The organism is Acinetobacter sp. TYF_19 (assembly GCF_043105125.1).
GTDB classification, from domain to species: Bacteria; Pseudomonadota; Gammaproteobacteria; order Pseudomonadales; family Moraxellaceae; genus Acinetobacter; species Acinetobacter johnsonii.
Window position 1 is genome coordinate 57,672 of sequence record NZ_JBICLH010000048.1, and the last position, 106,042, is coordinate 163,713.

General features: G+C 43.1%; 91 protein-coding genes, 4 pseudogenes and 1 riboswitch (1 of these 96 running past the window's edge). Of the genes and pseudogenes, 59 read left to right on the plus strand and 36 right to left on the minus strand.

All coding sequences use genetic code 11. The annotated features are described in order from the left end of the window. The 3 genes from pncB to asd form a co-directional block, all read left to right on the plus strand. Nucleotides 1-648, plus strand: partial view of a nicotinate phosphoribosyltransferase gene (gene pncB / locus ACF8FD_RS06195; RefSeq protein ID WP_104221785.1) — the 3' portion only. Its footprint begins 564 nt before the window's first position; the window shows 648 of its 1,212 coding nt (coding positions 565-1,212); its start codon lies off the left edge, out of view; its stop codon occupies nt 646-648. 162 nt (nt 649-810) lie between these two features. Further along, nucleotides 811-1,659 carry a sulfurtransferase gene (locus ACF8FD_RS06200; RefSeq protein ID WP_392453277.1) on the plus strand — a complete coding sequence of 283 codons (849 nt, stop codon included), beginning with the start codon at nt 811-813 and terminating at the stop codon, nt 1,657-1,659. Then, on the plus strand, nt 1,656-2,507 hold the full coding sequence (gene asd, locus ACF8FD_RS06205; protein ID WP_058870546.1) for an archaetidylserine decarboxylase: 852 nt from the start codon (nt 1,656-1,658) through the stop codon (nt 2,505-2,507). The genes ACF8FD_RS06200 and asd overlap by 4 nt, the downstream gene beginning before the upstream one ends. 98 nt (nt 2,508-2,605) lie before the next feature. Here asd and phoR read toward each other — a convergent pair whose 3' ends face one another. The 3 genes from phoR to ACF8FD_RS06220 all read right to left on the minus strand — a co-directional run bounded on the left by phoR (nt 2,606) and on the right by ACF8FD_RS06220 (nt 5,597). Beyond that, nucleotides 2,606-3,964 carry a phosphate regulon sensor histidine kinase PhoR gene (phoR, locus tag ACF8FD_RS06210; RefSeq protein WP_004691795.1) on the minus strand — a complete coding sequence of 453 codons (1,359 nt, stop codon included), beginning with the start codon at nt 3,962-3,964 and terminating at the stop codon, nt 2,606-2,608. Nucleotides 3,965-3,973: 9 nt separating this feature from the next. Further along, nucleotides 3,974-4,684: a phosphate regulon transcriptional regulator PhoB gene (gene phoB, locus ACF8FD_RS06215; protein WP_004691794.1), complete on the minus strand. Its 711-nt coding sequence runs from the start codon at nt 4,682-4,684 to the stop codon at nt 3,974-3,976. A 214-nt stretch (nt 4,685-4,898) separates the two neighbouring features. Beyond that, nucleotides 4,899-5,597, minus strand: a complete 699-nt coding sequence (locus ACF8FD_RS06220; protein WP_279678615.1) for a TetR/AcrR family transcriptional regulator — start codon at nt 5,595-5,597, stop codon at nt 4,899-4,901. Between the two features lie 203 nt (nt 5,598-5,800). On the opposite strand from ACF8FD_RS06220, the gene ACF8FD_RS06225 reads away from it, so the two are divergent. Beyond that, nucleotides 5,801-6,640 carry an SDR family oxidoreductase gene (locus ACF8FD_RS06225; protein WP_178904858.1) on the plus strand — a complete coding sequence of 280 codons (840 nt, stop codon included), beginning with the start codon at nt 5,801-5,803 and terminating at the stop codon, nt 6,638-6,640. 99 nt (nt 6,641-6,739) lie between these two features. Here the strand turns inward: ACF8FD_RS06225 and ACF8FD_RS06230 are convergent, their stop codons facing one another. The 5 genes from ACF8FD_RS06230 to ACF8FD_RS06250 all read right to left on the minus strand — a co-directional run bounded on the left by ACF8FD_RS06230 (nt 6,740) and on the right by ACF8FD_RS06250 (nt 11,973). Then, a complete protein-coding gene (locus tag ACF8FD_RS06230) occupies nt 6,740-8,107 on the minus strand; it encodes an MATE family efflux transporter (protein ID WP_262469727.1) in 1,368 nt (455 codons plus the stop codon). Nucleotides 8,108-8,231: 124 nt separating this feature from the next. Beyond that, nucleotides 8,232-9,389 (minus strand): methionine aminotransferase, encoded by a 1,158-nt coding sequence (locus tag ACF8FD_RS06235; RefSeq protein ID WP_262469728.1) that lies wholly within the window; start codon nt 9,387-9,389, stop codon nt 8,232-8,234. 112 nt (nt 9,390-9,501) lie between these two features. Continuing rightward, nucleotides 9,502-10,809 carry a DUF445 domain-containing protein gene (locus tag ACF8FD_RS06240; RefSeq protein ID WP_279663625.1) on the minus strand — a complete coding sequence of 436 codons (1,308 nt, stop codon included), beginning with the start codon at nt 10,807-10,809 and terminating at the stop codon, nt 9,502-9,504. A 16-nt stretch (nt 10,810-10,825) separates the two neighbouring features. Next, nucleotides 10,826-11,395, minus strand: a complete 570-nt coding sequence (locus ACF8FD_RS06245) for a CC0125/CC1285 family lipoprotein (protein WP_058951504.1) — start codon at nt 11,393-11,395, stop codon at nt 10,826-10,828. A 38-nt stretch (nt 11,396-11,433) separates the two neighbouring features. Then, entirely contained in the window at nt 11,434-11,973 is a 540-nt protein-coding gene (locus ACF8FD_RS06250; protein ID WP_279678616.1) for a DUF924 domain-containing protein, read from the minus strand. A 225-nt stretch (nt 11,974-12,198) separates the two neighbouring features. Here ACF8FD_RS06250 and gshA point away from each other — a divergent pair, with 225 nt between their 5' ends. Both gshA and ACF8FD_RS06260 read left to right on the plus strand, forming a co-directional pair. Beyond that, complete coding sequence (gene gshA / locus ACF8FD_RS06255; protein ID WP_062031877.1) at nt 12,199-13,776, plus strand: glutamate--cysteine ligase; 1,578 nt, start codon at nt 12,199-12,201, stop codon at nt 13,774-13,776. 19 nt (nt 13,777-13,795) lie between these two features. Then, nucleotides 13,796-14,311 (plus strand): disulfide bond formation protein B, encoded by a 516-nt coding sequence (locus tag ACF8FD_RS06260; protein WP_234304331.1) that lies wholly within the window; start codon nt 13,796-13,798, stop codon nt 14,309-14,311. A 55-nt stretch (nt 14,312-14,366) separates the two neighbouring features. Here ACF8FD_RS06260 and ACF8FD_RS06265 read toward each other — a convergent pair whose 3' ends face one another. Beyond that, entirely contained in the window at nt 14,367-15,698 is a 1,332-nt protein-coding gene (locus ACF8FD_RS06265) for a hypothetical protein (RefSeq protein WP_159151701.1), read from the minus strand. Nucleotides 15,699-15,938: 240 nt separating this feature from the next. On the opposite strand from ACF8FD_RS06265, the gene ACF8FD_RS06270 reads away from it, so the two are divergent. The 8 genes from ACF8FD_RS06270 to urtE all read left to right on the plus strand — a co-directional run bounded on the left by ACF8FD_RS06270 (nt 15,939) and on the right by urtE (nt 24,900). After that, on the plus strand, nt 15,939-16,514 hold the full coding sequence (locus ACF8FD_RS06270; protein ID WP_178895741.1) for a YqiA/YcfP family alpha/beta fold hydrolase: 576 nt from the start codon (nt 15,939-15,941) through the stop codon (nt 16,512-16,514). 14 nt (nt 16,515-16,528) lie between these two features. After that, nucleotides 16,529-18,409 (plus strand): DNA topoisomerase IV subunit B, encoded by a 1,881-nt coding sequence (gene parE / locus ACF8FD_RS06275; protein ID WP_058870535.1) that lies wholly within the window; start codon nt 16,529-16,531, stop codon nt 18,407-18,409. Nucleotides 18,410-18,485: 76 nt separating this feature from the next. Then, the gene (locus tag ACF8FD_RS06280; RefSeq protein WP_058870534.1) at nt 18,486-18,887 is read left to right on the plus strand and encodes a hypothetical protein; all 402 of its coding nucleotides are present in this window, start codon (nt 18,486-18,488) and stop codon (nt 18,885-18,887) included. A 398-nt stretch (nt 18,888-19,285) separates the two neighbouring features. Beyond that, entirely contained in the window at nt 19,286-20,569 is a 1,284-nt protein-coding gene (gene urtA / locus ACF8FD_RS06285) for an urea ABC transporter substrate-binding protein (protein ID WP_058870533.1), read from the plus strand. Nucleotides 20,570-20,666: 97 nt separating this feature from the next. Next, nucleotides 20,667-22,298 (plus strand): urea ABC transporter permease subunit UrtB, encoded by a 1,632-nt coding sequence (gene urtB / locus ACF8FD_RS06290; RefSeq protein WP_234304332.1) that lies wholly within the window; start codon nt 20,667-20,669, stop codon nt 22,296-22,298. Nucleotides 22,299-22,302: 4 nt separating this feature from the next. Continuing rightward, on the plus strand, nt 22,303-23,376 hold the full coding sequence (gene urtC / locus ACF8FD_RS06295; protein WP_005401483.1) for an urea ABC transporter permease subunit UrtC: 1,074 nt from the start codon (nt 22,303-22,305) through the stop codon (nt 23,374-23,376). After that, nucleotides 23,373-24,191 carry an urea ABC transporter ATP-binding protein UrtD gene (urtD, locus tag ACF8FD_RS06300; RefSeq protein WP_234304333.1) on the plus strand — a complete coding sequence of 273 codons (819 nt, stop codon included), beginning with the start codon at nt 23,373-23,375 and terminating at the stop codon, nt 24,189-24,191. Before urtC ends, urtD begins: the two co-directional genes overlap by 4 nt. Before the next feature lie 10 nt (nt 24,192-24,201). Further along, nucleotides 24,202-24,900 carry an urea ABC transporter ATP-binding subunit UrtE gene (urtE, locus tag ACF8FD_RS06305; RefSeq protein ID WP_004691766.1) on the plus strand — a complete coding sequence of 233 codons (699 nt, stop codon included), beginning with the start codon at nt 24,202-24,204 and terminating at the stop codon, nt 24,898-24,900. A gap of 74 nt (nt 24,901-24,974) precedes the next feature. On the opposite strand, the gene ACF8FD_RS06310 is transcribed toward urtE, so the two are convergent. After that, the gene (locus ACF8FD_RS06310; RefSeq protein WP_234304334.1) at nt 24,975-25,697 is read right to left on the minus strand and encodes a hypothetical protein; all 723 of its coding nucleotides are present in this window, start codon (nt 25,695-25,697) and stop codon (nt 24,975-24,977) included. A 196-nt stretch (nt 25,698-25,893) separates the two neighbouring features. Between ACF8FD_RS06310 and ACF8FD_RS06315 the strand changes: the two genes are divergently transcribed. Then, on the plus strand, nt 25,894-26,400 hold the full coding sequence (locus ACF8FD_RS06315; RefSeq protein ID WP_234304335.1) for a DUF1877 family protein: 507 nt from the start codon (nt 25,894-25,896) through the stop codon (nt 26,398-26,400). Here ACF8FD_RS06315 and ACF8FD_RS06320 read toward each other — a convergent pair. The 3 genes and pseudogenes from ACF8FD_RS06320 to ACF8FD_RS06330 all read right to left on the minus strand — a co-directional run. Continuing rightward, complete coding sequence (locus ACF8FD_RS06320; protein ID WP_234304336.1) at nt 26,389-26,895, minus strand: GNAT family N-acetyltransferase; 507 nt, start codon at nt 26,893-26,895, stop codon at nt 26,389-26,391. The two genes, ACF8FD_RS06315 and ACF8FD_RS06320, sit on opposite strands and share 12 nt — an antisense overlap. Before the next feature lie 96 nt (nt 26,896-26,991). Continuing rightward, nucleotides 26,992-27,723 carry an outer membrane protein OmpK gene (locus ACF8FD_RS06325; protein ID WP_178904722.1) on the minus strand — a complete coding sequence of 244 codons (732 nt, stop codon included), beginning with the start codon at nt 27,721-27,723 and terminating at the stop codon, nt 26,992-26,994. 153 nt (nt 27,724-27,876) lie between these two features. Next, nucleotides 27,877-28,083, minus strand: a pseudogene (locus tag ACF8FD_RS06330) (purine permease); the annotation flags it as partial. 330 nt (nt 28,084-28,413) lie between these two features. Here ACF8FD_RS06330 and ACF8FD_RS06335 point away from each other — a divergent pair. The 5 genes from ACF8FD_RS06335 to ACF8FD_RS06355 all read left to right on the plus strand — a co-directional run bounded on the left by ACF8FD_RS06335 (nt 28,414) and on the right by ACF8FD_RS06355 (nt 32,757). Beyond that, entirely contained in the window at nt 28,414-28,788 is a 375-nt protein-coding gene (locus tag ACF8FD_RS06335; protein ID WP_004691760.1) for an HPF/RaiA family ribosome-associated protein, read from the plus strand. Nucleotides 28,789-28,927: 139 nt separating this feature from the next. Beyond that, a complete protein-coding gene (locus ACF8FD_RS06340) occupies nt 28,928-29,470 on the plus strand; it encodes a hypothetical protein (protein ID WP_004978318.1) in 543 nt (180 codons plus the stop codon). A gap of 14 nt (nt 29,471-29,484) precedes the next feature. Beyond that, a complete protein-coding gene (locus ACF8FD_RS06345; RefSeq protein ID WP_234304337.1) occupies nt 29,485-30,255 on the plus strand; it encodes a transporter in 771 nt (256 codons plus the stop codon). A gap of 19 nt (nt 30,256-30,274) precedes the next feature. Next, nucleotides 30,275-32,101, plus strand: coding sequence for a protein-disulfide reductase DsbD (gene dsbD, locus ACF8FD_RS06350; protein ID WP_234304338.1), 1,827 nt, complete (start codon nt 30,275-30,277; stop codon nt 32,099-32,101). 17 nt (nt 32,102-32,118) lie between these two features. After that, nucleotides 32,119-32,757, plus strand: a complete 639-nt coding sequence (locus ACF8FD_RS06355) for a glutathione S-transferase family protein (protein WP_234304339.1) — start codon at nt 32,119-32,121, stop codon at nt 32,755-32,757. On the opposite strand, the gene ACF8FD_RS06360 is transcribed toward ACF8FD_RS06355, so the two are convergent. Continuing rightward, entirely contained in the window at nt 32,754-33,986 is a 1,233-nt protein-coding gene (locus ACF8FD_RS06360) for a GGDEF domain-containing protein (RefSeq protein WP_234304340.1), read from the minus strand. The genes ACF8FD_RS06355 and ACF8FD_RS06360 overlap by 4 nt on opposite strands. 246 nt (nt 33,987-34,232) lie before the next feature. Here ACF8FD_RS06360 and ACF8FD_RS06365 point away from each other — a divergent pair, with 246 nt between their 5' ends. After that, entirely contained in the window at nt 34,233-34,799 is a 567-nt protein-coding gene (locus ACF8FD_RS06365) for an FMN-dependent NADH-azoreductase (RefSeq protein WP_039890677.1), read from the plus strand. A gap of 72 nt (nt 34,800-34,871) precedes the next feature. Here ACF8FD_RS06365 and ACF8FD_RS06370 read toward each other — a convergent pair whose 3' ends face one another. Continuing rightward, entirely contained in the window at nt 34,872-35,783 is a 912-nt protein-coding gene (locus tag ACF8FD_RS06370) for an alpha/beta hydrolase (RefSeq protein WP_104221641.1), read from the minus strand. A gap of 155 nt (nt 35,784-35,938) precedes the next feature. On the opposite strand from ACF8FD_RS06370, the gene ACF8FD_RS06375 reads away from it, so the two are divergent. Continuing rightward, nucleotides 35,939-36,376 (plus strand): DUF2147 domain-containing protein, encoded by a 438-nt coding sequence (locus tag ACF8FD_RS06375; RefSeq protein WP_234304341.1) that lies wholly within the window; start codon nt 35,939-35,941, stop codon nt 36,374-36,376. A 48-nt stretch (nt 36,377-36,424) separates the two neighbouring features. Here ACF8FD_RS06375 and ACF8FD_RS06380 read toward each other — a convergent pair whose 3' ends face one another. Beyond that, nucleotides 36,425-36,775 (minus strand): Spx/MgsR family RNA polymerase-binding regulatory protein, encoded by a 351-nt coding sequence (locus ACF8FD_RS06380; protein WP_078388305.1) that lies wholly within the window; start codon nt 36,773-36,775, stop codon nt 36,425-36,427. 452 nt (nt 36,776-37,227) lie between these two features. After that, nucleotides 37,228-38,046 (minus strand): exodeoxyribonuclease III, encoded by an 819-nt coding sequence (locus ACF8FD_RS06385; RefSeq protein WP_062031929.1) that lies wholly within the window; start codon nt 38,044-38,046, stop codon nt 37,228-37,230. Between the two features lie 39 nt (nt 38,047-38,085). On the opposite strand from ACF8FD_RS06385, the gene pyrE reads away from it, so the two are divergent. Next, nucleotides 38,086-38,736 carry an orotate phosphoribosyltransferase gene (pyrE, locus tag ACF8FD_RS06390; RefSeq protein WP_234304342.1) on the plus strand — a complete coding sequence of 217 codons (651 nt, stop codon included), beginning with the start codon at nt 38,086-38,088 and terminating at the stop codon, nt 38,734-38,736. 49 nt (nt 38,737-38,785) lie between these two features. Here the strand turns inward: pyrE and ACF8FD_RS06395 are convergent. The 4 genes and pseudogenes from ACF8FD_RS06395 to ACF8FD_RS06410 all read right to left on the minus strand — a co-directional run bounded on the left by ACF8FD_RS06395 (nt 38,786) and on the right by ACF8FD_RS06410 (nt 42,976). Then, nucleotides 38,786-39,642, minus strand: a pseudogene (locus ACF8FD_RS06395) (methylated-DNA--[protein]-cysteine S-methyltransferase). A 188-nt stretch (nt 39,643-39,830) separates the two neighbouring features. After that, nucleotides 39,831-42,130, minus strand: a pseudogene (locus ACF8FD_RS06400) (TonB-dependent receptor). Between the two features lie 195 nt (nt 42,131-42,325). Next, a complete protein-coding gene (locus ACF8FD_RS06405) occupies nt 42,326-42,523 on the minus strand; it encodes a DUF3565 domain-containing protein (protein ID WP_004978292.1) in 198 nt (65 codons plus the stop codon). Then, nucleotides 42,524-42,976: a MarR family winged helix-turn-helix transcriptional regulator gene (locus ACF8FD_RS06410; RefSeq protein WP_234304343.1), complete on the minus strand. Its 453-nt coding sequence runs from the start codon at nt 42,974-42,976 to the stop codon at nt 42,524-42,526. Nucleotides 42,977-43,157: 181 nt separating this feature from the next. On the opposite strand from ACF8FD_RS06410, the gene ACF8FD_RS06415 reads away from it, so the two are divergent. From ACF8FD_RS06415 to lpxC, 9 genes are all read left to right on the plus strand, one after another. After that, on the plus strand, nt 43,158-43,640 hold the full coding sequence (locus tag ACF8FD_RS06415; RefSeq protein WP_004978287.1) for a glutathione peroxidase: 483 nt from the start codon (nt 43,158-43,160) through the stop codon (nt 43,638-43,640). A gap of 216 nt (nt 43,641-43,856) precedes the next feature. Then, nucleotides 43,857-44,801 (plus strand): glutathione synthase, encoded by a 945-nt coding sequence (gene gshB, locus ACF8FD_RS06420; protein ID WP_234304344.1) that lies wholly within the window; start codon nt 43,857-43,859, stop codon nt 44,799-44,801. 480 nt (nt 44,802-45,281) lie between these two features. Continuing rightward, nucleotides 45,282-46,379: an undecaprenyldiphospho-muramoylpentapeptide beta-N-acetylglucosaminyltransferase gene (gene murG, locus ACF8FD_RS06425; RefSeq protein WP_234304345.1), complete on the plus strand. Its 1,098-nt coding sequence runs from the start codon at nt 45,282-45,284 to the stop codon at nt 46,377-46,379. Between the two features lie 12 nt (nt 46,380-46,391). Then, complete coding sequence (gene murC, locus ACF8FD_RS06430) at nt 46,392-47,840, plus strand: UDP-N-acetylmuramate--L-alanine ligase (protein ID WP_004691731.1); 1,449 nt, start codon at nt 46,392-46,394, stop codon at nt 47,838-47,840. A 56-nt stretch (nt 47,841-47,896) separates the two neighbouring features. Continuing rightward, nucleotides 47,897-48,826 (plus strand): D-alanine--D-alanine ligase, encoded by a 930-nt coding sequence (locus tag ACF8FD_RS06435; RefSeq protein WP_234304346.1) that lies wholly within the window; start codon nt 47,897-47,899, stop codon nt 48,824-48,826. Further along, nucleotides 48,827-49,681 carry a cell division protein FtsQ/DivIB gene (locus tag ACF8FD_RS06440; RefSeq protein ID WP_234304347.1) on the plus strand — a complete coding sequence of 285 codons (855 nt, stop codon included), beginning with the start codon at nt 48,827-48,829 and terminating at the stop codon, nt 49,679-49,681. A 66-nt stretch (nt 49,682-49,747) separates the two neighbouring features. Beyond that, a complete protein-coding gene (gene ftsA, locus ACF8FD_RS06445; RefSeq protein WP_058870507.1) occupies nt 49,748-51,010 on the plus strand; it encodes a cell division protein FtsA in 1,263 nt (420 codons plus the stop codon). Nucleotides 51,011-51,173: 163 nt separating this feature from the next. Next, nucleotides 51,174-52,370 (plus strand): cell division protein FtsZ, encoded by a 1,197-nt coding sequence (ftsZ, locus tag ACF8FD_RS06450; RefSeq protein ID WP_004691726.1) that lies wholly within the window; start codon nt 51,174-51,176, stop codon nt 52,368-52,370. Between the two features lie 123 nt (nt 52,371-52,493). Then, nucleotides 52,494-53,396: a UDP-3-O-acyl-N-acetylglucosamine deacetylase gene (gene lpxC, locus ACF8FD_RS06455; RefSeq protein ID WP_062031958.1), complete on the plus strand. Its 903-nt coding sequence runs from the start codon at nt 52,494-52,496 to the stop codon at nt 53,394-53,396. Nucleotides 53,397-53,493: 97 nt separating this feature from the next. Here lpxC and ACF8FD_RS06460 read toward each other — a convergent pair whose 3' ends face one another. Further along, complete coding sequence (locus ACF8FD_RS06460; RefSeq protein WP_058870506.1) at nt 53,494-53,934, minus strand: hypothetical protein; 441 nt, start codon at nt 53,932-53,934, stop codon at nt 53,494-53,496. A gap of 108 nt (nt 53,935-54,042) precedes the next feature. On the opposite strand from ACF8FD_RS06460, the gene ACF8FD_RS06465 reads away from it, so the two are divergent. The 10 genes from ACF8FD_RS06465 to recJ all read left to right on the plus strand — a co-directional run bounded on the left by ACF8FD_RS06465 (nt 54,043) and on the right by recJ (nt 67,688). Continuing rightward, nucleotides 54,043-54,726, plus strand: a complete 684-nt coding sequence (locus tag ACF8FD_RS06465) for a M23 family metallopeptidase (protein WP_234304348.1) — start codon at nt 54,043-54,045, stop codon at nt 54,724-54,726. Between the two features lie 278 nt (nt 54,727-55,004). After that, nucleotides 55,005-57,707, plus strand: a complete 2,703-nt coding sequence (gene aceE, locus ACF8FD_RS06470; RefSeq protein ID WP_234304349.1) for a pyruvate dehydrogenase (acetyl-transferring), homodimeric type — start codon at nt 55,005-55,007, stop codon at nt 57,705-57,707. Between the two features lie 2 nt (nt 57,708-57,709). Beyond that, on the plus strand, nt 57,710-59,668 hold the full coding sequence (locus ACF8FD_RS06475) for a 2-oxo acid dehydrogenase subunit E2 (protein WP_392453278.1): 1,959 nt from the start codon (nt 57,710-57,712) through the stop codon (nt 59,666-59,668). Nucleotides 59,669-59,817: 149 nt separating this feature from the next. Then, a riboswitch (yybP-ykoY riboswitch) is annotated at nt 59,818-59,956 on the plus strand. 75 nt (nt 59,957-60,031) lie between these two features. Beyond that, nucleotides 60,032-60,607, plus strand: coding sequence for a TMEM165/GDT1 family protein (locus tag ACF8FD_RS06480; protein ID WP_279678619.1), 576 nt, complete (start codon nt 60,032-60,034; stop codon nt 60,605-60,607). Between the two features lie 182 nt (nt 60,608-60,789). Next, entirely contained in the window at nt 60,790-61,587 is a 798-nt protein-coding gene (locus tag ACF8FD_RS06485; protein ID WP_004691719.1) for an MBL fold metallo-hydrolase, read from the plus strand. A 94-nt stretch (nt 61,588-61,681) separates the two neighbouring features. Then, entirely contained in the window at nt 61,682-62,047 is a 366-nt protein-coding gene (locus tag ACF8FD_RS06490) for a YkgJ family cysteine cluster protein (protein WP_063454398.1), read from the plus strand. Nucleotides 62,048-62,390: 343 nt separating this feature from the next. Beyond that, nucleotides 62,391-63,857, plus strand: a complete 1,467-nt coding sequence (guaB, locus tag ACF8FD_RS06495) for an IMP dehydrogenase (protein WP_004691717.1) — start codon at nt 62,391-62,393, stop codon at nt 63,855-63,857. 121 nt (nt 63,858-63,978) lie between these two features. Beyond that, nucleotides 63,979-65,310, plus strand: coding sequence for a phosphoglucosamine mutase (gene glmM, locus ACF8FD_RS06500; protein WP_058951539.1), 1,332 nt, complete (start codon nt 63,979-63,981; stop codon nt 65,308-65,310). Between the two features lie 14 nt (nt 65,311-65,324). After that, complete coding sequence (gene pdxH / locus ACF8FD_RS06505) at nt 65,325-65,981, plus strand: pyridoxamine 5'-phosphate oxidase (protein WP_234304350.1); 657 nt, start codon at nt 65,325-65,327, stop codon at nt 65,979-65,981. Next, nucleotides 65,982-67,688, plus strand: a complete 1,707-nt coding sequence (gene recJ, locus ACF8FD_RS06510; protein WP_234304351.1) for a single-stranded-DNA-specific exonuclease RecJ — start codon at nt 65,982-65,984, stop codon at nt 67,686-67,688. A gap of 45 nt (nt 67,689-67,733) precedes the next feature. Here recJ and ACF8FD_RS06515 read toward each other — a convergent pair whose 3' ends face one another. Then, nucleotides 67,734-68,570, minus strand: coding sequence for a putative porin (locus ACF8FD_RS06515; protein ID WP_234304352.1), 837 nt, complete (start codon nt 68,568-68,570; stop codon nt 67,734-67,736). A gap of 167 nt (nt 68,571-68,737) precedes the next feature. Beyond that, on the minus strand, nt 68,738-69,514 hold the full coding sequence (locus ACF8FD_RS06520) for a putative porin (RefSeq protein WP_058951543.1): 777 nt from the start codon (nt 69,512-69,514) through the stop codon (nt 68,738-68,740). Nucleotides 69,515-69,997: 483 nt separating this feature from the next. Here ACF8FD_RS06520 and prfB point away from each other — a divergent pair. The 5 genes from prfB to ACF8FD_RS06545 all read left to right on the plus strand — a co-directional run bounded on the left by prfB (nt 69,998) and on the right by ACF8FD_RS06545 (nt 74,934). Then, nucleotides 69,998-71,093, plus strand: a protein-coding gene (gene prfB, locus ACF8FD_RS06525; RefSeq protein ID WP_100222790.1) for a peptide chain release factor 2 whose coding sequence is annotated in 2 segments (ribosomal slippage) — nt 69,998-70,069 and nt 70,071-71,093 — 1,095 coding nt in all. Because the reading frame shifts where the segments join, the coding sequence is not laid out codon by codon here. 140 nt (nt 71,094-71,233) lie between these two features. After that, nucleotides 71,234-71,557 (plus strand): helix-turn-helix transcriptional regulator, encoded by a 324-nt coding sequence (locus tag ACF8FD_RS06530; RefSeq protein ID WP_058951544.1) that lies wholly within the window; start codon nt 71,234-71,236, stop codon nt 71,555-71,557. Next, the gene (locus tag ACF8FD_RS06535; protein WP_058951545.1) at nt 71,550-72,629 is read left to right on the plus strand and encodes an alkene reductase; all 1,080 of its coding nucleotides are present in this window, start codon (nt 71,550-71,552) and stop codon (nt 72,627-72,629) included. Before ACF8FD_RS06530 ends, ACF8FD_RS06535 begins: the two co-directional genes overlap by 8 nt. A gap of 99 nt (nt 72,630-72,728) precedes the next feature. Further along, a complete protein-coding gene (locus ACF8FD_RS06540) occupies nt 72,729-74,009 on the plus strand; it encodes a 3-deoxy-D-manno-octulosonic acid transferase (protein WP_058951546.1) in 1,281 nt (426 codons plus the stop codon). Nucleotides 74,010-74,223: 214 nt separating this feature from the next. Next, nucleotides 74,224-74,934 (plus strand): 16S rRNA (uracil(1498)-N(3))-methyltransferase, encoded by a 711-nt coding sequence (locus tag ACF8FD_RS06545; RefSeq protein WP_234304353.1) that lies wholly within the window; start codon nt 74,224-74,226, stop codon nt 74,932-74,934. Here ACF8FD_RS06545 and ACF8FD_RS06550 read toward each other — a convergent pair. Further along, nucleotides 74,920-75,891 carry a mechanosensitive ion channel family protein gene (locus ACF8FD_RS06550; protein ID WP_234304354.1) on the minus strand — a complete coding sequence of 324 codons (972 nt, stop codon included), beginning with the start codon at nt 75,889-75,891 and terminating at the stop codon, nt 74,920-74,922. The two genes, ACF8FD_RS06545 and ACF8FD_RS06550, sit on opposite strands and share 15 nt — an antisense overlap. Nucleotides 75,892-76,344: 453 nt before the next feature. On the opposite strand from ACF8FD_RS06550, the gene acs reads away from it, so the two are divergent. Next, entirely contained in the window at nt 76,345-78,288 is a 1,944-nt protein-coding gene (acs, locus tag ACF8FD_RS06555; protein WP_126034867.1) for an acetate--CoA ligase, read from the plus strand. Between the two features lie 119 nt (nt 78,289-78,407). Here acs and ACF8FD_RS06560 read toward each other — a convergent pair whose 3' ends face one another. From ACF8FD_RS06560 to msuE, 5 genes are all read right to left on the minus strand, one after another. Further along, nucleotides 78,408-79,022 (minus strand): riboflavin synthase subunit alpha, encoded by a 615-nt coding sequence (locus ACF8FD_RS06560; protein ID WP_234304355.1) that lies wholly within the window; start codon nt 79,020-79,022, stop codon nt 78,408-78,410. Nucleotides 79,023-79,083: 61 nt separating this feature from the next. Further along, nucleotides 79,084-79,917 carry an SDR family oxidoreductase gene (locus tag ACF8FD_RS06565; protein WP_058870488.1) on the minus strand — a complete coding sequence of 278 codons (834 nt, stop codon included), beginning with the start codon at nt 79,915-79,917 and terminating at the stop codon, nt 79,084-79,086. Next, nucleotides 79,914-80,324 carry a DoxX-like family protein gene (locus ACF8FD_RS06570; RefSeq protein WP_058870487.1) on the minus strand — a complete coding sequence of 137 codons (411 nt, stop codon included), beginning with the start codon at nt 80,322-80,324 and terminating at the stop codon, nt 79,914-79,916. Before ACF8FD_RS06570 ends, ACF8FD_RS06565 begins: the two co-directional genes overlap by 4 nt. Before the next feature lie 127 nt (nt 80,325-80,451). Further along, entirely contained in the window at nt 80,452-81,558 is a 1,107-nt protein-coding gene (sfnG, locus tag ACF8FD_RS06575) for a dimethylsulfone monooxygenase SfnG (protein WP_130235154.1), read from the minus strand. A 26-nt stretch (nt 81,559-81,584) separates the two neighbouring features. Then, nucleotides 81,585-82,313, minus strand: a complete 729-nt coding sequence (msuE, locus tag ACF8FD_RS06580; RefSeq protein WP_183173485.1) for an FMN reductase — start codon at nt 82,311-82,313, stop codon at nt 81,585-81,587. 377 nt (nt 82,314-82,690) lie between these two features. Here msuE and ACF8FD_RS06585 point away from each other — a divergent pair, with 377 nt between their 5' ends. Next, the gene (locus tag ACF8FD_RS06585; protein ID WP_004691689.1) at nt 82,691-83,341 is read left to right on the plus strand and encodes a response regulator transcription factor; all 651 of its coding nucleotides are present in this window, start codon (nt 82,691-82,693) and stop codon (nt 83,339-83,341) included. A 59-nt stretch (nt 83,342-83,400) separates the two neighbouring features. On the opposite strand, the gene ACF8FD_RS06590 is transcribed toward ACF8FD_RS06585, so the two are convergent. Both ACF8FD_RS06590 and ACF8FD_RS06595 read right to left on the minus strand, forming a co-directional pair. Next, nucleotides 83,401-84,168: a hypothetical protein gene (locus tag ACF8FD_RS06590; protein WP_279678623.1), complete on the minus strand. Its 768-nt coding sequence runs from the start codon at nt 84,166-84,168 to the stop codon at nt 83,401-83,403. A 402-nt stretch (nt 84,169-84,570) separates the two neighbouring features. After that, complete coding sequence (locus tag ACF8FD_RS06595; protein ID WP_392453279.1) at nt 84,571-88,068, minus strand: PAS-domain containing protein; 3,498 nt, start codon at nt 88,066-88,068, stop codon at nt 84,571-84,573. A gap of 186 nt (nt 88,069-88,254) precedes the next feature. Here ACF8FD_RS06595 and ACF8FD_RS06600 point away from each other — a divergent pair, with 186 nt between their 5' ends. The 4 genes from ACF8FD_RS06600 (at nt 88,255) to ACF8FD_RS06615 (ending at nt 93,368) form a co-directional block, all read left to right on the plus strand. Then, nucleotides 88,255-88,587, plus strand: coding sequence for a DUF485 domain-containing protein (locus ACF8FD_RS06600; protein ID WP_004691685.1), 333 nt, complete (start codon nt 88,255-88,257; stop codon nt 88,585-88,587). Further along, nucleotides 88,587-90,302 (plus strand): cation acetate symporter, encoded by a 1,716-nt coding sequence (locus tag ACF8FD_RS06605; protein ID WP_062032020.1) that lies wholly within the window; start codon nt 88,587-88,589, stop codon nt 90,300-90,302. Before ACF8FD_RS06600 ends, ACF8FD_RS06605 begins: the two co-directional genes overlap by 1 nt. Before the next feature lie 251 nt (nt 90,303-90,553). Beyond that, on the plus strand, nt 90,554-91,243 hold the full coding sequence (locus ACF8FD_RS06610) for an ion channel (RefSeq protein WP_004691682.1): 690 nt from the start codon (nt 90,554-90,556) through the stop codon (nt 91,241-91,243). 157 nt (nt 91,244-91,400) lie between these two features. Continuing rightward, on the plus strand, nt 91,401-93,368 hold the full coding sequence (locus tag ACF8FD_RS06615; RefSeq protein ID WP_234304356.1) for a choline BCCT transporter BetT: 1,968 nt from the start codon (nt 91,401-91,403) through the stop codon (nt 93,366-93,368). Nucleotides 93,369-93,418: 50 nt separating this feature from the next. Here ACF8FD_RS06615 and omp33-36 read toward each other — a convergent pair whose 3' ends face one another. After that, nucleotides 93,419-94,303 (minus strand): porin Omp33-36, encoded by an 885-nt coding sequence (gene omp33-36 / locus ACF8FD_RS06620; RefSeq protein WP_058870480.1) that lies wholly within the window; start codon nt 94,301-94,303, stop codon nt 93,419-93,421. A 1,084-nt stretch (nt 94,304-95,387) separates the two neighbouring features. Between omp33-36 and ACF8FD_RS06625 the strand changes: the two genes are divergently transcribed. Continuing rightward, nucleotides 95,388-97,097: a GGDEF domain-containing protein gene (locus ACF8FD_RS06625; RefSeq protein ID WP_262469756.1), complete on the plus strand. Its 1,710-nt coding sequence runs from the start codon at nt 95,388-95,390 to the stop codon at nt 97,095-97,097. Between the two features lie 110 nt (nt 97,098-97,207). Continuing rightward, a complete protein-coding gene (locus ACF8FD_RS06630) occupies nt 97,208-97,675 on the plus strand; it encodes an HIT family protein (RefSeq protein WP_279678622.1) in 468 nt (155 codons plus the stop codon). A 118-nt stretch (nt 97,676-97,793) separates the two neighbouring features. Here ACF8FD_RS06630 and uvrA read toward each other — a convergent pair whose 3' ends face one another. The 3 genes from uvrA to tenA all read right to left on the minus strand — a co-directional run bounded on the left by uvrA (nt 97,794) and on the right by tenA (nt 102,156). Next, nucleotides 97,794-100,625, minus strand: a complete 2,832-nt coding sequence (gene uvrA / locus ACF8FD_RS06635) for an excinuclease ABC subunit UvrA (protein ID WP_262469757.1) — start codon at nt 100,623-100,625, stop codon at nt 97,794-97,796. Between the two features lie 320 nt (nt 100,626-100,945). Beyond that, nucleotides 100,946-101,320 (minus strand): hypothetical protein, encoded by a 375-nt coding sequence (locus ACF8FD_RS06640; protein WP_125274284.1) that lies wholly within the window; start codon nt 101,318-101,320, stop codon nt 100,946-100,948. A gap of 161 nt (nt 101,321-101,481) precedes the next feature. After that, nucleotides 101,482-102,156 carry a thiaminase II gene (gene tenA / locus ACF8FD_RS06645; RefSeq protein ID WP_004691671.1) on the minus strand — a complete coding sequence of 225 codons (675 nt, stop codon included), beginning with the start codon at nt 102,154-102,156 and terminating at the stop codon, nt 101,482-101,484. 210 nt (nt 102,157-102,366) lie between these two features. Here tenA and ACF8FD_RS06650 point away from each other — a divergent pair, with 210 nt between their 5' ends. The 4 genes and pseudogenes from ACF8FD_RS06650 to ACF8FD_RS06665 all read left to right on the plus strand — a co-directional run. Beyond that, nucleotides 102,367-103,446: a DUF475 domain-containing protein gene (locus ACF8FD_RS06650; RefSeq protein ID WP_262469758.1), complete on the plus strand. Its 1,080-nt coding sequence runs from the start codon at nt 102,367-102,369 to the stop codon at nt 103,444-103,446. Between the two features lie 159 nt (nt 103,447-103,605). After that, nucleotides 103,606-104,970, plus strand: a complete 1,365-nt coding sequence (locus ACF8FD_RS06655) for an MFS transporter (RefSeq protein WP_262469759.1) — start codon at nt 103,606-103,608, stop codon at nt 104,968-104,970. 51 nt (nt 104,971-105,021) lie between these two features. Next, nucleotides 105,022-105,606, plus strand: coding sequence for a single-stranded DNA-binding protein (ssb, locus tag ACF8FD_RS06660; RefSeq protein WP_004691666.1), 585 nt, complete (start codon nt 105,022-105,024; stop codon nt 105,604-105,606). Nucleotides 105,607-105,757: 151 nt separating this feature from the next. Then, nucleotides 105,758-105,946: pseudogene (locus ACF8FD_RS06665) on the plus strand (site-specific integrase); the annotation flags it as partial. Between the last annotated feature and the right edge of the window lie 96 nt (nt 105,947-106,042).

Here is a 106,042-nt window from a genome sequence, read left to right on the forward strand (position 1 = left end):
AAACATGTGATTGAAGTGTTTAATCAAGCTGCACCGCATATTTTCCGTGGTACCAGTAATGTCTTAATTGCAAAGCAATTGGGTCTTACCCCGATTGGGACCATGGCGCATGAATTCCTACAAGCATTCCAAGCGCTGGATGTACGTTTACGTAATTTCCAAAAATCAGCACTGGAAACCTGGGTACAAGAGTACCGCGGTGATTTAGGTATTGCTTTGACGGATGTGGTGGGGATGGACGCATTCCTGCGAGATTTTGACTTGTACTTTGCCAAGCTATTCGATGGTTTGCGTCATGACAGTGGCGACCCGTATGAATGGGGCGATAAAGCCTATGCTCACTATAAAAAGTTGAAAATTGACAGTAAAACCAAAATGCTGACCTTTAGTGATGGACTGAATTTAGAGAAAGCGTGGGACCTGCACAACTATTTCAAAGACCGTTTCCAAGTCAGCTTCGGGATTGGTACCAATTTGACCAATGATATGGGACAAACCCCTTTAAATATTGTGCTCAAGCTAGTCGAGTGTAATGGTCAGTCGGTTGCGAAAATCTCAGACAGTCCGGGTAAAACTATGACGGATAACGACACCTTTTTGGCGTATTTACGTCAGGTTTTTGAGATTGCTGAAGCAGAAGTCAATTAATCCAGAATATATACCATGCCATAATCCGTTCTGGCATTGCGCATTAAAAAACTGGTGAATAGTGATATCTCTAATTCTGCTAAAAGAATGCAAAAAATCAGAATAATTGTAAAAATGAGTTGTGCTAAGATCAAAGCATGATCTGAAAATATACGAAATAATATGACACATTCTGCCTTTGATTTTGGTTTGTTGATAGACGCAGAGCAGTTGGTTCCGCATTTAGGTAATGACAAATTACGCATCGTCGATTTAAGTCGAGCTTCAGTCTATGACCAATTGCATATTCCACATGCTTTACATTTAAAGCCAAAATTTTTGGTGCGCCAAGATGAACAAGCCACCGGCCTACTTCCTGATGTAGAAGGTTTACAAGAGCTGATTCGTTATTTGAATATTTCACCCGAGCATCATGTCGTGGTCTATGATGATGAAGGTGGCGCTTGGGCGGGGCGTTTGATTTGGAATTTACACTGCTTAGGTTTTGAAAATACCAGTCTGCTGAATGGTGGAATTCATGCATGGCTTGCAGCAGGACTTCCAACCACTTCTGAAGTGGAACAGTTTGAACCTGTCAGCGCCTTGGTACAGGTCGACCAAGCCAAAATACAGCAGTATCGAATTGAATATGCTGAGTTATTAGAGAAAGTTCAAAGCAGCCAAGTCCAACTCTGGGACTGCCGCACAGAAGACGAATATACCGGCCTGCGTCTTGCAGCGCGACGCGGCGGTCACATTCCAAATGCACTACATTTTGAATGGAGTACTGCCCTTAACCGTGAAAATCATTTAAGATTGCACCCTTTAGAACGCACGCAGCAACGCTTAGAACAATTGGGTTTTAACTTAAATAAACCTGTGGTGGTGTACTGTCAGTCACATCACCGTTCAGGACTGGCTTATATTTTAGGTCGTTTATTGGGTTGGAATATTCAGGCGTATGACGGTGCGTGGAGTGAATGGGGCAACCGCCTCGACAGTCCTATCATTACCGGAGAGATGCCGTCTTGAGCCTCACATCACGCTTAAAAAAACAAATTTTCATTCAAGCTCAACGTGTTGTACCCCAACATCAGTTATCACGTGTCGTGGGCAGAGTCGCAGCCAGCGAAAATCCGATTGTGAAAAATGCGGTCATCACTGCGTTTAAAGCGCAGTACGGCATTGATATGTCGATTGCTGAGCAGAGTAATGCACTGAAATTCAAGTCCTTTAATGAATTCTTTACCCGTGCATTAAAAGAGGGTGTGCGTGATATTGATACCGATGCGACCAGTATTGTATCGCCTGCGGACGGTGCGATTTCACAGTTGGGTCCCATTGTGGAAGGGGATATTTTCCAAGCCAAAGGGCAAAAATTCACCGTTGATAATTTAATTGCAGATCCGCAGTTGGCTGAACCGTTTAAAAATGGTCAGTTTGCAACGGTGTATTTATCGCCTAAAGATTATCACCGTGTGCATATGCCATTTGCAGGCACATTGACGGAAACCTTATATGTGCCGGGTGAATTGTTCTCGGTCAATCAAACCACTGCTGAAAACATTCCAGGCCTGTTTGCCCGCAATGAACGTATGGTTTGTTTATTTGATACGGAAATCGGCCGTATGGCCGTGGTTCTCGTTGGCGCCATGATTGTGGCGGGGATTGAAACTGTTGCGACAGGAAAAGTGAAGCCTACTGGCCGTTTAGAGCTAAATCAGCATGACTTGTTCTTGGACAAAGGTGCTGAACTCGGTCGTTTCTACCTAGGCTCAACCGCTGTGGTACTGTTTGAAAAAGACAAAATGACGTGGGATGCAGCCTTTAAAGCCAACTCGACTGTGGTGATGGGTGAAGCGATGGGACATACAGTTTAATCGTGTCAGCTCTAGGTCACCGTCCTTGTTAAACGGACGGTGAGAGACAAAAAAAGCACCGATATCGGTGCTTTTTTCATGCTTTTGAAGAAAGAGGCTTATTCAGGATTATAGGTGCGTTCTTTGGGGAAAATCACTTTAAAAATAGAGCCTTGATTTTCTTTGGATTCAATTTCTAAATGAGCTTGGTGTTGCATTAACACATGTTTCACAATTGCTAACCCTAAGCCTGTGCCACCCGTTTGTCGACTGCGCGCGCTGTCAACACGGTAGAAGCGTTCGGTTAAACGGGGCAAGTGCTTAGGATCAATACCGATACCAGTATCTTCCACGGTAAAATAAGCCTGTTCACCATTGTCATGCCAACCCATGGTCACCGTTCCGCCTTTCGGCGTGTATTTGATGGCATTGGTAATCAGGTTACTAAAAGCACTGGCTAATTCCATATCTGAACCGATTAAGTCGCAGTGACTGTCAATGTCGAGATTGAGCGTATGCCCATAATCAATATTATAGGCATGTGCATCGTCATAAAGTTGGTTCATTAAGCTAGGCATGTCAATGATTTGATTTTTAGCAATTTGCTTGTCATTTTCTAGGCGTGACAGTAAGAGCAAATCATTCACCAAGGCATTCATGCGTTTGGCCTGTGCTTGCATTTGGTCAAAGGCCCGCTTCCAACGTGGGTTGAGGTCTTCTTGGTCTGTAAAGGTTTCAATATAACCACTGAGTACCGTCAGTGGTGTACGTAGTTCATGTGAAATATTATCAACAAAGTCTTTACGCATTTGTTCGAGATTATGCATACGGGTCACGTCATAGGCGACCAGTAAGCGACTTTCTCCACCAAATCGGGTCATTTTGACTTGAACATAATGTTCATCAAAACTGGATGACTTCATTTTTAAGCCATCTGGTGCCGCATCAATATTATTGTAATAATCCACAAAACTCGGTTGGCGTAATAAAGTCAAAATATTACGGCCACGGTCATTTTGTTCGATGCCTAATAACCGTTCTGCGGCAGGGTTCCACCATTCAATTTGTTGCATGTCATCGATCAGCACCACGGCTTCTTGCAAAGCGACCAATGATGACTGCGCCCGATCAATCAACCCGACCATTTCCGCTTGTACAATCCGTTCTTGGCGCTGTGCCCGATAGACATTGAACAATAATGCTCCCCAAATGCCCCCAAGGTTGGGTGGAACTTCGTAGGGACGATTGGAAATCCAGTCATTGACCAAATACAAAGAGCGCATTTGCAGAATGAAAAAAACGGCAAAAGCAAAGGAGATACACGTCCAAAAATAACCGACGCCAAAGCCAATCAAGCTTGCAATCAGCAAGAAAAAGGCAAGGAGACGTAAGTCCTGTTTGGCAAAGCCCCATAAACTGCTGTATCGCGTTTTTTTATGCTCGCGTGCGAGTTCAGGGACCGGGTAGGGTTCATACATAAAACAAAATTAACCTAGGGCGATATCCGCACGTGTAGAGAATCGATAGCCTGTACCCCGAACTGTTTGCACAAAGCGATCTGCAGCATAAGGCTCAAGCACTTTACGTAAGCGGCGAATATGCACGTCGATGGTACGGTCTTCAATATACACGTTTCCGCCCCAGACTTGGTCAAGAAGTTGTGCACGGGTATAGGCACGCTCAGGATGAGTCATGAAGAAGGCCAATAAACGATACTCGGTTGGCCCCATGTCGAGGAAATTATTGCCAAAGCTGACCCGTTGGCTGACAGGGTCTAAGATTAAACCATTGGCATCAATAGATTTTTCACCGCTGAGCGCATTAGCGCGGCGTAAAACAGCTTTAATCCGAGAAACCAATTCACGGGTCGAAAACGGTTTAGTCATGTAGTCATCTGCACCAGCATCCAGACCTTGCACTTTATGGTCTTCTTCACCACGTGCCGTGAGCATAATCACTGGAATTTCAGAGAGATTTTCATCGCGCTTGAGACGGCGACATAAGTCTACACCACTGACACCACCGGGCATCATCCAGTCGAGCAAGATCAAAGCAGGACGCTGATCCACAATCATTTGGTGGGCTTGTTTTGCATCTTCGGCTTGTAAGCATTGAAAGCCTGCCATATCCAACGAGGTGTGAATCATTTCTCGAATGGGAAGTTCATCATCGACGATTAAAATGTAGTCATCTTTCACAACGCAATATCCTATTGTAGGTAACGGCAGGCCGTTTTAATTTTATGACAGGCTTATTACAAAGATTAATTATGACAGTATCATTGCAAAAAACAGACGATTGATGAAATTTGCAAAAAAATGTGACAAAAAATCGTCATATTGGGATTCAAAATTAATGGAAGTTTAATCTAAATTGCTTTCGAAAATGCCGATCTCATCCAAGTGAAAAGTCTTAGACATCCAATTTTTCCCGTGCATTCGGGTCAGAAAAGGTTTCTAGGAGTGAAATAAACACAATACGACTGGAGGTTAAAACTTCTTCAAAGGATTGTTTAAACCCACTGACCACCCAACGGATCGCAATTTGCGTAACATAGCCATTGAGGCCTGTGGCGACCAGCGAAATTTCTCGTTCGGAACGGTTAATTTGCGGCATCATCAGCATCACAAAGGCTTGAATCATCCGGTCAAAACGGGTCATGGTTTCATGAATGGTGGCTTGGTTATGTAATTCTTGGACCAACATTGCATCGATATAAATAATACGCGCCATGCGGGGATTGTCTTTTAAGGTAGTGAGCAGGGCACGCAGTCCTGCATCAATCATTTTGTGTGGATCTGAAGAGGCTTGCATGATGGCTTGCATGACATTGTGCTGTAACTCATCGATCAGCTTTAAAAAAATGGTTTGAAACAGTTGCTCACTTTTTTTAAACGACTCATAAAAATAACGTTCAGTAAGTTTGGCTTCATTACAAATATCTTTCACCGTCACGGCAAAAAAGCCGTGAGTGCCGTAGGCTTCAATTCCAGCTTCAATGAGTTTTTCACGACGCAGCTGTTTACGTTCAGAAAGCGATAAGCCCTTGAATTGTCTTTCTTTGGTTTTATTGTTATCGCTGTTTTGTTGTACTGCTTCAGATGCCGTCATTAGATTTCATCGCCCTATTTGAAAGCCAAGGTTTTGTATAGTTTAGCAATAAACCACGACTCTACCTATGCGTAGGCTTTAATCTCTATGTGGTTTTCATAGACTTGACACTTTTGGCTATTAAATTTATGACAATTGATATTGTCAATTATAAAAAAAGCATCTACAGTCGATGTATAAAGATAAAGGACAACCACAATCTCATGAAGAATTTTAAAAATAAAGTTGCGGCAATTACAGGTGCAGGATCGGGTATTGGCCAACAATTGGCACTTTTATTGGCCAAGGCGGGCTGTCATGTATCATTGAGTGATGTCAATGAACAAGGGTTGTCGAAAACAGTTGAACTGCTACAAGGCAGCAATGTACGTGTTACTACGAAAAAATTAGACGTCTCAGACCGTTTAGCGATGCAAGCGTGGGCTGAAGAAACCGTACAAAATCATGGTTCTGTGAATATGATTTTTAATAATGCCGGCGTTGCTTTGGGTTCAACCGTAGAAGGTGCATCCTATGAAGAGCTGGAATGGATCGTGGGGATTAATTTCTGGGGTGTGGTCTATGGCACCAAAGAGTTTCTGCCTTATATTAAGAAAACAGGCGATGGGCATATCATCAATATTTCCAGCTTATTTGGTCTAACGGCTCAACCGACTCAATCTGCTTACAATGCTACTAAATTTGCGGTGCGTGGCTTTACCGAGTCATTACGCCAAGAGTTAGATATGGAAAACTCTGGTGTGAGCGCGTTGTGCGTGCATCCGGGTGGGATTCGAACCAATATTGCCAATGCTGCCAAAGTGAATGACAGCTTGCGTAGCATCGGGATGAACCCTGAGAAGTCTGCGCAGACCTTTAATAAATTATTACGCTGTCCACCTGAAGAAGCAGCGCGTCAAATTTTAGAGGCGGTACAAAAAGACAAGCGTCGTTTATTGATTGGCAACGATGCGAAAACCTTAGATTTGATTCAACGTATCTTACCGACGGGCTACCAAAAAGTGACTGCTTTTGCGACCAAATTAAGCCAAAGAAAGTCTTAATGTCGTGATGTAAAAAAAACCGCTTTGGCGAGTTCTTTTATGCTTAATTTTAAAGATCGTCATGATCAAAAATGTCTTCTATCAAATACTCGCTTAGCTTTAAATGAGCGTTTCAATGGTCTTTTTCTTCCAAACAAATTGATAATAAAGTCCCTGCATAATGCATAAGCTGACAAAGGCCAGTGCATAAGCATACCAAATCCCTTGCAGTCCCCACCACTCACTAAATAAGTAGGCACAGGGCACTTCAATCGCAATAATCGCAACGATATTGATGATCATGGGCATGGTGACTGTACCACTGGCCCGCATAATGGAGGAAAAAATGGCACTGGCACCAAAGAATAAAATGGACCACAGCACAATAAACAACAGCTGCTGCCCCAGCTCAACCACTGCATGGTCCGTGATAAACAGTGCCATGAGGTATTTGGAGAAAAGATAAGCCAAGACCACCAAGGAACCTGTAATGGTGATGTTCATGCCGAGCGCTGTACGCGTGACTTTGGCCAATAACTCGGATTTGCCTGCGCCAATGGCTTGTGCACCAAAAATCGATGCAGCAATGGCAATCGACAGGGCGGGGAATTGAATATAATTCAGAACCTGATTGACCGCACCATAGGCTGCGGTCGCATCGGCCCCATGGCGGTTGACTAGGCCCACAATCACAAGACCCGCAACCGAGGTGGTGATCATTTGAATGCCTGTTGGAACCCCTAAGCGCAGAATGATTTTACTCAGCTGGCGGTCAAAGCGAATATGACGTAGCAGTTGTGCATCGAGTCTGAGTGGGTGCTGTTTATAGTTCAAATAGAAATACAAAAAGGTCAGCACGGAAACAAAGCCTAAAATGGTCGCAATAGCAGGCGCAACAATCCCCAGTTTTGGAAAGCCGAAATAACCCGCAATCAGAACTGGCGTGACACAAAGCCCAATCAAGATGGTCATGCCAGAGGCTATCAGTGGTGTCGTGCTGTCTCCGACACCGCGTAAAATTGAGGTATAAATAATATATACAAACAGTAGGGGACTACCTGCCAACATCCATTGCACATAAGGTAACGAGAGATGCATGACGTCTTCATCGATACCCAAAGCCGATAAAATTGGTCGCGCAAAAACTACCCCTAAAAATGCAATAAAGCTGCCACCAATGAGAGTCATAAAAATAGTGGAGCCGACCACCGCACGGACTTTTTCAATATTCTGTGCGCCCCATGCTTGACCAACCAAGACGGTAGAACCCGCAGATAGTCCAATTACGAAGGCCATTAAGCAAAATAGGATGGGGAAGAACACCGCAACTGCTGCAATCGCCTGCACACCCATCATCTGTCCGACAAAGATGGTATTAATTGTACCCGACAGATTTTGCAGAATATTGGTGGCAATCAAAGGCATCAGGAAAATAAAAAAGGCTTTCCATAGCTTTTGTTGTTGCACCAATGGGGTGTGTGCTGACATAGGTCATCCTGAGGTTATTTTTATTACATTTCTAAGGCTTACCCTAGCATAGTTCAGTGTTGAAAAGCCGATGTATTTCAGTAAGCGAAGCCTGTTCTTGTGCAAAAGCAAAGCTGAAAAAGGTTTAAACGCTTTGTAAAATTTCAGCTGCCTGAGCCAAGGTTTGATCGGTCTTTGCAAAGCAAAAACGAATCATGCGCAAAGCCTCTGGTGCCTGCTGATAAAACACCGAAACAGGAATGCCAACAATGCCATGCTGCTCTGCCAGAAAGCGGCAAAATTCAACATCGTTTAAATCGGGACGAATGCGGCTGTAGTCGACATTTTGAAAGTAAGTGCCTTGCGAAGGTAGCCATTGAAAGCGTGAGCCGGTTAAACCTTCAATAAAACGATCGCGTTTTGCTTGATAAAAGCCCGCTAAGTTTTGAATATGCTCAGGATGTTGCTGCATATAATTGGCCAAAGCCAGTTGTACTGGGGTGACTCCGCAGAAGTTGGCAAACTGATAGACCTGACGGAACAGTTGCATCAGCGCAGGTGTAGCAACGCAGTAGCCGGTTTTCCAACCCGTCACATGAAAGGTTTTGCCAAAGGAACCCACCACCACACTGCGTTCACGCAGTTCAGGAAAAGACAGCGCGGAATAGTGACGTTGACCATCAAATACTAGATGTTCATAGACTTCATCAGACAGGACTAAAATATTGGTGTCGCGAATCAGTTCAATCAGCGTCAACCAATCTTGCTGGCTCCAAATGGCACCACTTGGGTTATGTGGTGTGTTGATAATGATCAGTTTGGTTTTGGCCGTGATGGCTGATTTGACCTGCTCCCAATCGACCGAAAAATGTGGGGGCTGGAGCGCAATATGAATGGCCTTACCCCCAACCAAAGCCACACTTGGCGCATAGCTGTCATAACTGGGGTCAAAAATGATGACTTCATCATCCGCATGGACTACGGCTTGAATGGTGGCAAAAAGGCCAATGGTTGCGCCCGGAGTGATGGTAATTTCAGTCATCGGGTCGAGCTGAATCTGATCGCGTTGTGCAAATTGCTGCGCCAGTTGCTCGCGTAACAACCAGACCCCATCGCCTGGAGCATACTGATTGAAACCACTTTGAGTGGCCTGTGCTAAAGCATCTAGCAGTTCAGCGGGGGCTTCGAAGTCTGGGAAACCTTGGGATAGATTTAGGGCATTTAAGCGCTGCGCCATGGCAGTCATGGTGCTGAAAATAGTGACGCCTTGTGCAGGCAGTTTAGATGAAGGCAACTGAATCATGAATGCTTAAAAGTGTCTAAATATCAGCCCAAAATAGCATATTCATCCCCTTTTACTTATGCAAATTTTGCATGTAGGACAGGGGTAAAGCATGCTTTTTTATGGATTGCTTTTATAAGAGCTGTTCAACTGCCGCGCGAATAATCCCCAGTGCTAAGCCAATAAATGCACCGACTACCACACCATTGACCCGAATCATATGCAAGTCGCCACCGACTTCATTTTCGATCTTGTCAATCATCACACTGGAGTCCCATTCGTGAATACGTTCACTGATAAAACGAATGACTTTTTCACTGTATTGGTCGCTGAGATTGACCGCAATGCCGCTGAGGCGTTGATTAAGTAAGTCTCTGACGGCTTGATTGGAGATGATGTTTTCCCCGATTTGTTGAATGGATACACGGATGTTGTGAGCAATACCAGAGTCTGGTTTTTGTAAGTCTTGCTTAATGGCATCACATAAAATGACCACTGCACCGCTAATAAAATTCAGGACTTGTGGGCTATCTAGCAGGGCATCTTTGGTTTGGTTTAAACGCTGACTGGCTTTACTTTCGGTATCTGCCAGTTCGAGCATAAGCGCGTGTCCTATCGCTTCAATCTTTTGACGCCACGGATGCTCAGGATCGGCCAACATCGACTCGACTCGTTGAATGAGTGAGTCAATGGTTCTTTGCTGCACATCGATGCCTATCCAACTGGCTCCTTTGGCCAGTTTCCAGACCCCGAGTTCTTTGAACAAGGTTCGGGTCAACTCACGACTTTGTTCAGGGTGTTGGGTCATCCAGTCATGTGCCAAGTCGAGTCCGCGTTGTAATACATCTTGATGGAAATCATTTTCTAGCACTGCACGCAGCATTTCACTGGCCAAATGATTGACTTGAGTGTTGCGCACCCACTGCACACTGTTACTTTGAATAAAGCGTCCGATTTGTTCTTGGCCCACAAACTCAAAGACTTTAGGCACCGTTTGTTGAATGACTTGGGTGACTTGCAGATTGTTTTGTGGGTTGGCAAGCCATTGACCAACCGCCAAAGACAGGTCGGTACTTTGCAGGCTTTTTTCCACCACTTGTGGAGAAAGAAAATTCTCTTGTACAAAGCGGCCCATAGACTCTGCAATACGGTCTTTGTTACGAGGAATAATTTCGGTGTGATCGCGTAAAAACTTTGGAATCGGCATTTTTCCAAAGGGATTACGGAACAGCACAGTAATGGCATACCAGTCAGCCAAGCCGCCGACCACACCTGCTTCGGCGGATAACATTAAAATATGAATGATCCAAACTTTGTCTGTGGGGACAAACTTGGCCACGACCATCAGCAGCAGCCATGTCACCACTGCCGTGATTAGGGCAATGGTGGCAAAACGTTTGCTGCGTTTCAGACTTGATGGGACGGCTTGAGGTTCATTCATAGGCAGGCTCTATGCTTTATTTACTGGTCGACGCTGGACTGCTCGGTTCAGGCGGTGGGAGCACTTCACCGGTTGGACTCAAACCGTATTTTCCACCCAGCGATTTTAAAATCAGCGTGGCATCAAAGGCATCGCTTGGTGCCGATTTTTGGTCTTTAAAGCATTGAATGCTGTATGACACTTGCACGGGGTCAATGTCGACTACACGTGGGACATCATAGAACGGATCAGGCCAAAAGGCAGGATGGCGAGAATAATAACCATATGGGTAATAAGGCATTGGGTTTGAATACACCACGGCCTGCCTTGGTGGTTGGTTTTGGTTGCTCGGGTCATTCAGTACTTTAAAGAAGCGATAACCATTTTGCACTGTGGTTTGCGCAGCTTTGACCAGCGTAATTTCTTCAGCCGTGCCATAGCTCATATTTGGGCGAGCTTGGAAGCTGATGCGATAAGTCGAGGTGTTTAATGGCGTATTACTAAACCGACCTAACTGGTCGAAGGTTAAGGGCTTTGAGGGGGTAGAGGCACAGCCTACTAAACTCAGACCCGTCGCCAGTGCACAGGCGATTAAAATTTTCTTCATGAGATAGACTCCTTAGCACACAGGGAGAAGCCGAACAGTTAAAAATGGCTGTTGGGCTGAGTCAAAAAATCCAGTTCTTCTTGGCTTGAGTTGCGGCCAAGGACTTGGTTCCGATGCGGATAGCGTCCAAAACGATCGATAATCACTTTGTGACGCTGTTCAAAATCGAGGTTAATCGGATTGCCTAAGTCTTCGAACAATTTTAAAGCATATTGATGAATAAGTTTCGATTCACTATGCATAAAGGGCATATATAAAAAACTGCGTTGTATGGGTGGCAGTGCTACATCCAGTTTTAGCGTGATGGCTTCTTGCGCCAAAGCCAAGGCCAAGGCGTCTTGAGCAAAGGCCAAAGAACTGTTGCGATAAAGGTTTCTCGACAGTTGGTCGAGCACAATAATTTCAGCCAAACGCCCTTCAGCACTACTGCGCCAAGACCATAGTTCAGCATGTGCCGCTTGTTGATGAATTGTCTTAAATTTTTCTTCGATGAGTGCATCGAACGCATCATTTTGGCTAAACCACCAGCTTTGGTTTTTGGGATCGAACCAAAAATCTAAAATTTCTTGATAATTCATAAAGTTTACAATTCTTTAGCATTTATTCTTCAATACAATCACACTTTTGACATGTCTAATAGCGTAACTTTGTGATAAATATTTTCCGAAAAAATAGAACAGATGGTTTACTTGAAAATAGGACTGGGTGTAATGTGCCGAATTAAAATCACGTTATACTGATATAAACTGATGATTTTATTTTATTCGTCGTTGTAATTGTTTCTTCCAAAAAGTGAGATTGTAATGGGTCAACCCGCATCTAAATCTACAGCTGTGTTACCGACTTGGGTCAATTCATCACTTTTGCAAGGGATGTTACGCGGGATTGAGCGTGAAAGTCTGCGTATGCAAAGTGATGGCTTTTTATCACAAGCCGACCACCCTCAAGCTTTGGGTTCTGCGCTGACCCATCCGCATATTACGACGGATTATTCGGAAGCTTTATTAGAATTTATTACACCGCCCCAGCCCAGCATTACCGAGGCGCTGCATTATTTAAAAGACATTCATAGTGTGGCGCATCGTCATTTGGAACATGGTGAAAAGCTCTGGCCGCTGTCGATGCCATGTATGTTGGATGACAATGACGATAAAATTCGCTTAGCCCAATATGGCAGCTCAAATATCGGGAAGTTCAAGACCTTATACCGTCATGGTTTAGGGGTACGTTATGGTCGTCGTATGCAAACCATTTCAGGTTTACACTATAACTTATCTTTTCCAGATCAACTGTTTGAACAATTACAACAACATGAAACAGATGAGGCACTAAAAGCCTTATCTGCACAAGACTATCGTAGTCACCGCTATTTTGGATTGATCCGCAACTTTATTCGCCTTACGCCGTTGGTCATGTTCTTGGTCGGGGCAAGTCCATCGGTCTGCCAGTGTTTTATGACAGGGCGTGAACATCATCTGTTGCCATTGCTGCGCGGGACCTTGTATTTACCGTATGCGACTGCTTTGCGAATGGGACGTTTTGGTTATCAAAACTCAGCACAAAAGCAGCTCGGTATTCATTACAACAATATCGATGGTTATCTCGAAGGCCTACAAAAGGCAGTTAAAACCGCTTATGCGCCGTTTAGTCGCTTAGGCCTCAATGATGCGCAGGGCGAACCGATTCAAATTAATGATCATGTCCTGCAAATTGAAAATGAGTACTACAGTTTGGTGCGTCCAAAGCAAGTACCGCAAGCAGGTGAAACGCCATCACAAGCGCTGAGCAATCGTGGTGTCGGTTATGTAGAACTGCGTGCGGTGGATGTGAACCCATATAGCCCAATTGGGATCAATGAAGATACCGCAGGTTTCTTAGAAGTGTTGGCGCTGTATTGCTTACTGCTGGATAGCCCAGACTTATTAGCTGAAGAGCAAGATCAAATCGAGAAGAACCAAGCGGAAGTGGTCAATCGCGGTCGCGCACCGAATGCTGCAATTGCTGTGGGTGAGCAATCGTTCCCAATTGAAGCATGGAGTCAGTCTCATTTAGAGGCGATGCAAGAACTGGTTGTGTTGTTAGATCAGTGCTATGACACCACACTCTATAGCAAAGCGATGACAGTCATGCAACAGAGAGTCGCTGAAGTTGATGATACTTTGTCGGCGCAGATGATCGAAGATACTCTGGAAGCGGGTGGGACATGGGGCTTTGGTAGCCAAATGGCCGCACAACATGCATCGAGTTATGAGCGTCATCAGTTGAGTGCAGAGACATGGGCTTATTTTGACGATTTAGCTACGCAATCACTGCAACAACAACAGCAATTAGAGCAAGACAGTCAACTGAGTTTTGAACAGTATCTTGCACAATTTAGATAAAAAATTAAGAGGATTGACCATGCAATGGAGTTATCGCTTCGTGAGTGGTGTTTTGGTTCTAGCCAGTATCATTGGGATGGCCTTTGCCTTGTATTTAGAGTACGGCCCCCTACAGTTAAACCCATGCCCACTCTGTGTGTTCCAACGTGTGGGACTGATTGGACTGGGGATTATTTCGCTGATTGCTTTTTTGCATAACCCAGCATCGAATGGTTTTAAACGCTTTTATGCATTTTTAGGCAGTCTCTCGATCTTATGGTCGGCCGGTGTGGCAGCACGTCACGTTTGGCTACAGAGCTTACCACCTGATCAAGTGCCGAGCTGTGGCCCAGGCTTGGATTATTGGTTAGATACGTTACCGCTGCGTGCTGTGTTTGAGCAAGTCTTAACAGGTTCAGGTGAATGTGCGCTGGTAGACTGGACTTTCTTGGGTCAGTCTTTACCTGTGTGGTCTTTGGTGTTTTTTGTGGCACTGGCGTTGATTAGTCTGTGGCAACTGTTGCGTAAATATCCAAGCCACGCGAAGAAAAAATAATAAAGATAAAAAAAGCCAACGTAATGTTGGCTTTTTTATTGGATGTATCAATGGTTTAGGTGAGTGCAATGCCCTCCAACTCATCCAACCCGATCATGTATTCATGCACTTGACCATATTCCGTTTCGGTTGGATTTGGATAGAACCAATTGACGATTTGTTCGGCAACACTGGCATGGGTGTGTAGCTCAAAATGGTTTAAGCCGTAGAAAATGGCTTTATGTGAATCGGGGACTTTCAGTTGAAAGCGTGGATTCATATGCTCGCCTAAGGCACTTTTCACACTGACCAAGTAATCCCCAATCACATTGAGCGCACGATATTTGCGATGTTCAAACTCAATCGTACCTGCCACTAAGAAGGTATTGATATGGGAGGGCAAAGGGGCTGGCTTACGGTTGTCATCAACATGACCAATACGCGCTTCATTATGTTCCCAGTCATCGTCTCGCACACTGCCATGACGTAAGTCTAAAATGCCATTACTGCGAATGTTGACGATATGCCCAATAATTTTGACAAAAGGGAAACGTCCCAGTTTGTCCTGCAAATGAAAGCCAAAACGTTCTAAAGCCGCACCATGATGGGGAGAACCAATACAGACTATGTTTTCCACCACATGAATCCAGCTTTGCATATTTTGTTTGCCGTAGAACAGCGCACTGCGTGAAACCAGTCCACCCATACTGTGTCCAATTAGATCGATTGAGCTAATCCGTGGGTTACGGTTGAGTAAATCTTGTAGTGAGTTGGCAAAGCTACGCCCATTGGCTGAAATACGACGACCCGTGTTGTAGTTGAGATATAGCATGGTATTTTGTGCACGTTGCGCCAGCAGTTTTTCCCCTATACCGCCATAACGCGCCGTGCTCCAGTACAAATGGTTCATGCATAGACCGTGGACCATAATCACCACGCGCCCAGACAACTCGCCTTGCTGGATAGCACCGTAATGATCATAAAATACCATCGGTAGCGCCACAGGGTTGTGATATTTCAGTAAATAGTCGCCCAAAACGCCGTTGATTGCACCGACTAAATAATGCATGGTTGGTGTTAAGGGTTTGCGATGCAAATTTGGAAATTTTTCAATGATATGACGTAAACTTGGCGCCAATAAATAGCTACCGTAGTTTTGCAGGGTATTGAAGGAAAATTGGTAAATTTTTTCAATTGACCGTGTCGACAGAAACTTCTTGGAACTGGTTTCATTCATTCCAAATAAACTGATTAAAATTTCACGTTGAATGGCCTGAATTAAATCATGGACGACATCGCCTAAGCGGTTTGTCACCAACTGAGCAATCCCTTCAAGCAGGTCGGCTTGGCTGGGAGGAGTACGGTCCCATTTACAATAGGTTTCGTGCAGAGGCGTTAAACTTGGCATTTTTTCTACCCTTGTGCTTCTGTGTCCAAAGGGACTTTATTTTTTTCAACGATCACGGTATAAATTCTTAGCACTCTAGCTTATCTAATTCATCTCGAACAACTTTTACAATAGCGATGAATACACAGATGACCTTATTTTTTTGTCTGACAATTTTTATATCCATACAAAATAATACAGTCGGCTGATGCCATCTCTTTTGAGTTCAATAAAAATGATGTAGAAGAGTAAATGTACAGCATGAATATTATTTATTTACATGGCTTTCAAAGCAGTTCTTTATCGATTAAAGGTCAATTGCTGAAACGCTATTGCGAATCTCATCCACACTGGCACGTGCATTTGCCAGACTTAAACATGCCGCCACATTTGGCCTTAGAAAAATTGGCCGCCTTGATTCAGGAGTTGGATCAGGTGGTACTGGTGGGCAGCAGTTTAGGTGGATTTTATGCGACACAACTGGTCGCGAAGTTGGCAGTGCCGGCTGTGCTGATCAATCCAGCTATGCAACCATGGCATTTGTTCCGAGATCTATTTGGTGCGACGCAACTGCCCTATAGAGTCAATGAACATTGGACGCTCGATGATGCGCAATTGGACTATTTAGAGCAGATTGAGCTGCCATTTGTGCAAGATGCAGACAAAATTTTAGTGTTATTGCAACAAGGCGATGAAGTTTTGGATTATCGTGAAGCACAGCGCTATTATAATGGCGCAGCGCTTGTGATCTCGGAAACGCAAGGCAATCATGCGATGGAAGATTTCGCAGACAAAATACCGATGGCATTACAGTTTTTATCGGACTGCTTAAAATAAGGAAACAGTACAACGTGTCTCAATATACGGCTCAATCGCTTGAAGTATTATCTGGTTTAGATCCGGTACGTCGTCGTCCCGGCATGTATACCGATACCACACGCCCAAACCATTTGGCGCAAGAGGTTATTGATAATGCAGTCGATGAGGCACTGGCTGGTCATGCCAACAAAATTACCGTCACCGTTTATAAAGATGGTTCGCTCTCAGTCGAAGACAATGGTCGTGGCATGCCTGTCGATATTCACCCCGAATATGGTCAAAGCGGGATCGAGATCATCCTGACCAAGCTGCATGCTGGTGGTAAATTCAGTACCGACAACTACCAGTTCTCAGGTGGTTTGCATGGCGTAGGCATTTCCGTGGTGAATGCTTTATCTAGCCGAGTCGAAGTAGAAGTTCAGCGTCAAGGCAACCTTTACCAAATGGCCTTTGAGCAGGGTGAACCGACTGCACCCTTGACGGTGCTAGAAGGTAAAGCTCCGAAGCGTGCGACAGGGACCACCGTTCACTTTTGGCCTGAAGCCAAATATTTTGATTCACCGAAATTTGCTCTGAAAGCGCTGAAGCACAACTTAAAAGCCAAAGCCGTTTTGGCTGCCGGTTTGCAAATCAATTATGTCGACCAAATCAATGACGAAAAAATCGTTTGGCAGTTTGAAAATGGCCTCGTCGATTATTTGATGGATGAAATTGAGGATCGTGAGATTCTGCCTCATCCAGCCTTTGTGGCAACAGGAGATGCTGAGCGTGCCAGTGCCGAATTTGCTATTTGTTGGAATGTCGATGGCGGCGAATTGGTTCAAGAAAGTTATGTGAACTTGATTCCAACGGCGCAGGGCGGAACCCATGTGAATGGCCTACGCTCAGGTGTAACCGATGCGATGCGTGAGTTTTGTGAACTGCGTAACTTGCTGCCACGCAATATGAAGCTGTCGGCTGAAGACGTTTGGGATGGTGTGAACTATATTTTATCGTTGAAGTTCCAAGAGCCACAGTTTTCAGGCCAAACCAAAGAGCGTTTATCCAGTCGTGAAGCATCGAGTATTGTCCAAAACATTGCCAAAGATGCTTTTGCGCTGTGGTTGAACCAAAACTCCGATATTGCCATGCAGTTGGCGGAAATGGCGATCTCGAAAGCAGGTCGTCGTCTGAAAGCTGCGAAAAAAGTTGAACGTAAGAAAATTGTGGCAGGGCCGACTTTACCCGGAAAATTGTCAGACTGTGTTGGACATACCCTAGAAGAGTCTGAACTGTTCATTGTGGAAGGTGATTCTGCGGGTGGTTCAGCCAAGCAGGCGCGGGATAAAAACTTCCAAGCGATCATGCCTATTCGTGGAAAAATCTTAAATACGTGGGAAGTCTCTTCTGATGAAGTCTTGGCTTCGCAAGAAGTGCATAACATTGCCATTGCGATCGGGGTCGATCCGGGGTCGGATGACTTATCCGAATTACGTTATGGCAAGATCTGTATTTTGGCTGATGCTGACTCAGATGGTCTACACATTGCGACGTTGCTGTGTGCTTTGTTTGTGAAACATTTTCCGATTTTGGTTGAAGAAGGACATCTGTATGTGGCGATGCCACCGCTGTATCGAATTGATGATGCAAAAGATGTGCACTATGCCTTGGACGATGACGAGCTTGAAAGCATGTTGAAAAAATGCAAAACCAAGAACCCGCAAATTACTCGATTTAAAGGTTTGGGTGAAATGAATGCCAGCCAACTGCGTGAAACCACGCTGGATCCAAACACACGCCGTTTGGTGCAGTTAGATTTGGATGACAGTCATTTTACTGCAGGTTTATTGGATAAATTGCTGGCAAAAAAACGTTCGAGTGACCGTAAAGAATGGTTAGAGCAGAAAGGTAACTTGGCCGAGTTGGTGGTTTAATATATTGATAAGCCTGCGTAAAGTGGGCTTATCTATTATGATGACTAAAAACTAAATTGGCTTTAAGAGAATAAAAATGGAATATCAAGAAAAACATTTAGCGGAAAATATACGAAATGATATGGGCATGAATGAAGAAGAATTACAGGAAATGCGTGAAGCTGATGTGGATGATGAAACACTACATGCCTTAAGCTTAGCAGGGCGTGTCGAATGGAAAAAAAGAATTTTGTATTATGCCAATTTATTAAATTCTCAGATGAAAAAAATTTTAGACAATGAGTTAGCACTAGGTAATCGAATCAGTGATGCACATTGTGATTATCCTGAACAAGGCTCAATACACGTTACCCTTGCTGAAAAGTTTAAAGGAAATTATAAAGAACAAAATGTTAAATATACGAAAGGTAATGATCCACATTATTGGTTTGAAGATTACACATCACTAAATCAACCTAGGCATATGATTCTGCATTAAATGAATAAATTGTGTTATTTGAACACTTTTAATCTAAAAATAAAAAGCCCGTACATTGCGGGCTTTTTGCTGCGCAGATGGGCAATAAAATTGCGCTTAATCTGTGCACAATTTTTCAGATCAATCGATTGAATTAGGCGAAATGAATTGATTTGGAACACATGATGTATACAAGTTTGTATGCAGAAAAGTAGCCATTTGGGCGCAAATCCACCTAAAATGCAGTGCATTTAAAAATTAATAAGTAATTGATAAATATTAAAATAATTAAAATTTTTACAATGATTTTTACATCATAAAACCCTGCTTGGCATAGAAATTGAATTGGCACTCATAGCGCGAATAACAATCATGCATTGCAAAATGCACCCTAAGTTTCAAGTTTGGAGAAAATCAAGATGTTCCAACAAAAATTACTCACGAAAACATTCCTTGCAACTGCAATGATGGGGACTATTACTTTGACAGGTTGTTCAAAACCTGCGGAGAAAGCGGAAACAGCAACGTCTGAGCCAGCAGCGGCAGTGAGCAGTGGTGACACTATCAAAGTCGGAATTTTGCACTCGCTCTCAGGCACCATGGCAATTTCTGAAACCTCACTCAAAGATACGGCCTTGATGACCATCAATGAAATTAATGCCAATGGTGGGGTGCTGGGTAAAAAATTAGAACCTGTAGTGGTGGACCCAGCATCTGATTGGCCTTTATTTGCTGAAAAAGCACGACAACTCATTACCCAAGATAAAGTGGCAGTAATTTTTGGCGCATGGACATCGGTATCGCGTAAGTCAGTGTTACCTGTGGTAGAAGAGTTGAATGGTTTATTGTTCTATCCCGTGCAGTATGAAGGGCAGGAGCAGTCGAAAAATATTTTCTATACAGGCGCCGCACCGAACCAACAGGCGATTCCTGCGGTGGAATATTTGATGAGCGAAGAGGGCGGTAAAGCAGAGCGCTTTGTTCTACTCGGTACGGATTATGTCTACCCACGTACCACCAATAAAATCTTACGTGCGTTTTTGAAGTCCAAAGGTGTGGCAGATGCTGACATCATGGAAGAGTACACGCCCTTTGGTCATAGTAACTATCAAACCATTGTTGGTAATGTGAAGAAATTTGCTGCAGGTAAGAAAACCGCGGTCATTTCAACCATCAATGGTGATTCTAACGTACCGTTCTATCGTGAGCTAGGCAACCAAGGCATTAAAGCTTCGGATATTCCAGTCATGGCTTTCTCTGTGGGTGAAGAAGAACTCCGTGGTATTGATACCAAACCATTGGTTGGACATTTGGCTGCTTGGAACTATTTCATGTCGGTGAAAAACCCGACCAATACTGAATTTGTCAATAAAATGAAGCAGTATGCAGTGGAATATAAACTGCCGAATGCTGACAAAATCGTGACCAATGACCCGATGGAAGCCACCTATGTGGGCATTAATATGTGGAAGCAAGCGGTTGAAAAGGCAGGCAGTACTGATGTTGATAAAGTTCGCGTTGCGATGGCTGGTCAAGAGTTCAAAGCACCATCAGGCTATACCTTAAAAATGGATGCTGAAAATCATCATCTACAAAAACCAGTGATGATTGGTGAAATTCGAGGTGATGGTCAGTTTGACGTGGTCTATAAAACACCAAATGTGATTAAGGCGGAACCTTGGAGTCCGTACATTCCTAAATAATTGTCTTAAGCGTTGAGCCTGCTGCGATTGCTGTGGGCTTTTCAGTAAGCACATCCCGATGGGGGGATGTTTTAAGCAAGCTTAAGGAAGTCATATTATGAATCTTAAATTTTTTTGTGCTGCACTGCTGTGCGCAATGGCACAGCTCGTGAGTAGCAGTATTTGGGCTGAAGAGGCGCAACTTTCTGCTCAGACCCAAAGCGTATCAGCATCAAATGATACGATTCAACGTTTTGTCAAAGCTGAGTTTGCTGAGCGCCGTGCCATGCTCAACCAATGGCCGGGGACGATTGAAGAATTTGATCGATTGGTGGCACTGATCGACAGTGATGAGCTGTATCGGGATAGTGCAGGCACGACGTATATCTTAAAAAATAATGAAAAATTATTGCGTTATCCCGATGAGCAAGTGATTGAAACTTGGCCGGGGGATTTGTCTCAGGTCACTTTGGTCAACACTTTACGTAAAGCCTTAAACTTTGGGCAGGCACAGGCCAAATTAAAATCTGAAGAATCTGCCCAACGTTTAGCAGCCATTGATATTTTAGAAAATAATCTGTCTGAACTGAATGTTGCGCAGATTAATCAGCTCTATCTGCATGAACAAAATAATAAAGTTAAACAGCGCTTGGCACAGCTTAAAGCACGCCTCGACTTTGAAAGTCCAGATGTTTTAGTCCAAATTCAGGCTGCTAAAGTCCTTACCGATTCCAATCGTCCCGAGGTGCTGGCACTGGTTGAGCAAGCTTTAACTCAATCAAATTTGAACCCAGAACTTAAAGTCGTGTTGGTAGATGCCAAAAGTCAGATTAAAACCCGCATCCAAGCCAGTGAATGGGCAGGGCATGTATTTTCTGGTTTCAGTACAGCCAGCATTTTACTGCTAGCAGCGCTCGGTTTAGCCATCACTTATGGCCTGCTGGGTGTGATTAATATGGCACATGGTGAGTTGATTATGATTGGGGCTTATACCACCTATGTGGTGCAAAGCCTGTTTAAGACCTACTTGGGTAGCTATGTCGATTGGTATTTAATTGCAGCTATTCCTGCAGCCTTTTTGGTGAGCGCCTTAATTGGCATGTTGATTGAACGGACGGTGATTCGTCCACTGTACGGCCGTCAGCTTGAAACCTTGTTGGCCACTTTTGGGGTCAGTCTGATTTTGATGCAATTGGTGCGGATGATTTTTGGCGCGCAAAATGTCGAAGTCTCGAATATTTCATGGTTATCGGGTGGGATTGCCTTAAGCCCAAGTTTGATGCTGCCGTATAACCGGATTGCCATCATTGTGTTTACGGTTGTGGTGCTACTGCTGTTGGTTTACCTACTCAATAAAACTCGCTTTGGTCTGTTTGTTCGTGCCGTAACACAAAACCGTCAAATGGCACGTGCTGTCGGTATTCGCTCTAGCCGTATCGATATGTTGGCCTTTGGGCTAGGTTCTGGGCTGGCTGGTCTAGCAGGCTGTGCCTTAGCACAAGTGGGCAATGTTGGGCCTGATTTGGGTCAGAACTATATTATCGATGCTTTCTTGGTTGTTGTGGTAGGTGGTGTCGGGCAAGTTTGGGGAGCTGTGCTGGCGGCGCTTGGTTTAGGGATCAGCGGTACAGTCCTTGAAATTGGGATGGGGGCTGTTCTTGCGAAAATTATTCTACTGGTTCTTGTGATTTTGTTTATTCAAAAACGTCCACAAGGTTTGTTTGCCATCAAAGGCCGTTTTGTGGAGTAAGCGCATGAAAATCACTTCTTTATTTTCCGATAAACCTTATAGTGCGCTCGCTATTGCGGTCTGCTTTGCGGTGATGCTGATCCTACCTTGGTTACATTTGTTACCAGTCGATTCAGCCTTTCATCTCTCTGCGTATTGGGTCACCTTGATTGGCAAAATCATGTGCTTGGCTCTGGTGGCTTTGGCACTAGACTTGGTTTGGGGGTATGCAGGCATTTTAAGCCTAGGCCATGGCTTGTACTTTGCCCTCGGCGGCTACGCCTTTGGTATGTATCTGATGCGCCAGACGGCAGGTGACAGCCTGCCTGACTTTATGCGTTTTTTAAGCTGGACTGAACTGCCGTGGTATTGGGTGGGCAGCAATCATTTCTTATGGGCTTTGGCCTTGGTGGTGTTGGTGCCCGGTGTGGTGGCCTTCATCTTTGGTTTCTTTGCCTTTCGCTCCAAAATTAAAGGCGTGTATTTTTCGATTATTACGCAGGCCATGACATTTGCTGCGGCACTATTGTTTTTCCGCAATGAAACAGGCTTTGGCGGAAACAATGGGTTTACTGGCTTTAAGACCATCTTAGGCATGGACATCACTTCTGCTCCCATGCGTGCCACCTTATGTTCCTTAACGGCTTTGGTGTTGATGTTGTGCTTTGTGGGGTTGCGTCATCTCATGAATAAACCCTACGGTCGTGTGCTGGGGGCGATTCGGGACAGTGAAAACCGCTTGCAGTATTTGGGCTACCGCACGCTGTGGTACAAGCTTTCTGCATGGGTGCTGTCCGCAGTGATTGCAGGTATTGCAGGAGCTTTGTATGTGCCTCAGGCTGGCATTATTAACCCGAGTGAAATGAACCCTGTCAATTCGATTGAAATGGCGGTATGGGTGGCTGCGGGTGGTCGAGGAACTTTGATTGGCCCAATTTTGGGTGCAGGGTTAATTAATGGCGTGAAAACCTATTTCACCGTGGCTTATCCAGAAGCATGGTTATTGATCTTGGGTGCTTTATTTATTGTGGTCACTATTTTCTTACCCAAAGGTGTGATTGGTCTGTTTGACCGTTTTAAAAAGGAGCGTAGCGAATGAGTGAGCTAATACAACCTCATGGTGGCCATGCTTCAGACGGCTATGGACGTCCCAAAGAACAAGGCGCCGACTTCAGTCATGGGATTGCACTGTACTTGGAAAAAGTTAGTGTTTGGTTTGATGCCTTTCGGGCCTTAAATGATTTATCACTATACATCCAAGAAGGGGAGCTACGCTGCATCATTGGACCCAATGGGGCAGGTAAAACCACACTGATGGATGTGATTACAGGCAAAACCCGACCGACCGAAGGCTCAGCTTTTTTTGGGCAAAACTATGATTTGGCCAAGATGAGTACCGAGCAAATTGCGGAAGCAGGCATTGGGCGTAAATTTCAAAAACCAACGGTATTTGAAAACTTTAGCGTGATGGAAAACTTGCTACTCGCTGCACCCAAAGATAAGCGGGTGAAGAAAAGCTTCTTCAGCAAACTAGATCCAGATGCGCAGTTGGCTTTGGATGAGTCATTGGCGCAAATTCGCCTAGAAGAGTGGGTACATAAACCTGCGGGGCTGTTGTCACATGGACAAAAACAATGGTTGGAAATCGGTATGTTGCTTATGCAACGTCCTAAGCTGATTTTACTTGATGAACCTGTGGCAGGCATGACTGATGCCGAAACAGAACGCACGGCTGAGCTGTGTTTAGAGTTGAAGAAAAATCACACCTTGGTGGTGGTTGAACATGATATGAGCTTTATCGACACTATCAGTGAAAAAGTGACGGTACTGGCTCAAGGAGCGATCTTAGCCGAAGGTACATTGGCTGAGGTACAGACCAATGAAGATGTGATTGAGAAATATTTAGGACGTTAAGGAGCCGACTATGTTAGAAGTCAAAGACGTCAATCAGTTTTACGGGGGCAGCCATATTTTAAGAGATGTCTCCTTTCAAGCACCTGTAGGAGAGTGCTCCGTGGTGCTGGGGCGTAATGGCGTTGGGAAAACCACCTTACTTAAATGTTTAATGGGGATTTTACCGATTAAGTCTGGACAGATTTTACTTGATGGTCAGGACATCTCAAAAATGAGCCCCGAGCAACGCGTGCGTGCGGGTTTGGCTTATGTGCCGCAAGGGCGCGATATTTTTTCGACCTTAACAGTCGAAGAAAATATCTTGATTGGTATGGCCAAGTTTAAGGGGGCGAAAACTCGAAAAGTGCCTGAGCATTTGTATGAAATTTTCCCAATTTTAGATGAAATGAAGCACCGCCGAGGCGGGGATTTATCAGGGGGGCAGCAGCAGCAGCTGGCGATTGCGCGTGCTTTAGCATCAGAGCCTCGGGTGTTAATTTTGGATGAGCCTACAGAAGGCATTCAACCTTCTATTATCAAAGACATTGGCCGAGTGATTCGTAAACTGGCGGATGGCGGCGACATGGCAGTGGTTTTGGTCGAGCAGTTTTATGATTTTGCCGAAGAGCTGGCCGATGCATATACCGTCATGGCCCGTGGGCAAGTGATTGCACAAGGGGCAGGCTGTGAAATGCCTGCAAAAGGTATTCGAGAATTGGTAGCGATTTAAGCTTTTTTATTATCCCCCCTCTTCCAAAGGGAGAGGGGGATAATGATGAAAATATTGAATATTGTATCGCGATCTTAGTCTACTTTTAGAAATAAACCGTCTGCCGAAACATTGTGCCCAAAACCACAGCTCATGTTATTGGTTTCGCTGACACGGATGGTGTGTCCCATTTTGGGATCGAAGGCGAACTTTAAATTAATTTTACAGTCGTCGACCTGATATTGCGCTTGAGTTCGATTTAGCGGCATTGTGGTTTCAAATTCGCCAATATTGGGGCCATAGATGAGACTGCGTAGTCCCATATAAAGACCATTAAATTCAATCTGATATACATTTTTAAGCGGTTTTACCTTAATCTGATTCCACTGCCCAAAGCCTGCATACTGCACATATTTACCTGCCAGTGTTGCTGATTGTTTAGGGGGTGGCAGTTGCTTTAAATTAAATTGACTGGATTTAGACTCAGCATCACGCAAAAACCATGCTCTAGCCCAAAGCGGTTTTCCCAACTTGCTATAACTTAAACCGACATTGTTATTGGCAATTTCGACATCACGCTCAGTAAGGGATAGACCGCTTTCAGGTTGATTCATTAAACAAAAAGAAGACCACGTCGCCTGATACTGAAATTGCTCTAACGCTTTTTGATATTGTTTTTGATCATAAAATTTCTTACCAGTGCTGGCAGAGCTTTTGACTTTAGCACAACCTTGGCGAAGTTCTTGTTCAAAGGTGTAGTCTGCTAAAGCGAGTGTGCTTACAGTTAAAAGTCCAATCAAGAATGGATACTTAAGCATGATTTGATTCCATTTTCGTTATGCTTTGAATAAAACATAGGGAGCTATTCGAAGTAAAGGGACAATCTTTAGGGGCTCGGAATTATTCAACATAGAGGAATGATAGAAACTGAAAAATTACTCATACAAATTGTTTGAGCAGTGTGCTTTTAGACGCGCTAAGCTAATGCAAAGCAACAACAATAAGAGCAGCCATATGGACACATTATTATTAAGTATTCCGCCCAATGCTTTGGAAACGTTGATTTTAGAATCGATTTCTGTCGACGATGTGCTGAATTCGGAGCACATCGAATCACATCTGCTTTTAGGTAAAAACTGGAAAATCTTACAGACCTTATTACAAGGCAGTTTTAAGTCTGGCACTTCATTACTGGCCTTGAGTGTGCAAGCCGAGCATCACTTGGCAGAGTGCCAAAAACAACTTACAGAGGTACGTTATAACACCGCGGTTCGTGTGGTTGAAGTTCAAGAGGCTTTAGAAAAACTGGATATCGAAGATTTTAAAAAGCATATGCAAACCAATTGTTTGAAACGCTTAGAACAGGAACATGGCATCCAGAGCGAATCGATTGAATTGCAATTTGCTGAGTTGAGTTTAGTCTTTGCTCAGCTCAGAAACTTTTATGAACATGCGGCCAAGCATACATATGCCGTGATCAGCGTCACCAGTGACAATTTAGTCCCGACCTCACTGATTTAACAGCAGTTGCATCAACACCAGATCACGCCATTGCCCAAACTTTTGTCCGACTTGGGGCATATAGCCAGTTTGTACAAAGCCAAACTTTTCATGCAAAGCAATTGAAGCCAGATTGGCGTGGTCAATCCCTGCAACCATGACATGCATGTGTTGCATTTTTGCTTGTTCAATCAAATAGCCTAAAAGCTGCCGGCCTAAGCCCTGACGGGCATAGTTGGGTGAAATATAAATCGAGTGCTCAACGGTATAACGATAGCCTGAAAAATTACGGAAGGTAGCATAGTCTGCAAATCCTGCAATCACCTTTTTCTCTTGGTCTTCCACCACGCAAAATGGAAATTGGTTTTGTTGAAAGTATAGTAATTGTTTTTGGAAATGCGCTAAATCATAGGCATGTTCATTCCAAGTGGCCATGCCATGTAAGACTTCTGCATTATAAATATTTTGGATCGCGGGCAGATCGTGTTCAGTAGCCAGACGAATGAGAAAAGACATGAAGGCAAGGTTGTATGCATTGGGGCTTTATCATGCGGCTTTTGCATAAAAAAAAGCAAGACAGAAGTCTTGCTTTTGGATATTCACAAAAGTGAATTAGAAGTGATATTTGATCAACGCACTTACGTCATTTTGGTCAACGCCTTTATAGCCGTATTTGTTATTCCAAACTGAGTGCTCGATACCCACGTATAGGCGTGTATCTGGAGAAATGTGTTTACCTACATTCCATTTGTACTGGCTAGTCCAGTTTAACTCGCTTGCATGGTCATCTTCAGCAGTTGACCAGTCAAGGAAGGCATCAACTAAAAAGTCTTCAGAACCAAGTTTGAACGGTACTGCATAGTTGATGGTCATTTGATAATCATCATCAGTCAGGTCGTTATCTGCTTTGTAGAAGTTGATGTTTGCATACTGTGTATATGGCACGTTTAAGGCAAAACCAATACCATAGAGGTAGTTATTGAAACCTTCACCGCCTTCCCATGTCGTTGCAACTAACACATCTTTAACTGGGCCAAGCTCAAGTTTAGTTCCTGTCATCGCACCTAAGCTGAAACGTGGTGCAACTTCAAAGTAAGTTTCATTGCCATCAGCATCGTTGTTGGTACGGTCAGCGAAAGCGAAGAAATCGCCATATTTGAAGCCAGCTGCATATTCTGCAGTAATGGTTGTTTGCTCAAGTTTTTCGTCTTGAGTCACAAATGGTGATTTGTAGTTTTCACCATATAAACCAGTGAAGCTAAAGTCTTGCCAAATCGGCGCAGCTTGAGAAATTGCCGCAGCAGAAGATAATGCTACGAAAGCAGCAATTTGAGTCAGTTTCATGAATATTTCCCCAAAAAATCGGATACAGGATACCGATTATTAAGCAAAAATAAAGCCAAATTTGACGAACGTCATAGAAAATAGATATCAAAATGAGCCATTTTTTATACTTTTTTTACCAAATGGTTTAATGTTACCTTTCAGGCATGACACTTAATTTGATATGGACCTCCTTGGAAAAAATGTTAGGTGATTGAATAATAAATTTAGCAATATCGACATGATACAGCTCGGGAAAATCCTAGAATGGAACAGGGTTTGCACTTATTTAGGGATGTTTGCAAAGAATGAATGATCGATGTTTGCAGTCATTCCTGCCGTAATTGAAGTTGTCATAATCATTAGATTTTTTTGTTCATTCTAGCCAATGAAGTCACGTGAATAGTTAGAAGATGGAATCAAATCCATCTGTTTTTAGCCATACAAGTAAGGGCTTGTCACAATAAGTATCCTTTTCATATTTTTTTAAAAATATCACTTGCATAATTTTCAGTTAGGCCCGATATTCAAAGGAGAAGGACACAGATCTGCAGACTCAAAAGTGTTCATCATTCAATCGATGGAGGTTACATTCCAAAGCAATTGAAGATGGTCGAATACTGTTAAAACAGTAAGTTACAAGTGTGCCAAGAGATAAAAATCTTCGTACAAAAAAAGAGTCGAATAAAGAAAGAGAGAGGATGTTATTTTATGAACATAGAAATCCGTACAGATAAAAACATTCAAAATAGTGACCGTTTAATTAGTTATATACGCGAAGAGCTGAATCAAGAATTTCAACGTCACAGTGAACGCATTACCCACTTTTCAGTGCATCTAAGTGATGCCAATAGCCATAAAGGCGGAGATGACGACATTCAATGTATGATTGAAGCACGTCCTGCAGGTTTAAAACCCGTGGTTGTAAATCATAAAGGTCATAATGTCGATACAGCGATTCATGGCGCGATCGATCGCCTTAAACGTAGTTTAGAACATACCTTTGAAAAAAATGATAAACCACGTGCTGGCCAACCTGTATATGCAGATCAGGATGATGGCCTGGTTGATGATGAGGAAGATTAAACCTCACCGAATTTAAAAAAAGCCCCTCAATCAGGGGCTTTTTTAATGCTGAGTACTCACTTTTATCCAACATTACGGATAACAAATGCCCCGTTTATTCGGCATAATAGAATAAACTGAATTGAAGAGCGTCATCTCCATGTTAACCGCGCAACAACAAGCTTTCGTGCAAGCACTTGAAGAATTAGATCTTCAACAAGTTCAACGTCTATTGACCGATGGGTTAAGTCTCAATTTTATCGATCCTGAAAAAGGACCTGTGATTTCTGTCTGGTCAGACGGCTTATTCAAATGGTGGGAAGCGATTTGCGAAGCGTATGAAGCAGGTGCACCACTGTCAGAACAAGAAAAACAACAGACTCTAGCGGTACATTTAGATATTTTAGAACAACTGATTCATGGCAAAGCAAACTTGCATTTGTGGGATACAGAAGAAATTTATGGCCCACTTTGGGATGCGGCAAGTGCTGCATGTGCGCCAGCGGTCAAACGTTTATTGGACGAAAAAGTCGATCCAAACACCAAAGATGAAGACGGTTTAACTATTTTATCTTCCATTAGCGATTTATTCTTTGATTGTGAGTTTGACGAAATTAATTGGGCCGAAGCATTGGCTGAAGAAAAGCAAACTTTAGAGTTGCTTCGTCAGCATGGTGCAAAAATGACAAAAGAATTAGCTTAAACAGCGAGATCATCATGATGCAATTAAAACATTTAGGTTTATGTGTAGCCGCTGGGTTCAGTATGAATGCGATGGCCGCAGATTTTTCTTTTGATCGTCCGGGTTCGGGCATAGGGACAGGGATTACGCCTGTGGGTCAGTTGGCTTGGGAGCAGGGCTTGGCCAATGCGCACTATGCTGAATCGACCACGGCTGATGGTGAAAAAGTCAAAACCACCAGCTTAAATGCAGATATGCTATTGCGCACAGGTTTAGCTGAAAACATCGAATTGCAATTGGGTTGGGCTGGGCCCTCTTGGCAACAAATGAAAGTGGCAGGCAATAAGTCTGAAACAGATGGTTTGGGTGATGTCAGTGTCGGTGTAAAAGCGGCGATTCCTTTGGATGATGAACGCTTGAGTATGGCGGTACTGGCTGAAGCGATTATTGCCACAGGTAATGATGGTTTCACCAATGAAGATGATATTTATAGCCTGTCATCTGTGGTGGCATACGATTATAGCGACCTCGTGTCGACATCCATCACTATGCGTTATGAAGTGCAAAATAGTGATTGGGCCATTTCTGCAATTCCGACTTTAGAATATCAATTTACCGATAAACTTAGCGGTTTTTCTGAATTGGTTTATCGTAAAGCAGAAAGTCAAGACAATGAATATGCGCTCGGTACAGGTGTCATGTATGCGGTGAATAATCGGATGCAGTTAGACGCAAGTATTGGTGTTGACTTAAATGGTTCAGATAAAAGTTATTATTCAGGACTTGGCGTTTCATACTTATTTTAATTAGAAAAAAGAACATATTATGAAAAAGCATCTTCATCTGAAACAGGGGATGAGCGGCAAAACGTGGTATCTGGCACTGTCAGTATTGATCATCAATCTGTGTATCTGGGCCAGTATCTTAAACGTTCGTGCAGAAACTCCACTCCTTTCAGCTGAAGATGCTTTTCCATTTACAGTGGAATCCACGACTGAGCATACCGCTCAACTGCACTGGAATATCCCTGAACAGTATTATCTGTATCAGCACAAATTTGAAGTACAGCAGGCGGGTCAGCCCCTTAAGCTTGAGCTGCCGCCTGCGCATGATTTGTATGATGAAAACTATGGACACACCCAAGTTTATTATCAACAAGTGCAATTTGACTTAGACACACAGGCTTCACAAACTTATAAGGTGACTTGGCAAGGCTGTGCCAAAGATCGCATTTGCTATCCACCGCAAAGCATTGAGTTTAAAACTGATGTCAATGGCTTGGTCAGTCTACAAGACCAAGCAGGTGGCTCAAAACGACTGCTAGATTTAGCCGCGCAGTCGAATCCGCAATTTGAGCCGATCAACCCCACAGTCACTGCTGAACCCGTTGTAACAGCTTCCGATGCGATTGCTGCGCAAGATCAAATTTGGTCTGAAGAGTTAGCCAAAAGCTCGTTGGCCTATGGTTTATTGCTGTTCTTTGGCCTCGGGATATTACTCGCGTTTACGCCGTGTTCTTTACCGATGTTGCCGATTTTAACCTCATTAATTATTCGCGATAGCAAAGGCCTGAAAGCATGGATGATTGCCTTGGTCTTTGTGTGCAGTATGGCCATGGTCTATGCCATTTTGGGCTTGGTGGCCTCATCAGCAGGTTTGAACTTCCAGCGTTGGTTACAACAGCCATCCACCCTGATTGCTTTTAGCATTCTTTTTGTTTTATTCGCGCTCAATCTATTTGGTTTGTTTGAACTTAAACTGCCGCAAGCCGTAGTGAATAAACTTGATCATATCCAGTCTATGCAAAAGGGTGGAAGCCTGATCAGTGCTGCGATTATGGGCATGATCTCTGCGCTGTTGGTTGGACCGTGTATGACTGCGCCTTTGGCAGGCGCTTTACTGTTTATTTCACAGACACAAAGCCAGTGGCAAGGGGCCATTTTGCTGTTCACCTTAGGCTTTGGTATGGGTACACCGCTGTTACTGGCAAGCGTACTGGGCGCTAAGGTATTGCCTCGTGCTGGGCTGTGGATGAATCAGGTTCGGGTATTCTTTGCTTTCATCATGTTGGCTTTGGCGTTGTATTTTGTACGTCCTTTGCTTTCTGAAACATGGATGCAAGCCCTGAGTCTGCTGCTAGGGTTAAGCTTTATCATCTATGTGTTGTATCGTTTGATGTGGCATAAAACTCAGTTGCGTATGCTGTATATCGTGGCTTTAGTTATTGGCGGGACGTACATTGCTTATAGCCAATATCAGCAGAGTCAGCGTTTCTTTGAAGCACCAGTGGCTTCATCTGCGCGTTGGCATGTGGCAGCGACAGCAGCGGAGTTTAAGCAGCTCTTGGCACAAGCACCAAAAGGTCAAAAGATCATTATCGATGTCTATGCGGATTGGTGTGTTGCTTGTCAGCCAATCGAACACCGTATATTAAAATCGGCAACGGTACAGCAAGCACTTGCGCCGTATTATTTGATCAAATTAGATTTGAGTCATTACGATGCAACCCATCAAGTGCTCTTAAACCAGTGGGATATTTTAGGACCACCGACCTATTTATTCTTAGATGCCTCACAACAAGAAATTCGTGGTTTACGTTTAACCGGTGCATTTACTGAGGCTGAACTGCTAGCTCAATTACAACGTTTTTAACCTGAAGGAGAGCGGGTATGCAACGTTTATATATTGCCAATAAAAATTACTCCAGTTGGTCGATGCGAGCATGGCTGGTTTTGACTGCATTTGATCTGGATTTTGAAGAAATCCTCATTCGTTTTGATGCAGAAGCCCCCACCTTTAAGCAGCAACTGTCCCACATTCATGCCAATGCTAAAGTGCCCGTATTGGATGTGGGCGAATTTAAAATTTGGGACTCTTTAGCCATCTGTGAATACTTGGCCGAGCAAAATCCAGATTTAGCCCTGTGGCCTAAACAAACCCATTTGAGAGCACAAGCACGGAGTATCAGTTGTGAGATGCACAGTAGTTTTATGGCACTACGCCAATTGTGTCCCATGCATATTCAAACGCAGTACAGCATAGCTGAGGGTCAAGCTCTGTGGGCACAGCATGCTGAATTAAGAACAGATGTCGAACGAATTGAACAAATTTGGGCACAGCGTTCGGATGAGCATACCTTTTTATTTGGTGATTTTTCTATAGCCGATGCCTTCTATGCCCCTGTAGTGATGCGTTTCAAGAGTTATGCACTACCTGTATCTGAACGCAGCCAGCAGTATATGCAACAGATTATGCAGCATTCTGCGGTTACACAATGGGTCGACGCGGCACGGGCAGAAGCAGTTTAGCTGGGTGAAGTGTGCTGTGTGTCTGCACATACGGCGCTATATTTGATCTCACCAGGATTGATTTCTAAATAGCATTTGATTTGATTACGTCCACTGGCTTTAGCGGCATAGAGTGCTTTGTCTGCTTGATCCAAAAGCTGTTGCGGTTTCAATTTATCCGTCGCTAGGGCAATGCCGAAACTGGCAGTAATGCGAATTGCACGTCCATCTTCATTTTGAATCACTAAATCTTCAATGGCTGCACGGCAACGTTCCGCGATTTGACGAGCTTTAAGGGCAGAGGACTGCTTTAAAATGAGTATAAATTCTTCACCCCCAAAACGGCCCACTACATCACTTTCACGCAAATGAAGGCCTAATTTTTGACTTACGGCAATCAGAACAGTATCTCCCATATGATGTCCAAATTGATCATTGATATTTTTAAAGTGGTCGAGGTCTAAAAGCACGATGGCATAGGGGCAAATTTTATCATGATGCAACTCATCTAAGCTTTGGTTAATACTGCGGCGGTTCAAGGCGTTGGTGAGTGGGTCGGTCTGACTTAAATGTTGAATTAGTCGCTCACGATGCCGCCATTGACTGAGTAAGATTTCAAATAAAATCAGACAAGTGACAAGAATAGGGGCAATGAAATACAGCATTGAAAATAACCAAAACCCATTATAAAACAGCTTGCCGTTAATGGTGAAAAGTGGAGAGTAGGGCATGACATCTATAAAACTGAGATAGCCTGAAAAGACCAAAAAGCTGGTTGCGGGAATCAGCATGATATAAATGATTTTGCGTTTAAACAGGACTAAGCCCACGGTCAGTAAACAAATGTAGGCAATCATAGTCATGGGGCTTAATACGCCAACGAAATAACTGTCTTGGCAAAGAGAAATGACAAAAATACCGATTGCGACATAGGGTAAAAAACGCTGCACCCAGACGCGATCATGTAGGGCATAGCAGGGATAAATCAGTCCTGACAAGGTCAGTAAAAAGATAGAGTTCAGTACAAATTGGATGCGTACAATATCGAGATTGACCACCTGCCAATATTGCGGGTTCAGTAGGATAAAGCTATCCCAACCGAGCCAAGCAACATGAATAATGCAAGCCAAAACCAACATCAGAATGCACTTTTTCAAGGTACTCCAATTCATGATGACTTCCTCTTCAAGTAGATAATGAGAAAGTTTGCTGTTGCTTAGCTGTTTAGATATTGAGAACCATGAACTCATTCAATCGTTTCATCCTTGATATATCCGCTTTATTTTTTAAATAATGTGATTGATTTCTTATACATTACTTTCAACATATCACAATCTTATAAAAAGACGGTATCAAAGGTGACGAACTGAGTATGTAGCTCAGAAGGGAAAGACCATTCTATTTTTAGAACATAGTGTTTTGAATAGGCCTATTATTCTAAGGATAATCTTATTTTAAAATGCAACTATTCAATAAAGATTATGTTGGAACATCCCATGAAAGTTTTACATATTGATTCAAGTATTATGGCGGATGCTTCTGTGTCTCGTCAGTTGAGCCAAGCCATTGTTTCGCAACTTAGCGAAAAGCATGCGCAAGTTGAGGTTGAATATTTGGATTTGGCAACGCAACCGATTCCACATTTAGACGCAGAAATTTTAATGGGTCAAAATGCAGAACAATCGGCTCTGGGCGAACGTATTATTCAACAGTACTTAGATGCGGACGTTGTGGTGATTGGTGCAGCGATGTATAACTTCGGGATTACTTCGACTTTAAAAGCATGGATTGACCGCATTAGTGTTGCAGGCCGTACTTTCAAATATACTGAAAATGGCCCGGTCGGTTTGGCTGGTGACAAGAAAGCCTATATTGCCAGTAGTCGCGGTGGTGTCTATGGTGAAAATAGTCCTGTTGACTTCCAAGAAGGCTTCTTAAAAACCGTCTTTAATTTTACCGGTGTGACCGATGTTGAAATCATTCGTGCTGAAGGCGTGAATATGGGGCCAGAGCTGAAAGACAAAGCCATTGCGGCAGCCTTAGCACAGGTGCAAGCGATTTAATAACAATAACTGTAGTCCCATGATTCCTCATTTGGTCAGCGTTCAGCTGACCTTTTTTTATGCGGGATGTGTCTAGTCTTGGTCGAGCGCTTGAGCAAACGCTGCGATATCATCCAAAGCCATTTTAGCTTCTGTAAACCATGCATTAAACATTTGAAAGTTATGCCACATGCCTGTGTATAGTTTAAATGTTACGTCTACGCCAGCCTTGGTCGCTTTATCTCTAAACCGCTGTGCATCGTCCAAGAGAATTTCTTTCGAACCGACTTGTACAAGGGTCGGTGGGAGGTCTGCTAAATCGTCAAATAAAGGTGAAACAAGTGGGTCGGCGGGGTCGATTTGCTCTGGAACATAATAGTCGATGCCTGTTTCAAGGGCTTCGATGGATAACAGTGCATCGAGCTTGCTGTTATAGCGAATAGATTCACTGGTTAAGCTTAAATCCAAAAATGGCGAAAGCAGAATCAGCCCACTGACTTGAGGACGTTGCTCATCACGAATGCGCAGCGCCAAGGCTAGAGCTAAATTTGCACCACATGAATCCCCCGATAAAATAATGTCTTTGGCTTGTATCCCTTGTTCCAATAATAACTGATAAACATCAAACAGCGCATCAATGGCCTCAGGATAGGGGTGTTCGGGTGACAAAGGATAGTCAAGGTGAATGACTTGCATTTGTGTGCTGGCTGCAAGGTCTGAGACAAACGCACGGTGGGTATTCATTGAACCTAAAAAGAAAGCTCCACCATGAATATGCAAAATGAGCTGAGTGGCTTCAGTTTCAGGTTTTAACTCTTCCGCACGCAGGCCTGCAAGACGTAGAGGACGAATCTGGATCGACTTATTGAGCGGAAATGCACGACACATTTGTTCAAGAAGAAAACGCTGACTACTGGGTGGGAGACTAAAGCGACTTGGGGTTCGAATCGTGGTTTTTAAAAACTGCTCTGTAATGATTTGTTTCCATGGATCGGCAATCTTCATAGTTATTCCATTTTGTTATTTGTTTTACCTTGAGTTTGTGTATTTACCAACATAATTTACAAGGTTACACTAATTGGTCACATTGAAAAATTGAAAAATTGTTGTGACTTTTTAATAATGATAGTCGTCTATACTAGACTAGGGAAATGACAAAAATGAAAAAAATTGCACTTGCACTAAGCGTACTAGGATTAACCGCTCTAGCTCATGCAGCAGATCCGCTGAATGGCACTGTTTGGAAAACGATTGATGACAAAACTAAACAAGCGAAAGCCTTGGTTAAATTCACTGAGCAAAAAAATGGAACTTTAACTGCGAGTATTCAAGGTATTTTGACACCAGGTGAAGAAAATGCATGTACCAAGTGTGAAGGCCCATACAAAAACAAATCGTTGAAAGGTTTAACGATTGTACATGGTCTGAAAAATGTGGGTGGTACAAGCTATGAAGGTGGATCAATTTTAGATCCGCAAACTGGTAAAACCTATAAATTAAAAGGCAACATTGCTGCTGGTGGTAAAAAACTAGAGCTTCGTGGTTATATTGGCGTGGCTGCGTTAGGCCGTAACCAAACTTGGATTCGCGCGAACTAATCCCATCCAACAAAAAAAGCCGAGCAATTGCTCGGCTTTTTTGTTTTGTTATGCTTTTAGGGCACGAATTGCATCTTCATTGAAACCCACAATAAAACCTTTCGGGGTTGCAATTACGGGACGCTTAATGAGACTGTTATGTGTGGTGAGGGCATCAATTAGTCCTTGCTCTGAAGCTAAAGCAGTGTCTTGTTCTGTTTCAGTCAACTTACGCCAAGTGGTCCCTTTTTTATTCAGGACTACATCTGCCCCAATCTGATCAAGCCATGTTTTGACAGTGGCAGCATCAATGCCTTGTTTTTTATAATCATGAAACTCATACGCTAAACCTAACTCATTCAGTAGGTCGAATGCTTTTTTCATTGAATTACAATTTTTAATGCCATACACATTTAACATGGAACACCCTTTTGAATTTTAAGCTGGGTTTAGAGTAACGGAAAAAGCACAGCAGCTCTAGTGTCGCGATTTAAGTCAACAGCGTCATCGTCTTGTCATAAAAGCGTTTTAGAATTAAATCAAAGAAAAATAGAATATAAAAAGAAGAAGCATTAAAAAGGCAGAGACTAAAAAAGAGAAAACCCGCATTTAATCATCCTGATCATGCGGGTCTCATTACAACGTCCATTGTCACATCCTTGAAAACCAACTATTTCCATAGTTCGTTTTAATTTCATCCTACGGCGTCCTGTCCTTGTGCTGTCATCCTGACATCGTCCCTTTGCCGTGGAAACATAATGCACTGATTGATTGATCAGAAAAAGACTCAAAAAACGGCAGATAATGTAGGTCAAAAACTCATATTCAGTAAACAAGTGTTCACTGAATATGAGTTAAATACTTAAATTTTTCTAGATTTTGTAGTCAATAATGACAGGTGCATGGTCGCTAAACCATGTTTCTTTATAGACCCAAGCATTGACTGTACGGGCTTTCCAGTCAGGTGAGCACGCTTGATAGTCAATGCGCCAGCCCACGTTCTTCGCTCGGGCCTGTCCTCGGTTTGACCACCACGAATAAAGCTCAGCTTCTGGACGTACTTCACGGAAAGTATCGACATAGCCAAGTTCATCATAAATATGATCGAGCCAAGCGCGTTCGTGCGGTAAGCAGCCCGAGGCTTTTTGATTGCCTGACCAGTTTTTAATGTCGATGCGTTTATGCACGATGTTGTAATCACCACAGACAATCACGGATTTATTTTCATCGCGCCATTGTTTCAAAATTTGTTTATATTCTTCTAAGAAGTGGTCTTTACGTACTTGTGCTTCTTCACCAGAAGAACCCGATGGTAAATAGAGTGAACAAATATGCACGTTTTGGTCTAAGCCTAAGTCAAACTCAGCCGAAATAAAGCGGCCTTGAGAATCGGCCAATTCAAAACCAAGCCCATCAGTGACTGAAACAAATGGTAAACGGCTATAAATAGCAGTGCCAGCATACCCTGGACGTTCAGCAGGGAACAGGTGAGTATGCCAACCTTCAGGTTTAAATTTATCGGTCCATTGTTCGTGGGTGATGCGCGATTCTTGCATGCAAATCACATCAGCATCTGATGTGGCAATCCAATCAAAAATCCCTTTTTTTTCTGCAGAACGTAGACCATTTACGTTAATTGAAACCACACGTAAAATTTTTTGATCACTTGGATAGCTACTCTTTGGTATCATGCGCAAGTCTTACCTCAATTTGAAAATACGGAGCACCGCATGACAACGCAAGCGACATTTAACCCTCAAGCTTTTATCGAACTCGCATTATCACGTGGCGTGCTTAAATTTGGTGAGTTTACTTTAAAATCGGGTCGTGTGAGTCCTTATTTTTTTAATGCCGGTCTACTCAATGATGGTGAAGCCTTGTCATTACTGGCGTCTGGCTATGCAGCCAAACTGACAGAATGCAACAATGTTGAGGTGGTCTTTGGTCCTGCGTACAAAGGGATTCCTTTTGTTGCTGCAACAGCTGTGGCTTTGTCACAAAATCATGGGGTGAGTGTGCCTTGGGGTTTCAACCGTAAAGAAGCCAAAGATCATGGTGAAGGCGGGGTCTTGGTTGGTGCATCCGTTGCAGGCAAAAAAGTCTGGATTATTGATGACGTGATTACTGCGGGCACAGCGATCCGTGAAGTGGTCACCATTTTGAAAAATGCAGGTGCGCAGATTGCAGGTGTGTTGGTTGCATTAGACCGTCAAGAAAAAGGTCAAGGTGAACTGTCTGCGATTCAAGAAGTCCAAAAAGAATTGGAAATTCCTGTGCATGCACTGGTGACCATGAAAGATTTGATGAATTATTTAGAGGCTAAAGGTGAAACAAAAGCTTTAGCAAAAATGGAAGCCTACCGCGTGAAATATGGCGTCTAAACGTTGAAACAAAAAAAGGAAGCTTTGGCTTCCTTTTTTATTCGCTCTCTCACTCGGTTGGCGTTTGGCTATGCACCCCTTCCCAGCCAATCATCGCAGTTTTACGTGTTGTCCCCCACATATAGCCGCCACGTTGCCCTGAAGACTGAATGACCCGATGACCCGATGGCATGGAATTAAAAAGGCAACGGGGTTGCTGCCAATGGCTGTTCCGACCGCTCGTGAGGCACGCTCTTGCCCAATCTCTTGAGCAATATGTGCATAACTGCTGAGCTGCCCCATGGGAATTTTAAGCAGACTTTGCCACACCTTGAGCTGAAAGTCGGTGCCTTTCAGATGCAGTTTAATCTCTGATAGGCTGTTTTGATCTTGTTGAAAAATTGCGAGCGCTTTGCGTTGTAATTCATCCTGATCTTCAATAAATGTCGCGCGTGGGAACTGTTTTTTCAGATAGGTCAATGCATCCCGATCTGCTTCGGTAAAGGCCATATGACAAATCCCTTTAGGGGTCGAGGCAATAATGACGGAGCCAAAAATGGTTTCTGCAAAACTATAGTGAATGTGGAGTGCTTCACCACCCTGTTTATATTCTGCGGGCGTCATCCCTTCGATTTGGACAAATAAATCATGCAATCGGCTGGTACTGGAAAGGCCAGTGTCAAAAGTTGCTGCAAAAATATTATTTTCTGTGTGGTTGTTCAAAACCGACTTTGCATATTCCACACTAATATATTGCAGAAATTTCTTCGGGCTAATGCCTGCCCATTCGCTAAAGATACGCTGAAAATGTGTAGGACTTAAATGAACGTGTTCTGTAATCTCAGCCAAACTGGGTTGCTGTTTGAAGTTTTGTTCAATGTATTCAATTGCCTTTGCCACACGTGCGTAATTGCTATGTTCTGTCATGATTACTCGCGGAAATCATTTAACTTAAGAAAACACTAACAAATCTAGCGAGGCCTGAAAATCCGTTTCTTGCGCTTTATCAGAAAAGGTTAGAAGCATGCATTGATTGGCTTAGTCGTCCCTTGCTAAGCATAAAAAAACGGAACAGTGACCTGTTCCGCTTGAGATGGCGTTTTAACTAAATGGGTTTAGAACTGGTAGTTCAAACGCATGAGGAAGCTACGTGGTGTACCTGGCATAGAGTCCGAACGCCAGTATTCTTTGTTGGTCAAGTTGCTGACAGCTAAAGTCACGTTCCATGGGTCAGCACTATAACCAATGGCCGCATCGACGCGTGAGAAAGCTTTCATATCCAAGGGCTGGTTGCTTAAATTGCTATTAGGGTAGGCTTTGTAATCACCCACATAAGTCACACCAACTTCACCATAGAGTTTTTCTGTAGGTAAGTAACGAACAAATAAGTTACCCGTATGTTCAGGCGCATTATTTAGCACTTTATTCACATTATCTGGATTTTGCTTGTCTTTTTTAACTTCGGCTTGTAGATAACCATATCCACCACGGATAAATACATTATCCAATACGCGACCAATAAAACTAAACTCTAGACCTTTAGATTGATGTTCACCCGCAGTTGCCCATTCTTCAGGTTTAGTATCATCAGGTACATAACGAATATTATTTTTGCGAATGTCAAAAACTGAAAGTTGGGTATTTAAACGGTCGTCAAACCAGTCACTTTTGACCCCAATTTCGTATTGCTCATTATATTGAGGTTCTGAATCAAAGGTATTCAGATTGGTATTTGCGGATACAACACTGACACCTACACGCCCACCAAACGGTGCAAAGCTTTTATTGTATGAAGCATAGAAGCTGTGTTGATCTGTGAGTTGCCAAATGAAACCAATGTTGGGGCTAAAGCTTTCATCATTGATACTACGATGGTAATTGATGTCGGAAGAAGCTAATAATTTATTGGTGGTTGATGTATCGTAATAATCATAACGTGCACCAAGCATTACTTTGAAATATTCATTAAAACTAATTAAGTCTTGAATGAAAAAGCCGTAGCTTGTGCCTTCATTATAATTATGCTGAGTAATGGTTTTAGCACCGTTATCACGATTATTCTGTATTAATTGACCTGTAATTGGGTCATAAAAACCATCAATTCGACTGCCATTGGCGTTTTTATTAGAAAGTTTCGGTTCTCTTTGTTCATAGGTCCAATCGGTACCCACTAAAAGATTATGCTGAATGGCGCCCGTATTAAACTCACCAGTAATATCCCACGTGTTGGTGGTAGTACGATTAGATGTTTGTTGCCAGTAATAGTTTTGCGAAATTTTTCCGACATTGTTATAGCAGCGACGTTGATCTACAGGAGTAAAACCGGCACCCGCTTTACTACTTTCACCATTGCTGGTGGTTTCATTCGAAGCACAGTAGGTACCACCATAAAAATGATCAAAGTCTTGATCTGCTTGGCGGTAACTGGTTGCCCAATGGAATTTCCAATTCGGCGCAAATTCGTAATTTAAATCTGAACGAATGACTTGTAGTACATCATCAACGTAATCGCCTTTTTGTGCAAAGCCCGTTTTAATGGATGTTCCAGCAGGTAAAACACTATAAGAAGGTCCACGGTCTGGCACTCGACCTAATTTGTCATAGGTATATTGCGTGGTCCACGTAAGGGTTTCATCATCATTTTTATAAGTGAAACTTGGCGAGATCATTTCAATTTTACTGTCGATGCCTGAACGAAAACTATCCGCTTCACCGTATTCACCCGTCAAGCGCACAGCCCAATTGTCATTCAACACTTGGTTAATATCTGCTGTTGCACCATAAGTATCATATGAACCGATGTAGGTACCGACTGAGCTTTTCGAGTCAAAGTTGGCGTATTTACTCACCATATTGACCACACCACCGCCTGCACTACGCCCGTATAACACCGAGGCAGGCCCTTTTAAAATTTCGATCCGTTCAATGTTGGCTGTACTACGACGCACTTGGCCACTTTCACGGATACCATCACGGTAAATATCACCTGTATCGGCAGAGAAGCCACGGAGGGTAATGCCATCACCGCGCATATCATACTGGTGGATACCCCTGGTGTGCCTTGTAGCATCACACTGAGGTCATTAGACCCATAGATTTTATATTTCTGTACATCGATGGTATCGATGGTTTGAGGAATGTCTTTTTTCTTTAAACCATTACGGGTGACATTGGCCTGATCATAATCAACATAGCTTTTGATTGGATCAAGTTCACTCATCGCCTCAATTTTTAAAGTAGGCAGAACTGCTGCTGTATTCGATTTGTTTGTCGTCGCTTGAGAGGAGGGCTTCTCATTATTTTGTAGTGTCGTTTCATGCGCATAGGCTGCATGCGCATTTAAAATCATAAAGCTGAGAAGGCTATATTTGAATAGGTTAGAACCACAAAGCGACTGTGGTGAAAATTTCATCATGATTTAAGGCTCGGAGAGAGTAATTGCCAATGAAAATGAGAAGTATAATCATTTACTAAAAATGAACAAGACTTACGGTAATATTCATTTTTTCTACATAGTTTTACTGAGTTTAAAAGTACAGCTGTACAGGCTATTTAATTTTTCTAAAAAATTGATAAATAAGCATTAAAATTTGAAGGAAATGCAAAAGAATTATTTTTGTGAATTTTCCATGCATTTTTTACAGTTTAAAAGAACGCCTATTTTTTCTTGGCGTCCTTGCTCAGTTTGTACCCAAGGACGGTTTTGCCACGGTGGAGTATGGCGGACATGTTGTGTGTGGCCACAGGCAAGCTCCGCCACCCAATGATGTTCTTCATCTAGATGAAACCCGACAATCGCTTGTTGCACTTAAGTATCTCGACTGTCTTGTTGGGTCTGTTCTAAGCCGTTTAAAAAACGCTGACACAGTTGATGGATGGCTACCAAATCATCGGGATCTAGACCTAAAGAACACGCCAGCTCAAATGGAATGGCCATAATTTTATCTTTGGCTAAGAGTGCTTTTTCCAGCAGAACGACTTTTTTCATACGTTCATCTTCTTTGACAGCAACACGCTTTAAAAACTGTTTTTCTTCTAGTTTTTTAATAATCGGGGTCAACGTGCCTGAGTCAAAAAAGGTTTTTTGTCCAATCTCGGTCAGCGTCACATTGTCCTGCTCGTATAAAGCCAACAAAACAATAAATTGCGGATAGGTCAGATCGTAAACCTGTAAGCGTGGACGGTATTGACGAACCATGGCATTGGTTGCGGAATACATGGCAAAACACACGCGGTTTTCTAAAAGTGGGGTGTCCGCCATGTTGCATGTCCTTGGGTGTTAATGTCTGTAAAGCAGTATAAATGAAATAGGGATGAAAGTATATTGCGCATAATAATCTTGTGTGCAAGTTAATTGTGTGCGATATTTATTTGAGACTGAGGTCGGTTCAGAGCTTGAAGCGACTTTAAGTAATGACATTTTGATGAATGGAAGAGATGTAATGACCACAATTTATGATTTTCAGGCCGAACTGTTGGAAGGCGAGCAAAAGAATCTGGCCGATTATCAGGGCAAGGTTTTATTGGTGGTGAATACCGCCAGTCAATGTGGTTTAACCCCACAATTTGAAGGTTTAGAGCAGTTATATCAGGACTATCAACAGCAAGGTCTGTTGATTTTAGGTTTTCCCTGCAACCAATTTGCGCAGCAAGACCCTGCGAGTAATGAAGAGATCGGCAGCTTTTGCCAGCGTAACTATGGAGTCTCTTTCCCAATGTTTGCCAAGGTCGACGTGAATGGGCCTACAGCGCATCCGCTGTATCAGTATTTAACCACTGAAGCTAAAGGCATTTTAGGTAGCCAGAGTATCAAGTGGAATTTCACCAAATTTCTCATTAACCAAAAAGGGCAGGTGGTGAAACGTTATGCGCCAATTGTTAAACCTGAAAAAATTGCTAAGGATATTCAACGCCTTTTGGCTTAATGGAGAAGGTGTGGAAAGGAGCTGTTGTGTGGTAATGGATGCATACTTTCCTTTGTTGAGTTGAGCAGTTAGCATCTGATTTGTTACTGTAATTTGTTGTAGTTATTTGAATAAAATAGATTTTTTAATCTTTAATTATTACACAACTTGTTGCACCCAAACCTGAAAACTTCGTTATACTTTTTGCCAAGTTTAAAAAATATGAGCGTGAGAATTATGCGTGTACTGGTAGTGATGGACCCGATTGAAACGGTGAATCTGAAAAAAGATTCCACCATGGCCATGTTATGGGCCGCAAGCCGTCGCGGACATGAGCTGGGTTATGCATTACAACACGATTTATATATCGATCAAGGCAAAGCCTTTGGTCTGATTTCTCCCTTAAAAGTGTTTGAAGACTACGATCATTATTTTGAGTTGGATGAACAGCAAAAAGAGTCCTTGGCCGATTACGATGTGATCTTGATGCGTAAAGATCCACCGTTCGACATGAACTTTGTCTATACCACTTATATTTTGGAACAAGCGGAACGTGAAGGCGCGTGGATTATCAATAAACCACAGTCCTTACGTGACTGTAATGAAAAACTGTTTGCCACGCAGTTCCCCGAACTCCAAGTCCCTACATTAGTGACTTCACAACAAAGCCTCATTCGTGAGTTTATCAAAGAACATGGTGATGTGATTGTGAAGCCCCTTGATGGGATGGGTGGTATGGGAATTTTCCGTTTATATCAAGATGGTGTGAACATTGGCTCAACTTTGGAAATGTTGACGGAAATGGGCACACGTCCGATTATGGCACAGCGTTATATTCCTGAAATTGTGGAGGGGGATAAACGTATTTTGTTGGTCAATGGTGAACCGATTCCGTACTGCTTGGCGCGTATTCCACAAAACGGCGAAGTCCGTGGGAATTTGGCCGCAGGTGGTTTGGGTCAAGCACGTCCTTTGACTGAAAACGATAAGGCGATTGCTGCAAAAGTGGGACCCTTCTTACGTGAAAAAGGTTTGGTTTTTGTCGGACTTGATGTGATTGGCAATTATGTGACCGAGATTAATGTCACCAGTCCAACCTGTATTCGTGAGATTGATGCGCAATTTGGTACCTCGATTGCCGATGATTTATTTGATGTCTTGGAAGCAGGCAAAGCCAGCTAAAACGACAGAAAAGGAACCTGAAATGGTTCCTTTTTTCTTTCATGGTGGTGGTCGGTTTTGAAATAGAAAGGTACTTTGCCACGAAGTGTATCAATTTGGTTGAAAATAAAGCGGATTATGTTGCCAGACACTACAAATTTTCATCCTGTTCAAATGTATGCGCTCAGATTGTATTTCTAGGCGCTAAAATGACGCGAATTGGGCTTTAGAATGATGTTAAGTGATTGATTCAAATCAGCTTCATAGTTTTATTTTTAAATATAGCCAATTGCGCTGTCGAGCCTGATTGTGTGCTGTAGTTTGAGTAAAAATGCACATCTGATAACAAATCTAGTTTAAACTTGAAAATCAGTAGAAAAAAACAATCAAATGCCTGTTGAAAAAAAGTAAATAATCTTTCGCGGCTATGCGTTTGTGATTACAATTGATCGCTTAAAATTGAATTTTGTTTCCATATTTTTAGAATTGAAGAATTAGACTGTGACCGAAGCAACACAAACAAAGCCGAAACATGTAATGATGATGGCTGCCGGAACGGGCGGGCATGTTTTTCCAGCACTTGCTGTGGCTAAGGAATTACAGCAACAAGGCTGCCAAGTCTCGTGGCTTGCTACGCCTACAGGTATGGAAAATCGCCTGCTTAAAAATCATGATATCCCAATTTATCAAATTGATATTCAAGGTGTGCGCGGCAATGGCTTAGTCCGCAAAGTATTGGCACCCTTTAAAATTTTAAAAGCCACTTTAAGTGCAATGCGTTACATGAAGAAGCTCAAAGTCGATGCCGTCGCGGGCTTTGGGGGTTATGTCGCTGGGCCAGGTGGATTGGCTGCGCGCGCACTGGGTATTCCTGTGATTATTCATGAGCAGAATGCGATTGCTGGATTTACCAATACGCAGTTATCACGTATTGCCAAAACGGTGTGTCAGGCTTTTCCAAACACCTTTGTGGCACAAGATAAAATTGTGACCACGGGTAATCCCGTCCGCAAAGAGATTACGGAAATTTTAAATCCGTCTTGGCGTTATCAAGAACGTGAAAAAGCAGGTCTGCCACTGCGAGTTTTAATTGTGGGTGGCTCGTTGGGTGCACAAGCGTTAAATGAGCGTGTTCCTGAAGCATTGAAGCAATTGAATGTGCCGTTAAGCGTTTATCATCAGTGTGGTCAAAACCATGCAGATACGACCCAAGCGCGTTATGCCGATGCCCCTGAGCAGCTTCAGGTTGAAGTCCACCCTTTTATTGAAGATATGGCCAAAGCTTATAGCGATGCCGATTTAATTATTTGTCGTGCTGGGGCGTTAACCGTGACCGAAATCGCGACTGCTGGCGTGGCTGCGGTGTTTGTTCCGCTGCCGAGTGCAGTGGATGATCACCAAACGGCCAATGCAAAGTTTTTAGCCAATATCGGTGCAGCCAAAATTTGCCCACAAGCAAGCATGACGCCCGAGAGTTTAAAAGAATTATTATTACCCTTGATGAACCGTCAGTTATTGTCTGAAATGGCAGTGAAATCACGTCAGCAAGCACAACCCGATGCAACCCAACATGTGGTTCGTTTAATTCAAGCATTGTAAACCGAGTATTTTATGTCGCCATCTACGCCTGCTGATCAAGCAAAAAAGTTAATTAAAGTGCCAGAAATGCGCCGTATTAAGCACATCCATTTTATTGGGATTGGTGGTGCGGGTATGTGTGGTATTGCTGAAGTGCTCAAGAACCAAGGTTACAAAGTCTCAGGTTCAGATATCAAAGCATCAAAAACCACGGCTCAGCTTGAAGAAAACGGCATCAAAGTCTATATCGGGCATACGGCTGAAAATATTCAAGGGGCAAACGTGATTGTGGTGTCGACTGCAATTGATGCAGAAAACCCAGAAATTAAAGCGGCCATTGAAACGCGTACACCTGTGGTGCGCCGTGCAGAAATGCTGGGTGAGCTGATGCGCTACCGTCATGGGATTGCTGTTGCGGGAACGCATGGTAAAACCACGACCACTAGCCTTGTCACGTGTATGTTGGCAGAAGAAAATCTCGACCCAACTTATGTGATTGGCGGTTTGCTGAATCGTACTGGTGTGAATGCTGCACTGGGCGCGAGTCGTTTTATCGTGGCAGAGGCAGATGAATCAGATGCTTCATTCTTGCATTTGCAACCAATGGCCACCATCGTGACCAATATTGATGCAGACCATATGGACACCTATGGTGGTAGCTTCGATGTCTTAAAAGATACCTTTGTACAGTTCTTACAAAAACTGCCGTTTTACGGCTTGGCTGTGGTGTGTGGCGATGATGCCAACATTCGTGAAATCATGCCGCGCATTGGTCGTCCATTGATCACGTATGGTTTTAACGAAGACAATGACATTCGTGCAGTGGATATTGAACAAGAAGGCATGCAGTCGCACTTTACCGTATTACGTAAAGATCGTGAGCCTTTGCGTTTAACCATCAATTTGCCGGGTTTGCATAATATTTTAAATGCACTTGCGGCGATCGGTATTGCAACCGATGAAGGTGTGTCTGATGCTGCGATTGCACGTGCGTTGGAAAGTTTCAGCGGTGTAGGTCGTCGTTTCCAAGTCCAAGGTGAATTTGACATCGAAGGCGGTAATGTGAAATTGGTGGATGACTATGGTCACCATCCAAAAGAAGTTGAAGCGACCATTAAAGCTGCACGAGCAAGCCATCCAGACCGCCGTTTAGTGATGATGTTTCAGCCACACCGTTTTAGCCGGACCCGTGACTGTTTCGATGACTTTGTGGATGTACTGTCACATGTCGATCAGTTGTTGCTGCTTGAAGTCTATCCTGCGGGTGAAAAACCGATTGTGGGTGCAGACAGTCGTTCATTGGCGCGTAGTATTCGTTTACGTGGCGATGTAGAGCCGATTTTGATCGATCCAGTCGAAGGTAATTTGCAGCATGCGTTGAAAAAAGTGTTACAAGCGGATGACTTGTTATTGACGCAAGGCGCAGGTAATGTGGGGGCTATCTCGGTTGAGCTTGCAAGCAATCATTTATATTTAAAATAATCACGTTTTGTGATTACTCAATGAATAAAACAGTCATAAAGTTTAAGGATATCAACGTGTCAAATGCTTCAAAATTCGGCAAAGTAGCGGTGTTGCTTGGTGGTAAGTCTGCTGAGCGTGAGGTTTCTCTAGATAGTGGTGCAGCTGTACTTGAAGCATTGGTTCGTTCGGGTGTAAATGCAGAGGCTTTTGATCCGCAAGAGCGTAGTGTGACCGAATTGGTCGCTTATGACCGTGCGTTTATTGTGTTACATGGTCGCGGTGGAGAAGACGGTCAAATCCAAGGGGTCTTGGAGTGGCTCAATATCCCGTATACCGGAACAGGCGTACAGGGTTCTGCTATTGGCATGGATAAAGTTAAAACCAAGCAAGTTTGGCAGGGTTCAGACTTACCGACAGCACCCTATCGCATCATTAGCCAAGAGTCAGATTTGGCTGAAGTAGTGGCGAATTTGGGTCTTCCACTGATTATCAAGCCGGTACATGAAGGTTCAAGTGTCGGCATGAGTAAAGTCGAAAAAGCAGAAGATTTGGCAGCGGCAATTGCCAAAGCGACCCAACACGATGCTGTGGTGATGGCTGAAAAATGGATTACCGGACGTGAATTCACGATTTCATTTTTAAGTGGTCAACCACTACCTGTGATTCGTCTACAACCGCCTGCGGATGTGGCTTTTTATGATTACGAAGCGAAATATCAGCGTAATGATGTGGAATACGGAATTCCGTGTGGCTTAAGCGCTGAAGAAGAGCAAAAGTTGCAAGCGCTTTGCCTCCGTGCATTCCAAGCGGTAGGTGCAAGTGGTTGGGGTCGTATTGATGCGATGCAAGATGAGCAAGGCAATTTCTGGTTATTAGAAGTGAACACAGTCCCAGGGATGACCAGTCACTCTTTGGTGCCGAAAGCAGCAAATGCAGTGGGTTATAGTTTTGATGCGCTTTGTGTCCAAATTTTAGAGCAAACACTGACAGGTGCGGCTCACTAAATGGCGCAATTACCCGCTTCTATGCGCCGTAAACGCGCAGCGATTACTTCGATACACGATAAACCACCGACGCGTAAGGAAAAGCTTGCCAACTTCGGTGGTTGGGTGATGTTGGTCGTTGCCGTGGCGGTGCTGTTGGTTGGTATTTATGGCTTATATCAAGTCATGACAGATGCACGTGTGGCCGAACTTGATGTAGTAGGTGTACGTTCTGAGGCGGAAAAGAATCAGCTGATGGGACATGTTTCACCAGCCATTACCCATAATTATTTCACCTCCGATTTAGAAGAAATTCGTGATCGAACTTTAGAGCTGGCTTGGGTCGATCGTGTGGTGGTTTCGCGCGCATGGCCGAATGCGATTCGCGTTCGCGTTATGCCACGGCATGCAATTGCACGTTGGGGGACAGGGCGTCTCTTAAGTGACAGCGGTGATGTATTTAGTGAAGTGACACCGAAAAATAATCAGAATTTACCTTTATTACACGGCCCAATCAGTCAATCTAAAATGATGATGCGCCGTTATAATGAAATTAATCAATTATTCCAGCCAGTCAACCTTCGTTTAAAAGAACTATATTTAACGGAGCGTATGACTTGGTTTATGCAGTTCGATTCAGGTTTACGTGTTATCGTAGATCAGGATCAAACCATGAGTAAGCTGCAACGTTTGAGTTATTTGGCTCAAAGTGATTTGAAGCCAGTTTGGGCCAAAGTATCTGCCATTGATTTGCGTTATCGGAATGGCTTGGCCATCCAATGGAAGAATGCTGCCGCACCAAAGATAGCAAATGGTCATTTTGTTGTAACGATTGATGACACAAGCATTGCAGGCGGAGCAGCAGCAAAGCCATAATACTTGGCTTTAAAACAGAGGCATAAAGCCATAAATTAAACAAACATGTGATGGTAGTAGTAAATAATGAATGAAGCGGTTCCCTCAGTTGTTGCGATTGACATTGGGACGCACAAAGTTTCAGTTTTGATTGGTAAGGTACATGCGCCAGACAATATCCAAGTGATAGGAATGGCAACTGCTCGTAACCGAGGCATGAATAAAGGAAAAATTGTAAGTCTTGATAAAGTCATTACAGCGATAAAAAATGCCGTGCAAGAAGCAGAAGATATGGCTGAATGCCGTGTCCATTCCGCGTGGGTGTCGATCCCAAGTGCCGAGTTAAAAAGCTTTTATGCATCTGGACGAACGCCAGTTGAAAATACTGACCATACAATTACAACAAGTGAAGTGGTTCGTGCATTAGAGTTGGCCAAAGCCAGCCACATGACCTCGGATCATTATTTGGTCAGTGCTGTTCCACTGGGCTTTGAGCTGGATGACTCCACTGAGTGGGTACAAAACCCAATACGGATGTCTGCACACAGCATGATTGGTCATTATCAGTTGATGATGTTACCGATTAGTACCATGCAAAACCTTGATCGAGCATTAAAAGGCGCGAACATCGGGGTAGAAAAACTGGTGGTGTCTTGTTTGGCAACGGCAGAAGCGAGCCTACTCAAAGATGAAAAAGAGTATGGCGTCTGTTTAGTTGATATTGGTGCAGGCACCACCAACATTGCGGTGTATTTGGATGGCCGTTTGGCGTTGACACATACTTTGCAGCGTGGTGGCGAGCATGTCACCCGTGATATTGCTGCTGTGTTACAAACCACCACTGAAGAAGCTGAGCGAATTAAATTACTCTATGGGTGTGTCGACATTAAGTCGGTTAAACCGGACCATATGATTCAGATCCAAGGGATTGATGGTCCGCAAACGATTAGCCGTATTGAGCTGACTGAAATCGTGATTGCGCGTTATGAAGAAATCTTAGGCCAAGTTCGCCAAGAGCTAGAGCGTAATGGTGCGATTCATGGTTTGTATCATGGTGTGGTGTTAACAGGTGATGCTAGTCAAATCGAAGGTATGGTGACGTTGACTCGTCGTATGTTGGGTGTGTCTGCGCATTTGGGTAATCCACCTGTGCAAGTGACAGCAGATGAGCAAAATATTGCCGCACTGCGTCGCTCTCAGTATGCCACTGCCGCAGGTTTGTTGATGTTTAGTCAGAGCGAAACACAAGACACCATAGTGGAACCAGAAGATACAGAAAAACTGTCTCTGATTAAACGCGTTGGACGTGCTTGGTCTGGACTCAATGAAAAGCTGAAATCTGTTTTTTAAGTTGAATTTTTTTGGAATATTGTTAAGAAGTTGTACAACGCATCGCTTAAACTTGACAAGCTATGGCTTGCACAGCATGCTTAAAAGCAATTTTGTTTATTAAGATCAAGGCAGTATACGGGCTTAAGTGACTGCCAATAACGAATTAGGAAATCTATAGGTCATGGCCTCATTTGAATTTTTAGAAGATGATCAAACCGATAGCAACGGTCAAGCCCGTTTTACTGTGTTTGGTGTTGGTGGTGCAGGTGGTAACGCCGTACAACACATGCTTGAGTCAGATATTCAAGGTGTAAAATTTGTATGTGCCAATACGGACAAGCAAGCGCTAGACCGTATGAATGCACAATTCAAGATCCAGTTGGGTGAGCAAAGTACTCGTGGTTTAGGTGCGGGCGCCAATCCAAATGTAGGTCAAGCAGCGGCTGAAGAAAGTCGTGACTTGATTCGTCAGCACCTTGAAGGCACTGACATGGTGTTTGTCACTGCCGGCATGGGCGGTGGTACAGGTACAGGTGCTGCGCCAGTGGTTGCTGAAATAGCCAAAGAAATGGGCATTTTAACCGTAGGCGTGGTAACGACACCGTTTAACTTTGAAGGTAAGCGTCGTCTTCAGTCTGCTGAGCAAGGCATTGAAGCATTAGAAGCGCATGTAGATTCTTTAATCATCATTCCAAACCAACGTTTGTTAAAAGTTTTCCGTGACATCTCAATGAAAGATGCCTACAAAAAAGCAGATGATGTCTTGTTAAATGCGGTGCGTAGTATTTTTGATTTGGTGGTACGCCCAGGTCATATTAACCTTGACTTTGCTGACTTAAAAACTGCGATGAGCACACGTGGTTATGCCATGATGGGTGCGGGTTTAGGTCGTGGTGAAAACCGTGCACGTCAAGCAGCTGAACAAGCGATCCGTAGCCCATTGCTAGATAATGTCACTATTATGAATGCCAAAGGGATTCTGATTAATGTGACGGGTGGTGATGACGTTACGTTTGGCGAAATTGAAGAAATTACCGACGTTGTGAATCAAATTGTCGATCTAGATGAAGGCCAAGTCTTCTATGGCACCGTATTTGATCCAGATGCGCGTGATGAAATCAGTGTCACTGTTATTGCAACAGGTTTGACTCGAAATTCAGCAGATTCTGCTGAGCCAGTGAAGCGTCCAAATGCACATGTGCAGGTAGCACAACATGGGCATGCAACGCAAGCGGTTGTTGAAGATGATGATGTGCCTGCAATCCAGCGTCAGAACCAAGACGTGGCTGCTGCAGCGAGTTCTGCATCGACAGTGAGTGCTGCACGCCCAACACCAATGAGCATTCAAGATTACTTGAAAAATCAACAACGTAAGTAGTATTTGTCTATGTGGTTTAACCACATGTGGTGAAGAAAAGGTAGTCTCTGACTACCTTTTTGTTTTTTATCAATGGCTAAATATGCTAACGTATAGCGGTTTAGTGGTGAGATGATATGAAACATGTTGAAACAAAGAACTCTACAACGTGTCGTTAAAGCAAGCGGCATTGGTTTGCATAGTGGTCAAAAAGTCTTAATTAACTTTGTGCCACATCATGCGGACGGAGGAATTGTGTTTCGTCGTATCGATCTCAATCCACCCGTCGACATTCGTGCAAATGCAATGTTGATCCAAGAGGCTTTCATGTGTTCAAACTTGGTTCAAGAAGATGCCAAAGTCGGTACCATTGAACATGTTATGAGTGCAATTGCAGGTCTAGGTATTGATAATCTGATCATTGAAGTGTCTGCCTCTGAAGTACCAATTATGGATGGCAGTGCAGGTCCGTTTATTTACTTGCTCATGCAAGGTGGCCTCAAAGAACTGGATGCCCCTAAAAAATTTATAAAAATACTCAAACCTGTAGAAGCACTCATCGACGACAAACGCGCCATTTTCCGCCCACATGAGGGTTTCCAACTCAACTTTACCATTGACTTCGATCATCCCGCTTTTAAGAAAGAATATCAGTCTGCCACTATCGATTTTTCAACCGAAACCTTTGTTTATGAAGTCAGCGAAGCCCGTACTTTTGGTTTTATGAAAGATTTGGACTATCTCAAAGCCAATAATCTCGCTTTGGGGGCAAGTTTAGACAATGCCATTGGCGTCGATGAAACCGGTGTGGTGAATGAAGAAGGTTTACGCTTCTCAGATGAATTTGTTCGTCACAAAATATTAGATGCGGTGGGGGATCTTTACTTGCTCGGTCACCAAATTATTGCCAAATTTGATGGATATAAGTCTGGGCATGCTTTGAATAATCAATTATTGCGCAATGTCCAAAGTGATCCAAGCAGCTATGAAATTGTAACATTTAATGACGAAGATCAGTGTCCAATTCCTTATGTGAGTGTGACTTAAGTCATTGTCTTTATTATGTGATGTTATATTGTAACAATCATAAATGTGATGAATTTATCATTTTAAAAACGCAATTCTGACGCGGTTCGAGACGAGGTTACTTTTTTTTGCTTGCCAAACGGCGCATTGCTTGGCTAAGCTTAGGGTCGCTCACAAAGTCAGCAGCACCTCGAATTAAGTCTTGAGTTTCTGTGCTTAGCGATCTTGAAATAGATTGTATCTTTGCGGGTGTTTGAGAGGGGATTCTCAAACGAACTTGGAGTTTTTGTAGGTCTTTAAACTCATCAAGTTCCGACAGTTGTGCAATATATTGTTTTTGAAGGTAACCAAGTTGACTAATCATCGCTTGATTTTCGCCGGTAATCGTCAAAATACCATATTGATAACAAACAACCTGCCACTGCTCTGGTTGCGGTAGGATAGGTTGAATCAGTTTTGTAAGTTTCTGCCATGCAGTTACTTGCTTTGAGAGAAACGTTAAGTTTCCTGTTTTTATGTGTTTTCTGGTTTGTTGAAAGAGATTCACTGGTTCGGACATACATATTTCCTTCATGTTAATGTCTTAATCTTATGCGCTTCTTTCGGTAGATATCAAGGACGAGATCACGCAAGAAACATTCGTAAGAACAGTTTTAAGAGGTTTTTTATGCATATGCGACGTATTTTGTTGGCTTTTTCTTTTGCGGCATCGGCTGCTTCAGTAGCCTTCGCTGATTTGGTAGAACTCAATACAAATAATGCATCTTCGGATCGAATTGAGCAATTGACACGCACTTTATCGGAAGGTACTTATACCGAATCTAATGATATTGATATCCCTGCCGAAACGAAAATGTCCGTGAAACTACGTGAGAAAACGGTTGAACTCAACAACGCTTCACTAGCGAAAAAATACGGTTCGGAATCTTCTGCAAAAAGTTTTTCAAATAATCCATATTCGTGGTTAGTGACACACCCGCTTCCAAGTGCACGTGTGAGCTCTAGTTATGGTGGTCGTACAATGAATGGTCGTGCTGAGCGCCACTCAGGTCTAGATCTTGCTGCGCCAAGCGGTACACCGATTTATGCGACAGGCCCGGGGATTGTGACCAAGTCAGGTTGGGGTACGGGTTATGGTCAATATGTTGAAATTAACCATGGCAATGGTTATATCACGCGCTATGCTCATGCATCACGTTTAATCGCTCGTGTTGGCGACCGTGTAGACGCGGGTGAACATATTGCCAATGTTGGTTGTACAGGTCGTTGTACTGGCCCACATTTACACTATGAAGTAGTTAAAGATGGTCAACGCAAAAACCCATCGACTTATCTAGCCATGTTGCCTTAATCCCGATTTGATCGGATGATCCGAACTTACCGTTGGTCTGATGCTTTAAAAAGGAATACAGCTCTGACGGAATCTAAGTTAGCATCAAAAAACAGCATTAAATGTATAAAAAACCGCCTAAATTGGCGGTTTTTTGTTATCTTGGGTAACGAATAGTCAATGACTATTTAGTTGCTAAATAGTAGGGCTCAGCCATATTCAGCTGTAGCGATACTCTTATAGGACGAAAGTATGATACATATTAGCGTATAAGATTAGGATATCGAAATAGGTGAATTATGGCGTTTTATGGTGATACTGACGCGCAAGAAACGCAAGAATGGCAAGATGCGTTTGACTCCGTTTTACAACACATGGGGACTGAGCGTGCAGCTTTTCTACTGGAAAAACTGTATCAACAAGCAATCGCTAAACATGTCCCTATTCAGCGTTTAAACACGCCTTATTTAAATACAATTTCAGTGGCTGAAGAACCTGCAATGCCAGGCGATCAAGACATGGAGCGTCGTATCCGTGCATTGATTCGTTGGAATGCGCTAGCGATGGTACTCCGTGCCAATAAAACGGGTGATGACTTAGGTGGTCACTTGGCAAGTTTTGCATCTTCAGCAACATTATATGATGTCGGTTTTAACCACTTTTTCCGTGCCAATAACGACAACTTTGGTGGGGACATGATCTATTATCAAGGTCACTGTGCGCCAGGTATTTATGCGCGTTCGTTCCTTGAAGGTCGTTTGACTGAAGAGCATCTAAACAATTTCCGTCGCGAAGTGGACGGTGTTGGCTTACCTTCTTATCCGCATCCATACTTAATGCCTGATTATTGGCAGTTCCCAACGGTATCGATGGGTCTTGGCCCAATCATGTCGATTTACCAAGCACATATTCAAAAATATTTGATGAATCGTGGTTTGATTAAAGAAGAAAATCGCAAAGTTTGGGCATACCTTGGCGATGGTGAGATGGATGAGCCAGAAAGCACAGGTGCAATTTCACTTGCGGGTCGTGAAAAATTAGACAATCTCATTTGGGTTGTAAACTGTAACTTACAGCGTCTAGATGGCCCAGTACGTGGTAACGGTAAAATTATTCAAGAATTAGAATCTTTATTCCGTGGTGCGGGCTGGCGTGTCATTAAAGTGGTTTGGGGCCGTCATTGGGACCCGCTACTTGCAAAAGACAAAACTGGCGCTTTAAAGTCGGTTATGGAAGAAACACTGGATGGTGAATACCAACGCTTACAAGTGAAGGGTGGTGCATATGCACGCGAAAAATTCTTTGGTAAATACCCAGAAGCGGCTGAGTTGATTAAAGACTTAAGCGATGAAGATATTGATAATCTAAATCGTGGTGGTCATGATCCTTACAAAGTTTTTGCAGCCTATGCAGAAGCATGTACAGCCAAAGGTCAACCAACTGTAATCTTAGCGAAAACTGTTAAAGGTTATGGCTTGTCTGATGAAATTGAAGCAGTAAACAAAACGCATCAAATCAAAAAGATGCAAATCGACTCTTTAAAATATGTACGTGATCGCTTCAATTTGCCATTTAACGATGAGCAATTAGAAGAAGTGCCTTTCTATCGTCCAAGCGAAAACTCGCCTGAATTGAAATATATGAAGGCACGTCGTGAAGCACTAGGTGGTTATTTGCCTGCACGTCGTAAAAAAAGTGAACAGTTGGCTATTCCAGAACTTTCTGTCTTTGATGCATTATTAAAAGGCTCGCAAGGCAAAGAACAATCAACCACCATGGTGATGGTTCGTTTAATCGCTGCATTGTTAAAAGAAAAAGCCATTAAAGACCGTGTCGTTCCAATCGTTCCAGATGAAGCACGTACTTTCGGTTTAGAAGGGATGTTCCGTCAGCTCGGTATTTATGCCGCTCACGGTCAAAAATATACGCCTGAAGATCAAGAACAGTTGATGCATTATCGTGAAGCAAGTGACGGTCACATGCTGCAAGAGGGGATTAACGAAGCAGGTGCGATGAGTGCGTGGGCTGCATTGGCAACCAGTTATTCAACCAATAACTTGCCGATGATTCCAATGTACATGTACTACTCAATGTTTGGTTTCCAACGTATTGGGGATATTGCATGGGCTGCGGGTGATGCACAGGCACAAGGTTTCTTACTTGGTGCGACTGCTGGCCGTACCACATTGAATGGTGAAGGTTTACAGCACCAAGATGGTCATTCACATATCTTGGCGAACACCATTCCAAATTGTGTATCTTATGATCCATGTTTTGGTTATGAATTGGCTGTGATCGTACACGATGGTTTACAACGCATGTATGTGAACCAAGAGCGAGTGTTCTATTACTTAACCGTAATGAACGAAAACTACGAGCATCCTGCAATGCCAGAAGGCGCTGAGGAAGGCATTAAACGTGGTATGTACTTACTTCAAAAAGATGAAAAAGCCACTGTTCAGTTGATGGGTTCAGGTGTAATTCTGCGTGAAGTCATTAAAGCTGCTCAAATCTTACGTGATGAATACCAAATCCATTCAAATGTATTTAGCGTAACAAGTTTCAATGAACTTGCACGTGATGGTATGGCATGTGAAGAATATAACCGCTTGCATCCAATGAGCGAGAATGTGAAAGAAGCTTGGGTGACTGAGCAACTGCGCGGCACAGAAGGGATCGTAGTTTCTGCAACAGATCATATGCGTGCTTATAGCGAACAAATTCGTGCATATCTTCCAGACAACCGTCCATTCGTAGCATTGGGTACAGATGGTTATGGTCGTTCAGATTCACGTGCTAAATTACGTAGCTACTTTGGTGTAGATGCAGCGCACATTGTTGTTGCTACACTGAAAAAATTGGCTGATGAAGGTGAAGTGGATGCACGCTTAGTGAAAGATGCCATCTCTACATTTGAATTAGATACGGATCGTCCAGTGGCATGGGCGCCACAAGCAACGCCATCTGTACACGCTGTAGCTGACTACAAAGAGGAGAAATAAGTATGCAAATTACAACTCCTGATATTGGTGTAGATAAAGCCGTTGTTGCTGAAATTTTGGTCAAAGTTGGCGACACCATTGCGGTTGATGACAGTGTCGTTCTATTAGAATCAGACAAAGCATCTGTTGAAGTGCCTAGCACTTCAGCAGGCGTTGTTAAAAGCATTTTAGTAAACTTAGGTGACTCGGTTGCTGAAGGTGCAGCGCTGATTGAGCTGGAAGCCGAGGGACAAACTGAAGCGCCAGCAGTACAAGCTCAGGTTGACGTTGTACAAGCTGAAGAAAAGACTGCACCCGCTGCTGTAGCTGAAACGGTTGCACCCGCTGCGACTACAGCATCACAAGTGATTGATGTGCAAGTACCAGACATTGGTGTGGAAAAAGCAACCGTTGGTGAAATTTTGGTGTCGGTTGGCGATCAAATTGACGTCGATCAAAGCATCCTTGTGGTTGAGTCAGACAAAGCGACTGTGGAAGTACCGAGTACGATTTCAGGCACAGTGCAATCAATTAGCGTTCAAGTTGGTGACAGTGTTAAAGAAGGCGTAGTGATTCTGACTGTAAAAACAGCAGCTTCAGTTGCACCAGTGACTGCTGAGCCTACGCAAGTTGCAGCACCTCAAGCCACTGAAACTCAGCCTGCTGAAGCGGCGCCACAAGTTGCTGCTGCGCCTGCAGGTGCGGTTGAAATTGCAGTGCCTGACTTGGGTGTAGACAAAGCGGCTGTTGCTGAAATTTTGGTGTCAGTAGGTGATACGGTTGAAAAAGACCAAAGTATCATCGTGGTTGAATCAGACAAAGCAACGGTTGAAGTACCAAGTACAACAGCAGGTGTGATTAAAGCCATTCATGTTGCATTGGGACAAAATGTATCGGAAGGTGTGGCTTTGGTGACCATTGAAGGTGAATCTTCATTAGCACCTGCGGCGGCTTCTGCTCCAGCGCCTAAAGCTGAAGTTAAAGCGCAGCCTGCGCCAGCAGCACAGTCAGTTGCGGCTCCTGTGTCAGAACAGGGTGCAGACAAGCTGACGAAAGCGCAGAATGACGCCAATGCGAAAGTCTATGCAGGCCCAGCTGTACGCAAGCTGGCGCGTGAATTAGGCGTCGTATTGTCTGAAGTAAGCGCATCTGGCCCGCATGCGCGTGTCATGAAGGAAGACCTGAAAGCATTTGTCAAAGCGCGTTTAACTGCGCCTCAGGCTGCTCCAGCCGCTCAGGCTGCTGCTCAAGTTTCTGGCTTGCCAAAGCTTCCGGATTTCACAGCGTTTGGTGGTGTAGAAGAGAAAGTGCTGACACGTCTGCAACAAGTCTCTATTCCGCAGTTGTCTTTAAACAACTATATTCCGCAAGTAACTCAGTTTGATTTGGCGGATATTACTGAGCTTGAAGCTTGGCGTAATGACCTTAAAGGTAACTTTAAGAAAGATGGTATTAGTTTGACCATTATGGCTTTCATTATTAAAGCTGTTGCGCATTTGCTGAAAGAAGAGCGTGATTTTGCCAGTCACTTGGCTGATGATGGCAAGTCTGTGCTCTTGCGGAACGAAATCCATATGGGCATTGCTGTAGCAACACCAGATGGTTTAACCGTTCCTGTACTCCGTAATCCAGACCAGAAATCGATTAAAGACATTGCGGTGGAGCTCGGTGTATTGGGTCAGAAAGCACGTGATAAGAAGCTTTCGCAGAAAGATCTACAAGGTGCAAACTTCACGATTTCAAGCTTAGGTGCAATTGGTGGTACGGCATTTACACCATTGGTGAACTGGCCACAAGTCGCGATTTTGGGGATTTCTCCAGCGACGATGCAACCAGTATGGAATGGTCAAGGTTTTGATCCGAAACTGATGTTACCGTTGTCACTGTCTTATGATCACCGTGTGATCAATGGGGCCGATGCTGCGCGCTTTACCAATAAGCTGACCAAGTTGCTGAAAGACATCCGTACTTTGCTGATCTGATGATCTGGTTTTTTGGCCTGTAGGTTTCTCTTCTCAAAAGAGAAAAATAGCGGCTGGAAGCACTGCAAAAATACTTCAATAAAGACTCTGCTTCGGCAGGGTCTTTTGTATTTAGAGATTGCCAAAAAACGTATTTTCGCCTAACATTGTGTTACTTCATTGGGGAGTAGCCGCTGTTCCTAAGAACAGGTGATGATCAACATATTTGCTCTAAAACGAGCATGGTCATCATAGCAAAGAACCAAATGAGCTTCTAAAGAGCTTTCTTTTGTTGGCAAGACCTTTGATTTACCACTCTGCAGATTTTGGCTAGCAGGAGAGGTGAGTCATTGGTATTTGTTATGCTAGCCAGAGAAAGACATCATGTATGAATTCCTCCTCTCCACAGCCATCGTGGCTTTAGCTGAAATGGGCGATAAGACCCAACTGCTTGCATTGATACTTGCTGCACGTTTCCGTAAACCCGTCCCAATTCTATTGGCTATTTTGCTGGCAACCATTATTAACCATGGCGTCTCTGCCGTTTTAGGTCAATGGATCACCACAGTTTTAAGTCCTGATGCGCTGATCTGGATTCTCTCGATTGGTTTCATTGCTATGGCGGGTTGGATGTTGATTCCTGATCAGTTGGATGATGAGTCAGGCAGCATTAAGAAATGGCAGAAACTTGGGGTGTTTGGCGCAACGTTTGTGTTGTTCTTTTTGGCCGAAATTGGAGATAAAACCCAAATTGCTACCGTGGCTTTAGCGGCACGTTTTGACAGTATAGTTTGGGTGATGTTGGGTACGACTTTCGGGATGATGTTGGCCAATGCACCGGCGGTCTTTATTGGTGATAAGTTGGCGACCAAGTTACCAATTGCTTTAATTCATAAAATTGGTGCGGCTATTTTCTTGGCCATTGGTGTTGCGACACTTGTACAGCATTATTTCTTCTAATTCACCGTAAAAAACAGGAATCCCGACTTAAAAAATCGGGATTTTTTATTGAAAAATTATCTTCAATCTATTGATATATCAAATGATATTGGTCGCGAAAGCATTGTAAATTTGTGTAAATCCATATATGTTGTAGGTATTAAAAAGTCTTTTAAGAAAAACAGCATTTTGAGGGGATGGGTATGGCATTTGACCGCACAACGTCACAGGTTTTATATGATGATGGCACACATAAGTGTATTAGCTTTACCAGCTTGGTCAAAGGCGAGGGTGTACAGGCAAATCAGTTTTTAATTATTGACCATGAGCGTGCAGCGGTCTTAGATCCCGGTGGTGATTTAACTTATGTACCGTTGACCATGGAGTTGAATAAATATACCCGTTTGACCAATCTTGATTTTGTGATGGCCTCACATCAAGACCCTGACATTATTACCTCAATGCCGCGTTGGTTGGTCTATACCGAAGCGAAAGTGGTGGCTTCTAAACTTTGGGCACGCTTTTTACCTCACTTGAACTCTGCCTTTATGAGTGAGCGGATGAAAGGCAACTGGTTGGACAGATTGGTGGAATTACCTGATCACGGTCAAGTGATTACGTTGGGACAATCCTCCATTATTGCTGTGCCTGCCCATTTTCTACATTCGGTAGGCAATTTTCAGTTTTATGACCCAATTGCCAAGATTCTATTTTCAGGCGATATGGGGGCATCGATGGTGGATGATGCCTCAAAACCTTTGGAAAACTTTGCTGCGCATATTCCTAAAATGAAAGGGTTTCATCAGCGCTATATGTGCAATAACAAAGTGATTCGTTTATGGGTCAATATGGTCCGCACCATGGATGTCGAAATGATTGTGCCGCAGCATGGTACACCGTTTATTGGGCAAGAGCAGATTCATCAATTTTTAGATTGGATTGAGACTTTGGAGTGCGGTACAGACTTGATGGATGAGAGTGTTTTTACCTGTCCAACTTAAGTGACAAAATAGTCGTAAATTTTGCTTGTTTGGCAACCACAATTTTTTTAATATTTTCTTCCAAAAAAAGTTTTTGAAAATGAGAATATAAAGGATGTTGTCTCAAGTTCCAACGGAAGATGCCTGTTTAAGCTGCGGGGCATGTTGTGCCTTTTTTAGAGTCTCATTTTACTGGGCTGAAGGCATCTCCATGCCTGAACATTACACAGAGCCAGTGACGGCTGTGTATTCATGTATGGCTGGAACCAATCAAGCCAGCCCACGCTGTATCGCACTGCAAGGTACCATTGGTGAACACGTGAGTTGTGGGATGTATGAACAGCGTAGCTCTTCATGTAAAGAAGTTCAAATTGCTGATGATCAATGCAACAAAGCGCGACGTGCGCACAATATGATTCCATTTGTGCAATTGGAAGCGAGCATTCCTGCCAACGATGAAGGTTTTGATCAAGTGTGTTAATCGGTAAAAGCAGAGTCAAGGCTCTGCTTTTTTAGTTTTAGAAAACAAATCGAATTCATCTTAAAACAAGAAATAAAAAATAAAGGTGGAAATGAGGGTCTCAAATAAAATATGGGTTTTATCACTTTATTTTGGCTTTGTTGCACAAAGATTTCATAACTATATGATTTTAAAGGTTTTGATTATTTTTTGATCCAAAATTAAATCTATTTAAATCAGATGCTTACATATTTATGCAACAAAGCCCTTTATTTTCTAAAATAAAAAATAAATTTTCAATTGAAATGAAATTTAAGTTCATATTTGTTTATAATAGCGCACGGAAATTACCAGTGAGACTGCCATGTTGACCATCGTTCAAGACGCGTTAACTTTTGATGATGTCCTATTACTCCCTGCCTATTCTACTGTTCTCCCAAAAGATGTCTCATTAAAGACACGATTCACGCGCGGCATTAATTTAAATATCCCCCTTGTTTCAGCAGCAATGGATACGGTGACTGAATCCCGTATGGCGATTGCGATGGCGCAAAACGGTGGTATTGGTATTTTGCACAAGAACATGGATATTGCTGCACAAGCTGCAGAAGTCCGTCGTGTGAAAAAATTTGAAGCAGGAATGGTGAAAGATCCAATCACTGTGACACCTGAAACCACAGTACGCGAATTGATCTCGATTACTCAAGCCAACAACATCAGCGGTGTGCCTGTTGTGAAAGATGGCAAAGTGGTCGGTATTGTCACAGGTCGCGATACACGCTTTGAAACCAATCTTGAGCAACCTGTAAGCAACATCATGACTGGTCAAGATCGCCTCGTGACTGTTCGTGAAGGTGAGTCGAAAGAAAATATTCAAGCTTTACTGCAAAAGCACCGCATTGAAAAAGTTTTGGTTGTTGGTGAACACAACGAACTCAAAGGTTTAATTACAGTCACTGACTTCCGTAAAGCGGAAAGTTATCCAAGTAGCTGTAAAGATGATCTTGGTCGCTTACGTGTGGGCGCTGCCGTCGGTACAGGTGTAGAAACACCAAGCCGTGTAGAGGCTTTGGTTGAAGCGGGTGTAGATGCAATTGTCGTAGATACGGCGCATGGCCACTCTGCGGGTGTGATCGAGCGTGTACGTTGGGTGAAAGCGAATTACCCACAAGTCCAAGTGATTGGCGGTAACATTGCAACTGGTGATGCTGCATTGGCACTCCTTGATGCAGGCGCAGATGCGGTCAAAGTCGGTATCGGCCCAGGTTCAATTTGTACCACTCGTATTGTGGCGGGTATTGGTATGCCGCAGATTTCTGCGATTGATAGCGTGGCTAATGCACTAAAAGATCAAATTCCATTAATTGCAGATGGTGGTATTCGTTTCTCTGGCGATATGGCGAAAGCGATTGGCGCGGGTGCGAGTACGATTATGGTCGGTTCACTCCTTGCCGGGACTGAAGAAGCGCCAGGTGAAGTGGAATTCTTCCAAGGTCGTTACTATAAGGCGTATCGTGGTATGGGCTCATTGGGCGCGATGGCAGGAGCAACAGGTTCTGCGGATCGTTATTTCCAAGACTCTAAAGCAGGTGCTGAGAAACTTGTTCCTGAAGGGATCGAAGGTCGTGTGCCATACAAGGGACCAATGGGCAACATTGTGCACCAAATGATGGGCGGTTTACGTTCTTCTATGGGTTATACAGGTTCATCTGTGATTGAAGATCTTCGTCAAAATGCGAAGTTTGTGAAAATCACTTCGGCAGGTATGTCGGAGTCACATGTTCACGACGTGACGATTACCAAAGAAGCACCGAACTATCGCGTGGGCTAATTCAGCTATACCAATTGTTCAAAGTAAAAGCCGTCATTTTTATGACGGCTTTTTCGTTTTGGTGTAAAGTGATGTCAGTAAAAAGTGATGATTTAGATCACCATTAAGAAGTGAGTAAAATATGAGTTATTTTGGTACCGATGGTATTCGCGGTAAGTTTGGCGTCCTCCCTATTACCCCTGAATTTGCCCTTAAGTTAGGCTTTGCCGCAGGGAAAGTTTTAAAACGCCACAGTAAAAAATCAAAACCATTGGTGGTACTCGGTAAAGACACACGTTTATCGGGTTATATTTTAGAGTCAGCATTACAAGCGGGTTTAAACGCAGCAGGGGTTTATGTACATTTACTAGGCCCATTGCCAACCCCAGCGATTGCACATTTGACCCGTGCTTTACATGCAAGTTTGGGCATTGTGATTTCGGCATCACATAATCCTTATTTTGATAATGGGATCAAGTTCTTTTCCAGTGAAGGTAAGAAACTACCAGATGCTATTCAAGAAGAAATTAATCAAGAACTTGAAAAAGAATTAGTGATTGAAGACACGGCAAACTTGGGTAAAAGTGTCCGCGTAAAAGATGCCAATGGGCGTTACATCGAGTTTTGTAAATCCACATTTCCATACCATTTAGACTTGAATGATTTAACCATTGTGGTGGATTGTGCAAATGGTGCTGCATATAACGTGGGTCCATCGGTCTTTCGTGAGCTCGGCGCCAAGGTCATTGCCATTCATAATGAGCCTAACGGTGTAAATATCAATGAGCAATGTGGTTCAACACACCCTGAAAGTTTGCAACAAGCTGTAGTTGAAAATGGTGCAGATTTGGGCATCGCCTTTGATGGGGATGCAGACCGCGTTATTTTGGTGGATAAAGATGGCAAGCTGATTGATGGCGACCATATTTTATATATCTTGGCGACTCAGAGCGCTAAAAAACCTGCTGGAATAGTGGGCACCTTAATGTCAAACATGGCTTTGGAACTAGCTTTGGAAAAAGCGGGTGTAGCGTTATTACGTGCGAATGTGGGTGATCGTTATGTCCTACAAGGTCTAGAAGAAAAAGGCTGGGTCATTGGCGGTGAGCCATCAGGGCATATTTTAACCTTGGATAAAAGTACCACAGGTGATGCCATTATTGCGGCTCTACAAGTCCTTACCGTGATGGTCGAGCAGAAGAAAGCGCTGCATGAATTGATTGCTGACTTTAAGCTTCTACCAAATGTGTTGGTGAATGTGCGTCTAGAGGCGATGTTTGACCCTTATGCTGTGCCTGCTTTGGTGGCTGAATTTGATAAAGCCGAGCAACAACTTAAAGGTCGTGGTCGTTTGTTGATTCGTAAATCAGGTACTGAGCCTGTGATTCGTGTCATGGTGGAAGGGGATGATCTCGATGAAGTCAGCAGTTTAGCAAATGCATTGGCTGATGCTGTACGTGCGAACGCAGCTTAATAAGGAGTGAAGAAATGAGTGATTTAATTAAAGATCTCAGCGAGCTTCGTTTAAGTTACCAAAAAGGCGAGCTGCGTGAAGATCGAGTAGAGGCCAATCCACATGCTCAGTTCTTGCTTTGGTTTAATCATGCCCTAGAAGCACAACTGCACGAACCCTATGCCATGTCATTGGCGACAGCGAGTGCACAGGGTCGTCCGCATGTACGAACGGTATTGCTACGTGGTGCAACCGAAGCAGGGTATGATTTTTATACGAATTATGACAGCCAAAAAGGCAATGATGTGGCAGAAAACCCATATGCAGAGTTACTGTTCTATTGGCAAGAGCAGGAACGTCAGATTCGCATTGGCGGTAAAGTGGTCAAAATTTCTGAAGCAGAATCGACCGACTACTATCATAAGCGGCCACGAGATAGCCAAATTGCAGCACATATCAGTACACCACAAAGTGGTGTAATTGAAAGTCGTGAGGTCTTGCAACAACGTTTTGAGCAATTGCAGAACCAAGTTGAAGGTAAATCAGAACTGAATAAACCCCTCTTTTGGGGTGGCTACCGTCTTGAGCCTGACTATTATGAGTTTTGGCAAGGGCGTCCGAACCGTTTACATGACCGTTTAAGTTATGAAAAACAGCAAGATGTCTGGATGCTGAAACGTTTGATGCCATAAATGTCAGCCATTGAAATTAAGCAAAGACCCTTTATGACCTGTCCTGAATTATTTCAGGACGTTCCTGCGTTTATTGCAGAAATTTTAGCCCGCCGTGGGGTGGCGTCAACGCAGGAGCTGGAGTTAAAGCTCAAGCATTTACTGGCCCCTAGCATGAAAGGCTTAAATGAAGCAATTCGGTTGATGGATGCTGCAATTGATCAGGAACACAAAATTGTCATTGTGGGTGATTATGATGCAGATGGTGCAACCAGCACCGCTTTAATGATTTTGGCTTTGCGAGAAATGGGGGCGCAGGTAGAGTATCTGGTTCCAGATCGCTTTAAATATGGTTATGGCTTAACGCCTGCGATTGCGGATTTAGCATTTACCAGCTTTACACCTGATTTATTGATTACAGTTGATAATGGTATTTCCAGTCATGACGGCGTGAAACAAGCGCAAGATCATGGTATGCAGGTGATTATTACTGATCACCACTTGACCACCAAACCGACTCCCAGTGCCCAAGCGGTAGTGAATCCGAACCAGTTGGGGTGTGATTTTCCAAGTAAAGCCTTAGCTGGGGTGGGCGTGGCCTTTTATGTTTTAGCTAACTTATCAACCTATCGTAAAAAACTGAATAAGTCTTCGGCAATCATGAGTCAGTATTTGGATTTGGTGGCCTTAGGCACCTATGCCGATGTTGCGAGTCTTGACTATAACAATCGCATCTTGGTCGATGTTGGCCTGAAGCGCATTCAACAGCATTTATGTCGTCCGGGCATCGGCGCTCTACTGGAGATTGCAGGTCGAGAAGCTGCAAGTTTAAAAGCGCAAGATTTGGGGTTTGTACTGGGGCCACGTATTAATGCGGCAGGTCGTATGGAAACCATGGATATCGGGATTGAATGTTTATTGGCACAGGACTTTGCTTCTGCCTATCCATTGGCAGAACAACTGAATCAGTTGAATGTGGAACGTCGTCAGGTTGAAGCGACGATGAAACAAGAGGCCTTAATAGCCTTGGATCAAATTCAACTGGATGATACGGTCTTACCTGCGGCTTTAATTATGTTCGAGCCGCATTGGCATCAAGGTGTGATTGGCATTGTTGCGGGACGCTTAAAAGAACAGTTTCATCGTCCGAGTATTGTGTTTGCTGCAGATGAAGATGGGATACATATCAAAGGTTCTGCCCGCTCGATTGAAGGAATCCATATTCGCGATGCCATTGAGTGCGTTGCTGAGCAATATCCACATTTGGTCAGCCACTTTGGTGGGCATGCTGCGGCAGCGGGTTTAACCATTCAAAAAGTTCATTTTGAAGAGTTTAAGCAGGCCTTTGAAGCACTGATGGCAGCTCAGGATGAAGGTTTATTTACGGCGACTTTATGGACCGATGGTGAGTTAGCAGCAGAGAATATTCAGGTTGAAACGGTTGATCTGCTGCAGCAGATTAGTCCATGGGGGCAAAAGTTTCCAGCGCCTATTTTTGAAGGAAATTTTCAAATTTTAGATTTCCGCTGGCTGAAAGAAGTGCATTTAAAATTACGTGTTGCTTTAGACAATGGACAGGTCGTGGATGCCATTGCTTTTAATGCGGCGGACAAATACCAGTTCAATGAGATGAACCATCAAATTCGTTTGGTCTATGAGCTGGATAAAAATGAATTTCGTGGCAATGTAAGCGTACAACTTCGCATTTTGCACTTAGAACAATACTAAAAAAACCGCTCTATAGAGCGGTTTTTTTAGTACATTTAGTTGCAATTAGAAGCGGAATGTACCATTGATACCGTATGAATCAGCATCTTCCGTTGTTGTGTAGTTCAAGCCAACAGCAATAGCAGGCGTAAAGAATTTTTGCGCGCGAACAGCCCAAACAGTGTCAAAGTCATCGAATGTTGTATCCATAAATGAAACACCAACACTTAAGGTTGGATCGATATATAAATCGGTACCTAAGCGGTAAGCAGTTTCATCGCCAAAGTATGTTGCACCTTCAAAATTGGTCAAATAGTTACCAATTTGAGTCACATATTTAGCGCGTAAGGTCACAGCTGTATCGTCTGCTACTGCGGAGATATTTGAGAATGTATCAATGAAGCCATTTTTTGAAACATACATTGGATCAAGATTTTCTTTGGCTACACCAGCCGCAATGAGTAGCCCATCGACAGGCAGGTAACCTGCTTCTAATGCATAACCCACATTATCATCTGATGCTTTACCAAATTCACTTTCAACCGTTACTTCAGAGCGGTTGAGGCTACCAGAAACATAAAATTGAGAGTTTGGGATAAAAAATTCACCATTTAAACCGACTGTGTCAATTTCTAAATCGGCGCCGTCTTCATCAATACTTGAGTTCGCATAACCAAGACCAATGTTGCTTGCTTTGCTTAAAAAAGCAGCCTCTGCAAGTGGCGAATTTTTAGTGTTCACTCCATTTAAGTAGTACTTGCCACTGATGCCAAAAGTATCAAGGTCTTCACTGTCACCATCAAAGCTTGTATTTTCGTAGTTTGCATTGATTTCTGCTTGGTAAGCATGTGCAGTCCCGAAGCTCGCAATAAGTGCGGTAGTAAGTGCAAGTTGTTTAAGCATTTTAGAGGTTCTCTCTTTGTTATAAAAATATGACTGTTCTATGACAGTTGTAACGAAGTGTACGAAAAAGTAGCAGGGAGTCAATCTTTATTTATAACAATGCTTTATGAGAGTGCAAAAAGCCCATTCGAAAATGGGCTTTGAGTATTCAAGGTTTTTAATTGGTCTTAGAAACGGTATTTCGCAGCTACACCGAATTTGTTGTAGTCGTTGTTGCCAACTTCACCAAAGCCAACACGGCCTTCAAGGCTGACTTGTGGGGTAAAGAATTTACGGGCATTGATACCAAATTCGCTAGTATCACTTAAGTCATTGCTATAATAGTCAGCACCTAAGCTTAAAGTTTTATCGATGAAGTAATCGCCTTTAAGATTGTATTCATCAAGATCACCAAAAGCTGCGCCTGCTTCTAAGTTAATGTCTTTACCATTGCTCAGTGTAGTCACATATTTAGCACGTAAAGTTGGATCGACACCGTCGTTATAGTCGTTGTCATAACCTTTTAAACCTGCAGCAATTAATAAACCTGGTGCAGGTAAATAACCGACTTCAGCGCTATAAACAGTGGTATCAAAGTCACCGCCATTGTCAAAAGAGTAATCATCACGGCCCACTTTACCACCTAGGTAAAAGTCTGAGTTCGGAATGAATACTTCAGCGCCAATGCCATAACGATGACGTTCATCATCACCGACTTCGTCGTATTGGTATTTTGCGTTAACGTTACTTGCACGGTCTAAGAATGCTGCTTCTGCAAGTGGCGCATTACGTGTTTGAACTGGGTTGAAATAGTATGTGCCATCTACGCCAAAAGAGCCGCTTGAACTACCGTTGTCTGGATCAATTAGGCCAGCTGAAGCACCCACCTCTGCTTGGTATGCATGCGCAGTACCTGTGATCGCTAGAGCTGAAAGTAATGCTGATGCAATTGCTAATTTTTTCATGGTATGTACCCCTCGTAAGTGGAACTGTATTTCATTAATTTTTTGTTACAAGTTCAGTCTAGGGCAAAATAAAAAAGCGTCAACCAAAGGAAAGTTACCGCTTTGTTGCAAGCGTAAACTTGTGTAATATTTTTTATTTAAGTTATTGAAATAAAAATGAAATAATTAAATGTTTTGTTTTATTAAAATTGTGTAGATTCTGTGGATTTCCTAATTATTGATGTTATTTCAATCAATTTTAACTCAAAATGTTTAGTCCGTATCTATGTTTAGAACACTTCTCAGGTATGTATTTTATGGGATGGTTCGTATTTATATGCAGCTTGATTGCGGTTCAAGAGAATGCTTTTTTGGAGGCTAAACAGTTTTAAACTCTAGAAAGAAGGATGTGTTTTTGTCGAATTTGAGATGAATAATCCTAGCCGTCGACTGTGATATAATCAGCGGCTATTTTTCGCTTTATATTGATTGAGAGTAATTCACGTGGAAATTAATCCGTATCTAAACCAATTAAAAGACTTAAACGACCGTGGTCTCACATTACGGGGGTATCTTTGACTACGATCTGAAAAAAGAGCGTTTAGAAGAGGTTCTCCGTGAATTAGAAGACCCAGCGATTTGGAATGATCAAAGCCGTGCACAAGCCATGGCAAAAGAAAAAGGCGAACTTGAAAACGTCTTAAATGTGTTAGATGGTTTGGCAACGCAGCTTGAAGATGCGCAAGCGATGCTTGATTTGGCAGTCGAAGCTGATGATGAGAGTCTGTTGGCTGATGTGCAGGCTGAATTGACCTCTGCAGAAGAAGAGTTGGCGAAGCTTGAATTCCGCCGTATGTTCAGTAACCCAATGGACCCAAATCCATGTTATGTGGAAATTCAAGCCGGTTCAGGTGGGACAGAAGCACAAGACTGGGCTTCAATGCTACTGCGTATGTATATGCGTTGGATTGAACGTCATGGTTTTAAAGCTGAATTGATGGAAGAGTCAGACGGCGATGTGGCTGGGATTAAGTCTGCAACGATTCGTGTTGAAGGTGAATATGCCTATGGTTGGTTGCGGACCGAATCGGGCGTGCATCGCTTAGTACGTAAATCGCCATTTGACTCGGGTAACCGCCGTCATACCTCATTCTCTGCTGTGTTTGTCTCGCCAGAAGTCGATGACAACATTGAAATTGATATCAACCCATCTGACGTGCGTACCGATACTTACCGTGCTTCGGGGGCAGGTGGTCAGCACATTAACAAAACAGACTCTGCGGTACGTTTAACCCACGCGCCAACAGGCATTGTGGTGGCGTGTCAGAACCAACGTTCACAACATGCCAACCGTGACCATGCGTGGAAACAGTTACGTGCGAAGTTGTATGAGTTGGAAATGAGCAAACGTAACGAAGCAGCGCAAGCACTTGAAGACTCGAAGTCGGATATTGGTTGGGGCAGTCAGATTCGTTCTTATGTATTGGATGACTCGCGTATTAAAGACTTACGTACGGGTGTTGAAAACTCCAACACAGGTGCAGTACTAGATGGTGACCTTGATAAGTTTATTGAAGCAAGCTTAAAACAAGGTTTGTAATTTAAATGATGAATGAAAGCAAAGGGTTATCAGTTATTTTACAATATATCTAAAAAAATCGATATTAAAATCGAAAAAATGCGATATATTAAGTAAAACAAGCTGACAACGCTTTGTTGCCCATTAAACGTGTCTTGAGTATGGATATAGATTTAATTTTTAAAGCCTTGGCTAATCCAACGCGTCGCCAAATTTTGGAATGGTTAAAAAAACCGGAACAATTTTTATCGAGTGACGAATGTGGTGACTTTAGACGCGGCGTATGTGCAGGTCATATCGAACGGTTGGGAAATGTATCGCAATCGACGATGTCGAACCATTTGTCCGTTTTACAGCAGGCCGGTTTAATTCAAGTGGAAAAATATGGACAATGGTCTTATTTTTCTCGTAATGAAGCGTTGATTCAGCAATTTATCGAACACCTACAACAACACCTTTTAACAGGTGGGAGTAACGATGGCTGAATTAAATTCTCCTTTAACGCTCGGTGCGTTAGAGCTTAAAAACCGTGTCATCATGGCGCCGCTGACCCGTAACCGCGCAACTGCTGATCGCGTTCCAACCCCAATGATGGTTGAGTACTATGCGCAACGTGCAAGTGCTGGCCTGATCATTTCTGAAGCTACAGTGATTTCTGAAGAAGCCAATGGCTATTTGAATACTCCAGGATTGTTTACCGATGCTCAGGTTGAAGGCTGGAAAAAGGTCACTCAAGCGGTTCATGAGAAGGGCGGTCTGATTATTGCCCAGCTTTGGCATGTTGGTCGTGTATCGCATCCCGATCTGTTAAATGGTGAAACACCAGTCTCTGCAAGTGCAGTACAACAGGCGGGTCATGTCAGCTTACTACGTCCAAAACGTCCTTATGTATTGCCACGTCCTTTGGAGGTTTCTGAAATTCACGCGATTACCGAGCAATATAAGCAAGCCGCGATTCGTGCTAAAGAAGCCGGTTTTGATGGTGTGGAATTACATGCTGCCAATGGTTATCTGATTGACCAGTTCTTGCAAAGCAAAACCAATCAGCGTGAAGATGAATACGGCGGTTCAGTGGAAAATCGTACACGTTTCCTGCTAGAAGCAACTGATGCACTGATTGAAGTATGGGGCGCAGATCGTGTAGGTGTGCATTTAGCGCCGCGTTGTGATGACCATGACATGGGCGACAATGATCCACGTGAAACATTTGGCTATGCCATGGAGCAGCTGGGTAAGCGCAAGATTGCCTTCTTCTTTACCCGTGAATATCTGGCTGAAGACAGTATTTCTGAATATATGAAAGAGCGTTCAGGTGGAGTGCCTTATATTGCGAATATGCAACTAAGTCGTGAAGATGCGATTGAGCTGTTGGCATCAGGCAAGGCTGATGCAGTGGCTTTTGGTAGGGCGTATATTGCCAATCCAGACTTGTATGAGCGTTTAATGCAAGATGCACCACTGAATGAACTGAAACTGGAAAATATGATTGGAACGGGTGTCGCTGAAGGCTATGTGGACTATCCGACTTTAGCTGAAATGGAAACTGCTGCGGTTTAAATTGCTTTTCCGTTCAATTCGCGACAAGATAACAGCGTAATTCATGGGATAAAATGAGTTGCGCTGTTTTATTTTTGCATTGATTTTTGGAGCACGTATTTGGCTACTCCTTTTTGGTATAACGCAGCACTTGCGCTGATCAAACCGCTTTATAAGTCTAAAATAAAAAAACGTGCAGAGAGTACAGAACAATTTCAACAAGAATGTCTCGAACGTTTCGGGCCCTTTCAACCGGTTAAAAATCGCCAAGCGATTTGGTTCCATGTGGTGTCGGTGGGTGAAACCAATGCAGCGCAGCCTCTCATCGAACATTATTTAAAAGCCGGTCATCCAGTCTTGGTGACCAATACCACCAAAACGGGACAGGCACGGGCCAAATCCCTATTTTTAAAAGCACCTTATTTAGACCTGTTCCAAGCAGTATATTTACCTGCAGATCAAAAGCCTTTAGTTCGTCAGTTTTTTTCATTGTATCAGCCTAAGCTGTTGGCTTTGGTTGAAACAGAATTGTGGCCAAATTTGATTGATCAGGCGCAGCATTTTCAAGTCCCGTGTTTGTTAATTAATGCACGGCTTTCTGAAAAATCCGCCAAAGGCTATGCCAAAGTTAAAGGATTGACACGTGGCATGCTGCAAAATTTACAGCAACTTTTGGCGCAAGACCTTGCCACACAGCAGCGTTTTATTGCATTGGGGATGCCTAGCGAGCGTACAAGAGTGGTGGGTAATATTAAATTTGATATTCGTGCCCCAGAAGATTTTGTAGAGCAAGCCGTGCAGTTGCAACAGACATGGCAATTGGCACATCGCAAAATTATTACCCTTGCCAGTACCCATGCACCAGAAGAACAGCAATTATTGACTGCACTGAAACCTTATTTTGCAGAACATCCTGAACTGTTATGTATTGTTATCCCGCGTCATCCAGAGCGTTTTGATGAAGTGGCTGTGCAGGTACAAAAACTGCAACTCAATATGCAGCGTCGTAGTTTGGCCGAAGTGATTCAACTCGACACACAGGTGTATTTAGCCGATAGTATGGGAGAGATGTGGTTATGGTACGCCTTGAGTCAGGCGTGTTATGTCGGCGGCTCGCTGAATGAACCGGGTGGCGGGCATAATATTTTAGAGCCGATTGCGTTAAATGTGCCGACGGTTTTGGGCAAAAACTATTTTAATTTCCAAACCATTGTCGATGAATTTGTACAGGCCGATGCAGTGAAAGTTGTTGAGGATGCTGAACCAGCTGCTGCGGTGTTGATGACACTGTTAGAGGATACTGAGCAGGCCAATACACTGAATCAAGCGGCACAAAAGATTATGCAATTGAATACGGGCTCTCTAGCCAAACATATTCAAGTGATTGATGCTTATTTATAAAATTTGACTGAGTCTGTCATTACTACAAATACTGTAGATTTTATGGATGGCTTTGCGTAAGTGGCTCCTACTTTTCAAAGATGAAAAGTAGCAAAAATCTTTTGCTGTGCTGAAGGTACATCCTGTACCTCAGCACAGCGGGCGACATCCTTGTCGCCTTTCACGATGACATGTGCTGATGAGGCCTTCACTGTTTGGATTTTTTCTATTTATTATGAATATCGTTCTCTTAGATCCGCGCCAAACTGAATCTGAAGTTTGGTCTATTAGTGCTAAGCGTCAGCTTGAACATTTACATCGTCATTTAGAGCTGAAAGCCGGTGATACGTTAAAAGTCGGGATACAAAACGGAAAGCGTCATCTTACGCAAGTGGTTGATGTTTCTGAAACAGCTGTGCGCTTAAAACCCTTATATGAAGAACCTGTACCAGCCAAACTGCCCGTGACTTTAATTGTCGCGATGCCACGCCCTAAAGTTCTGCGTCGTTTGGTCATGGACGCGGTGACTTTAGGGGTTGAAAAAATCATTTTGCTGCACAGCTATCGGGTCGATAAAAGTTATTGGCAAACCCCATTTTTACAACAGTTGGATCAATATGTGACTTTGGGGTTAGAGCAGGCATGCGATACGATTGCACCGAAAGTTGAAATTTATAAACGCTTTAAGCCTTTTGTGGAAGACATTTTACCTAGCCTGATTTCAGCTAATTGTCCTGCCTATGTGGCACATCCCTATAGCGATGCCAAAATGCCTTTTGCGATTCAACATTCCTGTACGATTGTGATCGGGCCGGAAGGAGGATTTATTCCCTATGAAATTGATCTGCTTGTAAAAAACGGCTGCCAAGCGATGAGCTTAGGCAGCCGTATTATTCGTACTGAAACCGTGATCCCTTATGTTTTAGGACGCTTATTTAGCGGCTGAGGCTTCTGTCGGGTAGCTTTCATTTTTTGCGACGCGAACCTCTTGGACTGGGTATGGAATAGAAATTCCTTGTTCAGCAAAGGCCTGAACCACATATTCTTGTACCGAACTGATCGAGCCAGATACCGTAGTTTCTGTGGTGTTGACCCACCATTGGACTTTGAGATTCACCGAAAAATCTGCAAGTGCAGCGACGTTCACACTAAAACCCGGCTGACTTAAAATGGTCGTATCTCGGTCTAAAATGCCTAAAATAATATCTTTGGCTTTTTTGATGTCATCTTCATAACCAATACCAACCAAGAATTCACAGCGACGACGTGGATAGGCGGTATTAACTGTGACCGCACTGGTATACACAGTCGCATTGGGAATCACGATACGGCGACCATCTGGCGCACGTAAGTAAGTGGCACGAATTTGAATATCTTCAACGTTGCCTTCCATACCCGAGACAATAATGTCATCGCCAATCTTAAATGGTTCACCCAGCAAAATCAGGATTCCTGAAAGTAGGTTTTGGAAGATGTCTTTAAATGCAAAACCAATCGCAACCGAGCCAATCCCCAAAGCACTCATCAGTTGTCCGGGTGTGAAACCTGGAATCGCAATCACCATGGCAATCAGGAAGCCAATAAAGACGATGGCCGAACTCCCGACACGGTTCAGGACAAGGACAAGGTTTTGCTTGGTATAAGATCGATCAGACAGTGCTTTACGAACAAAAAGTTTAAACAGTTTGGAGAGAAAATAAAAAATGATGAAGGTAATCAGCGCAATACAAAAATAAGGCATACGCTCCCAAAAACTATCGACAAATTTGTCGATGGTGGAATAGGCGTCATTATATTTTGCCGTATGTGCAATTACACTTTGCGTGGTTTTCGCTGTCGCGTCATGTAGCATCTCTGACGTACCTTGAGCAACCTCGCTCAAGGTATTGGTTTGTTCTGACACTGGTGCTCCAATCGCTGAAAATTTGGCATATTTTGCCTGAAAATTGTGTGTATTTAATAGAGAAAAGCGTATGAAATTATCGCATTCTGGGTGATTGATAGACGGATAAAAATCTATCGCTGTGTTTTTTAAATGCTTGAGTTTTGGAATGAAGGCGCTGAGCCATGCTTCTATGTATGAAATAGCATAGCCTGAAGTGTAACAATATGCTTTAAAAAGCCTAGCTGGAGCGACTTTGCTGAGTTCAGCTTTGTTCATGTTACGGATTAAACACAGGATATTATTGAAAGATCACTATAAAATGTGTTTTAAATTGTAGAAATAATATACGACCAAAGCCGTGTTGATCTGTTTAAAAAACAATCGTCATACTGTGGTTATGCAGTCCAATAATAAACCAATAACTGTGGCATGAACTCTCGCGATGAGAGTCAGAATATAAGGAAGTATGATATGAAAGAAGTCTATCCTGTACCTGCTGAATTTGAAAAAACTGCGCGCACCAATGAACAAGAATATTTTGAACGTTATCAAAAATCGATCGAACAACCTGATGAATATTGGGCTGAACAAGCTTTGAAGCTCGATTGGATCAAGCCTTTTAGCCAAGTTAAAAATACCAGTTATGACAAAGATAATTTTAAAATTGAATGGTTTGCCGATGGGCAGTTAAATTTAAGTGCTAACTGCCTTGATCGCCACTTAAAAGAGCATCCGTATAAACCTGCCATTATTTGGGAAGGTGACCATCCCTCACGCCATAAAATCATTTCCTTTGCTGAACTGTATGACGAAGTATGTCGTTTTGCCAATGTCCTGAAAAAGCATGGTGTGGTGAAGGGTGATCGTGTGGTGCTGTATATGCCAATGATTTCAGAAGCAGCCATTTCGATGTTGGCCTGTGCCCGAATCGGTGCCGTGCATTGTGTGGTGTTTGGTGGTTTCTCGCCTGATTCATTAGCAAGCCGGATTGATGACAGTCAAGCCAAAATTGTGATTACCGCAGACTCTGGAATGCGCGGGGGGAAACCGATTCCGCTGAAAGAAAATGTAGACGCAGCATTGAATCTACCTGGGACAGACTCGGTACAAAACGTGATTGTGGTACACCGGACAGGCAATCCAATCACGCTGAAAGAAGGGCGTGACTTGTGGTATCACATGGAAATCATGACGGTCAACGAGATTTGTCCACCTGAACCGATGAATGCCGAAGATCCCCTATTTATTTTATATACCTCAGGTTCAACGGGTAAGCCCAAAGGCGTGCTGCATACCACAGGGGGCTATTTAACTTATGTGAATAGTACCTTCCGTGAAGTATTCGACTTAAAACAAGATGATGTGTTTTGGTGTACCGCCGATGTGGGCTGGATTACGGGACACTCTTATGTGTTGTATGGACCCTTGTCGAATGGAACGACAACGGTGATGTTTGAGGGGATTCCTCAGTATCCAAGTTGGGCACGTACAGGACATATTGTCGATAAACACAATGTGACGATTTTATACACGGCACCGACAGCGATCCGCGCCATGATGCGTGAAGGGGATGCCTTTGTCCGTGAGAGTGACCGTAGCAGTTTACGTTTAATTGGTTCCGTCGGAGAGCCGATCAACCCTGAAGCATGGAATTGGTACTACACGGTGGTGGGAGAAAGCCGTTGCCCAGTGGTGGATACTTGGTGGCAAACCGAAACAGGCGGGATTTTGATTTCTCCACTTCCGGGTGCGACACCACTTAAACCCGGATCTGCAACGCGTCCTTTATTTGGGATTCAACCCGCTTTGGTCGATGCTGAAGGCAATGAGTTGGAAGGAGAGGCTGAAGGCAATCTGGTGATTAAGGATTCATGGCCGGGACAAATGCGAACCATTTGGGGGGATCCTGAGCGGTTTATCGAAGCGTACTTTGCAACTTATCCGGGAACGTATTTCACGGGCGATGGTGCACGCCGTGATAAAGATGGTTATTACTGGATCACAGGTCGGGTGGATGATGTACTGAATGTGTCAGGGCACCGCTTAGGCACGGCTGAAGTGGAAAGTGCTTTGGTGGCACATGAGGCGGTTGCTGAGGCTGCAGTAGTAGGAATGCCACATGAAATCAAAGGGCAGGGAATTTGTTCTTTTGTTACTTTACAAGCGGGCACAGCGCAAACGGAAGAACTCCGTGCAGAGCTGATTCAGTGGGTAAGAAAGGTACTCGGTCCTGTGGCGACACCAGATGCCTTACATTGGGCACCATCTTTACCGAAAACACGTTCAGGTAAAATTATGCGCCGTATTTTAAGAAAAATTGCGGCGAACGAGTTAGATAGTTTGGGCGATACATCGACGCTGGCTGAACCGCAAGTGGTCGAAGTGTTGATTAAAGAAGTATATCCAAACGGATAAAATCAACCTAAAAAATACCGTCTTAAGCAGACGGTATTTTTATTTTGACATATTGATGGAATACGTCGGGTTGCTGTATACAAATTTGTAAGTACGAGACGTTTAGAAATTAAATAGTTCTAACGCTGATGGATGCTTTCTAAGGTATCCACCATCGTCCGTGTCATCTGATCAATTTCATAATTGACCGCATCACCGACTTGTACCGATGCCCACGTGGTTAGACGCAAGGTTTCAGGAATCAAATCAACTGAAATTTCATGGCTGTTACGATCAACACGGTTGACGGTGAGGCTACAACCATTTAGACCAATAAAGCCTTTTAAGAAAAAGTATTTGATATTGCCTTCTGGAATCTGAAGATCCACATGCAGAGTCTCGCCGTGACGGCTCAGTTGCTTTACTGTAGCCGTTCCTTCGATATGTCCATACAAGTTATGCCCCCCATTTTCCATTCCAATTTTGGCTGAACGTTCTATATTCACCTCATCACCTGCCTGTAAAGTGCCTAAAGTGGTCAGGCGTCGAGTCAAATCTGAGACATCAAAATGGACTTGATTGGCGGTCAGATCGATGCGCGTTGCAGTTAAGCAGGTGCCATTGATGGCTACACTTGCACCGATGAAGACATCGTGAAAAAAGTTGTGTGTATTTGAAACCACAAGGGTGCTAAAACCGTCGCCTTGACGGACATCTAGAATTTTCTCTAAGCCTTGTACGATACCTGTGTACATTAGAAGTCTTCCTAATTCGGGGGGGATGTTTAATGTAAATGATCTATCACTCGATGTGGCATTATTTTGAGTTGAGATGTGCTAAAGCTGTACCTTTGATTGGATTTCGACGCCAATAATAGGGTCGCAAAAATCGGAGCAACAGACGTAAGGGCGTCATCCATACGATTCGGGTATGGCGACGCTTATTCTCTAAAATACGTTGAGCCAAATAGCGACAGACCACTTCGGGAGGATCGATAATAAACAAAAAAAGCCGTTTCATTTTGTTCCAGTGCTGAATATTGCCATTTTGCCAAGAGGATACCAGTAGGTCGGTTGCCACCATTCCAGGGCTGAGTGTGCCGACTTGAATGTGGGTCTGTTTGGTTTCTTTAAACAGGGCTAGACTAAAGTAACCTACGGCACGTTTGGTGGTGGCATAGGCGGTCATGCCTGCACTCCATTCGCCTCGAGTACCCCAACCTTCCATATTGAAAATTTGACCATAGCCTTGTGCTAGCATGCCATTTAAGGCCACTTGTGAGCCGAACATACTGCCTAGAATATTGGTTTGAACTACAGTTTGTATGTCTGCTGCTGTGAGATCTTTAAAGTCTAGTGTCGCTGTACAACTGCCTGCATTATTAATCCAAATCTGAACAGCACCAAATTGTTGAATGGCTTCATCCCAAAGCGTTTGTACTTCATGGATTTGCGTGACATCACAAGTGACAGCATGAATCAGCGCAGCGGGAAAGCGATGCCGTAGCTGTTGCAGGGCGCTGTGCAAATCTGTGCTGTTTCGCCCAGAAATCACGACAGCTTGTTGTTGTTCCAAGAAGGCTTGAGCTAAACCCAAGCCGATACCTTTAGAACTGCCTGTAATGACGATGCAACCTGATTTTGAATTCATATGGATCCTTTACTTTGTGAACTAAAGGACGTCGCTTCTTGGTTGTGAAGCATGCAATAACAAATGGATAGACTGATCATTGCAAGGTTCATGACCACAGGATTAAAAGCACGAATGAGACTGTCTGGTATTAGAAAAGCGACCAGTGTGAATAAAAACACTAAGCTAAAGATACTGAGGTAATGCAGATATTTACTGGAGCTAAATAGGAACAATAAAGCAAAAACACACTCAAGCACACCTGAGCCCTGACCTGCCAGTTGGGCCTGTGCATAGGAAAGTCCAAAAGTTTGCCAAATGGTAATCTCATCGGGATTGATAAAGAGGATTTTAGGAATTAGACCTTGATAGCCCCATAAAAAGGCCAAAGAGAGATTAATGAATTTAGAGGGTTGGCTGTTGTTCATATAAAGTGGTTATTTTTTACTTTGTGAGGATTATACACCAATAAAAAAACCCTCAAGCCGAGCCTTGAGGGAAGAATAGAGTCACCTATGATTATTATTTTTTAGTTCGTGTCTGCTGCTTACCGAGCTAAGCAGATTTGGCAGTCTCAACGGATTGCTGCTGAGCTTCCAACTCACGAACCAATGGCAACACTTTGGCACCGAAGTATTCAACCTCTTCGATAAAATGTAAAAAACCTGAAAGGATTAAATCCACACCAACGGTTTTTAATTCCACAATACGTTCGGCAATTTGGCGTGGTGTACCAATCAAATTGGTTTTAAAGCCATCATTGTATTGAACTAAATCTTCAAAGGTCGATTTGGCCCAGTTGCCTTCACCTTCCAGTGTGGCAGCACCCGCTTCACGGGTGGCATCGCCAAAGGCATGTACCGCTTGAATATTGGCTTTATCAATAATTTCTTGCAGAACCGTTTTCGCTTCTTCCTCTGTATCTCGGGCAATGATGAAAGCATTGACCCCAATTTTGACCTGATGGCCATTCTGTTGGGCTTTTGCACGAATATCATCAATCTGTTTTTTGAGCTCCTCAGGGGTATTGCCATTGGTAAAATACCAGTCTGAAACTCGTGCAGCCATATCCCGTGCAGCACGAGAGCTGCCGCCTTGGAAAATTTCAATATGCGGCTTTTGCACAGGTTTGGGTGACAAGGTGTAGTCTTTGAACTGATAGTACTTTCCATCGAAACTATAGTTGTCTTGGGTCCAAACGCCTTTTAATGCACGAATAAACTCTTCCGAGCGAGCATAGCGTTGGTCATGTTCAGGCCATGCTTCACCAATGGCATCAAATTCGCCGCGAAACCAACCACTAACCACATTAATCGCAATACGTCCTTGGGTTAAGTGGTCGATGGTTGCAAGCTGCTTTGCGGCAAGCACGGGTTTCCACGGGCCAGGTAAAATAGCGGCAATGACTTTGAGTTTGCTGGTTTTGGCTAAGATACCGTGACTAAAACTGACCGACTCATGTTGGTTTTCTGCATTATAACCCGCAGTAAAACGAATCTGAGTTAGGGCATAGTCAAAGCCATTTTTTTCCGCAGCCTGTGCTAAACGGACGTTATAGTCATAACTCCAGTCTGTGCGCTGCTCAATATTACTCACCACTAAGCCACCGCTGACATTGGGAACCCAATAAGCAAACGTAATATTTTTATTCTGTTGTGACATGTGAAAACCCTCTCAATGCTTTTGCGTTAAGCGACTTGTGGTTTGGCTTTTTTCTGATGCAAGCGAGACTCGGCTGCATCTAAATTTGGAACTGCCGCTGAAGGCAGTACATCGTCTTGTTCAATTTGCGTGTTGATACCCAAGTTCTGATTGGCAAGTTGGGTCTTTTCTTTGACCACTTCTGCACGCTGACCTTTGGCAGGTGCCCATTCTAGGATGGGTAAAGCACGGGCCACAGCAAGAGTAATGCGATCTCGTAATAATTCACTGTGGATGGTATATGCTGGGGTAAAGTCTTTGTCTGTGGCATAGACCCCAATCGGTAAAGTTTGCGCTTGGAAGAAACTAAATAGTGGGCGAAGTTGGTGTTCCAATACCAGTGCATGACGCTCACTGCCGCCTGAGGCTGCAAGTAGTACGGGTACATCGACCAGCGCCGTTTGCTCAACAAAGTCGAAAAAGTGTTTGAATAAACCGGTAAATGAAGCACGGTAAACTGGCGTTCCAACAATTAAAGCATCGGCAGCTTCGACCGCGGCTAAGTCATCTTGCACACGTTGTGGCAGTTGGTTGCGGTAAATCGCACCACCGAGTAGATGTCCAATTTCGCTGAATTTAATGAAATGTACATGGATTGGGGTTGCTTCCCCCAGTTCATTTAATATTTCTTGTACTAGCGCCTCAGTTTTAGACGGGGTATTTAAACCGCCTGACACAGCGACAATATTGAGTGGTTTTTGCAGTAAAGTAGACATAAGGACAGCCCTAAAGTGTTGTATCTCGGAATGGGCTTATTTATCTAATATCTGAACGAAGGCTGTAAAATAAAGAAATAGCGTTAAGTTATCTGATTTTAAGATATATCTGTTGAGCTTGAAAAAGGCTGCTAAAATTTTTATTAAATGGTTGTATTTTTTATATATATTTAAAATAAATAACCTTTTTCGATGTGCTGATAAATTTTATATCAAAATGTGATTAGTTATTTATATTTCAATATCGACTTGGAATTGAGGCTATTTTCCTGCCTAAAGCGTGATAAAGTGAAAAAAAGTTAGACTTTGCATATCCTTATCGGCACTTGTATGGTTAGAATAGTCAAGACTAGTGCACTCGAAATCTCTCGTTGCTTATGAATATATTAATCGTTGATGACCATCCGCTGTTTCGCCATGCGTTAATCCAAGCTGTTCGTTATAGCTTACCGCAAGCTCAAATTCATGAAACAGCCGCAGTAAACGAGTTTTATGAACGCCTTGAAAAAGGTCCTGAACCTGATTTGGTGCTATTGGACTTAAACTTACCAGGTGCTTCAGGTTTTTCTGCATTGGTACACGTTCGTGCCCAGTATCCATCATTACCGATCATTGTCGTTTCAGCGCATGAAGAGACGTCGATCATTCAGCGTTCAATTGCACATGGAGCGATGGGGTATATTCCAAAGTCGGCACATCCAAGTCATATTGGTGAAGCAATTCGCGAAGTCTTAGATGGTGAAATTTGGTTGCCGCCAAATTTACCCGCTAACATGAACTTTGATCCACGTGCTGCCGATGAAACTGCACTGGCTGAGCGAATTCAATCCTTAACACCGCAGCAGTTCCGTGTTTTGATGATGGTGGCAGAAGGTTTGCTGAATAAGCAGATTGCTTATGAACTTGATGTTTCAGAAGCGACGATTAAAGCGCACGTGACTGCGATTTTCCGTAAGCTTGGAGTACAGAACCGAACTCAAGCGGTCCTTGCGATCAATGCTTTAAATATTGAAGAAAAACGAATGTAAGCTGATCTATTGAATTAAAAAAAGCGCTGAATCATCAGCGCTTTTTTTCGGTCTTAAGTTTAAGCCAAGCAGTTTTGTTTGCTGGTGACATCGGTACAAAATAAAGGATTTAAAGCACATTGTAAGTCATCAATTTGCTCTTCAGAAACATAGCCCTGTTGTTTCAAATAAGCGGCAACGCGGTCATCGCGCAGACTTAAAAAGGCTGCGTCATACACGCCAAGATCGACAAATAAAGCCGCCGTTTCCAAGCTGTTGAAACGGTCTAAGTAGATTTCGTTGTCATACATGAGGAAAATATGGTCTTGTGTTCCTTGCGCATCAATACTTAAGCGATCCGCCAAGACTTGCGGTGGTGTTTTAATAAAGAGCAGATCCGACAATTGGTCAAACTGGGTGGTGTCGAGTTGATCCTGATCGGTTTTGACTTTACCGAGCCATGCTTTAAACACCAAAACTGCACCGCCGCGAAGGAGCATGCTCCAAATTTGATGGCGCACATCTTCACTGAGTCCGTTGGATTCGGCTTCCAATGCCAGCAAGAACGGGTCTTCTTGTTGCTGAAGTTTTTCAAATAGACCTAAACCTTGCGGTTGGTAAGCCGCGGGGCGAAACACATCAAAGTCGAGTTGTTCAAACACTTGTAATGCGAGGGGAATAGCGGTGTGATACAGCGTATCTAAGGCCTGAACATGAGTCTCGTTGAGTCTACTTTGTTTAAAGAGTTCGACCCAGTCAATACTGGGTAAAAAGGCATTGGCACTATACTGGCGCAAAAATTGTTGTGATTGATCTGAGCCATGTGGCATTGCTTTAGAAATGTTCATCATAAAACTCCAAGAGAAGGATGATCAGTTTCTTCAGCGAAGGAAGAGGTATATAGGTAGAAAAACTGATCTTTTCTTAGTCCTAGTTATCTGCCAATCCCCTGTGGAGATGAATACGACTAAAGTCGTAGTTTGTGTTTTTATGCATATTTAGTTTAAAGAAAACAAATACTTGAAAAATTGTAACTAAGTATACAAGTGTTCACTAATGTAAGTGGTGTATTTTGCCATAGTAAAAATAGATGTGTAATTTTTAGTCAATACTGTGGGGCTTCAACGTGCTGAAAATGAGCACTTTGGTCGAAATCGTTAAAACTTTAGTCAGTTTGCCATGTATACAGAGCCTAAAAAAGACAAAACCCAAGTCAAGTGACTTGGGTTTTGTGAGTAAATGTAGTGAATTTATTCAGGATTTGAAATTTTTAAACCCGATAACCATGCTCGTAAAGAAGCAGGTTTTAACGGCTTTTTCAACAGCACGATATTCATATCTTTGACCCGTTGTGGCAGTTCAGGATCTGAGTCTGCGGTAATCAAAGCGACAGGGACATTTTCTTGGCGATTGGCCAAAATAAAGTCCAAACCAATTTTGTCATGGTTTAAGTGTTGATCGACCAACCAGACCTGAATGTTTTCTTGCTGAATCATCTCAAAAGCCTGTTCAGGCTCGGTTGCCTTAAACACTTGATAGCCCCATTTGGTCAGTAAAGTCGACATCCCTTCTAAAATGGTTTCGTCATTGTCCAAGCACAAAATCTTATAGGCTTTGGTTTTGAGTGGTACCGCTTGTACAGGCGCTGCTACGACTTTTGGTGGGTCAATGATTGGTACTTCAATCATAAAGCATGACCCTTTGCCATACTCTGAATAGACATGCACTGGGTAGTCGAGCAGGCTGGTCATCCGTTGTACGATGGCCAAACCCAAGCCAAGCCCTTGCTCACCCCACGGTGAGGTATGGCCACAGCGCTCAAACTCTTGGAATAGTTTGATTCGTTGTTCTTCTGCAATCCCGGGTCCTGTATCCCAAACTCCAATTCGAATATGGCGTGGTTTGTCCGTGGAGCGGAGTACACCCACCACCACTTTGCCTTTGGCGGTATAGCGTAGGGCATTACTGACAAAGTTTTGAATAATACGGCGAATCCACTGTGGGTCAGTATCAATCCAGAACTGAGCATCATGTACGCTAAAACGAATACCGCGCTGTGCGGCAATGGATTTAAACTGTAATTCAAGGTCGCTGAGTAAATCATGCAGCGGATAAGCCTGGCGGTTGGGTTGAATGGTGCCACCTTCAAGACGGGCAATATCCAGTAGGGCAGACAACATACTTTCTGCACCGTGTAAGGCACGATCAAGCTGTTGTAGGGTTTTACGGTCTTCTTCACTTTGTACGCTTTGTTCTAAAGCCGTACTGAACAGACGCGCGGCATGCATTGGTTGCAATAAGTCATGACTGGCCGCGGCAATAAAGCGGCTTTTCGACATATTGGCTTTGTCGGCTTGTTCACGTGCCAGTTGTTGCTCAGATAATGCATCTGCTAACTGTTGAGTTCGGTCTTGGACACGTGCCTCCAGCATGGCTTCATTTTCACGGAAGGCGGTAATGTCGGCAAAGGTGGTGACAAAGCCACCACCTTCAATTGGGTTACCACGCATTTGAATGACACGACCATCTTTACGAATCCGTTCAAATTCATGTGCGCTACCGACTTGCATCCAGTGCATCCGTTTCCGTACATGTTCTTCGACCGAACCCGGGCCACATTCGCCGCGCTCTGCGTTATACCGAATCAAATCAGAAATCGGACAACCGACATAGACAATATCTTTTGGATAATCAAACAGTTTTAAATATTGGTTATTCCATGCCACCAAACACATATTTTCATCGACCACACTCACCCCTTGGGTCATGTGGTCAATCATGGTCATGATCAGGTTTTGATTAAAACGTTGCCACTGTGAGGCTTGGTCTAGAATGTTTGCTACTTGCCCCAAAGCGAGGCCATTGTTGACCATTGCGGTGGTGAGCAGGGTACGCGCCGATGCAGCGCCAATGGTCCCTGCTAAATATTGTTCGGTAAAACGCCACCACATGCCGTTGGCATTGCTATTTTCATTCAGCACCACATTGTTTTGGGCACAGAACTGTTGGAAAGCGCGCATGGTTGCGCCATCGCCTGTAATCCGTTTGGCTAAGGTGATTAAATCACCGACTTTTAAACGTGCAACATCGTGATGAATGTAGTTGATGTCTGTAGACGTGCTCTGTGTTGGCAGTGGCTTGGTTTCATAATAGAAAAAGCTTTCTGCTTGAATTTGTTCGGCCACGCTGGGGCGGAAAATTCGGGAAATCCAAATGTATAAAATAATATTCAGACCCAGTGCCCACACCACCCCATGAGTAAGTGCGGCAAAGGATTCAAAACCGAGCAGGGCTTCAGGGCGTAACCAGTTAATGCCCATTGGACCGAAATTAAGAAAGCTTTCGGTAAAGTGTGAATATTCAGCAGGCAAACTGCGAAGTACAGTGGGTAATAACAGGGTGTAGGCCCACATACCAAAACCGGCCAATAAACCTGCATAGACGCCTTGTTTACTGCCGCCACGCCAGTACAGACCACCTATGAGGGCAGGTGAGAACTGAGCCACCGCACTAAAGGCCAATAAGCCAAAGACTGAAAGTTGGTCGATGTCATTAAAGAAATGGAAGAACAAAAAGCCCAATAACATGACGGCTAAAATACAGACCCGACGGGTAAATTTAAGTACCAAGGGTAAGCGCTTATCGTGGCGGGACAGTAAATTGGTACGCCATAAGGCAGGCATGATCAAGTCATTACTGAGCATGATCGACAGGGCCACTGAAGACACCAACAGCATACCTGTAGAGGCAGAAAAGCCACCTAAAAAGGCCAATAGGGTTAACCAGTCTTGGCCATAACTTAAGGGTAAAGACAAAACCGCGACATCGGGGATCGCTAAGTAACCTGGCGTTGCATGCAGTGCCCAACTGGCAATCGGGATAATAGCAATGATAGTTAAAACTAAATAAACTGCGAACCAGCGCCGTGCCCCACGAATATGTTTTTCATCACGTAATTCGACCACAGCGACGTGGAACTGTCGCGGTAAGCAAATGATTGCGAGTCCAGCCAACAAGGTTTGAATCCAAAATGTATCGGGTACACCAATGAGTTGTACTTGATGGAAAGTCTCTGCGACATCTTTGGAGATTTGATAAATGTTTTCAGGTGCAGCAAACACGAAAAAGAGCGCGACACACAGCAAAGCGAACAGTTTGACAAAAGACTCGAAGGCAACCGCCAACATCAGACCGCCATGTTGTTCTGTATTGGCAATCTGTCTGGTCCCGAAAATCATGGCTAAAATGGCCAAAATACCAGTGAGGAATAGCACACCGTTGGTGGTCGAGGCGATGCTGCCTGCGGTAGGTTCTAAAATCACCGAGGCACTGAGTGCAATGGCACGTAGCTGTAGGGCAAGGTAAGGGATAATCGCAATGACGGCGAGGATGGTCACCATTGAGGCCAAAGGTCCACTTTTACCATAGCGTGCAGCGACGAAATCGGCAATTGATGAAATAGCATGGTGTTGACGAACGCGGCCTAAACGACGCCAAATGTCATAGCCCAGTGCGACGAAAAGTAGTGGGCCAAGGTAGATCGGCAGAAAGATAATGCCTTCACGAACTGCCGCACCTGTTGCGCCATAAAAGGTCCAAGATGAACAGTAGACCCCTAAAGTTAAACTAAACAATAGCATGCGCCCACGCGTGCTCAGGCGGCTGGCGTGTTTCTCACCAAAAAAGGCGCAGATAAAGAGTAAGACGATATAGAGGGCCAATACCCCGATAATGAGCCAGCTGTTCATTTTACCTAAAGTTTTTCCTTCATCTTGGCCATCATAGCGCATCTGGGATAGCTGCTGCTGAGCTTGTTTAAAATTTACAGACCAAAGTCTAAATTACAACCAATACAGAAGCTTGCTACTTTAGCAAATGTAATAATTCGAATTAAAAAATTGTATCTACGGTTGGATACAGACAGGAGTATGGTTATGGATGAGAGACAAGTAGAACAGATTCTACAAAATCCCAAATTCAAGGAAATGGTTAGTCGTAAAAGTAAACTGAGCTGGACACTGACAACTATTATGTTGGTTGTATACGTTGGTTTCATGTTGTTGGTCGGCTACAACAAAGAATTTTTAATGACTTCAGTCAGTGGTGGGGTGACCACGATTGGCATGCCATTGGGTCTAAGCATTATTGTATTGTCTTTTGTTTTGTGTGGTGTTTATTCGTATATCTCGAATAACAAACTCGACGCATTAAATGAAGAAGCAATGCGTGAAGTTGAAGCCATTGCGCAAGAGAAAGGACAGCACTAATGAAATGGAATTCATTGAAAGCGCTTACAGTCGCTGCTACAGCACTGTTGGCTTCGAGCCTAGCACTTGCAGGCCCAGATTTGGGTGAGGCTCAACAGCAAGCGACAAACTGGCATGCCATTATCATGTTCGGTATCTTTGTCGGATTTACTTTGCTCATCACCAAATGGGCAGCAAAACAAACCACCAATACTGCTGACTTCTATACAGCGGGTGGCGGGATCTCAGGTTTCCAAAATGGTTTAGCGATTGCGGGTGACTATATGTCCGCAGCGTCATTCTTGGGTATTTCCGCAATGGTTTTCAGTTCAGGCTTCGACGGCTTGCTGTATTCATTGGGTTTCATGGTCGGTTGGCCAATCGTATTGTTCTTGGTGGCTGAACGTCTACGTAACTTAGGTAAGTTCAACTTATCTGACGTAGTGTCATTCCGTTTAGCAGAAAAACCAGTACGTACGCTTGCAGCAGTAAGTTCATTGGTTGTCGTTGCATTTTATCTGATCGCTCAGATGGTGGGTGCAGGTCAGCTGATCAAACTGTTATTTGGTTTGAACTACAACATTGCTGTAGTAATTGTTGGTCTTCTGATGATGGCTTACGTGATCTTCGGTGGAATGTTGGCAACAACTTGGGTACAGATTATTAAAGCTGTGATGCTTTTGTCTGGCGCGACATTCATGGCTTTCATGGTGATGAAAGGCGTGGGCTTCAGCTTCTCTGAAATGTTCACGCAGTCAATTCAAGTTTTCTCTAAAGTACATGACATTTCTTTAGCAGAAGCGGGCAATATCATGGGCCCAGGTAAACTTGCAGCGAACCCAATTGATGCCATTTCTTTAGGTTTGGCTTTAATGTTCGGTACAGCGGGTTTACCACACATCTTAATGCGTTTCTTTACCGTTAAAGATGCTAAAGAAGCACGTAAATCAGTGGTTGTTGCAACAGGTTTCATTGGTTACTTCTACCTTCTAACCTTCATCATTGGTTTTGGTGCGATCCTTTATGTATCGAACAATCCACAGTTCCTTGATGTCGCGAAAATGGCAGTAACTGGCAAGCTAGAGCTTGTTGGTGGTAACAACATGGCAGCGGTTCACTTGTCTGATGCATTGGGCGGTGACTTGTTCATGGGCTTCATTTCAGCAGTAGCGTTCGCAACGATTCTTGCTGTTGTTGCAGGTCTGACCTTGTCAGGTGCTTCAGCAATCTCGCATGACTTGTACGCAAACGTATTCAAGAAAGGTCAAACGACTCCTGAATCTGAACTTCGTATGTCTAAAATCGCGACTTTAGGTCTTGCTATTTTTGCAATGATTTTAGGGATTCTGTTCGAGAAACAAAACGTTGCCTTCATGGTCGGTTTAGCATTCTCTGTAGCAGCATGTGCCAACTTCCCAGTGCTTGTACTGTCAATGTTCTGGAAAGGTTTAACCACACGTGGTGCGGTGATTGGTGGTGTGATTGGTCTAGTGACTGCAGTAACACTAATTATCTTATCTAAAGCCGTTTGGGTCGATACATTGGGCATTTCTGAAACGCCAGTGAATCCATTCAATGGTCCAGCAATCTTTGCAATGCCATTGGCGTTCTTCTGCTGCTGGTTGTTCTCTGTGACTGATAACTCAGCACGTGCACAAGCAGAACGTAAAGCATTTGATGCGCAGTATGTACGTTCACAAACAGGTATTGGTATCTCAGGTGCTTCAGATCACTAATCTGAACCTGAACTAAAAAAAGCCCCTTCATCGGGGCTTTTTTTATGGTGTTGATTCTCTTAACTGTGTTGGCTTTGAATGCTGAAAGACCTAGATTGTGATATTCAGTACTCAAGCAGTACTCAAATTGTTGGGCAAAATGAATCGACTGACACGAATAAAAAGCATCGGTTTCAGTGGCTATTCATGCTAAGTTAAAAAAGCGAGAACAAGAACCAATCAAACTTGGCTTTAAAAATAACAGGCTGCATATGCAAGTATTTGTCGAATTTTGGAAAGGCTTCCGTCTACTGCCTTCAGCATGGTTACTGCTGTTGCAATTTATTATGCTGATTTTGGCACTGTTGAGCGGCCATAGTTTGTCCTTACGTGTATTGGTTTGGGGCTTAGGTGTTTTGGTCCTGTTACTCATTGCCAAGGTCATTCGTCAAACTCCCGTGTTCACCATTCTCGGCTTGAGCTTTGTTGGTGGGGCATTGTTCTTTTCCTTACTGATATTGCTCGGTGCGCGAGATCCGATGCTGTTGGTGATTAGCCATGCCTTTGAGGCGATGGCCTATTTTATTGCGGCCTATGGCTTGCTGCGCTATATGTTTGCAGACCGTTATTTGACCAAAGATGAGCTATTTGCTGCAGGGGCAGTGTTTACCCTTATTGCATGGGGTTTTGCCTTTTTATATAGCATTTGCCAGATTTTAGAACCCAATAGCTTTTTAAATCCCAATGTGGCGGGCGCACAGTCATGGCTCGATTTACTTTTTTTAAGCTTTAGTTTGCAGTCGGCGACAGGTTTGTCCGATTTAATGCCATTAACACCGCTGGCTCGTATGATTGCGATGTTACAGATGTTTTGTGGAGTGATGTATTTGGCTTTAGTCGTCTCACGCTTGATTGCCTTGCAGTATATTCAGCATCGGCCCAATGATCATAAAGAAAATTAAACTGTTACAGGATTCGCACTGCCTTATTTTTCAACATAAATTATGATGGAACAGAATCGTTAAATTTTAAGCTATTCATTCTTCACTCTTTATTAGACTCGTCTAATTAACCATTTTGGTTATATCTTTGTACTAAAAATAATTTTCTGGGGGAATTATGCCTTCCATAAAGCCATCGCTGTTTGCAAACATCAAACGGAATGTATTTCTCAGCACTGTCCTGATTCTAGTGCTTTTTCTGGCCTTGATTCTTTTTGACCCAAGTGGTTTTGAGGCTTTAACCAAACATTTAAATCAATGGATTATTGATTCATTTAGCTGGTTTTATGTTTTATCTGTCGCGTTATTTCTGATCTTGCTGATCTTTATTGCGCTCTCCGATATGGGGAAAATCAAACTCGGTCCTGATCATAGTCTGCCTGAATATAGCAGTGGTTCTTGGTTTGCTATGCTGTTTACCGCAGGGATGGGAATTGGTTTGATGTTCTTCGGTGTCGCTGAACCAGTGATGCACTATGTCAACCCGCCCACGGGAGACGGGCAAACCGTAGATGCCGCACAACAAGCAATGCGAATCACCTTTTTCCACTGGGGATTACATGCATGGGCCATTTATGCGCTTGTGGGATTGTCACTGGCCTATTTCTCTTTCCGACATAATTTGCCTTTAAAAGTTCGCTCTGCTTTATATCCTTTGGTGGGCAAAAAAATCTATGGTGCAACGGGAGATGCGGTTGATACCTTTGCAACCTTAGGCACCATTTTCGGGGTTGCGACCACACTTGGTTTTGGGGTGACCCAAATTAATTCGGGACTGAATTATCTTTTTGGCATTCAGCAAAGTATTGGTATTCAGGTCGGGCTAATCATTTTTGTCACTTTTTTAGCTTCGCTCTCAGTCGGGTTTGGTTTGGACAAAGGCATTAAACGGCTGTCTGAATTGAACTTGGTGCTGGCACTGGTTTTACTGTTATTTGTGTTTTTTGCCAGTTCTTCTATTTATATCTTACAAACCAGCATTCAAAACGCAGGGCAATATGTATCTAATCTGTTCACGATGACCTTCAACCTCTATGCCTACCAACCCAATGGTTGGATTGGTGGTTGGACCATTATGTATTGGGCGTGGTGGATTTCGTGGTCGCCTTTTGTGGGAATGTTCATTGCCCGAGTGTCTAAAGGTCGAACCATTCGCGAGTTCATTGTCGGGGTGTTGTTCATTCCTACAGGCTTTACCCTAATTTGGATGGGCTTCATGGGGAATGCAGCGCTGTTCAGTATTATTCAAGATGGGCACACTTCGTTAATCTCAGCGGTACAACAAGATTCATCCGTCGCACTGTTTGAATTTTTGACCCATTTACCTTTCTCTCAAATATCGAGCCTGATTGCGACCGTTCTGGTGGTGCTATTCTTTGTGACTTCAGCCGACTCAGGCTCATTGGTGATTGATTACTTAACCGCAGAAACAGAAAACTCACCTTTGTGGCAACGGCTATTTTGGACCATTTTGATTGCGTTACTGTCGATTATCTTACTGATGGCAGGCGGACTTTCAGCCTTGCAATCGGCCACAATTATGAGTGCCTTGCCCTTTACTCTGATTATGTTACTGGTCTGTTGGGGCTTACTGAAAGCATTGCGTTTGGATGTCACCAAAATGCGTGCACTACAAGATGCGCGAATCACGCCACGTGCGATTCAAAATCCACGCAGTTGGCAACAGCGTCTAGGTCTGATTATGCATTATCCGCATACCCAGTCTGAGGTCGAAGAGTTCATTGGCCAGCAGGTACAACATGCTTTTTCAGCAGTACAAAAGGAATTTCAGCGCCGTCAGCTAGACGTGACTATTCAACCGATTGAGCATGGCTTGCAGTTACGCGTGGATCACCATAATGAAATTAACTTCATCTATCAGGTGGTTGCCCGTGAAACCCAGCCACCCAGTTTTATGGCGGATCGACTCGAAGAACAGCAGTTTTATCAAGCTGAAGTTTTCTTAAGAGAAGGTGGACAGAATTATGATGTGATGGATTGGACTTTAGATGATCTCTTGCAAGATATTATTGACCAATATGAGCGTCATTTACATTTCTTAAATTTAGTCAGAGCCACAAACTAAAAAAAGGACGCTTAAAAGCGTCCTTTTTTATATTCAGTTTCTAAATGAAATTAGAAGCGGAATTTAGCGTTTACGCCAACAGTTTGAGTATCAAGATTCTCAGTATTGTCTTTAGCGTTAGCATTTACATAGCTTGCGCCTACAGCAACTGCTGGAGTGATGAAGTAGTTAACGTTTGCACCCCAAGCTGAATCTGGAGTACCAGCAAAGCTTGATTCAACATAAGAAGCGCCAACACTTAACGCAGGAGTTAAGTAAAGGTCAGTTTTAAGTTGGTAAGCGGTGTCTTCACCGTAAACAAGACCAGCTTCTAAGCCGAGCGCCATGTTTGTACCGTCGATGTTACCTACGTATTTAGTACGTGCAGTAACCGCGTCTTGATCTTCACCGATCGTAGCAGCTTCACCAACAGCTTTAACAACACCATTGCCCATTACGTTGAACGCATCAAGAGCAAATTGGTCAGCAACGCTAGTATAACCTACAGCAACCAAGAAGTTCGGAGCAGCTAAAGCACCCACTTCAAGTGCATAACGGTCGCCATTGTCATCAGGCGTTTCGCTGTTTTTACCATCCAAATGTGTGTGGCTATAAGACGCACTTGCATATGCTGGAACGAATTTAGTAGGAATATACGCTTCTGCTTTAGCGCCGTAGTTGTGTGCGATGAAATCAGTACCGTCAGTGCCTAATTCAGCATAGTTATATGCCAAAGAAACATTTGAAGCTTGGTTTAAAAAAGCAGCTTCAGCTAAAGGACCTTTAGATGAATCAACATCTTTAAAGTAGAAAGTACCTTGTAAACCGCCAGTAAAATCTTTGTCATTTGCATCAGATGCATCGATGTATTCAGATTGACCTTGTACTTCGAATTGGTATGCTTGAGCACCGGTCATGGCTAATAATAAAGCAGTTGCTAAACCGAGTTTTTTCATGATATTTACCAGATTGTTAACATTGGATTAAACTAAGGCTATTCTATTGTAACAATTTATTAAGTCAATGAGCTCTAATGGTATTATATTATTGAGTAATTACTCTAGTTGTGTTATGGGTTAAAAATTACTCAATTGAGTGTATCCATGTCAACCAAAAAAAACTTACAGCAGAACAATAGGGTATACCTATTTAGAAAACAGAGAATGCAGGAAAATGAATTGTACTGAACTTGATTTTTAATTGGTAAATTAGATTGAATATATAGATATAAACGGTAAAAAAGTTAAATAAAGCACCTTAAATATAGGCGTTTTTGTGTCCTAAATCTAAAAAACGCCTAAAATTAGCGCAAAAAGCTCGTTTTTTGCTTGCATAATGTACATATCCTCTGAGTATTTGTGATAATTTTCACGCTAATTATGGCGTTGTGTTAATCCATAGTGCTTTAGTGGCTTTACAAGTGAACAGATTTATTTCATAATGATTTTAGCGAATCATTTAACAATATTGTTGTTTTGTGAGAAGCTAATTCTTCTCAAACAGTTTTTGTTTATCTGCCCAACTTTCCCCAAGGTTGGGCTTTTTTTTTATTTAAATTTTCGAGATCTTCTTTTTTCTAATAAAAATTTATTGGAATTTAATGCACAATAATGGTGCAAATGTAGGGCTGTATTTTTCATTGAAAACTTTTATTCGAGCAAAAAAAAACCAACCTCTAAGAGAAGTTGGTTTTTTCCGCCAAAATTTGTGGGAAAATTAGAATATTTGCTGAGGATATACTCTAATTTGACCCAATACTGTGCATTATGCACTTAAATGTTGCATGTGTAAATATAGGAACTTTAAAAAATGGGAATTAAAAATATTGAATGAAATTCACACTAAACATGAATATTATTAAGGATGGATTGACTCAGCTTTCATAGGTGAGTGAAAGTTTAGCTGTGATCATTTGGGGATGATGAAATCTTAAAACGATGCAAAACAAAGAATTAATCACTTAAATACACGATATACTGTTCGTATAATAAACAGTTAATTTAGCTTTCTTTTATTTGGGAATGAGGGCGTGGTTGAAGTATGCGAGAAATACGCTCTGAGTATTTGAGTCAAAAGCTGTATATTGCAATGAGCATTATTATTTTGTCATTGTGCAGCTTATCCATTCCGTTGATAGTTAAAAGTTATCGTGATTACAACAAAACCAACCAAGCTTTAACTGAAATACAAGCCTTACAGGCTGTTGCAGACTTGGCCAATAAGATTTCACGAGAGCGTGCGCCCGCCAATAAACTCATGTCGAGTAATCAACAAGCCTTTGCCAAACACGTGCTTGAGTTAAAACTATATCGGCTCACGGTGGATGAGCAGATGAAAAAGACTTTAGAAGTTTTAAAGCACTCGAACCTCCCAAATTTAGATTTAAGTTTAGTTGACCGTTTAGATGAAGCTTTAACGCAAGGCAGACAACAGGTAGATGCCTATGCAGCTCTACCACGTGAGCAACGTAATGCCGAGACCATGGATCAAGCCATCCTAAAAATGTTTAGTGCTTGGGATCGTAGTCATGATGTTTTAAAAGACGTAATCGCTGTATCTGAAGGCAAAGACACCGCTGTTTCAAACTTCTATGTCCAAATTTTATTATTAGCGGACTTACGTGATCAGGCCGGTCGTGCTGCATCCAATGTGATGGCACATGTGGCTTTTAAACAACCGATTCCTGAAACCAATTTAGCGCGTTCTTTACAGACTCGGAGGCAAGTGATGTATTTGTGGGAACTCATTGATACCTTACAGCCCGAGCGTGATAAAACCGAAGAATTTAAAGTGCTGCATCAAGCGGTTTATAACGAGTTTTTAGCCAAAGGGCTATTAATCGTAGAGCGCTTGATGAATGAAAGTATTTACCATCGACCGTACTATTTAACAGGGACACAGTTAACTGAAGCAATCGTTGATAAATTTTCGACCGTGGTGGAATTGCAAAATTATTTACTCAAATATAGCGTTGAAAAAGCCATTATCGAAAAGCATAAAGCACAAAATATTTTGCTCACAACGGTGGGTATTTCACTGATTTCAATTTTTGCGGCACTGTTTACCATGATCTACGCGCGTAAGAGAGTGTTTGGTCCACTTATTCAAGCGCGTGAAATTCTGTTTGATTTATCTCATTCCTGTCTTCGCCCCAACCCGATGGATACTAAAGACCAACCCGCCAATGTGTATTCTTTATTTACAGCAATTCAGCAGTTAAAACAGACGCTTCAGCAGCGAGATGCGTTGGAGTTTCGACTCAAAAATATTGCACATTTGGATTCATTAACAGGGGTTGCAAATCGTTATGCGTTGAATGAATACATTAAACTTTTGGAAAATCAGCCGACTCAGTTTTCGGAGACTTGTTTAATGGTGATCGACATTGATCATTTTAAACAGGTCAACGATGTGTATGGGCACCTGATGGGGGATCAGGTGATTCAGTTTGTGGCTGAAAAATTAAAAGAAAATATTCGGACATCTGACTTGTTGGTACGTTACGGTGGTGACGAATTTATTGTGCTGATTGAAAATGTTGGAATGGAGCGCGCTTTAAAAATCGCGGAAAAGATTCGTGCTGAGATTTATGAAGCGAAGCCACTTGATAATGTACGTTGCCCTGATTTAAAAGTTAGTATTAGTATTGGGGTCGCAATTGGTGCGACCAGTTGGATGGCACTGTTAGAAAAAGCCGATCGTGCTTTGTTTCAAGCCAAAGAGCAGGGGAAAAATAAGGTGGCGAGTTGAGTTTATTTGTGAAATTCTTAGCTACTGGAAATATCAAAAAAACCAGGGTGATATAACTCAATAGAAGTCTGTGTTTAAATTAAATTTGATAATAATAGAAGGAGCTAAACGTGAGCGAAGGCTGTATTTTTTGTCAGATGATTCAAAATAAAATACCTTGCCACGTCATTGATAGCAATGATGACTATATGGCTTTTTTGACTATCTTTCCAAATACATTAGGCGCAACGGTTGTGATCCCGAAAAAGCATTATGCAAGTTATGCTTTTGATTTAGATGATGATATTTTAACTGGGTTAATACTCTATACCAAGAAAATTGCGAAAAAGTTAGATGGATTCTTTGAAGACGTTGGACGTACCGCAATGGTATTTGAAGGTTTTGGTGTCGATCATATACATGCAAAATTGTTCCCTATGCATGGAACTATGCAAGTGCATGAAAACTGGAAAGCTGTAAATTCTAATGTTGATAAATACTTTGAGCAGTACGAAGGCTATATTTCATCACATGATTTTCAGCGAGCAAATGATGACGAGTTGGCGAAATTGGCGGAGAAGATTCGAGCATTTGAATAATATAAGTAAACTGTTGGTATGGTAATCCCCCCTAACCCCTCTTTGATAAAGAGGGGAACACCATTTGATTAGTAATGGGAACTCCCTCCTTTTTAAAAGGGGGGTTGGGGAGGATTTACTACTTCAACATCGGCTTCAAAAACTTCGCAGTATGCGAAACTTTATTCTTCGCCACGTGTTCAGGCGTTCCTTCCGCAATAATCATCCCACCACCTGCACCACCTTCAGGGCCCAAATCAATCACCCAGTCAGCAGTTTTGATCACATCCAAATTATGCTCAATCACCACAATAGTATTGCCCTTATTGCGTAGCTCATGAAGGATATCTAACAGTTTAGCAATGTCATGGAAATGTAGACCTGTAGTGGGTTCATCCAAGATATATAACGTTTTACCTGTATCACGTTTTGCCAATTCACGTGCTAATTTCACACGTTGCGCTTCACCACCTGATAGAGTCGTTGCTGACTGACCTAAACGAATATAGCCCAAGCCCACTTGATTCAGTGTTTCTAAACGACGATGAATCACAGGAATCGCATCAAAGAAATGCATTGCATCTTCAACTGTCATATTCAGTACATCGGAAATATTCTTACCTTTATAACCCACTTCTAACGTTTCACGGTTATAACGTTCACCATGACAGTTATCACAAGGCACATACATATCAGGTAAAAAGTGCATAGCCACTTTGATCATGCCATCACCTTCACAGGCTTCACAACGACCACCTTTCACGTTAAACGAGAAACGTCCCGCAGCATAACCACGTGCTTTGGCTTCAGGTGTTTGCGCAAACAATTCACGAATTGGGGTAAACAAACCCGTATACGTTGCAGGGTTAGAACGAGGTGTACGGCCAATCGGGCTTTGGTCAATATCAACAACTTTATCAAGGAATTGCAGACCATCAATTGAGTCAAATTTTTCAGCCGTTAAAGTGGTTGCACCATTAAGCTGTGTTGCTGCTAAAGGCAATAAAGTACGATTAATCAACGTTGATTTACCTGAACCAGATACACCAGTCACACAGGTCATCACACCCAAAGGAATGGTTAAATCCACATTTTGTAGGTTATGACCCGCAGCACCCATCAATTTAATTTGTTCTTCAGGCTTTGGTGGTTCAGTACGTTTTTTCGGTACTTCAATTTTCAGTTTGCCTGATAAATATTGACCTGTAAGTGATTCACTATTCGCAAGGATTTCATCATAAGTCCCTTCAGCAATCACATGACCGCCATGAATACCAGCGCCAGGACCAATATCGATAATATGATCCGCTGCACGAATCGCATCTTCATCATGCTCAACGACTAAAACGGTATTCCCCAAATCACGTAAGCGGACTAAGGTTTCCAATAGGCGATCATTATCACGTTGATGCAGACCAATCGATGGTTCATCGAGGACATACATCACACCCATCAAACCTGCACCGATTTGCGAAGCCAAACGAATACGTTGCGCTTCACCACCAGACAATGTTTCTGCTGAACGAGATAGACTTAAATAATTCAAACCCACAGAGACTAGAAAGTGCAGGCGCTCACGAATTTCTTTAAAAATCTTATCGGCAATTTCGCCTTTTGCGCCATCAAGATTTAAATCTTGATAATAACTTTCCGCATCACCAATCGACATTTTAGTAATTTGGGCAATGGTTTTGTCTTTCACTCGAACATGGCGTGAAATTTCATTCAGACGTGATCCGCCGCAGGCATCACATGCCGCATTAGACAGGTACTGTGCTAAATCATCACGAACATAGTTTGACTCTGTTTCACGATAGCGACGTTCTAAATGTGGCAAAATTCCTTCAAAAGGTTGTACACGATTATGTTTGCGACCACGTTCATCGATATAACTTAAATCAACTTTTTCTTTGCCTGTACCGTATAAAAATTTCTTTTTGGTATCCGCATCCAATTCATTCCAAGGTGTATCCAAAGAAAAACCAAAATGCGCTGCCACTTTTTCAATCATGCTGTAATAATACGGACGTTGACGATCCCAACCACGAATAGCACCTTGGCTAATCGACACATCAGGACTTGGAATGAGTTTTTCAGCACTAAAATGGCTACGGGTCCCTAAACCATCACAGGTTGGGCAGGCACCAAAGGGATTGTTGAATGAGAATAGACGAGGTTCTAATTCTGCGACAGCACGGTCACATTCAGGACACGAGTGTTTAGCCGAAAAGACCCGATCTGGGTGTTCACCGTTCATCCACGAGAGAATCGCAATATCACTTCCGAGACGTAGAGCAGTTTCAAAAGATTCTGCAATGCGGTTGCCGAGATCATCACGGACTTTAAAACGATCCACCACCACTTCAATGGTGTGTTTTTTCTTTTTATCGAGTTCTGGAATTGGGTCGAGATCTACAATTTCACCATCGACACGGGCCCGTACAAAACCTTGACTTTGTAGCTGTTCAAACAGGTTGGAATATTCGCCTTTACGCTCACGCACCACGGGTGCAAGCAGCATCAACGCTGTCCCTTCATCCAATCCTTTTACGGCATCGACCATTTCCGATACGGTCTGTGCCACCATCGGCAAATCATGCTCTGGGCAAAATGGCGTGCCGACACGTGCGTAGAGTAGACGTAAATAGTCATAAATTTCGGTAATGGTTCCCACCGTAGAACGTGGGTTATGGCTGGTTGACTTTTGTTCAATCGCAATGGCAGGGCTTAAGCCTTCAATTGAGTCAACTTCAGGCTTTTCCATTTGTGATAAGAACTGGCGCGCATAGGCCGAGAGCGATTCGACATAACGACGCTGGCCTTCGGCGTACAGCGTATCAAATGCAAGCGATGACTTACCTGAACCAGAAAGTCCCGTGATCACCACGAATTTATCGCGGGGAATATCAAGGTTCACATTTTTTAAGTTATGGGTACGTGCGCCTCGAATACGGATATGACTTTGGCTCATAAAACTATCTCGAAATTGTGCAGATGAAGGAGGTATATGATAACGACTTATGCTTTATTCAAGTGTTAAACATGATTTTATAGCGACAAATCATGTCGGCCAAAAGAAAATTGATGCTGCTAGACTGTAGCTAGATTTCAGTGTTGAAACAAGTCTCAAGCTATCGATATTGGCTGTGACTGAAAACAGGAAGGTATTTATAAGTTCCCTAAAAAAGAGTGGATCACCCATTCGGCGCAAAGCAAAAGTTGAATCATGACTGTGTTATTTTTGGTTTGCCGTACGCCTTCAGAGATAGAGCATTGTTATGGTTGCAGCATTTAGCATGCTAGCGCATGAGGACGTTCAAAGATTGAGTCGACCGTCTCAAAAGCAAAGGGACGGATAATGTCATGATGGAGACGGGCATAGAAATTGACTTCGTGCTCAAGAGTTTGTAAGAAGGCATCGTAGTCATCTTCAAAGTCTGGTAGGTCGAGTAAGTCTTGTTCTCGACTCAAAACGCAATGATATTTTTTAATAAACGCCAACATCAATTTTTGAATATGTGGATTGGTATAATAAATGAGATAGGTCGCGGCAGAACCGCAGTGTAAACAGCCTTTTTCAAGGTATATTTCTTCGTTATTTAGCCAGCAGCATTGTACGGTAAAAAATGCACGAATGGCTTCAGTACCTAGAGTATCAGGATGCATGAGAATGGCCCTCGAAAGTTAATTATGTAAATGATAATTATTATCATTATTGAAGTTTAGTTTTAAATGCTTAAAATAGCAATCGCGCCTTCTGAAAAAATACGATATTCGGTAAATAAAAAGCCCTGAAGGGTTCAGGGCTTTTTGGATCATTTTCGCTTTTAAGCGTGGTCTAAACCGAGCCATTGCTGCTGTTTATAAGCGCTGTCCCAGAACAACCATTCCAGTTCAGCCCCTTTACGGTAGGCTTTATGCATTTTCTCAATAGTGTCTGCATCACAGCGTGCAGCCACTTTATCGATGGTTGCAATTACATTACGTACTGCTTGGTTGAATTCTTCACCTGCGTAAGTATCAATCCACGCTTGGTATGGGTTGTTGGCGATAGAGTTACCCACAATGTCTTTACCGACTTCAGCATAAATCCAAAAACAAGGTAAGAGTGCCGCTAACACCACTGGGTAGCTTTCAGACCATGCTGTTGCCGTTAGAAATGAAGTGTAATGGTGACATGCCAAAGTCAGCGGTGTTTCTTCAAACTGCTGTTTTGAAATATCAAAATTTTTCATAAAGCCATCATGCAAACTGCGTTCCACCACAATCGCTTCTTTGGCCCCTTGGCTAAACTGAATAATGTCGTCAGCCTCATACGCTTTGGCACCACACACCGCTAAAGCACGACCATAAGCCACCAAGTAGTGCGCATCTTGAATCACATAATGACAAAACGCTTCTTTATTAAGTGTGCCTGAAGCCAATTCTTGGTTAAAAGGTAAAGCCAGTGTTTTTTGATATAAGTCGACATTACGTTGCCAAACGTCTTGAGAAAAAGCCATGATTAGGTCCTGAGGGAAGCCAAAATATGGGCAAGACTATAACAACAGTTTGCTCGGAACAACAATCCATCTCCGTACATCGGTGAGATAAGTAAAAATTAACGAAGATGTTTTGGTTTCGGACTCAAAAATCGTCATAATTGCGGCCATAAAACTCAACCTGTTTTTTAGTTTTCGTTCATCTCCAAATTTTTTATAGGTCGATCTGTCATGATGAAACATTTTGGTTTCTCTATCATTTTTACGATCGTGTGTCTTGCGTTGTCTGCGTACTGGGGTTTTACCCATGGACCAGAAGCGGGCTTAAAGACCATGTTTACTGCTTTGACCATCACTGCAATTTTAGCGGTGATGGAGGTCTCGTTATCTTTTGATAATGCCGTTGTCAATGCATCTGTGTTACGAGGTTGGGATCATTTTTGGAAAATGTTATTCCTTACCGTGGGTATTTTAGTCGCTGTATTTGGTATGCGCTTAATTTTCCCTGTCGCAATTGTGGCGGTAACTGCAGATATGGGCTTCGTTGAAGTTGTTCAATTGGCTTTAAATGATCCAAAAACCTACTCACAACGTCTGATGGATCACCACCCTGAAATAGCTGCATTTGGTGGCGCGTTCTTATTGTTAGTGTTTCTTAACTTCTTTTTGGATGAAGGTAAAGATACGCACTGGTTCCGTTGGTTGGAGCGCCGTTTGGCGAACTTGGCTAATGTTCCTGCAATGTCAGTCTTCCTTGCACTGATTGCACTTTTGTTGATGGCGGCTAATGTCGATGAAGCTAAACGTCTCGTGGTGACCATGGCGGGAATCTGGGGCATCGTGGTTTACATTGGCGTACAAGTCTTGAGTCATTTGTTGGGTGGTGAACCTGAAGTTGATGAAGACGGCAATGCAGTTACACATGATGCCAATGGCGCAACCACGGGTGTGGTCAAAGCAGGTATTGGTGGTTTCTTATACCTAGAAGTACTTGATGCATCGTTCAGTTTTGATGGTGTAATTGGCGCGTTTGCCATTACTTCCGATGTCGTGATTATTATGTTGGGTCTCGCGATTGGTGCGATTTTCGTGCGTTCGATGACGATTTACTTGGTAGAAAAAGGGACTTTGGATGCCTATGTCTTCCTTGAGCATGGTGCACACTACGCCATTGGTGCTTTAGCATTCATTATGCTGGCAAGTGGTACAGGTCTACATGTACCAGAAGTTGTCACGGGTTTAATTGGTGTGGCCTTTATTGTTTGGGCAGTTATTGCTTCTATTCAATACAAAAAACATCAAGCCGCTTAAAGCAGATTGCTTTAAACCGCAGAAAAGCGCAGCTCAGGCTGCGCTTTTTGTTTTTCAGATCAGGAAGGCTTTTATTAAACATAAAATTCATGCCGCTAGTCGGATTGAATAGCTTATAATCTTGATCCAAGATTAATTCAATACAGTCTGTCCTCGTTTATGATGAATGCTTTAGAACGTCGTTCAACTTTTGCCTTAAGCAGTATTTTTGCCTTACGCATGTTGGGTTTGTTCATGATCATCCCTGTATTTTCTGTGGCAGGGCAGACCTATGAATATGCAACGCCTGCGCTGCTCGGTTTGGCTGTGGGGATTTATGGTTTAACACAGGCTATTTTACAGATTCCTTTCAGCTTGATTGCTGACCGTTATAGTCGTAAGCCCTTGGTGGTTTCTGGGCTACTTCTGTTTGCTTTGGGTGGTGCAATTGCCGCGATGTCAGACACCATTTATGGGGTGATTATTGGTCGTGCCATTGCGGGTGGTGGAGCAGTGTCTGCAGTGGTGATGGCACTACTGGCGGATGTGACCCGTGAAGAAAACCGCATGAAAGCCATGGCAACCATGGGCATGAGTATCGGGGTTTCTTTTGCTGTAGCTTTTAGTTTGGGGCCGTGGCTTACCGGTTTAGTAGGGATTTCAGGATTATTCTGGGTAACGACCATCATGGGTTTGGCGGCCATTTCGATGTTGTTTTTGGTGCCAAAAGTCACCCGCCATCATCGTAATTATCAGCAAGGCTATTTGGCTCAGCTCAAACAAGTCTTAAAAATGGGCGATCTGAACCGTCTGCATGTGTCAGTGTTTAGCTTACATTTATTGCTGACGGCAATGTTTATTTATGTTCCCTCACAGCTCATCGATTTTGCAAAAATTCCACTAAATTCGCATGGCTGGGTGTATTTGCCACTGTTGGTGATTAGCCTATTTTTTGCCTTTCCAAGTATTGTGTTGGCTGAAAAATATCGCAAAATGCGAGGCATCTTTTTAACGGCCATTGGCGGCATTATTTTAGGCTTAGGCATCCTAATTTTTGGCTTTGAGTCGAAGTATATCTTGCTGACAGGTTTGGGCTTATTCTTTATTGCTTTTAACGTTATGGAAGCGTTGCTGCCGTCATGGTTATCGAAAGCTGCACCGATTCAGTCCAAAGCGACTGCGATGGGCGTAAATGCCAGCAGCCAGTTTTTAGGCGCATTCTTTGGTGGTGTCACAGGTGGTCAGTTGTTGCTGTTAAACAATACTGCTTTGGGTTGGAGCATCCTGACTGGACTGGCGATTGTTTGGTTATTGATTAGTTTTGGCTTGGCACAACCGCGTTATTTGTCTTCGATGGTATTGCGTTTACCTGAACATAAACAAACGGACGAATGGACTTCACAGCTTTTAGCGATTCGTGGTATTGAAGAGGTCGTGGTGATGTCTGATCAGCAAGTAGCGTATGTAAAAGTCGATAAGCAGCAAATAGATGATGCTACGCGACAAGATTTAACGCAGTTGTTGGGGAAAGAGGTAGCCATTTAAGCATAACTCTTATAAAGTAAATAATAGAAATAGATAGGAAGTAAACATCAGATGCGCGGTGTAAATAAAGTTATTTTAGTGGGCACATTAGGCCGAGATCCAGAGACGAAAACTTTTCCAAACGGTGGTTCGTTGACCCAGTTTTCAATTGCCACGAGCGACTCTTGGACAGACAAAAGCACAGGTGAGCGTAAAGAGCAAACCGAATGGCACCGTATTGTGTTACACAACCGTCTAGGTGAAATTGCGCAACAATACCTACGTAAAGGTTCGAAAGTTTATATTGAAGGTTCACTGCGTACTCGTCAGTGGACAGATCAAAATGGTCAAGAACGCTACACTACAGAAATTCGTGGTGAGCAAATGCAGATGCTCGACAACAACCGTCAGCAAGGTGAGCAAATGCAAGGCGGAAATGATGGTTATGCACAACCACGTTTCAACAATAACCAAGGTGGTGGTTATAACAATAACAACAACCAAGGCGGTTATGGCGGCAATCCTGCAGCGGGCAATAGCAACAACCAACAAAGTGGTTATGCGAACAATAATCCAAGCGGTTTTGCACCAAAGGCGGCACCTCAGTCAGCGCCTGCGGCAGCACCAGCAGATATGGATGATGATCTTCCATTTTGAGACACACTAGAGATATATTTTTGTAAAGTTTATAAAATTTATCTTTATATTTAGTAGGTTACAGAGAAAGTTTACAGATACTAAAATAGTTCTGTAAACTTTTTTTTATTATGATTTAATATATTTAATACTTAGACTTTTTGTAAAATTTATGCTTTCAGTTAAAAGATTTGTCATGAATAGTGGGGAAAGATTTGCTGTCTTAATTGATAGTAATGGTCTCCCTCTAACATACCCAAATCTTTATACGATGATTTATTTGAGAAACAGAGGGCATTCGGTTAACACAATTGTTGCGGTACTTGAAGATATTGAACTGCTTTACCATATTTTTCATAAATGGCTTTGTTGCACAAACCTATCTGTAAAGGGTTTTTCAGCGATATAATTTTCAAATGAAGAAGCCTGCACACAAAATCTACCGCACAACCAATTG

Excerpts from the sequence above, each read along its gene's own strand:
- ACF8FD_RS06200 (WP_392453277.1), top strand. The coding sequence starts at position 811 with ATGACACATTCTGCCTTTGATTTTGGTTTGTTGATAGACGCAGAGCAG.
- phoR (WP_004691795.1), bottom strand. The coding sequence starts at position 3,964 with ATGTATGAACCCTACCCGGTCCCTGAACTCGCACGCGAGCATAAAAAA.
- ACF8FD_RS06220 (WP_279678615.1), bottom strand. The coding sequence starts at position 5,597 with ATGACGGCATCTGAAGCAGTACAACAAAACAGCGATAACAATAAAACC.
- ACF8FD_RS06225 (WP_178904858.1), top strand. The coding sequence starts at position 5,801 with ATGAAGAATTTTAAAAATAAAGTTGCGGCAATTACAGGTGCAGGATCG.
- ACF8FD_RS06230 (WP_262469727.1), bottom strand. The coding sequence starts at position 8,107 with ATGTCAGCACACACCCCATTGGTGCAACAACAAAAGCTATGGAAAGCC.
- ACF8FD_RS06235 (WP_262469728.1), bottom strand. The coding sequence starts at position 9,389 with ATGATTCAGTTGCCTTCATCTAAACTGCCTGCACAAGGCGTCACTATT.
- ACF8FD_RS06240 (WP_279663625.1), bottom strand. The coding sequence starts at position 10,809 with ATGAATGAACCTCAAGCCGTCCCATCAAGTCTGAAACGCAGCAAACGT.
- ACF8FD_RS06245 (WP_058951504.1), bottom strand. The coding sequence starts at position 11,395 with ATGAAGAAAATTTTAATCGCCTGTGCACTGGCGACGGGTCTGAGTTTA.
- ACF8FD_RS06250 (WP_279678616.1), bottom strand. The coding sequence starts at position 11,973 with ATGAATTATCAAGAAATTTTAGATTTTTGGTTCGATCCCAAAAACCAA.
- gshA (WP_062031877.1), top strand. The coding sequence starts at position 12,199 with ATGGGTCAACCCGCATCTAAATCTACAGCTGTGTTACCGACTTGGGTC.
- ACF8FD_RS06260 (WP_234304331.1), top strand. The coding sequence starts at position 13,796 with ATGCAATGGAGTTATCGCTTCGTGAGTGGTGTTTTGGTTCTAGCCAGT.
- ACF8FD_RS06265 (WP_159151701.1), bottom strand. The coding sequence starts at position 15,698 with ATGCCAAGTTTAACGCCTCTGCACGAAACCTATTGTAAATGGGACCGT.
- ACF8FD_RS06270 (WP_178895741.1), top strand. The coding sequence starts at position 15,939 with ATGAATATTATTTATTTACATGGCTTTCAAAGCAGTTCTTTATCGATT.
- ACF8FD_RS06280 (WP_058870534.1), top strand. The coding sequence starts at position 18,486 with ATGGAATATCAAGAAAAACATTTAGCGGAAAATATACGAAATGATATG.
- urtA (WP_058870533.1), top strand. The coding sequence starts at position 19,286 with ATGTTCCAACAAAAATTACTCACGAAAACATTCCTTGCAACTGCAATG.
- urtB (WP_234304332.1), top strand. The coding sequence starts at position 20,667 with ATGAATCTTAAATTTTTTTGTGCTGCACTGCTGTGCGCAATGGCACAG.
- urtC (WP_005401483.1), top strand. The coding sequence starts at position 22,303 with ATGAAAATCACTTCTTTATTTTCCGATAAACCTTATAGTGCGCTCGCT.
- urtD (WP_234304333.1), top strand. The coding sequence starts at position 23,373 with ATGAGTGAGCTAATACAACCTCATGGTGGCCATGCTTCAGACGGCTAT.
- urtE (WP_004691766.1), top strand. The coding sequence starts at position 24,202 with ATGTTAGAAGTCAAAGACGTCAATCAGTTTTACGGGGGCAGCCATATT.
- ACF8FD_RS06310 (WP_234304334.1), bottom strand. The coding sequence starts at position 25,697 with ATGCTTAAGTATCCATTCTTGATTGGACTTTTAACTGTAAGCACACTC.
- ACF8FD_RS06315 (WP_234304335.1), top strand. The coding sequence starts at position 25,894 with ATGGACACATTATTATTAAGTATTCCGCCCAATGCTTTGGAAACGTTG.
- ACF8FD_RS06320 (WP_234304336.1), bottom strand. The coding sequence starts at position 26,895 with ATGTCTTTTCTCATTCGTCTGGCTACTGAACACGATCTGCCCGCGATC.
- ACF8FD_RS06325 (WP_178904722.1), bottom strand. The coding sequence starts at position 27,723 with ATGAAACTGACTCAAATTGCTGCTTTCGTAGCATTATCTTCTGCTGCG.
- ACF8FD_RS06335 (WP_004691760.1), top strand. The coding sequence starts at position 28,414 with ATGAACATAGAAATCCGTACAGATAAAAACATTCAAAATAGTGACCGT.
- ACF8FD_RS06340 (WP_004978318.1), top strand. The coding sequence starts at position 28,928 with ATGTTAACCGCGCAACAACAAGCTTTCGTGCAAGCACTTGAAGAATTA.
- ACF8FD_RS06345 (WP_234304337.1), top strand. The coding sequence starts at position 29,485 with ATGATGCAATTAAAACATTTAGGTTTATGTGTAGCCGCTGGGTTCAGT.
- dsbD (WP_234304338.1), top strand. The coding sequence starts at position 30,275 with ATGAAAAAGCATCTTCATCTGAAACAGGGGATGAGCGGCAAAACGTGG.
- ACF8FD_RS06355 (WP_234304339.1), top strand. The coding sequence starts at position 32,119 with ATGCAACGTTTATATATTGCCAATAAAAATTACTCCAGTTGGTCGATG.
- ACF8FD_RS06360 (WP_234304340.1), bottom strand. The coding sequence starts at position 33,986 with ATGAGTTCATGGTTCTCAATATCTAAACAGCTAAGCAACAGCAAACTT.
- ACF8FD_RS06365 (WP_039890677.1), top strand. The coding sequence starts at position 34,233 with ATGAAAGTTTTACATATTGATTCAAGTATTATGGCGGATGCTTCTGTG.
- ACF8FD_RS06370 (WP_104221641.1), bottom strand. The coding sequence starts at position 35,783 with ATGAAGATTGCCGATCCATGGAAACAAATCATTACAGAGCAGTTTTTA.
- ACF8FD_RS06375 (WP_234304341.1), top strand. The coding sequence starts at position 35,939 with ATGAAAAAAATTGCACTTGCACTAAGCGTACTAGGATTAACCGCTCTA.
- ACF8FD_RS06380 (WP_078388305.1), bottom strand. The coding sequence starts at position 36,775 with ATGTTAAATGTGTATGGCATTAAAAATTGTAATTCAATGAAAAAAGCA.
- ACF8FD_RS06385 (WP_062031929.1), bottom strand. The coding sequence starts at position 38,046 with ATGATACCAAAGAGTAGCTATCCAAGTGATCAAAAAATTTTACGTGTG.
- pyrE (WP_234304342.1), top strand. The coding sequence starts at position 38,086 with ATGACAACGCAAGCGACATTTAACCCTCAAGCTTTTATCGAACTCGCA.
- ACF8FD_RS06410 (WP_234304343.1), bottom strand. The coding sequence starts at position 42,976 with ATGGCGGACACCCCACTTTTAGAAAACCGCGTGTGTTTTGCCATGTAT.
- ACF8FD_RS06415 (WP_004978287.1), top strand. The coding sequence starts at position 43,158 with ATGACCACAATTTATGATTTTCAGGCCGAACTGTTGGAAGGCGAGCAA.
- gshB (WP_234304344.1), top strand. The coding sequence starts at position 43,857 with ATGCGTGTACTGGTAGTGATGGACCCGATTGAAACGGTGAATCTGAAA.
- murC (WP_004691731.1), top strand. The coding sequence starts at position 46,392 with ATGTCGCCATCTACGCCTGCTGATCAAGCAAAAAAGTTAATTAAAGTG.
- ACF8FD_RS06440 (WP_234304347.1), top strand. The coding sequence starts at position 48,827 with ATGGCGCAATTACCCGCTTCTATGCGCCGTAAACGCGCAGCGATTACT.
- ftsA (WP_058870507.1), top strand. The coding sequence starts at position 49,748 with ATGAATGAAGCGGTTCCCTCAGTTGTTGCGATTGACATTGGGACGCAC.
- ftsZ (WP_004691726.1), top strand. The coding sequence starts at position 51,174 with ATGGCCTCATTTGAATTTTTAGAAGATGATCAAACCGATAGCAACGGT.
- lpxC (WP_062031958.1), top strand. The coding sequence starts at position 52,494 with ATGTTGAAACAAAGAACTCTACAACGTGTCGTTAAAGCAAGCGGCATT.
- ACF8FD_RS06460 (WP_058870506.1), bottom strand. The coding sequence starts at position 53,934 with ATGTCCGAACCAGTGAATCTCTTTCAACAAACCAGAAAACACATAAAA.
- ACF8FD_RS06465 (WP_234304348.1), top strand. The coding sequence starts at position 54,043 with ATGCATATGCGACGTATTTTGTTGGCTTTTTCTTTTGCGGCATCGGCT.
- aceE (WP_234304349.1), top strand. The coding sequence starts at position 55,005 with ATGGCGTTTTATGGTGATACTGACGCGCAAGAAACGCAAGAATGGCAA.
- ACF8FD_RS06475 (WP_392453278.1), top strand. The coding sequence starts at position 57,710 with ATGCAAATTACAACTCCTGATATTGGTGTAGATAAAGCCGTTGTTGCT.
- ACF8FD_RS06480 (WP_279678619.1), top strand. The coding sequence starts at position 60,032 with ATGTATGAATTCCTCCTCTCCACAGCCATCGTGGCTTTAGCTGAAATG.
- ACF8FD_RS06485 (WP_004691719.1), top strand. The coding sequence starts at position 60,790 with ATGGCATTTGACCGCACAACGTCACAGGTTTTATATGATGATGGCACA.
- ACF8FD_RS06490 (WP_063454398.1), top strand. The coding sequence starts at position 61,682 with ATGTTGTCTCAAGTTCCAACGGAAGATGCCTGTTTAAGCTGCGGGGCA.
- guaB (WP_004691717.1), top strand. The coding sequence starts at position 62,391 with ATGTTGACCATCGTTCAAGACGCGTTAACTTTTGATGATGTCCTATTA.
- glmM (WP_058951539.1), top strand. The coding sequence starts at position 63,979 with ATGAGTTATTTTGGTACCGATGGTATTCGCGGTAAGTTTGGCGTCCTC.
- pdxH (WP_234304350.1), top strand. The coding sequence starts at position 65,325 with ATGAGTGATTTAATTAAAGATCTCAGCGAGCTTCGTTTAAGTTACCAA.
- recJ (WP_234304351.1), top strand. The coding sequence starts at position 65,982 with ATGTCAGCCATTGAAATTAAGCAAAGACCCTTTATGACCTGTCCTGAA.
- ACF8FD_RS06515 (WP_234304352.1), bottom strand. The coding sequence starts at position 68,570 with ATGCTTAAACAACTTGCACTTACTACCGCACTTATTGCGAGCTTCGGG.
- ACF8FD_RS06520 (WP_058951543.1), bottom strand. The coding sequence starts at position 69,514 with ATGAAAAAATTAGCAATTGCATCAGCATTACTTTCAGCTCTAGCGATC.
- ACF8FD_RS06530 (WP_058951544.1), top strand. The coding sequence starts at position 71,234 with ATGGATATAGATTTAATTTTTAAAGCCTTGGCTAATCCAACGCGTCGC.
- ACF8FD_RS06535 (WP_058951545.1), top strand. The coding sequence starts at position 71,550 with ATGGCTGAATTAAATTCTCCTTTAACGCTCGGTGCGTTAGAGCTTAAA.
- ACF8FD_RS06545 (WP_234304353.1), top strand. The coding sequence starts at position 74,224 with ATGAATATCGTTCTCTTAGATCCGCGCCAAACTGAATCTGAAGTTTGG.
- acs (WP_126034867.1), top strand. The coding sequence starts at position 76,345 with ATGAAAGAAGTCTATCCTGTACCTGCTGAATTTGAAAAAACTGCGCGC.
- ACF8FD_RS06560 (WP_234304355.1), bottom strand. The coding sequence starts at position 79,022 with ATGTACACAGGTATCGTACAAGGCTTAGAGAAAATTCTAGATGTCCGT.
- ACF8FD_RS06565 (WP_058870488.1), bottom strand. The coding sequence starts at position 79,917 with ATGAATTCAAAATCAGGTTGCATCGTCATTACAGGCAGTTCTAAAGGT.
- ACF8FD_RS06570 (WP_058870487.1), bottom strand. The coding sequence starts at position 80,324 with ATGAACAACAGCCAACCCTCTAAATTCATTAATCTCTCTTTGGCCTTT.
- sfnG (WP_130235154.1), bottom strand. The coding sequence starts at position 81,558 with ATGTCACAACAGAATAAAAATATTACGTTTGCTTATTGGGTTCCCAAT.
- msuE (WP_183173485.1), bottom strand. The coding sequence starts at position 82,313 with ATGTCTACTTTACTGCAAAAACCACTCAATATTGTCGCTGTGTCAGGC.
- ACF8FD_RS06585 (WP_004691689.1), top strand. The coding sequence starts at position 82,691 with ATGAATATATTAATCGTTGATGACCATCCGCTGTTTCGCCATGCGTTA.
- ACF8FD_RS06590 (WP_279678623.1), bottom strand. The coding sequence starts at position 84,168 with ATGAACATTTCTAAAGCAATGCCACATGGCTCAGATCAATCACAACAA.
- ACF8FD_RS06595 (WP_392453279.1), bottom strand. The coding sequence starts at position 88,068 with ATGAACAGCTGGCTCATTATCGGGGTATTGGCCCTCTATATCGTCTTA.
- ACF8FD_RS06600 (WP_004691685.1), top strand. The coding sequence starts at position 88,255 with ATGGATGAGAGACAAGTAGAACAGATTCTACAAAATCCCAAATTCAAG.
- ACF8FD_RS06605 (WP_062032020.1), top strand. The coding sequence starts at position 88,587 with ATGAAATGGAATTCATTGAAAGCGCTTACAGTCGCTGCTACAGCACTG.
- ACF8FD_RS06610 (WP_004691682.1), top strand. The coding sequence starts at position 90,554 with ATGCAAGTATTTGTCGAATTTTGGAAAGGCTTCCGTCTACTGCCTTCA.
- ACF8FD_RS06615 (WP_234304356.1), top strand. The coding sequence starts at position 91,401 with ATGCCTTCCATAAAGCCATCGCTGTTTGCAAACATCAAACGGAATGTA.
- omp33-36 (WP_058870480.1), bottom strand. The coding sequence starts at position 94,303 with ATGAAAAAACTCGGTTTAGCAACTGCTTTATTATTAGCCATGACCGGT.
- ACF8FD_RS06625 (WP_262469756.1), top strand. The coding sequence starts at position 95,388 with ATGCGAGAAATACGCTCTGAGTATTTGAGTCAAAAGCTGTATATTGCA.
- uvrA (WP_262469757.1), bottom strand. The coding sequence starts at position 100,625 with ATGAGCCAAAGTCATATCCGTATTCGAGGCGCACGTACCCATAACTTA.
- ACF8FD_RS06640 (WP_125274284.1), bottom strand. The coding sequence starts at position 101,320 with ATGCATCCTGATACTCTAGGTACTGAAGCCATTCGTGCATTTTTTACC.
- tenA (WP_004691671.1), bottom strand. The coding sequence starts at position 102,156 with ATGGCTTTTTCTCAAGACGTTTGGCAACGTAATGTCGACTTATATCAA.
- ACF8FD_RS06650 (WP_262469758.1), top strand. The coding sequence starts at position 102,367 with ATGATGAAACATTTTGGTTTCTCTATCATTTTTACGATCGTGTGTCTT.
- ACF8FD_RS06655 (WP_262469759.1), top strand. The coding sequence starts at position 103,606 with ATGATGAATGCTTTAGAACGTCGTTCAACTTTTGCCTTAAGCAGTATT.
- ssb (WP_004691666.1), top strand. The coding sequence starts at position 105,022 with ATGCGCGGTGTAAATAAAGTTATTTTAGTGGGCACATTAGGCCGAGAT.